The following is a 115,343-nucleotide window of genomic DNA, read 5'->3' as shown; positions in this document are numbered from 1 at the left end:
TGACCCTTATCGCGTAAAGTAGACATTTATTTAGTGAGCATAGGGAAGATCGGGCATAATCGGCCGGTTTTTAGAATTTTGTATTTTTTCAGATAATTTTAAGGTGTCCCATGGCTGAGTGGAACGGCGAGTATGTCAGCCCTTACGCTGAACACGGTAAAAAGAGCGAGCAAGTCAAAAAAATCACGGTATCCATTCCGCTGAAGGTGCTGAAAATCCTGACGGATGAGCGCACTCGTCGCCAGGTGAACAACCTGCGCCACGCCACCAACAGCGAACTGCTGTGTGAAGCATTCCTGCACGCCTTTACCGGCCAGCCGCTGCCGAACGATGAAGACCTGCGCAAAGAACGCAGCGACGAAATCCCGGAAGCCGCGAAAGTACTGATGAGGGAATTGGGTGTCGACCCCGATACCTGGGAATATTGATCCTGCCTGCACCCGAAGGCAGAAACGAAAAAAGGCGCCCAAAGGCGCCTTTTTCATCTGACGAAAAGAAAACTTATTTCTTAACGCCTGGTACGCTGAAACGCTTGTTGAAGCGGTCAACGCGACCACCGGTAGCAACATCACGCTGCTTGCCAGTGTAGAACGGGTGACATTCGCCACACACGTCCAGGTTCAGATCGTGACCCACGGTAGAGCGGATTTTGATCACGTTACCGCAAGAGCAGTTTGCAGTAACTTCGTCGTATTTAGGGTGAATACCTTTTTTCATGGGAAAACCTCAGTTAAGGCCGTGTCGCTATCCAGCCCTGTTCCGCCAGACACCACACGTGGTTGATAATAGGTTTTGATATGGAATTATACCAAAGGCGGCAAATTATACAGAATAAAATGTAGCACGCAATCGGATCCGTACATTTGCCAGCCTACCGTGTAAACTAGCCAACACTTTTTGCCACCTGGACAGCCACATGCCCGTTGTACACGTTGCTCTACCGGTTCCCCTTGCCCGCACCTTCGATTATTTGCTGCCCACAGGTCTGCAGCCGGTCATCGGCGCGCGCGTCAGCGTGCCTTGGGGAAAGCAACGGGCGATAGGTATCATCACCGGCAGCAGCGAGAGCAGTGAACTGCCGCTGGAAAAGCTCAAGCCCATCGACAGCCTGCTGGATAACGACTCGTTATTCACCCCCAGCCTGTGGCGCATCCTGCAGTGGGCCAGCGAATACTACCATTACCCGATCGGTGAAGTGTTGTTCCACGCCTTACCTATTCTGCTACGTCAGGGTAAACCCGCAGAAGCCGCTCCTCTATGGCAATGGTTCGCTACCGAACAAGGGCGCGCGACCCCACCGGAAAGCCTCAAGCGGGCGCCAAAGCAGCAACAGGCGCTGGCAGCACTGCTGCAACGTCCAGTGTATCGCCATCAGGTCAGCGAATTGGAGCTGACGGAAAGCGCGCTACAGGCGCTGCGTGCCAAAGGATTGATCGACCTGCGTTCACAAGCCGTGGCAACCCAGGATTGGCGACCGGGCTTTGCCGTACTCGGTGAACGGCTGCGGCTCAATACCGAGCAGGCCACCGCCGTCGGCGCTATTCGCAGTGAAGACGACCAGTTTGCCGCCTGGCTGCTGGCCGGGGTCACCGGCTCCGGCAAAACCGAAGTTTATCTCAGCGTACTGGAAAATATCCTGGCGAAGGGCAAACAGGCGCTGGTGCTGGTACCGGAAATCGGCTTGACCCCTCAGACCATTGCTCGCTTTCGCGAACGCTTCAACGCGCCAGTGGAGGTTCTGCACTCCGGCCTGAACGACAGCGAGCGGCTGGCCGTTTGGCTGCGTGCACGCAGCGGTGAAGCCGCCATTGTGATCGGCACCCGCTCGGCGTTGTTCACCCCCTTCTCGCGCCTTGGGGTGATCATCATCGATGAAGAACACGACAGCTCCTACAAACAGCAGGAAGGCTGGCGCTATCACGCTCGCGATTTGGCCGTGTTCCGCGCTCACGCCGAAAACATCCCGCTGGTGATGGGCTCGGCGACACCGGCGCTGGAAACGCTGCACAACGTGCAATTAGGCAAATACCGTCAGCTCAAGCTGACCCAGCGGGCGGGTAACGCCAAACCGGCCAACCAGCACCTGATCGATTTGAAAGGCCTGCCGCTGAAGGTTGGGCTTTCTCAGCCCCTGCTGAAAAGCATGCAGCACCATCTGAAGAACGGCAACCAGGTGATCCTGTTCCTGAACCGCCGTGGCTATGCCCCCGCCCTGCTGTGCCATGAGTGTGGCTGGATCGCCGAATGCCAGCGCTGTGACCATTACTATACGTTCCATCAGCATCAACGCCAGCTACGCTGCCACCACTGCGATAGCCAGCGCCCAGTGCCTCACCAGTGTCCACAATGCGGGACGACCAACCTGGTGTCCGTCGGCGTTGGCACCGAACAGTTGGAAAACGAATTGGCTCCTCTGTTCCCGGAAACCGCCATTACCCGTATCGATCGCGACACCACCAGCCGCAAAGGGTCACTGGAACAGCATCTGGCCGATATTCACCGTGGCGGCCCAAGGATCCTGATCGGCACGCAAATGCTCGCCAAAGGCCACCACTTCCCGGACGTTACCCTGGTAGCGTTGCTTGACGTGGATGGCGCACTCTTCTCCGCCGATTTCCGTTCTGCCGAGCGTTTCGCCCAGCTCTATACCCAGGTTTCAGGCCGTGCCGGGCGGGCGGGCAAGCAGGGCGAGGTGCTGCTGCAGACCCATCACCCGGAGCACCCGTTACTGCAAATTCTGCTGCAACAGGGCTACGACGCCTTTGCCAAGCAAACCCTGGCCGAGCGTAACAGCGTATTCCTGCCGCCATACACCAGCCACATCATCGTGCGTTCGGAGGATCACGACAATCAGCAGGCACCGCTGTTCTTACAGCAATTGCGCAATCTGTTGGAAGCCAGCCCGCTGAAAGATGATTCACTGTGGGTGATGGGCCCGGTACCTGCCCTGCAACCCAAACGCGGGGGACGTTTCCGCTGGCAACTGCTGTTGCAGCATCCGTCCAGAAAACTGTTGCAGCACCTGATAAAAAGCACGTTGCCGTTGATTGGCACTCTGCCACAGGCCCGCAAAGTGAAATGGACGCTAGACGTTGATCCCATTGATAGTTGAGTAAGAAAAATCTTAATCAGCCTGACAAAAGCAAACGTTTACACCACAATTTGCGAGCGAACGCGAAAAAACCTTCCTGCGTCACACTTTTCATGCAAATTAGGTAACAAAAGCGGCGCGTAATCTGTTTAGAATGTCGGTGACGGCATTTTTTCAGCCAGGCAATGGAATGCTTGCACGTGGATGACACTAAAAATAACACCTCCACCGCATGCCAGAATTTGTGAGCAAACTGAAGTAACCGCGTTAGCCGGGTGCTGACGCAAGGAGAAAGGCGTTGGAACACAAGCAAGAATTACCCATGGCGACCATGAAAGACGTTGCCGAAATGGCCGGCGTTTCCACGGCAACCGTGTCGCGTGCGCTGATGAATCCGGAAAAAGTGTCAACGCCAACGCGCCAGAAAGTGGAACAGGCCGTGCTGGCCGTGGGTTACTCCCCTCATGCCCTGACACGCAATATCAAACGCAATGAATCCCGCACCATCCTGGTGATCGTCCCGGACATCTGCGATCCGTTTTTTGCCGACGTGATCCAGGGGATCGAGCAAACGGCCGCGCAGCAGGGCTATCTGGTGCTGATCGGTGACTGCGCGCAGCAGAACCAGCAGGAACGCACCTTCGTTAATCTGATCATCACCAAACAAATTGATGGCATGTTGCTGCTCGGCTCCAACCTGCCTTTCGACGCCAGCAAGGAAGAACAACGCAACCTGCCGCCGATGGTGATGGCCAACGAATTTGCACCAGAGCTGGAACTGCCTACGGTGCATATCGACAACCTGACCGCCGCGTTTGAAGCCGTGCACTATCTACACCAGCTTGGTCATAAACAGATCGCCTGTATCGCCGGGCCAGAACAGATGCCGCTGAGCCATTATCGGCTACAAGGCTACATTCAGGCGCTACGCCGTAATGGCATTACCGTCGAAAGCAGCTATATTACCCGGGGTGATTTCACCTACGAGGCCGGTGCACAGGCATTAGCTTCACTGATGGCGCTGCCGAAACCGCCAACGGCGGTCTTTTGCCACAGCGACGTCATGGCGATCGGCGTACTGTCCCAGGCGAAAAAGCTGGGCTTGCGGGTACCGCAGGATCTGTCGATTGTCGGCTTTGACGATATCAAGCTGGCGCAATATTGCGATCCACCGCTGACCACCGTGGCACAGCCGCGTTTCCAGATTGGGCAGCAGGCAATGTTGCTGCTGTTGGAACAGTTGCATGGGCAAACCGTGAACAGCGGTTCCCGGCTATTGGACAGTGAATTGATCATCAGAGGCAGCACCGCGGCCCCTAAACGCTAGTCAAATATTTTTGGGTTAAGTAACATGGCTGACCCAGCGCCTGCCAAACCGGCGTAATGATTATTGTTGTGGTCATTTTGCCAGAACAGTTCCCCGGAGACTGCCTACAGGGCATTGCCCCGGGTGGCAAGCTGACGCAAAATGGCCGATAAAATACCTAGAGGATAGGTTTAACCTCATCACGACACAGCGGAATTATAGTGGCACAGAGAGACTATGTAGGCCGCGGGCGCTCAGGAGCAGCGCGGCGCAAGACCCCCAGCCGTAAAAAACGCAGTTCTCCAAAGGTATCCAAAACCGTGGTGGCGCTTGCCGTCGCCATTCTGGTTGTCTTTATCGGCGGTCTTTATTTCATTACCCACAACAAGCCGGAAGAAACGCCGATTTTGCCTACGCATGGCACACGCCCAGGCAATGGCCTGCCGCCGAAGCCGGAAGAGCGCTGGCGTTACATCAAAGAGCTGGAAAACCGCCAGATTGGCGTCAAAGCGCCAACCGAGCCAACGGCCGGGGGAGAGGTCAATTCCAAAACTCAGCTGACCGACGAACAGCGCCAATTGCTGGAACAGATGCAGGCCGACATGCAGCAGCGCCCTACGCAGCTGTCTGAAGTGCCTTACAACGATCCTTCACAGCTACGAAACACTGGGCGTCAGCAGGCGGTACAACCGCCGGTACAGCAGCAGATAGCGCCACCGGTGCAACAGCAACAGCAGGTTACCCAGCCACGCAACCCGTTCAACAACGGTGCCACGCCGGTGCAACAGCAACACCAGCAGCAACCGGTACAACAGCCGAAGCCGCAGGTTCAGCAACCCAAACCGCAGGCCGTAACGCCACCGGTGCAGACCCGTCAGCCGGAAGCGGCAGCGAAGCCTGAAGTGAAACAAGAAGTAAAAACCGAAGCGGCCAAGCCGGAAACCAAACCGGAATCCAAGCAGAAATGGATGGTGCAATGTGGGTCGTTCCGCGCCGCCGATCAGGCCGAGTCGGTACGGGCCCAGCTGGCGTTTGAAGGGGTTGAAAGCCGTGTCACCGCTGGCGGTGGCTGGAATCGCGTGATGCTCGGCCCATACAGCAGCCGCGCCGCCGCAGACAAAACCTTGGCGCGCCTGAAGGGCATTGGCATGTCAAGTTGCATTCCCCTGTCCGTTGGGGGTTGAAAAGCGTCAATCTCCCCCCATCTATACTCTCAATATGCCTCGTAGTCTCTGCAACCGCAGAGGCTGCGGGGACTTCTTTCCGTCTGCAACGAGGGTCTGCTCGTGACAACAATTGTAAGCGTACGCCGCAACGGCCAGGTAGTGATCGGTGGCGATGGCCAGGCCACACTGGGCAACACGGTAATGAAGGGCAACGTCAAAAAAGTCCGTCGCCTGTATAACGACAAAGTCATTGCCGGTTTCGCCGGGGGTACCGCTGACGCTTTCACCCTGTTCGAACTGTTCGAGCGCAAGCTGGAGATGCACCAGGGTCATCTGGTGAAAGCGGCCGTTGAGTTGGCGAAAGACTGGCGTACCGACCGTATGCTGCGCAAGCTGGAAGCCCTGCTGGCGGTAGCCGATGAGAATGCCTCGCTGATCATCACCGGTAACGGTGACGTGGTTCAGCCAGAAAATGATTTGATTGCGATCGGCTCCGGTGGCCCTTATGCCCAGTCTGCCGCCCGCGCGCTGTTGGAAAATACCGAACTGAGCGCCCGCGAAATCGTGGAGAGATCCCTGACCATCGCCGGTGACATCTGTATTTACACCAACCATTTCCACACCATTGAAGAATTGCCTTCCAAAGCGTAAGGATCGAATACCATGTCTGAAATGACCCCGCGCGAGATCGTCAGCGAACTGGACAGCTACATCATTGGCCAAAACAAAGCCAAACGTGCTGTCGCCATTGCCCTGCGCAACCGCTGGCGCCGGATGCAGCTCAACGAGATGCTGCGTCACGAAGTCACCCCAAAAAATATTCTGATGATTGGCCCGACCGGCGTCGGTAAAACCGAGATCGCCCGTCGTCTGGCAAAACTGGCCAACGCGCCGTTCATCAAGGTTGAAGCCACCAAGTTCACCGAAGTGGGCTATGTGGGTAAGGAAGTGGACTCTATCATCCGCGATCTGACCGATGCCGCCGTGAAAATGGTGCGCCTGCAGTCGATCGAGAAAAACCGCACCCGTGCGGAAGAGATGGCGGAAGAACGCATTCTCGACGTGCTGATCCCACCGGCCAAAAATAATTGGGGTCAGGCGGAAGAGCAACAAGAACCTTCTGCCGCCCGCCAAGCATTCCGCAAGAAGCTGCGTGAAGGCCAGTTGGACGAAAAAGAAATCGAAATCGATCTGGCTGCGGCACCGATGGGCGTGGAAATCATGGCTCCTCCGGGCATGGAAGAGATGACCAACCAGCTGCAATCCATGTTCCAGAACCTCGGTGGCCAGAAACAGAAGCCACGCAAGGTGAAGATCAAAGAAGCCTTCAAACTGCTGATCGAAGAAGAAGCCGCCAAGCTGGTGAATCCTGAAGAGCTGAAAGAGCAGGCGGTGGAAGCGGTTGAGCAGCACGGCATCGTGTTTATCGATGAGATCGACAAAATCTGTAAGCGCAGCGGCCAGAGCTCCGGCCCAGACGTCTCCCGCGAAGGCGTCCAACGCGACCTGCTGCCGCTGGTGGAAGGTTGTACGGTATCGACCAAGCACGGCATGGTGAAGACCGATCACATTCTGTTTATCGCCTCTGGCGCGTTCCAGACAGCCAGCCCTTCAGACCTGATCCCAGAGTTGCAGGGCCGTCTGCCGATCCGCGTTGAGCTACAGGCGCTGACCACGGAAGATTTTGAACGCATCCTGACCGAGCCAAGCGCATCGCTGACCGAGCAGTACAAAGCGTTGATGGCCACCGAAGGCGTCACCATCGATTTCACCGCTGACGGTATCCGCCGCATCGCCGAAGCCGCCTGGCAGGTTAACGAAAGCACCGAAAACATCGGCGCGCGTCGTCTGCACACCGTGCTGGAGCGTCTGATGGAAGATATTTCGTACGATGCGAGTGAAATTGGCGGCCAATCCATTACAATTGACGCCGAATATGTGCGCAATCACCTGGATGAACTGGTAGCGGATGAAGATCTGAGTCGTTTTATCCTATAATCGCTCTATCACTGTCCTGTCAGTTATATTTGTGGGAGGCATTGCCTCCCATTTTTATTGCTAACGGATACCGCCTTTTGACTTGCTGAAGCGAAAAATGAGCTTATCAACCCCCACCACCCCGGCCAGAGCCTGGCTGGAAAGTTTACGACCACGTACCCTGCCATTGGCCTTTGCCTCCATCGTTGTCGGTTCCGCGATCGCCGCCTGGCAGGGCAGCCTGAAGCCCGGCGTCGCATTGTTGGCTCTGCTGACTGCGGGTCTGTTGCAGATCCTCTCCAACCTGGCCAATGATTACGGCGATGCGATCAAAGGCAGCGATAAAGAAGACCGTATCGGTCCGTTGCGTGGCATGCAAAAAGGCATGATCACCCAAAGCCAGATGAAACGGGCCTTGATACTGACGGTGGTGCTGATCGCCATTTCCGGCTGCTGGCTGATCGCCGTCGCCTGTGAAAAACCCAGCGATGTGGTGGGCTTCCTGGTATTGGGTGGGTTAGCGATCGTCGCGGCCATTACCTACACCGTGGGCACCAAACCTTACGGCTATCTGGGGCTGGGCGATATTTCGGTGTTGGTGTTTTTCGGCTGGCTCAGCGTGGCGGGCACTTACTATCTACAGACTCACTCCTTCGACAGCGTGGTGATGCTGCCAGCAACGGCCTGTGGCCTGCTCGCGGCGGCGGTGTTGAACATCAATAATCTGCGCGATATCGAAAGCGACCGTGAAAACGGCAAAAATACCCTGGCCGTGCGCCTTGGCCCACAGAATGCGCGCTATTACCACGCGGGGCTGTTGATCGCCGCCGTGCTGTGCTTTGCCCTGTTTACCCTGCTTAACCTGCATAGCCTGTGGGGCTGGCTGTTTGTGCTGGCCATCCCGTTGTTAGTTCGCCACGGCATGCGTGTGTTACGCGACCCTACGGCCGTCGGTATGCGCCCGATGCTGGAACATATGGTGAAGGCTGCCTTACTCGCCAACGTATTGTTTGCCGTCGGCGTCGTGCTCAGCTAAGTGCGGCTCAGGTGCCAGAACACATCCTGGCACTGATGATTTTGCCAACAGGGCGAATAAAGGGATATACTGATTATTCCAGCGGCAAACAGACGTAAAATCCTATGAAATACGATACTTCCGAACTTTGCGATATCTATCAGGAAGAGGTCAACGTAGTTGAGCCTCTGTTCTCCAACTTTGGCGGGCGTACTTCATTTGGCGGGCAGATCACTACGGTGAAATGCTTCGAGGATAACGGCCTGCTGTTTGAACTGCTCGAAGAAAACGGCCTTGGCCGCGTATTGGTGATCGATGGCGGCGGCTCGGTACGCCGTGCCCTGATCAACGCGGAACTGGCCCGTCTGGCGACCCAGAACGAATGGGAAGGCATCGTGGTTTACGGTGCGGTGCGTCAGGTAGACGATCTGGAAGAGTTGGACATCGGCATTCAGGCGATGGCGGCCATCCCGGTCGGAGCCACCAGCGAAGCGATCGGCGAAAGTGATATTCGCGTTAATTTCGGTGGTGTGACGTTCTTCTCTGGCGATCATCTGTATGCCGACAACACCGGCATCATCCTTTCTGAAGATCCGCTCGATATCGAGTAACTGCAGAAATGACAAAGGGCGCCTGAGGCGCCCTTTTCGATAGTGCTTATGGATCAGACTTCTTCCATTTTACCCAGCAATGCGCGCAGGCGATCTTGCCACACGTGCTGCTCTTCTTTCAGCTGCTGGTTTTCGCGAACCAGTGATTCGTGGTTACCCGCAGCGCTCTGAACTTCCTGAGACAGGGAATTATTCTTCTCTTTCAGCTCTTCAATTTCCATCTGCAACAGCGTGATGGTATCGATCGCCTGCTGAACTTTTGCTTCCAGTTTTTCAAATACTTCAAATGTCATTCTTCAGTCCCCTCATGATAGCAAGGCGTACATCCATAAGTAGCGCCGCAACCTCGGCTGCAGCTACTGCGAATATGCTCGCACAACCAACAGGCCCAGCGCCTGTCTCGATAAAACCTTTCCCGCATTAAAAACGATTGTAAGTAGCCAGCCCCCCAGTGTCTAGCAACATACCGACCCAACGCGCACTCTGTTGCAATTTTCCTACTGTGGCTATCGGTCAAAACCGAAAGTCATCGCTGCCCAGCGCTAGGGTTGTTAAAAGATAGAGACAAAATAACTGGTCAGATCACCTTTTTATGGCGCAGAAAGAACACCGAACAACGCGAATTCGCTCAATTTTATGACGAAGCACACACATTTTGATTTCGCTATTTCTCGTTTATGCTCGTTAACGATAAATTTACATCACGTCCTCAACCGATAAGGGGATGTGAAGAAAAACTCTGTAGCCCAAGGCCGAAACGCCAATGCGCCAAGCCTAGATACCTATAACCGCCGTCTGCAGGACAAAAACATTATGAGCCAAACCATCAGTCCGACCTTAAAAGGCCAGTGCATCGCTGAATTCCTCGGCACCGGTCTGTTGATCTTCTTTGGCGTAGGCTGTGTTGCAGCGCTGAAACTGGCGGGCGCCAGCTTCGGTCAGTGGGAAATCAGCATCATTTGGGGCCTGGGGGTGGCAATGGCCATCTATCTGACCGCCGCCATTTCCGGTGCTCACCTGAACCCGGCTGTCACGCTCGCGCTGTGGCTGTTCGCCTGCTTTGATGGACGCAAAGTGCTCCCTTACATCGTTGCGCAAATTGCGGGGGCCTTCTGCGCGGCAGCACTGGTCTACGGGCTGTATTACAGCCTGTTCTACGATTTTGAAGCCGCCCACCAGATGGTACGTGGCAGCAACGAAAGCCTCGAGTTGGCCAGTATTTTCTCTACCTATCCAAATGCTCATATCTCTGTCGGCCAGGCCTTCCTGGTTGAAACTGTCATCACCGCCATCCTGATGTGCCTGATCCTGGCGCTGACCGACGACGGCAACGGCATTCCACGCGGCCCGCTGGCACCGCTGTTGATCGGTATTCTGATTGCCGTCATCGGCGCCTCTATGGGACCATTGACCGGTTTTGCACTGAACCCGGCGCGTGACTTCGGCCCGAAACTGTTCGCCTACATGGCAGGCTGGGGCAACGTGGCCTTCACTGGCGCTCGTGATATCCCATACTTCCTGGTACCGATCTTCGGCCCAATTGTCGGTGCTGGCCTGGGAGCCTTTGGTTATCGCGCACTGATCGGCCGCCATCTGCCTTGTGACGTTTGCGTCGAGGAACAGCAACCCGCTCCTAAATCAGAACAACGTAAAGCGTGATTGGCACAGCTTTAAACGGTTAACAACAGCAGGACTCAAACTTATGACAACCGAAAAAAAATACATTGTCGCCCTCGACCAGGGAACCACCAGTTCACGTGCCGTAGTGCTCGATCACGATGCCAATATCGTTGCGGTTTCACAGCGGGAATTCACCCAGATTTACCCGAAAGCCGGCTGGGTCGAGCACGACCCGATGGAAATCTGGTCCTCACAGAGTTCCACCCTGGTTGAAGTGCTGGCCAAAGCCGACATCAGCTCTGACCAAATTGCCGGGATCGGCATTACCAACCAGCGTGAAACTACCATCGTCTGGGAAAAAGAGACCGGTAAACCGATCTATAACGCCATCGTCTGGCAATGCCGCCGTACCGCCGACATCTGTGAAAAGCTCAAGCGCGACGGCTTGGAAGAATATATCCGCCACAACACCGGCCTGGTGGTTGACCCTTATTTCTCGGGAACCAAGGTCAAGTGGATCCTCGACCACGTCGAAGGCGCTCGTGAGCGTGCCAAGCGTGGTGAACTGCTGTTCGGTACCGTCGACACCTGGCTGGTATGGAAGATGACCCAAGGGCGGGTCCACGTCACCGACTACACCAACGCCTCACGTACCATGATGTTCAACATCCATGAGCTGGACTGGGACGAGCGCATGCTGGAAGCGCTGGATATCCCACGTGCCATGCTGCCAACGGTTCGTCCTTCTTCAGAAGTGTACGGCCAGACCAACATCGGGGGGAAAGGTGGTACGCGTATTCCTATCGCCGGGATCGCCGGTGACCAGCAGGCGGCACTGTATGGCCAGCTGTGCGTCCAACCGGGTATGGCGAAAAACACCTACGGTACCGGCTGCTTCCTGCTGATGAATACCGGCAAAGAGGCCGTGCGTTCCAACCACGGCCTTCTGACGACCATCGCCTGTGGCCCACGCGGTGAAGTGAACTATGCGCTGGAAGGGGCAGTGTTTATTGGCGGGGCTTCTATCCAGTGGTTGCGCGACGAACTGAAACTGATCAGCGATGCCGCCGACTCCGAATACTTCGCCACCAAAGTCAAAGACAGCAACGGCGTCTACGTGGTGCCCGCCTTTACCGGCCTGGGTGCGCCATATTGGGACCCGTATGCTCGTGGTGCCATCTTCGGCCTGACCCGTGGTGTAAACAGCAACCACATCATCCGCGCTACGCTGGAGTCTATCGCCTACCAGACCCGCGACGTGCTGGATGCCATGCAGGCCGATGCCAATACCCGTCTGCAAGCGCTGCGGGTGGACGGTGGTGCGGTATCCAACAACTTCCTGATGCAGTTCCAGTCCGATATCCTCGGTACCCGTGTCGAGCGTCCTGAGGTGCGTGAAGTGACGGCGTTGGGCGCGGCATTCCTGGCCGGGCTGGCGATTGGCTACTGGAACGATCTGGACGAGGTGAAGAGCAAAGCCACCATCGAGCGCGAATTCCGCCCGGGTATCGAAACCACCGAGCGTAACTTCCGCTACAGCGGCTGGAAAAAGGCCGTGGCTCGTGCGCAAGCCTGGGAAGATCACGACTAAATCGCTTTACGCTGTAACAGCGCTGCCTGCGGGCAGCGTTTTTTTTGCCTCGCCCTGCCGCCTGCCCCCTGTGGTAAACTTTGTCGATAATTTCTTCCCTTTACTCACTGACAGGTCTGCCATGAAACGTGAATTAGCCATCGAATTTTCCCGCGTCACCGAAGCCGCCGCTCTTGCTGGTTATAAATGGTTGGGGCGCGGCGATAAAAACGCCGCCGACGGTGCCGCCGTCAATGCCATGCGCATTATGCTCAACAGGGTGGATATCGATGGCCGGATCGTGATCGGCGAAGGCGAGATTGATGAAGCGCCAATGCTGTATATCGGCGAAAACGTTGGTACCGGCCTGGGTGACGCAGTGGATATCGCGGTCGACCCGATCGAAGGCACACGCATGACCGCTATGGGGCAGTCTAATGCGCTGGCGGTACTGGCGGTGGGCGATCGTGGCACCTTCCTGCACGCCCCCGATATGTACATGGAAAAACTGGTGGTCGGCCCGCAGGCCCATGGAGCTATCGACCTCAACCTGCCACTGACGGAAAACCTGATCAACATTGCCGCCCGCCTGGGTAAGCCGTTGAGCGAACTCACGGTGATCACGCTGGCCAAACCGCGCCACGACGCAGTGATCGCAGAAATGCAGCAACTTGGGGTGAAGGTCTTCGCCATTCCCGATGGGGATGTCGCGGCATCGATCCTGACCTGTATGCCGGAAAGCGAAGTGGACGTGATGTATGGCATCGGTGGCGCACCGGAAGGCGTGATCTCTGCCGCAGTGATCCGGGCGCTGGATGGCGATATGCAGGCCCGCCTGTTAGCACGCCATCAGGTTAAAGGGGACAATGAAGAAAACCGCCGCATCGGCGAGCAGGAACTGGCCCGCTGTAAAGAAATGGGCATCGAAGCCGGTAAGGTACTGTTGCTGGATGACATGGCGCGCAACGATAACGTGATATTTGCCGCGACGGGGATCACCAAGGGCGACCTGTTGGAAGGCATCAGCCGCAAAGGCAATATGGCCACGACCGAAACCCTGTTAATCCGGGGTAAATCGCGCACTATCCGCCGTATTCGTTCGACCCACTATCTGGATCGCAAAGACGAGGCGCTGCACGAATTCCTGCTGTAAAAACTGTGGTTAAGGGGACGTAGCATGCTGCGCCCCCTTCTCGATTAGACAGTATGCCCTTGGTGCTGCATACGGGTAGATAGCGGCCACCAGCACAGCAAGATCAGCAACGCCATGGCAAACATCAGCAACCCAAGGCTGAACTGCCCGGTTTGCGGCAGCATCGCCGACAGCCAGGTCGCCAGACCAGACCCCATGTTCTGCATACCGCCAACTAAAGCACCGGCTGCCCCTGCCAGATAAGGGAACGGCTCCATCGCGCCAGTGGTCGCCAGGGGGAATAGCATCCCGGCACCGAAGAAGAACAACGCCGCAGGCACGATCAACGTCCAGATGTTCATCACCCCGAACCAGCCGGGGATCCACATCATCAGCCCCGCCAACAGGCAACTGATCACCGAGTGCCACATCAGGCTGTGGAAAGATTTGCCGTCACGCCCGGCATACCAGGCGCCAAAGAACGCCGCCGGGATCGGCAAGATAAACAGGATACTGACGGTCAAACCGCTCAGCCCCAGCACCCCACCCATCAGCACGCCGCAGCTGGCTTCAAATACGGCAATCCCAGCCAGGGCACCGATCAGCATCACCAGATAGCAACTGAAGGTGCCATCCGCCAGCAGTTGGCGGAAGCTGGAAAACATGCGGCGCTTTTCCGTTTGCTGCGGCCGGGTTTCAGGCAGCCAGCGGAACATGGCAAATGCCACGCCGGCGCAAAGCACCAACAGGAAGGCATAACAGGCCCGCCAGCCAAACACCATTGCCAACGCCCCACCAATCACCGGCGCCAACAGCGGGCTGACCAGAATACCCATATTCAGCAGGCTATTGGCGTAACGCAGGGAAGTCCCCGCGTACAGATCGCGTGGCATGGTTCTGGCCATCACACCTGCCACACCGGTTCCCATCCCCTGAATGGCGCTGGCGGCTACCAGCATCGGTAAGCTGCTGGACAGCAAAGCCCCCAAAGCACCGAGCAGGAAAATCATCATACCGGCCAGGATCACCGGGCGGCGGCCAATACGATCGGAGAGCGGCCCGTAGATCAACTGCGAAAAACCGTAGGTCATCAGGTAAGCCGCCATGACGCGCTGCACGGAGCCGGAAGGCACCGAGAGGTCGTGGGCAATATCGGCGATAATAGGCACATAAATGGTTTGCGCCATCTGACCGACAGCCACCAGCAGGATCAGCATCACCAGCAGGTGAAAATTCTCAATTTTTCTCATTATCTTCATTACGTTATTCAGTCTTGCGCCACTCAACCCCGCCCAATCATCCGGTGGGAACCACAGAGCACCTACTCAGCGCCGCATAAGCTAACAAATCTGATTTTTTTAGCGAGTTTCAGGCAGATATAGATCGCCGTCACACTGGCATCTATCGCTACCAGTGTCGTAAATCAAACTGTACGTATCGGTAGGCATAACGGGAAAGAGTTAAAAATGATAAACTTGCAACAGATTAGCTTTAACACTTAATCGATAATTATTTCCATCAACTTGAAATAAGATACTGCCACAGGGATTTGGGTTTTATGAAAACGCCAGAGCTGATTTTATTGCAGTTAAAAACCTTGGGTCCTCATTCTGCCAAAATGCTGGCAGAGCGGCTGGATATCACGCCGATGGGGATCCGCCAGCATCTGCAATCCCTTGAACAACGTGAGCTGGTTTGCTACGAGGAAACGCGCGCCAAAGTCGGCCGCCCGACGCGTTACTGGTCGTTGACTCAGCAGGGCCATGCCCAGTTTGCCGACGGACACGATCGGCTTTCGGCTATTTTGCTGGAGTCGGCACATGAGCTGTTCGGTGCCGAGGGCATCGACAAGCTGATCCGCGCGCGGGAGGATAAACTTTATCACCGGTACGCCGATGAGCTGGCAGAGGAAGACAATCACCTCGGCAGACTCAACCGCCTGGTTAGCCTGCGCCAGCGTGATGGCTATATGGCGGAGTTGTTGGAAAGCCCACAGGGTATGTTACTGGTGGAAAACCACTGCCCGATCGGCGTGGCAGCCCATACTTGCAGCAACCTGTGCAACTCCGAGCTGCAGCTGTTCCATCGCCTGTTTGGTAAAGGCTACCGGATAGAACGCACCGCGCATGCCATCTCCGGCTCACGACATTGTGCTTATTTGATCCGACCACGGGAGCGTTAAAAGTATGGCTGAATGGGTTAATGGTAAAGTGACACGGGTGCAACACTGGACCGATGGCTTGTTCAGCATCACAGTCGATGCCCCGATCGACAGCTTCACCGCCGGGCAGTTTGCCAAGCTGTCGCTGGAAATTGACGGCGAACGCGTTCAGCGCGCTTATTCTTACGTTAACGCCCCCAGCGATCCCAACCTGGAGTTTTATCTGGTCACGGTACCGGAAGGGAAACTTAGCCCAAGGCTCCATCAATTGCAGCCCGGTGCGGAAGTATTGGTCACCAAAGAAGCCGCTGGATTCCTTGTGCTCGAAGAGGTGCCAGATTGCGATACCTTATGGATGCTGGCCACCGGTACCGCCATCGGCCCTTATCTGTCGATTTTGCAAGAAGGCAAGGATCTGGAGCGCTTCAACAATCTGGTGCTGGTGCACGCCGCACGCTTTGCCCGCGATCTCAGCTACCTGCCATTGATGCAGCAGTTGCAGCAACGTTTTAATGGCAAATTGCGTATTCAGACCGTGGTCAGCCGTGAAGAGGTGGCTGGCTCATTGACCGGGCGCGTTCCCGCTCTGCTGGCGGACGGACGGCTGGAAGCAGCGGTAGGTTTAACCCTGGATGCCGAAACCAGCCATGTGATGCTGTGCGGCAACCCGCAGATGGTGCGAGATACCCAGCAAACGCTGAAGAAGTACCAGATGCGCAAACACCTGCGCCGCAAGCCTGGCCATATCACCAGCGAGCATTACTGGTAGTTCAGCGGAATTTTACCGGTTCGGCCTCTGGCCCGAATCGGTTATCCCCAGGGGTGCCAAGAAAAGCCCCCAGATCGATCGCCATCATCACCACAATCAGCGTCGGAATAAAACGCCCTACGCCCCACTGCCAGACCGGTGCCAGCATCTGCCAGTTACCGGCCGCCAATATCCACGCCAGGATCAGTAGCAAGGCCCACCAGCCCTTTTTATTTCGATCGTGCAGACGCTTGACCAGCACCGCCGACGTTGGCCACAGCAGCGCCACAATACAAAAGGCGATGGTCTGGATCGCCACCACATCGTAGTTGGCCAGCGTGAAAGCCACCGCCATCAACACCACCCAGACTGCCATCCAGATCCAGAAGTCACGCCGCCCGATACGGCCATTAAAGGAAAAACACCATTGCTGTAAGGTCATCGATTCATGCACTCTTGGCCTGCCCATATTCTGCGCCGCAGTGTAACATAGGCCATGCCGGGTTGAGCTAACCCCGGTAAAGCGCAGACCATCGCACCGCCTTACGTCAGCAAACGACAATCACGCGGAATTTTTGACATTTCACCCGGGTTATCGTTTTAATCGGAGTCATCTTTGTTACCGATGCCGTATACCATGCTGAAGAAAATCATCGTTATTGCCTGTCTGTACTCCGCCATCGGCAGTGCCTGGGCCGATCCACCGGATGCACCAACCGAAGCCCCGGCGAACGCCCCCTATCTGCTGGCTGGCGCGCCCACCTTCGACCTGACGGTGGTGCAATTTCGCGAAAAGTACAACCGCGACAACCCAACGTTGCCGATTGGTGAATTTCGCGTCGTCCCATCAAGAGAGGATGACTCGCCTTTACTGACCCGCGCGGCCAGCAAGATTAATGAAAATCTGTACGCCTCTACCGCGCTGGAAAAAGGCACCGGTAAAATTAAAACCATGCAGATCACCCATTTGCTATTGCAAGATAGCGAAGAGAAAGCGGCCAGAGCCATCGCGGTGAACTACATGGCCGCCTTGAGCCGCCAGTTTGAACCGACCCTCACCGTAGAGGAAAGCATCATCAAGGTGAACAACCTGCTGGAAAAAGGTAAAGGCTCCTACTTTTACCAGCAACAGGTCGGGGCAATACGCTATGTGGTGGCAGATAACGGCGATAAAGGGGTAACTTTCGCCGTTGAACCGATTAAGCTGACGCTATCTGAACCCTGATACCCCCGCAATTAATGACAAAAAGCAAAGCCTTTGCATTGATTCATCTCTATACTGTTGGGCAGGTAAACTGCCTGTCCGGCAGTTGTCATTTAGACTCTCGCGTCCCCTTTTTGGAGGAAAACACATGCGTCATCCATTAGTAATGGGTAACTGGAAGCTTAACGGCAGCGTTCACATGGTTAACGAACTGATCGCCGCCCTGCGTAAAGAACTGAGCAGCGTTGACGGTTGCGGCGTTGCCATCGCACCTCCGGTCATGTATCTGGATCTGGCCAAGCACGAGCTGGCTGGCAGCCGCATCGCACTGGGCGCACAGAACGTCGACATCAACCTGTCCGGCGCTTTCACCGGTGAAGTTTCTGCCACCATGCTCAAAGACGTCGGTGCTGAATACATCATCATCGGCCACTCAGAGCGCCGCACCTATCACAAAGAAACCGACGCAGCCATCGCAGAGAAATTTGCCGTGCTGAAAGCCGCTGGCCTGATCCCTGTGCTGTGCATCGGTGAAACCGAAGCAGAAAACGAAGCGGGTAAAACCGAAGAAGTTTGTGCTCGTCAGATCGACGCCGTGCTGAAAACTCAGGGCGCTGAAGCGTTCAAAGGCACCGTCATCGCTTATGAGCCAGTGTGGGCTATCGGTACCGGTAAATCTGCTACCCCAGCGCAAGCTCAGGCAGTACACAAATTTATCCGTGACCATATCGCCAAGCAAGACGCTGCGGTCGCTGCCGAAGTGATCATCCAGTACGGCGGTTCCGTTAACGATAAGAACGCCGCAGAGCTGTTTGCTCAGCCAGACATCGACGGCGCGCTGGTTGGCGGCGCATCACTGAAAGCTGACGCTTTCGCCGTGATCGTCAAAGCCGCTGCCCTGGCGAAAAAAGCCTGATTTAATCCGGCCTGAAATGACAAAACCCCGGCATGCCGGGGTTTTTTATGGCCACAATCTGGCGATCAGCGTTTGCTGATCTCGTCAAAGATCCCGCCGGTGGCAAAGTGCACCTTCTGCGCTTCGGTCCAGCCACCAAAGGTGTCATCCACGGTGAACAACTTCAGCTTGGGGAACTGTTCGGCGAATTTGGCCGCGACGGCCGCATCACGTGGGCGATAGTAGTTGTGTGCCGCAATGGTCTGGCCTTCCGGTGAATACAGATATTTCAGGTAAGCCGTCGCCACATCACGGGTGCCACGCTTATCAACCACCTTGTCGACCACCGACACCGTCGGCTCCGCCAAAATAGATTCGCTCGGGGTGATAATTTCGAACTTGTCTTTGCCCAGCTCTTTTTCTGCCAACAAGGCTTCATTTTCCCAGGCGATCAACACGTCACCAATCCCACGCTCAACGAAGGTATTGGTTGCGCCGCGAGCGCCGGAATCCAGCACTTCCACGTTACGATATAGCTGTTTGACGAACTCCTGAGCCTTGGCTTTATCGCCACCGTTCTGGTGCAAAGCGTAGCCCCAGGCAGCCAGGTAGTTCCAACGGGCTCCGCCAGAGGTTTTCGGGTTCGGGGTAATAATCGACACGCCAGGTTTCACCAGGTCGGCCCAATCGTGGATCTGTTTTGGGTTGCCCTTACGCACCAGGAAAACGATGGTTGAGGTATAAGGTGCCGAGTTGTCGGGCAGGCGTTTGATCCAGGCTTTATCAATGCGGCCACGTTCGGCAATGGCATCGACGTCGTAGGCCAGCGCCAGCGTCACCACATCCGCTTCGATGCCGTTAATCACCGAGGTCGCCTGCTTGCCGGAGCCGCCGTGGGACTGGCGCACGGTAACCTGATCGCCGGTCTGCTGTTGCCAATACTTACCAAACGCCGTGTTGTATTCCTGGTAGAACTCACGCGTTGGATCGTATGAGACGTTCAGCAGTTGAATATCTTTCGCCATGGCAGCCGATGCCAACAGCAGTAAAGTCAGACCCACACCCCATTTTTGCATTACTCGTTCCCCCAGGAAATGATACAACCTCAAGCGGTTGATTTAGCATCAAAGCCTGCCAGAAACTTTCCTCACAATTAAAGAATAAAAAATGTTGTACTAGACCATTCTGGAATATAGCGAGGACAGATAAAAAAAAGCCCCCAATAGAGGAGGCTTCGATTGATGGCCGCAGGGGCCGCCCGTTTGGCAGCAAGAGCGAATTAGTACAGCTTTTTCGCCGTTTCCAACCAGTCACCCTTGAACGGACGCTTCATGTTTTCGATCGCGTCAACGATGTCGTGGTGCACCATCTTCTCGTTCTGGATCCCTACGCAGCGGCCACCGTAACCTTGCAGCAGCAGGTCGATAGAGTAAGCGCCCATGCGGGAAGCCAGAATACGGTCATAAGCGACCGGTGAACCACCACGCTGAATGTGACCCAATACGGTAGCACGGGTCTCACGCTTGGTTTCCTGCTCGATATGGCGCGCCAGCTCGTCGATATCACAGATATGCTCGGTGATCGCGACGATGGCATGCTTTTTACCTTTGGCAATCCCGGCTTTAATTTCTTCAACCAGATCGTCACGGCTGAATTCGATTTCCGGCAGCACGATAAATTCACAACCACCGGCAATGGCTGCGGCCAGGGTCAGGTCACCACAATAACGCCCCATCACTTCCACGATAGAGATACGCTGGTGTGATGAAGAGGTATCACGCAGGCGGTCAATCGCTTCAACCACGGTTTCCAACGCGGTGAAGTAACCGATGGTGTAGTCGGTGCCCGCAACGTCGTTATCGATGGTGCCAGGCAGGCCGATGCAAGGGAAGCCTTCTTCGGTCAGGCGCTTCGCCCCCATATAGGAACCGTCACCGCCGATAACCACTAACGCATCAATGCCGCGGTTTTTCAGGTTTTCAATCGCCTTGGCGCGCACGCTGTCATCCCTGAACTCTGGAAAACGCGCAGAACCCAGGAAGGTGCCGCCGCGGTTGATCATGTCAGACACGCTGTAGCGGTCCAATTGCTCCATGCGATCTTCGTACAAACCAAGGTAGCCATCGTAAATACCAAATACTTCCAGACCTTCTGTGAGTGCAGCACGCACAACGCCACGAATGGCAGCGTTCATACCTGGGGCGTCACCGCCACTCGTCAGTACACCGATTTTCTTGATCATGACTACCTCTGAACTGTAGATGCAATTTCTTAAGAATTCTGTATTTGCCGACTCACCGGGTATCTCTCCCACGGCGGAAAACCAGCTTTACGGCTTTTATTGCTGGATATTATAACAAAAACACCCAGCTGAATTGATTCAGGTCACGCAACATCAAGGAAAAAACCTCATATGGCACCGTGAGCTAACTCAAGCGTTTCAATCCACCCAACATTGACCCATGCCAGTTGATTATAGTTCCCAATGGCCTTGTCGGCCTTGCGGAACAACTGAACAAGGATCCTGGTGAATAATCACGTCCGCCCCTGGGAAACGATGCAACAGTGCCTGCTCCACCTGTTCTGCCAGAATATGCGCCTGCATCAACGGCAGAGAGTCTTCCATCTCCAGATGCAACTGGATAAAACGTGTTGGCCCGGACTGCCGCGTACGCAGATCGTGAGCACCTTTCACCCCTGGCCAAGACGATACCACATCAATAATTATCTGACGCTCTTCATCCGGCAAGGCGCGATCCAACAGGGATTGTACCGCCTCGTAGCCCATACGCAGCGCGCTATAGAGAATATAAACCCCAATACCCAGGGCAAACAGCGCATCCGCACGGTGAAAGCCGTACCAGCTTAGCCCAAGTGCCACCAGAATAGCACCATTCATCATCACATCTGACTGATAATGCAGCATATCGGCCCGTACCGCCTGACTACGCGTTTTCCTTACCACCCAGCGCTGATAGGTCACCAGAACCATCGTGCTAATCAAGGCGATGACCGTCACGATCATACCGGTGCCGGGAGCATTGAGGGGTTGCGGGGAATAGAGATGCTGGAAGCCGGTCAGGAATAGGAATAGAGCAGAACCGGAAATAAACATGCTTTGCGCCAGCGCCGCCAGCGACTCGGCCTTGCCATGACCAAAGGTGTGTTCTTCATCGGCTGGCTGTAACGAGTAACGCACCACCAGCAGGTTGGTCAGCGACGCGGCAATATCCACCAACGAGTCCACCAGCGACGCCAACAGGCTGACTGAACCGGTGAGATACCAGGCAACGATCTTGATTATCAGCAGAACGGAGGCCATCCCGGTGGCGGCGAAAGCGGCGGACTGAACCAACCGCGCGTATTGCTGTTCCATAAAAAACCCCAACCAACGTTTAAGGGCTTCAGTATAACGGAATGTCAGGTAAAAAAAGTCCCGCCATCATTGCGAGAGGCTTGTCAGATAAACAAAAGAACCACCACATTACGTACAGTGACGCCCCTCACCCTAGCCATCTCCCAACAGAAAGAGGGGACAGGCCGTGCTACAAATTACCTCCTGCGCCTGACTGCGGCTCTGGACTGACTCCCTCTCCCCAGGCAAGTGTTCATGGGGTATCCAGATCGTACCGTGGGGGAGGGTTGGGGTGAGGGGAGATCGCGTTGCTTTGAAAATACAGAAATCTTTTGTACCAAAATTAACTTTTTGTTTTTTAATTGAATTATTTTTATAGGGATCAAAAAAAACCCCCTCATCATGAGGGGGAAGACAGGGATGGTGTCTATGGCAAGGAAAAAACAGGGGATTACTCAGTCATACTCAACTTCTGGGCAGAAGTTTGCTGCAAACCAGAAATCTGTTGCTTCATCTGCTGCATACGCTGCTGATGTTTCTGGTCTAAAACACTTTTTTGCTCTGGCGTCAGCAGGTTATACATTTGGTTGCGTACCCGGGCCATTTCGACCTGGCGCTTAACCTGTTCCTGAGCCATCTTTTCCGCCTGGGCCTGCACGGCGGCTTCATCAAATTTATCTGCGGTAACCAATTTATGCATGGTTTCCACTTCGTCTACATTAACACCAGGCATATCGTAGCGTGCCTGGCGCATCAAATCGCGCATTTGCTGGCGTTGCTGTTCGCTCAAGCGAACGCCGTCGAACATGTGATTCTGACCAAGTGCTCTCAACAGTGCATCATTAGCAGGAGGTTGGACAGTTTCCGGTGTAGTATCAGCAGCAAAGGCAGCGGTAGAACCTAATGCCAAAACTGATGCCATAACTACTGCGGCCACCTTAACCATTTTTACTCCTCGAGCTTTCTCACTTTGCGAATCAACGAGGAGCAGTGTATCGCTGCACCTGCAAACATGCGTCAGTGCATGTAAAACTACGTAAAGTCATGGAATGGCAACAGTTGATGACGTATTTTGCGTCAGGAGGTAAATCACATATGAATAAAATTCTGCTAGTTGACGACGACCGCGAGCTCACCTCGCTGCTGAAAGAACTGCTTGAAATGGAAGGCTTTAACATCGTTGTGGCACACGACGGTGAACAGGCGTTGTCGTTACTGGACAGCTCCATCGATCTGCTCTTGCTCGATATCATGATGCCGAAGAAGAACGGTATCGACACCTTGAAAGAATTGCGCCAGCACCACCAGACTCCGGTGATCATGCTGACGGCCCGTGGCAGCGAACTGGACCGGGTGCTTGGTCTGGAACTGGGTGCGGATGACTACCTGGCAAAACCCTTTAACGATCGCGAACTGGTTGCGCGCATCCGGGCCATCCTGCGCCGTTCCAACTGGAGCGAACAGCAGCAAAACGTGGATACCAGCGCACCGACGCTGGACGTTGACGGCCTGCAACTGAATCCCGGCCGCCAGGAAGCCAGCTTCGATGGGCAGGTGCTGGATCTGACGGGCACCGAATTTACCCTGTTATATCTGTTGGCCCAACATCTCGGCCAGGTGGTTTCCCGTGAACTCCTCAGCCAGGAAGTGCTGGGCAAACGCCTGACGCCGTTCGATCGCGCCATTGATATGCATATCTCCAACCTGCGGCGCAAACTGCCGGACCGCAAAGATGGGCATCCTTGGTTCAAAACCCTGCGCGGACGGGGCTATCTGATGGTATCTGCAACATGATCAACAGCTTGACGGCACGCATCTTCGCCATTTTCTGGTTCACATTGGCCCTGGTGCTGATGTTGGTGTTGATGGTGCCAAAACTCGACTCCCGCCAAATGACCACGTTGCTGGACAGCGAGCAGCGGCAGGGGTTGATGCTGGAACAGCACGTCGAGGCCGAACTGCAAAACGATCCGGCCAACGACCTGATGTGGTGGCGCCGCCTGTTCCGCGCCATCGAAAAATGGGCACCGCCAGGCCAACGCCTGTTGTTGGTCACCAGCGAAGGGCGAGTGATCGGCGCGCAGCGCAACGAAATGCAGATCGTGCGCAACTTTATCGGCCAGTCGGACAACTCCGATCAGCCGAAAAAGAAAAAATATGGCCGCGTCGAACTGGTTGGCCCGTTCTCGGTACGTGATGGTGAAGACAATTATCAGCTGTACCTGATCCGCCCGGCCAACAGCCCGCAATCCGATTTTATCAACCTGATGTTCGACCGGCCTTTGTTGCTGCTGATCGTCACCATGTTGATCAGCGCCCCGCTGCTGTTGTGGCTGGCCTGGAGCCTGGCCAAACCGGCGCGCAAGCTGAAAAACGCCGCCGATGATGTCGCACGTGGCAACCTCAAGCAACACCCAGAGTTGGAGGCTGGGCCGCAGGAATTCCTTGCCACCGGGGCCAGTTTCAACCAGATGGTCAGCGCACTCGAAAGGATGATGACGGCCCAGCAACGGCTGATTTCCGATATCTCCCACGAACTGCGCACCCCGTTAACGCGTCTGCAACTGGCCACCGCCCTGATGCGCCGCCGCCATGGGGAAGGCCATGAACTGGCACGTATCGAGACCGAAGCCCAACGGCTGGACTCGATGATCAACGATCTGCTGGTGCTCTCCCGCGGCCAACAGAAAAGCGAACTGGTACGCGAACTGCTTAAGGCCAACGATCTGTGGGCAGACGTGCTGGACAACGCCAGTTTCGAAGCCGAACAGATGGGCAAGCAGTTGGAGGTCACCGCCCCTCCAGGCCCATGGACGATTTACGGCAACGCAGGTGCCCTAGACAGCGCGCTGGAGAACATTGTGCGTAATGCCCTGCGTTACTCCAACACACGCATCGCGGTGGCATTCAGCGCCGATAATCAGGGCATCACGATTGTGGTGGACGACGACGGCCCTGGCGTCAGCCCGGAAGATCGCGAGCAGATTTTCCGGCCGTTCTATCGCACCGATGAAGCGCGCGATCGCCAATCCGGTGGTACCGGGCTGGGCTTGGCCATTGTTGAATCCGCCGTCAATCAGCATCGCGGCTGGGTGAAAGCGGAAGACAGCCCGCTGGGTGGCCTGCGCCTGGTGTTGTGGTTGCCGCTGCATCAGCGTTAATCGCCAGCACCCAAAGATTTTGCTATTCTGCGCCCCTCGTCATGAGGGGCTTTTTACATGCTGAATATCGTTTTATTTGAACCTGAAATTCCACCGAACACCGGCAACATCATTCGCCTGTGCGCCAATACCGGTTTTCAACTGCATCTGATCGAACCTATGGGCTTCCCGTGGGACGACAAACGCCTGCGCCGTGCCGGGTTGGACTATCATGAGTTTGCCTGCATCAAGCGCCATGCTGACTATGCCGCCTTCCTCGCCAGCGAAAATCCACAGCGGCTGTTTGCCCTCACCACCAAAGGCACGCCTGCGCATAGCGCGGTCAGCTATCAGGCTGGAGACTATCTGCTGTTTGGCCCGGAGACCCGTGGCCTGCCCGCCAGCATTCTGGATGCGTTGCCCGCACAGCAGAAGATCCGCATTCCCATGCAGGCCCAGAGCCGCAGCATGAACCTGTCCAACGCCGTCTCGGTGGTGGTTTATGAAGCCTGGCGTCAACTGGGTTATGCGGGCGCACTACTCAAAGAGTAATCCCTATTGGGCGATCACACATCGCCCGATCGTTCCCTGCCAAATTTGTGATCGTCAGCATCCACACCCGCTGAATTTTGCCATGCTCCTCCCTCATCCGGCAGCCAACCGAAGGTTCCTTCCCTGGTGTCTCTTTAGACTCCCTGTTCATCCGTGGTCTCTGCGTTCAACCTCACCACGCCAACAACAAGGATAACAAGATGAACAACGCCATTCTGCTAGGGATACTCTGGCACCTGGTCGGGGCAGCCAGTGCGGCCTGCTTCTACGCCCCCTTCAAGCAGGTCAAAAACTGGTCGTGGGAAACCATGTGGTCGATCGGCGGCTTCGTTTCCTGGCTGATCCTGCCTTGGGCCATCAGCTATCTGCTGTTACCGGACTTTTGGCAGTATTACGGCTCATTTAGCGCCGCCACCCTGCTGCCGGTATTCCTGTTCGGCGCCATGTGGGGGATCGGCAATATCAACTACGGTTTGACCATGCGCTACCTCGGCATGTCGATGGGCATTGGCATCGCCATCGGCATCACGCTGATCATTGGCACCCTGATGACACCGCTGTTGCAGGGACGCTTTGAGCTGCTGTTCGGCACCGCGGGTGGCCGCATGTCGCTGGTGGGCGTGTTTGTCGCACTGATCGGCGTGCTGATCGTCAGCTACGCAGGTTTGCTGAAAGAGCGAGCCATGGGCATCCGCGCCGAGGAGTTCAACCTCAAGAAAGGGCTGGTGTTGGCGGTGATGTGCGGTATTTTCTCCGCCGGGATGTCCTTCGCCATGGACGCGGCCAAGCCGATGCATGAAGCCGCCGGAGCACTGGGCATCGATCCGTTGTACGTTGCCCTGCCGAGCTATGTGGTGATTATGGGCGGCGGCGCGCTGATCAACCTGGGCTACTGCCTTATCCGCCTGGCCACCCTGAAGAATATCTCGGTGAAAGCCGATTTCTCCCTGCCGAAAAAACTGCTGGTCGCCAACGTCCTGTTCTCGATGCTGGCCGGGCTGATGTGGTATCTGCAATTCTTCTTCTACGCCTGGGGCCACGCCAAGATCCCGGCGCAATACGATTACATGAGCTGGATGCTGCACATGAGCTTCTACGTGCTGTGCGGCGGCATCGTCGGGCTCCTGCTGAAAGAGTGGAAATGCGGCACCAGAAAGCCGGTGGCCGTATTGTGTCTCGGTTGTCTGGTGATCATCCTGGCGGCCAACATTGTGGGTATGGGTATGGCATCTTGAGGAACGAAAAATGAACAGTTCGTTGAATATCTTGCTGTTTGGTATCGGGCTCGACACTTACTGGCCGCAGTTTAGCGGTCTAAAGCCTCGCCTCGAGGGCTACCTCGAACAGATCGCCAAACGCCTTGCCGCCGACCATCGGGTTCAACGCGGTGGGCTGGTGGATTCGGTAGCCGCCGCCGATGCGCTGCTGGCACAGACTAGCCATCAACCGGTAGACGTGGTGGTGCTGTACATCAGCACCTACGCACTTAGCGCCACCGTATTGCCGCTGGTACAAGCCTTGGGCAAACCCGTATTGGTATTGGCGCTGCAACCTGAAACCGGTTTGCCCTACCAGAAAATACGCGCCATGACCGATCGCGGCGATCGCACTGGCGAATGGCTTGCCCACTGTCAGGCGTGCAGCGCTCCCGAATTGGCCAACGTATTTAATCGCGCCGGGATCGATTACCAATTGCTGGTAGGTGCATTGCAGGGCGATCCGCAAGTTTGGCAGGAACTGGATAACTGACTGACCGCCTTTGCGCTGCGCAATGCGTTACGCACCACGCAGATCGGCCTGCTGGGCCATTATTACGACGGAATGATCGACGTCTACAGCAACCTGACCAACCTTTCTGCCCGGCTTGGCGTGCGTTTCAAACCGCTGGAAATGTGCGAACTGAATGTTCTGCGCCAGCAAAGCACTACTGCGCAAATCCAGCATAAACGAGATGAGATGCGCCACGCCTTTGTGGTGGATGAGCTTTGTTCCGAAGCGGAACTACAACGTGCCGCCCATACCGCCTGCGCGCTGGAGCAACTGGCGGAACGACATCAGCTTGGGGCACTCGCCTATTACTACGAAGGGCAAAACGGCAATGATTACGAGAATATCGTCACTTCGCTGATCGCCGGTAACACCCTGCTGACCCAAAAAGGCATTCCGGTCGCTGGGGAATACGAAGTCAAAAATGCGATCGCCATGAAGATCTTCGCTCTGTTAGGCGCTGGTGGCTCCTTCTCCGAACCTTACGGCATCGAATTCGAGGATGATGTCGTGCTGTGGGGTCACGACGGACCGGCCCATCCACTGATGGCCGAAGGCGATGTACGGCTGGTGCCACTACCGGTGTACCACGGCAAGCCAGGCTGCGGCGTTTCGATCCAGATGTCGGTGAAGAACGGCCCGGTCACCTTCCTGTCGGTCGTTGAGGAGCGTAACGGCGACGTGGTATTGCAGTATGCCGAGGGGCTCTCGGTCGCTGGGGAAACGCTGGATATCGGCAATACCAACAGCCGCTACCGTTTCAGCCTGGGTGCCAGAGCCTTTACCCGCGAGTGGTCATTGGCAGGCCCGGCTCATCACTGCGCCATCGGCATTGGCCATCAGGGAGATCGGCTGGAGAAGCTCGCGCAGGTATTGAATATCCGTACACATCGCATCGCCTGACCGCTAGGCGATAAACCGCTGGCGATACTCGCGCGGGGTCATTCCGGCCTCGCGCGTGAACACCACTGAGAAATAGTTACTGTCTTCAAACCCGCAGCGCGCGGCAATATCGCTGATGCGGTATTCGCTACGGCGCAATAAACTCTTGGCCTGGCATAAGCGGAGCTGGCGCAGGTAGTGATTGACGGTCATGCCGGTTTGCTGGCGGAACAACAGCTTCAACGCCCGTTCGGTCAGTTGGTGCTGCTGGCAAAATGCCGGTAGGTCAAAGTCGCCGTCGATACCGCCTTGCAATGCCGCCATCAACAAATCCAACTGCTCCCCATCCGGCAACATGTGCACGCAGTCCACCGCATAGCGATAACGTTTGAGCACGATCGCCAGCTGTAACAGCAAGGCTTCGGTTAACTGAATCGATAACGAGTCGGTTTTGCGGCTCTCTTGTGAAAGCTGGGCGATAATCGGCCGGGCCAGCGCCATACCCTGGGTTGAGAGCCGCCAATAGCATTCGCTGGTGGCATCAAACGGCGGCAGCAGGCTCTCCCACTGGGCATTCAACCGCAGGCGCTCCGGGCAGTAGATAATATTATCCAACACCAGATCGTTCACCGACTCATAGCTGTGGCAATCGCTGGCGCGGATATAAAAAATATCCCCGCAGGTGATCCGGTAAGGACGATCGTTGAGAATGTGCAGACCGTTACCGCGCCAAACGATAACGATCTCGCAAAACTGGTGAGTATGGGTGGCAAATCCCTCCTGGGGATAGCGCTCCGCCACGGCCACCGGCATCTGTACGGAGGGTAGATAATCGTGGCTCTCTAGCAGTAATGTTTCCCTCATCTCACACCTTTCCTGGTTGGCACGACTGGCATTATTGCCGAACCTCCGGTGAGGAAAATTGACGCAGTCGTGATTTTCACACCGCTAGCGCATGCCACGCAGCGCACGCGGCGGGCAGGTAAACTCGCGCTTGAACAGCGTCGAAAAATGGTTACTGTCGCCGAAACCGCAGCGAAAAGCGATATCGGTGATACTGCTATCGCTGTGACACAGCATATGGCGGGCCTGTAACAAACGCAGGTGGGTCAGGTAGCGCTGCGGCGTCATGTTGGTGTGCTGTTTCAGTTGCCGGTGCAGCGTGCGCAGCGGGATGGCAAAGCGATCGGCCAGTTCAGGCCATTCGATCGGCTCAGCATAATGGCCCTGTAACCAGTCCAACAACTGATGCAAACGCCCTTCCTGATCGTCCCCCTGTCACGCCAGGCAACCTTGCCACAGCTGCACCAGCAACTGCATAAACACGCTTTCATGCAGCGCAATCTCTTCTGGCCGATCGCCCGTCGGCGCATCCACCAGCAGCCCAATCAGCCCTTTGACCTGTTGTAACACCTGCTGGCTGATACGCCAATGGGCCGGATAGACGCCATCGTCCTCACGCGGCAGAAACTGCTCCACGCCGGAGACAAAACGGAAGGCGTCCGGCGCGCGGAACAGAATATTGGTCAGGATCAGGCCGTCGGTCTGTTCAAACAGGTGGCGATCGTGATCGCGCACAAAACAGACGCAGCCGCTGTTCAAGGTATAAGGGTTGCCATTAAACACATGCACCCCAGCCCCCTGCTCGACAATCACAATTTCGTAAAAATCATGATGATGTTCTGGAAAAGCCTGCTGCGGCTCGCGGGGTTCGATCACCACGGGCGCGCTACAGGAAGGGAAAAAGTCGCTACTGTGCAATAGATCCATCTTGCCCCCAGAGCTTTGGCGCGGCGGGATTACCGCGCAACGTCGGTTATCGATAGTAAGAGCAGCGCCCGGTAACAAACCTTAAGTTTTTGACCAAAAAGCGCGCTTAAGCTGCGCGTTTTTTAAGAAAGCACTAGCAATGTTGAGAAATGCGTACAAGGTCACAGCCGGACGAAAAACGGCCCGAATCGCAAACTGTGAGCTACTTCACCTTTACCTTTGCCATTTTGCCAACCCCCCTCTGGCGTTGGCAGTGGTGAGAAGGCTCGGACAGCGGCAACTTTCTACACTGCTCGCCATCAAGCAATCACGGGCTTTCTCTCATGACTATTCGCAATACTGTCGCCATCGACCTTGGAGCCTCCAGTGGGCGAGTGATGCTGGCGAGCTATCAATCGGAACAGCAACAACTTCAACTGCGTGAGGTCAGCCGCTTCACCAACCGTTTGCAGCACCAGGCCGGACAAGACTGCTGGGATCTGGATGCGCTGGAACGGCATATCCGCCAGGCGCTTGAGCAACTTGATGCCGAAGGTATTCGCCTTGATAGCATCGGCATCGACACCTGGGGCGTGGATTTCGTACTGCTGGATGCGCAAGGTGAGCGGGTCGGCCAGGCCGTTTCCTACCGTGATGCCCGCACCCAAGGATTGATGGCAAAAGCCCAGCAGGAACTGGGTCGCAGCAATATCTATCAACGTACCGGCATTCAATTCCTGCCTTTCAATACGCTGTACCAGTTGCGGGCCCTGCGTGAACAGCAGCCTGAACTGTTGGAGCGTGTGGCTCACCTGCTGCTGATCCCGGATTATCTGCACTTTCGCCTGACGGGGGAGCTGAACTGGGAATACACCAACGCCAGCACCACTCAGCTACTTAATATTGAGAGCGATCAATGGGATGAAGAACTACTGGCCTGGGCAGGCGTTCCCGCCAGCTGGTTTGGCAAACCGACGCCTCCGGGTAATCGTGTCGGCTATTGGACCAGCGCCAGTGGCCAGCAGATCCCGGTCATTGCGGTAGCCACTCATGACACCGCCAGCGCGGTACTAGCTACACCACTGCAAGATGCCAATGCCGCCTACCTCAGTTCCGGTACCTGGTCGCTGATGGGCATCGAAAGCCCAATCCCGGTGGTTCACCCAGCCTCACTGGCAGCCAATATCACCAATGAGGGCGGTGCCACTGGCTATCGGGTACTGAAGAACATCATGGGCCTGTGGCTGCTACAACGTGCCACTCGGGAACTGAACATCAGCGATCTGCCCGCCCTGATTGCTCAGGCGGCCCAACAGCCAGCCTGTCGTTCACTGGTTAATCCCAATGACGATCGCTTTATCAACCCGGCCAACATGTGCCAAACCATTCAGGACAGCTGTCGCGAACGCGGGATGCCGGTACCGGAAACCGCAGCCCAACTGGTGCGTTGCATCTTCGACAGCCTCTCTATGCTCTATCGCCAGGTCGCTCACGAACTGGCAACGATGCACGGCCGCCCACTCAGCCATCTGCATATCGTCGGTGGCGGCAGTCAAAACCATTTTCTCAATCAGCTGTGCGCCGATGCTTGCGGGCTGGCCATCAGCGCCGGTCCGATCGAAGCCTCAACCCTGGGCAACGTTGGCTGCCAATTAATGGCCTTGGACGCGGTCACCGACATTGGGCAATTCCGCCGCATCGTGGCGCAGAACTTCCCGCTACAACACTTTACCCCTCGCGACAATCCAGACTTTGCCGCCCACTGGTCGCAATTTCAGTCGTTGAGTCAATTACCTAAGGAACTTTGCATATGAAAAGCTCTATCGATCAAGTCTGGGAACTGGCAAAACAGCGCTTTGCCGCCGTTGGTGTGGACGTTGAGGCCGCTATCAGCGCGATGGAAACCCTGCCGGTGTCGATGCACTGCTGGCAAGGGGATGACGTGGCCGGGTTCGAAAATCCGGAAGGCTCTCTGACCGGCGGCATTCAAGCGACCGGCAACTACCCCGGCAAAGCGCGTAACGCCAAAGAGCTGCGTGCCGATCTGGAGCAGGCACTGGCGCTAATCCCTGGGCCGAAACGCCTGAACCTGCACGCGATCTATCTGGAATCCGATACGCCGGTTGCCCGTAATAAAATTGAGCCGCGCCATTTTAAAAACTGGGTGGAGTGGGCCAAACAACACCAACTGGGACTGGATTTCAACCCATCTTGCTTCTCACACCCGCTGAGCGCCGACGGTTTTACGCTGTCTCACGCCGACCCGGAAATTCGTCAGTTCTGGATTGAACACTGCCAGGCCAGCCGCCGCGTGTCTGCCTATTTTGGCGAGCAGCTCGGTACGCCTTCAGTGATGAACATCTGGATCCCGGATGGCATGAAAGATACGCCGATCGACCGCCTGGCGCCGCGCCAGCGTCTATTGAGCGCGCTGGATGAAGTGATTAGCGAAAAACTCGACCCGGCACACCATATCGACGCGGTGGAAAGCAAGCTGTTCGGCATTGGCGCAGAGAGCTACACCGTCGGCTCCAACGAGTTTTATCTTGGCTACGCCACCAGCCGCCAGACCGCACTGTGTCTGGATGCGGGCCACTTCCACCCGACCGAAGTGATCTCCGACAAGATCTCCAGCGCCATGCTGTATGTACCGCGCCTGCTGCTGCACGTTAGCCGCCCGGTGCGCTGGGACAGTGACCACGTGGTGTTGTTGGACGATGAAACGCAGGCGATTGCCGGTGAGATCGTGCGCAACAACCTGTTCAACCGCGTACATATCGGCCTGGACTTCTTCGACGCCTCCATCAACCGCATCGCCGCCTGGGTGATCGGCACCCGTAACATGAAGAAAGCCCTGCTGCGTGCGCTGCTGGAGCCGACCGAGATGCTGCGCAAGATCGAAGAAAACGGCGATTACACTGCACGACTGGCCCTGCTGGAAGAGCAGAAATGCCTGCCATGGCAAGCCGTGTGGGAAACCTACTGCCAGCGTAACGATGTCCCGGCGGATGCCAGCTGGCTCAACAACGTACGCAATTACGAACAACAGATCCTCAGCCAACGTTAAGGGTAGCGCAATGCAACAGATAGTTTCTTCCTGGTTCGTCCAGGGCATGATCAAGGCCACCAGCGACATGTGGCTCAAGGGCTGGGATGAACGCAACGGCGGCAACGTCAGCCTGCGGCTTTCGGCGCAAGATGTTGAGCCTTTCCGTAACGATTTTGTGGCCGATCCGCGCTGCGTTGAGCTGACGCAACCGGCCACCGAACTGGCCAACTGTTGGTTCCTGGTCACCGGTTCAGGCAAGTTCTTCCGCAACGTGCAGTTGGCGCCGCAAGAGAACCTGGTGCTGCTGCAACTGAACCACAACGGTACCGCCTACCACATTCACTGGGGGCTTTCGCAGGGAGGCTTCCCAACGTCAGAACTGGCGGCCCACTTCCAGTCGCACATCGTGCGTATGAACGTCAGCGGCGGCAGCGATCGCGTCATCATGCACTGCCACGCTACCAACCTGATCGCCCTGAGCTTTGTGCAGGAACTGGATAACGCCAGCTTCACCCGTCTGCTGTGGGAAGGCAGCACCGAGTGCCTGGTCGTGTTCCCGGACGGCATCGGCATTGTGCCCTGGATGGTGCCAGGGACCGACGGCATCGGTACTCAGACCGCCGAGCAGATGCAGGAACACAGCCTGGTGTTGTGGCCGTTCCACGGCATTTTCGGCTCTGGTCCAACGCTGGATGACGCCTTCGGCCTGATCGACACCGCAGAAAAATCGGCAGAAATCATGGTGAAAGTGCTGTCGATGGGCGGCAAGAAGCAAACCATTTCCGGCAGCCAACTGACCGCACTGGCCAAGCGCTTTGGTGTGACACCACTGGCCGCCGCGCTCAAGGATTGAGAGATCGGTGCCCTGCGTCCGCTGCGGCGGGCGCAACACAACGGTTTCCCTTTTCAGGAGCAATACTATGAGTTTCATGTTGGCATTACCGAAAATCAGTTTGCACGGCTGTGGCGCCATCGAAGATATGGTCAAGCTGCTGGCGCAAAAGCAATGGGGTAAGGCGCTGATCGTCACCGACGGTCAGTTGGTTGAACTCGGCCTGCTGGACGGACTATTCAAGGCTATGCAGCAGCATGCGCTGCCTTATGCCATGTTCAATGAGGTGTTTCCCAACCCCACCGAGGAGTTGGTGCAACAAGGCTGGCAAGCGTTCAAACAGCAGCAATGTGACTACCTGATTGCCTTCGGCGGCGGCAGCCCAATCGATACCGCCAAGGCGATCAAAATCCTGACCGGCAACCCCGGCCCCTCGACTGCCTATTCCGGCGTTGGCAAAGTCAAACACCCTGGTGTCGCCTTGGTCGCCATCAATACCACTGCGGGTACCGCAGCCGAGATGACCAGCAATGCGGTGATCATCGACAGCCAGCGCCACGTCAAAGAAGTGATCATCGACACCAACATCATCCCTGATATTGCCGTGGACGATCCGCAGGTGATGTTGGATATTCCCGCCAGCGTCACCGCCGCCACCGGGATGGACGCGCTGACCCACGCGGTTGAAGCCTATGTTTCCGTGGGCGCCCACCCGCTGACCGATCACTCGGCGCTGGAAGCCATCCGTCTGATTAGCACCTGGCTACCTGCCGCCGTGGATGATGGCAAGAACCTGCAAGCGCGGGAAATGATGGCCTATGGGCAATATCTGGCGGGAATGGCGTTCAACAGCGCCGGGCTTGGTCTGGTACATGCTTTGGCTCATCAGCCTGGCGCGACCCACAATCTGCCGCACGGAGTCTGCAACGCGATCCTGCTGCCAGTGATCGAAGAGTTCAATCGGCCGAATGCCGTTGCCCGCTTTGCTCAAATTGCACAAGCTATGGGTGTTGATACGCAAGGCATGAACGAAGAGCAGGCCAGCCATCAGGCAATTGCCGCCATTCGTGCGCTGTCCTTGCGCGTGGGTATTCCGGCCGGTTTCTCGGCGCTGGGTATCAAAGAGGCCGATATCGAAGGCTGGTTGGATAAAGCTTTAGCCGACCCATGCGCCCCATGCAACCCACGCACGGCCGATCGCGAGCAGGTACGTACGCTCTATTTGGCCGCGCTGTAACCTTCAAGGAGGCCCCATGATCCGTAAAGCTTTTGTGATGCAGGTAAACCCGGACGCGCATGCCGAATACCAGCAGCGCCACAGCCCGATTTGGCCAGAGTTGGAGCTGGTATTGAAAGAGCATGGCGCACACCACTACTCCATTTTTCTGGATGAGACACGCAACCTGCTGTTTGGCTATGTGGAGATCGAATCGGAGGAGCGCTGGAATGCAGTGGCTAACACCGACGTCTGCCAGCGCTGGTGGCAACATATGGGCGACGTGATGCCGAGCAATCCGGATAATAGCCCGGTCAGTTCACCGTTGCGTGAAGTGTTTTATCTGGAGTAATTAACCGTCACAAGGACTACTCCGGCTCAATACGGGGCGCAGCATGCGGCGCCCCTACGGCTCGGCGTCTTTTTAATGCAGTGTTATTTCTTGCTATAAATAATAAATGACGTTCTTTGGCCAATTTTATCGTACAGCGAACGGGCAGAGGAATTAAACTCCTGGGTCATCCAGTAAACCCGGCTGCTTTCTCTTACTTCCGCTTGTTTATAGGCTTCGTTAAATAAGCTTTCGGCCACGTTTTTTCCCCGTGCACTTTTATCAACGAACAAGTCTTCAATGTAACAATAGTTGGTATCGCTCCATGTTGAAGCGTGATAAACCAGGTGCATAAAACCTAAGATCTGCCCCTGGTTATTAACAGCAACCAAGCCAACCAATTCCTCTTTTTGGCAGAGTTTGCTAAAGGTTTTGTCGCTGATTTCAGGGCTGACATCGGCACGATAAAAGTGCAGATACTGCTGCCACAAATTCTCCCAGCCCAGCTTGTCTGTCGCGCATATGTCCCTGATGGTAATATTATTTTTGGTGTCTAACATGTTCTTATCCTTGCATTATCAAAGTGTCGCAAGTATAGACGACGCCCTAGTACAAGGTTAATGGACCAATTAAGGATAGACACTGGACCATTGTAACGACTAACTCTCTGCCTCATTTAAACAGAACGTTAGCAGGCGGGAAAATTGCTCGACGTTATGGGCGATCTCAATCGGATCCAGCGCCGCAAAACCCAGCAGCCAGCCAGATAAGGGGATCTCCTCAGTACAAAACTCGGAGATGCCTTTAAGGGTTAAATGATACTGCTCAGCGCGCAGGGAAACCGCCCGCTCCAACCGTTTATTCTCTACTTGGCAAAGGATCTGCAAACCGCAATTCGGCACCATTACCTGTACCTTTTCACCACAATGCCGAGTTATCTCATTAATAAACAACGCCGCGCGCGAAGAATATATCTTCTTCATGGTTCGGACATGCTCTCGGTAATGCCCTTGCATAATAAATTTGGCCAACGTGCGCTGTGTGATGCCCGAAACCTGGCTATCCGTATTCCCACGTGCGGTGGTCATCGGTTTTACCAAGGCTTCAGGCAAGACCATATAAGCGACGTGCAGATCCGGGAATAAGGTTTTGCTGAAGGTGCCCATGTAAATGGTGCGCTGATGGGGATCTAACCCCTGCAAACAGGCCGTCGCAATGCCTTGGTAGTGAAACTCGCTGTCATAGTCATCCTCGATGATCCACATGTCGCGTGATTTCGCCGCCTCAATTAATGCCAGACGCCTTGCCAGCGGAAGTGCTCGCCCGGTCGGATATTGGTTAGAAGGAGTAACATAGACAAATCTGGCGTTAACCGGTGAGCCAATTATTTCGTCGGTGCAGATCCCCTGATCATCGACGGCAACCGGAACAGGTTTAAGCTGGGCCGCCCGGAAGGCTTTAATCGCCCCGGTATAGCCTGGATTTTCGATAAAAACGGCGTCTTCAGCATCCGCCAGCACCTGCGCACATAGAGACAGTGACTGCTGGGTACTACTCACAATCAGAATTTGATTGGCCAGCGCTTTCACGCCCCGTTCGACCAACAGGAAGTCGCAAATCGCCTCGCGCAGGTGAATATTGCCCTGCAAGTCGCTGCCCGCCGAGATAGACAGCCCCTCTTCCTTGACGGTCTGCTGATAAAGCCTGAGCCAGGTATGGATCGGAAAGTTACGCGTTTCTGGCATACCGGGGCTAAATGCCCGGTGAGGAATATGGCCGCTCAGCTCAGATCTGGCATGCTGTGACGATCTCCGGCTCAGTGTGGCAAGGCCAGCGGGGATGGCTGCACGCTCGATGGTCAGGCCAAGTAAGGGTTGCTGGCGTTGTGCGACAAAGCTTCCCCTGCCCACTTCTCGGCACACATACCCCTCGGTTTCCAACGCCGAATAACAGTTCTCAACGGTGCCTCTGGATAGCTGGAGCGATGCTGCCAACGCACGGCTGGCAGGTAAACGATGGCCAGCAATGAACTCACCCTGTTGGATCATGGTTTTGAACGCGGTGGCCAGCGCAGCGGTTAATGAAACCTCTGGGATCGTTTGCTTGGCGAGATTTTTTTGCAGCAGGAGAGTCTGGAGCTGCGATTCGGTCAAACAGTTCAAGGGGCAGCTCCACTCAGAGAAATAAATGACAAACCGCCCTGTGATATAGCTACCACATAGCGGTTTACATCCGGTTTGGAGATACTACAGCAGGGAGTTGCTCAAATACCGTCGCCGTACTCAAACCCATGGTTGGCACCGTTGAAGTACTGGTCCATATCCATCGATGGCGTGTCGCTTTCCGGTCGTCCGACAATACGTGCAGGCACGCCTGCGGCGGTGGTATGAGGGGGTACGGGTTGCAGCACCACGGAACCTGCACCGATCTTGGCCCCTTTCCCCACTTCGATATTGCCGAGGATTTTAGCCCCCGCGCCAATCATCACGCCTTCGCGGATTTTCGGGTGGCGATCGCCGCTGGTTTTGCCTGTCCCGCCCAAGGTTACCGATTGGAGGATGGAGACGTTATTCTCCACCACGGCGGTTTCACCGATCACGATGCCGGTGGCATGGTCGAGCATAATGCCGCAACCGATGGTGGCCGCCGGGTGAATATCCACCCCAAAAGCGACCGAGATTTGATTTTGCAGGTAGATCGCCAATGCCTGGCGGCCCTGCTTCCACAGCCAATGGCCGATGCGGTACGACTGCAAGGCATGGAAACCTTTCAGGTACAGCAGCGGCGTGGAATATTTATCTACTGCGGGGTCACGCAGCCGCACCGCCAGAATATCGCGGGCCGCTGAGACGATCATTTGTGCGTCGGAACGATAGGCATCTTCCACCACCTCTCGCACCGCAATCGCCGGCATGATTGGATTGGCCAGTTTGTTCGCCAGAATATAGCTGAGCGCACTGCCCAGATTTTCATGCTTGAGCAAGGTCGCATGGAAAAAGCTAGCCAGCATCGGTTCACAATCTGCCAGCGCTCGCGCCTCTGATTTAATATTGCTCCAGACCTGTTCTAACTCTTCTGACGACATCGCTTCCTCTCTGCCAAAACGGACCACCCCGCCTTATCCCGGCAGAGCAGCCTAATCAAATTGTCGCGGCGCGATCCATTGCTGGATCGCAGCCAAGGTCAGGCACTGTGCTTTTCGTCTTTCTTGGTACGCCCAAGCAGGCTTAACGCGGCCTCGCGGGCATTTTTATCACAGTACAACACCTGATAGATCTGCTCGGTGATCGGCATTTCCACGCCAAAGCGCTGCGCCAGTGCCAACACCTCTTTGGTATTGCGATAGCCTTCAACCACTTGGCCGATGGTATCCTGCGCTTCCTGCACGCCCTTGCCTTGCCCCAGCATAATACCGAAACGACGGTTGCGCGATTGATTATCCGTGCAGGTTAACACCAGATCGCCCAAGCCAGCCATGCCCATAAAGGTGGAAGGATCGGCACCCAATGCAGAGCCGAGACGGCTCATTTCCGCCAGACCACGGGTGATCAATGCGGTACGCGCGTTGGCACCAAAACCGATACCGTCGGACATACCGGCACCGATGGCAATCACGTTCTTCACCGCCCCGCCCAGCTGTACCCCGATGAAATCCGGGTTGCTGTAAACGCGGAAGCTTTTGCCACAGTGCAGCAACTGCTGTAAATCTTCGGCAAATTGCTCGTCGGTAGCCGCCAAAGCGATGGCCGTTGGCAACCCGGCTGCCAGCTCTTTGGCAAACGTCGGCCCAGACACAACCGCCAGTGGGATGTCATCCCCTAGCGCTTCGCGGGCCACGTCTTGCAACAGCCGCCCCGTTTCCGCTTCCAGGCCTTTGGTGGCCCAGACAACCCGGGCATCCGGGCGCAGATGAGGTTTTAACTGTCGCAATACATCACCAAACACATGGCTAGGTACCACCACCAGCACATCACGGCTGGCCGCTAGCGCACGAGCAAGGTCGGTTTCAAGCAACAAGGTATCGGGGAATGGGACGTCGGGCAGGAATGCCTGATTGCAACGATCGCGCTGCATAATCTGGATCTGCTCGGGGTTATGCCCCCACAGCACGACCGGGTGGCCATTACGCGCCAGCGTAATGGCTAAAGCGGTGCCGTACGAGCCGGCACCGATTACAGTCATTGAAGCATTGACGGTGTTCATCAGGCATCCTGATGAGGTTCGGCAGTTTCGCCTTCGGCCTGCTGCTGCAAATAGCTCATGAACAGCGCATCAAAGTTGACCGGTGCCAGGTTCAGCTGCGGGAAGGTACCGCGAGAAACCAGGCTGGTGATGCACTCACGCGCATACGGGAACAGGATGTTCGGGCAGTATGCACCCAGGCAATGTGCCAGTTGCGTGCCTTCGATACCGGAGATAGAGAAGATACCTGCCTGCTGAACTTCACACAGGAATGCCGTTTCTTCACCCAGAGAAGCAGTGACGGTGACGCGCAGTACCACTTCATAAACGTCGTCTGCCAGGTGGCTGGAAGCCGTATCCAGATCGAGCTTAACTTCTGGCTGCCATTCCTGTTGGAATACCTGCGGAGCGTTTGGCGCTTCGAATGAGATATCCTTGGTGTAAATGCGTTGGATCTGGAAAGCCATCTCTGTGCTGTTTTGTTCTGACATGTGTGTAATACCCTTGGTTAAATATCCTTATAGACACTCAGTGGTCGCAATACCCACATCTTGGCAGTGGGACCGCCGCTGGTTTACAGCAGCGGATCCAGCCCACCGCGAGCATCAAGTGCATGTAAATCATCACAGCCGCCAATATGTTGGCCATCGATGAAAATCTGAGGCACGGTGGTTCGCCCACTGCGCGCAATCATTGCTTCACGCTTGACGTTATCACCATCGATGGCGATCTCGCTAAACGCGGCTCCCTTGCTGTTCAGCAGCGCTTTGGCGCGATGGCAGAACGGGCAGGTCGCCTTGGTGTAGATCTCAATGTTAGCCATGGAAACCTCTTCAACCACACTAAAATTTATTTGCCACGAGCCAACGGCAGGTTTTCACCACTCCAGCCGGCAATGCCGTCTTTCAGGGTATAAACCTGTTCAAACCCGGCTTTGCTCAGGTTTTCTGCGGGTTCGCGTGAAGTGGTGCCATTGGCGCAGACCACGATGACTGGCTGAGCCTTGTGCTTATCCAGCTCGCCAAAGCTGCCAGCTTTGATCTCGCTCGCCGTCAGGTTGATCGCATTGGCGATATGGCCTCTACGGAAATCATCACGGGTACGGGTGTCGACCACTACCGCATCTTCTTTATTAATCAAGCGAGTAGCTTCACCGCGGGCGATCTCTTTGACCTTGGAGAAACGGCTCTTGAAGGTCATGACGATCACGGCAGCCAGCAGACCGACCCAGGCCAGACTAAGTATGGGGTGCCGGCTAACAAATTGCATAATTTCTTGCAGCATGGGGTGTAACAACTCCCGTCAGTTAAGGGAAAAATAAGTCAAGGTTTCAGAGTATACCTGCCGAATGCGTCAAATACAGCCAATAAGCAAATGGGAATGCAGAAACTGCGGAGTGCACTGGAAAATTACCGCCCTGGCAGGGAGAAAGTCGGCGCTGTTCACCCCATATTTGATCTCTTTGGGCTCTTTTTAGTCGGCAACATTGTAGTATCATCGAGTTCGGGAGAGTGAATAGCCATCATTCCAGTGCCAATGGGCTGATGGCTATTCACAACTTAAAACGATCATAAAGAGGTTACTGCAATGTCGAGCACGAAAAAGCCCATGGTACTGGTGATCCTGGACGGCTATGGCCACCGGGAAGAGCAACAGGACAACGCGATCCTGAACGCCAAAACGCCGGTCATGGACCGTCTGTGGCAACAACAGCCACACACCCTGATTGCGGCTTCCGGTCTGGATGTCGGCCTGCCTGATGGCCAGATGGGTAACTCCGAAGTCGGTCACGTGAACCTGGGCGCTGGCCGCATCGTGTATCAGGATCTGACCCGTCTGGATAAAGAAATCCAGGACGGTGACTTCTTCACCAACACCACGTTGACCAACGCCGTCGACAAGGCCGTGAAGGCAGGCAAAGCGGTGCATATCATGGGCCTGATGTCTCCTGGTGGCGTGCACAGCCATGAAGAACACATCCTGGCGATGATCAAGCTGGCCGCGCAGCGCGGTGCCAAAGCCGTTTACCTGCATGCCTTCCTGGATGGCCGCGACACCCCACCGCGCAGTGCTGAAAATTCACTGAAACGTTTCAGTGATGAATTCGCCAAGCTGGGAGCCGGACGCATCGCCACGGTGATTGGCCGTTACTATGCGATGGACCGTGATAACCGTTGGGACCGCGTGCAGCTCGCCTACGATCTGATGACCCAGGCCAAAGGCGAATACACCGCCGATAACGCCGTAGCCGCACTGCAAGCCGCCTACGCTCGTGACGAAAACGACGAGTTCGTGAAACCAACCGTGATCCAGGCAGCCGGCGAAGCCAGCGCCGAGATGAACGACGGTGACGCGCTAATCTTCATGAACTTCCGTGCCGACCGTGCGCGCCAGATCACCCGTGCTTTCGTGAATGCCGATTTCGATGGTTTCCCACGTAGCAAAGTGGTCAAGTTCGGTGATTTTGTGATGTTGACCGAATACGCGGCCGACATCAAAACCGCCTGCGCTTATCCACCAGCCTCTTTGGCCAACACCTTTGGTGAATGGCTGATGAAGCACGACAAAACCCAACTGCGCATCTCGGAAACCGAAAAATACGCCCACGTCACTTTCTTCTATAACGGCGGCGTTGAAGAACCCTTCAAAGGTGAAGATCGTATCCTGATCAACTCACCAAAAGTGGCCACCTACGATTTGCAGCCAGAGATGAGCTCCGCCGAGTTGACCGAAAAGCTGCTGGCAGCCATCCACAGCGGTAAATATGACGCCATCATCTGTAACTACCCGAATGGCGACATGGTTGGCCACACCGGTATCTATGATGCGGCCGTCAAAGCGGTAGAAACGCTGGATAACTGTATTGCGCAGGTCGTTGAAGCGGTTAAAGCCGTTGACGGTCAGCTGCTGGTCACCGCCGACCACGGTAACGCCGAGCAAATGCGCGATCCGGCTACCGGCCAGGCGCACACTGCCCATACCAGCCTGCCAGTGCCGTTGATCTATATCGGTAAAGCAGCGAAAGCGGTAGAAGGTGGCAAACTGTCCGACATTGCTCCAACCATGCTGTCACTGATGGGAATGGAAATCCCGCAAGAGATGACTGGTAAGCCGCTGTTCATCGTGGAATAATCCTTCTCCATGAGGGAGAAGGCGAATTTTGCACTATCAAGGGTAACCCGAAGCGCAAACTCAGGCGGCCAATCGCTGCCTGAACGCTCCGCGCCAAGGAAGTTAACCACAGTCTGCGCCAGCGTGTTTTTCGCTGGCGCATTGCTGTTGCCATTAACCGGCAACGCCGCGGAAGATAACAAGTCCCAACTCAAAGACATTCAACAAAGCATCGCCGAAAAAGAAAAGGCGGTGAAACAGCAACAGCAACAGCGTAGTTCGCTGCAAGATCAGCTCAAACTCCAGGAAAAGACCATCGCGCAAGCCAGCCGTTCGCTGCGTGACACCCAAGGTACGCTCGCGATACTGGGCAAAGACATTTCCGGGCTGAATACTTCCATCGCCAAGCTGCAAAAGCAGCAGTCTACTCAGCAGGAAATCCTCGCCAAACAGCTCGATGCCGCCTTCCGCCAGGGGCAACACAGCGCCTTGCAGTTGGTGCTCAGCGGTGAAGAGAGCCAGCGCAGTGAACGCATGCTGGCCTATTTCGGCTATCTGAATGAAGCCCGTCAGCAGTCCATTGAGCAACTCAAGCAAACCCGAGCACAACTGGCAGAGCAGAAAGTCTCGCTGGTGGCTAAACAGGGTCAGCAGAAATCGTTGCTCGGCGAACAGCAAACCCAGCAGCAAAAGCTGGAGCAGGCGCGTAGCGCCCGTAAAAAAACCCTGACTGCGTTAGAAGCCTCACTGGAAAAAGATCAGCAGCGGCTGGTGGAACTGCGCCAGAACGAAACCCGCCTGCGCGATCAGATTGCCCGTGCCGAACGTGAAGCCCGCGCCCGTGCCGAACGCGAAGCGCGTGAAGCGGCCAAGGTGCGTGAGCAGGTCAAAGTGAAAGAACAACAGGCGAAGAAAACCGGCACCAGCTATAAGCCTAGCGAAGGTGAACGCTCGCTGATGGCGCGAACCGGTGGTTTAGGCCAACCTGCTGGGCAAGCCGTATGGCCGGTACGTGGCCGGATCGAGCATCGTTTTGGCGAACAGCTGCAAGGTGAGTTACGCTGGAAAGGCATGGTGATCTCCGCAGCCGAAGGCAGCGAAGTGAAAGCCATTGCCGATGGTCGCGTGCTGCTGGCCGACTGGCTGCAAGGCTATGGCCTGGTGGTGGTGGTCGAGCACGGCAAAGGTGACATGAGTCTGTATGGTTACAACCAGAGCGCTTTGGTCAGCGTTGGTGCGCAAGTGCGCGCAGGCCAACCTATCGCCCTGGTCGGTACTAGCGGTGGTCAGGGAACGCCATCGCTCTATTTCGAAATCCGTCGCCAGGGTCAGGCCGTTAACCCACAGCCGTGGTTGGGAAGATAGATTTGTACTACACCAAAACGCGTACTGCCCTGTTACTGAGTGCGCTGCTGTTCGCTAGTGCCGCACAGGCTGGCAAGCTCTCTATCGTGATCGATGATGTCGGCTATCGCCCACATGAAGAAAACGCCGTACTGCAAATGCCGACGGCAATCTCCGTTGCGGTACTGCCCAACGCGCCTCACGCCCATCTGATGGCCACCAAAGCCCATAGCCAAGGGCGCGAAGTGCTGATCCACATGCCGATGGCCCCGCTCAGCAAACAACCGCTGGAGCGCGATACCTTACAACCCACCATGAGCAGTGAAGAAGTGCAGCGTATCATCCGTAACGCGGTGAATAACGTGCCTTTTGCGGTGGGGATGAATAACCATATGGGCAGCGCCATGACCTCCAGCCTACCGGGTATGGAAAAGGTCATGCAGGCACTGGAAAGCTACCATCTCTACTTCCTCGACAGCATGACCATCGGTAATAGTCAGGCCACGCGCGCTGCGGCAGGCACCGGTGTGAAGGTGATCAAACGCAAGGTGTTCCTCGACGATACCGCCAACCCGGACGATATCCGCCGTCAGTTTAATCGTGCCGTCGAGCTGGCACGCCGCAACGGATCGGCTATCGCCATCGGCCACCCGCGCCCGGCGACGGTCAAAGTGCTGCAACAAATGCTGGCTACGCTCCCCTCGGACATCGTGCTGGTGAAACCCAGCTCGCTGCTCAACGAGCCACAGCAAAGCGGAAGCGGCTATGTGCCACCTTCCAAGCCAAACAAACCGCAGCCGAAAAATCCGTTTACCGGTGCCATCAAGCAGTGCAAGGTTAAATTGCCGAAGGAAGGCGTGAACGCCAGCCATGCGCTGGGGATCATTGCAGAAAGCGTGGCACAGTCGCCGGTTGTGGTGGTGATCAAACGCCATTGGCAGCACTGGGTGGGTTCAACGCCAACCAAACCGTAACCCATTTTCCCCTCACCCCAACCCTCTCCCACAGGGAGAGGGAGCCAGTTCAGCGTCGTTGGCAGGTAATGTGGCTCTGAGTAGGGGCGCCGCATGCTGCGCCCGTGTTAAAGTCAGGTACAGGCGTCAATATGTGGCACGTAAAGTCCCCTCTCCCTTTGGGAGAGGGGTATCACATCAATCCCAGCTCAGCACCACTTTGCCCGACTGCCCGGAGCGCATGGCGTCAAAGCCCTGCTGGAACTCGTCAATCGAGAAACGGTGGGTGATGATCGGCGTCAGATCCAGACCGGATTGGATCAGGGCCGCCATCTTGTACCAGGTTTCAAACATTTCCCGGCCATAGATCCCTTTGATAAACAGCCCCTTGAAGATCACCTGAGTCCAGTCGATGGACATATCTGAAGGTGGTATCCCCAGCATCGCGATACGGCCGCCGTGGTTCATGGCATTGAGCAACGAACGGAACGCTGGTGGCGCACCAGACATTTCCAGGCCCACGTCAAACCCTTCGGTCATACCCAATTCGGCCATGACGTCCGTCAGGTTTTCCTTGCTAACGTTGACCGCACGGGTCACACCCATCTTGCGTGCCAGCTCCAGTCGATATTCGTTCACGTCAGTGATCACCACGTGGCGTGCGCCAACGTGTTTACATACCGCCGCCGCCATGATGCCAATTGGGCCTGCGCCAGACACCAGCACGTCTTCCCCAACCAGATCGAAGGAGAGCGCGGTGTGAACGGCGTTGCCAAACGGGTCGAAGATCGAGGCCAGCTCGTCCGAAATATTGTCCGGGATTTTGAAGGCGTTAAACGCAGGGATCACCAGGTATTCGGCAAATGAACCTGGGCGGTTGACGCCCACGCCGGTGGTATTGCGGCACAGGTGCGTACGGCCACCACGGCAGTTACGGCAGTGGCCACAGGTGATGTGCCCTTCGCCAGAAACGCGGTCGCCAATGCTGAAGCCTTTGACTTCCTGGCCGATGGCAACCACTTCACCGACATATTCGTGCCCCACTACCATCGGTACCGGAATGGTTTTCTGCGACCATTCGTCCCAGTTATAGATATGCACGTCGGTACCGCAGATCGCGGTTTTGCGGATCTTAATCATGACATCGTTGTGGCCCAGCTCTGGCTGAGGCACATCGGTCATCCAAATACCTTCTTCCGCTTTCAGTTTTGCTAATGCTTTCATTGAATTACCTTATGCAATCACGCCAAGCGTCTTACCGATGCGGATAAACGCCTCAACGGCACGTTCAATCTGCTCTGGTGAGTGATCGGCAGACATCTGGGTGCGGATACGTGCCTGACCTTTCGGCACCACCGGGTAGAAGAAACCAGTAACGTAGATGCCTTCCTTAAGCAGTGCGTTGGCGAAATCCTGCGCCAGTTTTGCTTCACCCAACATCACCGGGATGATGGCGTGATCGGCCCCGGCAAGCGTAAAGCCTGCTGCGGTCATTTTTTCGCGGAACAGACGGGCATTGGCCCACAGGCGATCGCGCAGCGCGTCCCCGTCTGCGAGCAGTTCCAGCACCTTGATCGAGGCCGCGACAATCGCCGGAGCCAGCGAGTTGGAGAACAGATAAGGGCGTGAACGCTGGCGCAACCACTCCACCACCTCTTTCTTGCCTGCGGTATAGCCACCGGAAGCACCGCCAAGCGCCTTACCCAAGGTGCCAGTAATGATATCGACGCGATCCATCACTTCGCAGTATTCATGCGTTCCGCGCCCGTTTGCGCCAACAAAACCCACCGCGTGAGAATCATCGACCATCACCAACGCATCGTATTGGTCAGCCAAATCGCATACGCCCTTCAGGTTGGCAATCACGCCATCCATAGAGAACACCCCGTCGGTGGCGATCATGATGTGCCGTGCACCGTCCGCCTTGGCCTGCTGCAATTGCTCAGCCAACTGGCCCATGTCGTTATTGGCATAACGGTAGCGCTTGGCTTTGCACAGGCGCACGCCATCAATGATCGAAGCATGGTTCAGCGCATCAGAAATAATCGCGTCTTCCGGGCCAAGCAGGGTTTCAAACAAGCCGCCGTTGGCGTCAAAGCAGGAGGAGTAGAGGATCGCGTCTTCCATACCCAGGAAATCAGCCAGCTTTTGTTCCAGCACCTTATGGCTATCTTGCGTACCACAGATAAAACGCACCGACGCCATACCGAAACCATGGCTGTCCATCCCGGCCTTCGCCGCCGCAATCAGCTCTGGATGGTTCGCCAACCCCAGGTAGTTATTGGCGCAGAAATTGATTACCTGGCGGCCATCGGCCACCGAGATATCGGCCTGCTGAGCGGAAGTAATAATGCGCTCATGTTTAAACAGCCCTTCGGCACGAGTGGTAGCAAGCTGTTGTTCCAGTTGCTGGTAAAAAGACGCAGACATTCGGTCATCTCCAGGATAGGGGCATTTTCGGCATATTTTACTGCTTTGTTAACAAACTGACGACAATCTGCCACAGAGAATCTTAAAATTGCAGCAGATATCACGGCAAACCCTCGCTTAGGTCAACTGCACGGGATATTAAGAGCCGTCCCGATGTTCCCAATGGCATGAAATGCTATTATAGGCAGCATATAGGGTGGAGCATTGTGCGCCACCGGGAAGAACACAGGGGTAAACCCAATGATTATCGTCACTGGCGGCGCTGGCATGATTGGCAGCAACATCATCAAGGCACTGAATGAAAACGGATATCGCGATATCCTGGTGGTGGACAACCTGAAAGACGGCACCAAATTCGTTAACCTGGTTGACCTTGATATTGCTGACTATACCGATAAAGAAGACTTTATCGCCAGCATCATGGCCGGTGACGATCTGGGTGAAATCGACGCCATTTTCCATGAAGGTGCCTGCTCTTCCACCACCGAGTGGGACGGCAAGTACATGATGGATAATAACTATCAGTATTCCAAAGACATCCTGCATTACTGTCTGGATCGTCAGATCCCGTTCCTGTATGCCTCTTCTGCCGCCACCTACGGTGGTAGCTCAGATTTTATCGAAGAGCGCCAGTTTGAAAAACCGTTGAACGTTTACGGCTACTCCAAATTCCTGTTTGACCAATACGTGCGCGAGATCCTGCCAGAAGCGGATTCGCAGGTGTGTGGCTTCCGTTACTTCAACGTGTATGGCCCGCGTGAAGGCCATAAAGGCAGCATGGCCAGCGTGGCATTCCACCTGAACACCCAGATCAACCGCGGCGAAAATCCAAAACTGTTCGCCGGTAGCGAAAACTTCAAACGCGACTTTATCTACGTCGGTGACGTAGCAGCGGTCAACCTGTGGTTCTGGCAGAACGGCGTTTCCGGCATCTTCAACTGCGGTACCGGCCGTGCAGAAACCTTCCAGGCCGTGGCCGATGCGGTGGTGGAATATCACCAGTCAGGTGCCGTGGAATACATTGAATTCCCGGAGAAGCTGAAAGGCCGCTACCAGGCTTACACCCAAGCCGACCAAACCAAGCTGCGCGCTGCTGGCTATGACGCACCGTTCAAAACCGTAGCCGAAGGCGTCAAAGAATATATGGCCTGGTTGAATCGTCCCGCTTAAGCGCTGAAGGAACTGAATAACGGTATGAAAATACTGGTCATTGGCCCTTCTTGGGTTGGCGATATGATGATGTCGCAAAGTCTCTACCGCACCCTGAAGGCCGAGCACCCGTCAGCAGAAATCGATGTGATGGCACCTGCCTGGTGCCGTCCCCTGCTGGCGCGGATGCCTGAAGTCAACCAGGCGTTGGCGATGCCGCTAGGCCACGGTGCCCTGGCATTGGGCGAACGCCGCCGTCTTGGCCATGCGCTGCGGGCGAATGGTTATGACCGCGCTTATGTGCTGCCCAACTCATTCAAGTCTGCCCTAGTGCCCTTCTTCGCCAACGTGCCGCAGCGTACCGGCTGGCGCGGCGAGATGCGCTACGGCCTGCTCAACGATATCCGCGTGCTGGATAAAGCGGCATTCCCGCTGATGGTGCAACGCTACGTCGCGCTGGCCTATGACAAGCAGCGGATACAATGCGCCGAAGATCTGCCGCAGCCGATACTCTGGCCGCAGTTGCAGGTCAGTGACGAAGAGATTGCCGAAACCACCTCGGCGTTTAATCTCACCGATCACCGACCCATTATCGGCTTTTGCCCGGGAGCCGAATTCGGCCCAGCCAAACGCTGGCCGCATTACCACTACGCCACCCTGGCGCAGATGCTGATCGACGCTGGCTATCAAATCGCCCTGTTTGGTTCGGCCAAAGATCATGAAGCTGGTGAGCAAATCCGTGCCGCATTGGCGGAGAAGTCGCGCGACTTCTGCTTCAACCTGGCCGGGGAAACCCAGCTCGAGCAGGCGGTGATCCTGTTGGCCTCCTGCCGGGCCGTGGTCAGTAACGATTCCGGCCTGATGCACGTTGCAGCGGCGTTGAACAAACCTCTGATAGCCTTGTACGGCCCAAGCAGCCCGGATTTCACCCCGCCGTTGTCCCATCAGGCCAAGGTGATCCGCCTGATCAGTGGCTACCACAAAGTACGCAAAGGCGATGCCGACCAGGGTTATCACCAGAGCCTGATCGACATCCAGCCACAGCAGGTGTTGGACGCGCTGACGCCGTTACTAGCCGCCAGCGAGGAATAATCATGCAGGTGCTGATCGTAAAAACCTCTTCGATGGGGGATGTGCTCCATACGCTGCCGGCTTTGACCGACGCGATGCAGGCCATCCCCGGTATCCGCTTCGATTGGGTAGTGGAAGAAGGGTTCAGCCAGATCCCAACCTGGCATCCGGCAGTGGATCGCGTGATCCCGGTGGCCATTCGCCGCTGGCGCAAAAACTGGTTTGGCAGCGAAGCGCGCCAACAGCGCTGCGACTTCAAACGTCAGGTGCAGGAACGCAATTATGACATCGTGATCGATGCTCAGGGCCTGATCAAGAGCGCGGCGCTAGTGACCCGTATCGCGCACGGCAGCAAGCACGGCCTGGACTGCAAAAGCGTCCGTGAGCCTTTTGCCAGCTGGTTCTATAATCATCGCCATGAGATCGACAAGCAGCAGCATGCGGTAGAACGTATACGTGAGCTGTTTGCCAAAAGCCTGGGATATGAAAAACCGCAGAGCACGGGTGACTACGCGATTGCCGCGCGCTTTCTCAGCCAACCGCCAGCCGATGCCGGGCACTATCTGGTATTTCTGCACGCCACCACGCGGGATGAAAAACACTGGCCGGAGCCAAACTGGCGCGAACTCATTGCATTAATCGCCCCGAGCGGAATGAAAATCAAACTGCCCTGGGGCGCAGAGCACGAACGCCAACGCGCCTTACGGCTGGCGGAAGGATTTGCACACGTCGAGGTGTTGCCAAAACTCAGCCTGCAACAGGTGGCGGAAGTATTGGCCGGAGCAAAGGCCGTGGTATCGGTGGATACCGGGCTGAGTCACCTGACCGCTGCGCTGGATCGCCCTAATATCACCCTGTTCGGCCCGACCGATCCCGGGCTGATTGGCGGCTATGGGCAAAATCAGCACTCGCTGATTTCACCGGAAAAAAGCATGGCCACCCTTACCGCCGACGCCGTTTGGACAGAACTGCAAAAGGTTATCGATTGATGAAAAAGCTGCATATTATCAATTTAGGCAAGATGGGCGGGGTTGAACGCCTGTTCCTGCAATACATCAATGATACCAGCGACGGCAGTAACCAGGTCATTTGCATCAGCGGTGAAGTGGGCGAAGAGATCCGCCAACAGATGCCGAATCAGCCAGTTACCTTTGCCAACCGGCTGTTCAATTCGCTCCCTTTGCGCTGCCCTCAGTTTCTGCGCAAATACCTGCTGCAACGAAAAATCGAACGGGCCAACGCCGACGTGATTATTGTCTGGGATCTGATCCCAGGGCTGGCGGCTAAGCCCAAGCGGGGCAAGCTAGTTTATTACGATCATGGCTGCTCATGGCGCTATGCCAAGAATCACAAGACGTTGCGCTTCTTCGCCATGTTGGACGGCGTGATTTCGGCCTCCCATGCCTCAAAACGGGTGATGGAGCTGCGTTTTAATCTGCCTTGTCCGAACCCGGTGGTGATCAACCGCATCAAAACGCCTGCGGGCATCAATGCGGCACCGAAGTCATTGACCCAACCGATCAGGATTGGGACCGCCTCACGCCTGGTGAGTCTGAAAGGCATCAGCGTTTCTCTGCTGATGATGCAGGAACTACTGCGCCGTGGGCACGACGTTTACCTGGAAATTGCGGGCAAAGGCCCAGATCGGGCAGCATTTGAAGCTCTGGCGGACAAACTTCAACTCGGTGAGCGGGTGGCCTTTAGCGGCTTTCAGGACAACGTGGCGGATTTCTTCAACCGCACACAAATTTATATGAGTACGCCGATCACCGAACCGTTCGGCCTATCCTGCATGGAATCGCTGTATTTTGGCGTACCGGTGATCTTCCCGATGGTCGATGGCCAGCCGGAAGCGGTGAAAGACGGCTACTGCGGCATTGGCTTGACGCCAACGGTGACCATTGAAGAGCACCAGCAGTTAACCGGTATCAAGGTCGATTTCCCGCATGAGGTTTACGACCCAGTCACCGATAGCCTGGTCACGCCGAAGCTGCTGTCGCATATCGACTGTGCGGATGCCGTAGAGAAATTACTGGTAGCGGAAACCTATAACAGTATGAGCCAGCACGCCCGACAGTATCCCGCTCAGCATTTCAGCTATGATCTGTTCAAAAGCGAATTCGATGACAGGCTGCAATCCTTTATTGCCTAACCGTAATGTGAGTCGGAAACCACTCTTCATGTTTAAAGAAACAGCACCGCACCCCGTATTCAGTTATCTGATCTATCTGGGATGTGCCATTGCCTTTTGTACTATTCCGTTTGGCTCCGACACGGGGCGTAACCTGTTTTACGTTGCCAGCTACATCTCCTTTATTGCCGTTTGCCTGCACTTAAGGTACTTCCTGAAAAACAAAAGAAATCTGATCCTGCCGGTGCTGTTCTTCTGCGTGGGCATGGGGACGATTTTCTGGATGAACCATTTCAAGCAGCCTGGCGAATATATCAATATTTACCGCTCGTATATGTCGACCGGGAAGCTGCAAATTGCAACCGCGTTTATTTTGTTGATCGCGTTAAATGAGCGGCTTTGCATGCAGCGCGCCTTTATTGTCGTGGCTTTGGGGTGCGGTTTGGCCGTCAATGGCTATGCGCTGTATCAGGGTCTACAGTTAGATATCCCGCGCGTGGAGCTTAACTTCGACCGTGCCACCGTCGTTGCCTATCTGATGACCGCCATCAGCCTGGTGATGATGAAGGCGATACTGATGCTGCGGACCCGATATCGCATTGCGCTGTATGTGCTTGGCTTCTTACTCACCTTCTCTACCATCATCCTCACCGGGACGCGGGCAGCCATACTGGTGTACCCCGTAGCGATCTGTCTGTCGCTGCTGGCGACCAAAGATCTGGTGACCCGCAAACATAAGATCCAGCTCGTCGCTGCGGTCCCTTTATTACTGTTAGCCTGTGGCTTCGCCTTCAAGGCACAGATAGAGCAACGGATTAACGATTTCAAAGCCAATTTGCAAATGATCGATCAGCCTCAAGTGGATAACTCGATCATTTCCCGCCTGACAATGCAAACCATCGCGATCCGTACCGGGTCAGAGGCCCTGTTGGGGCAATCGGCGGAACAGCGTGGGAAAGAGATCCTCGCTATCGTTGCTCAAGAACCACGCCTGTACGGTGTGATGCCTTATATCAACGTGCATCTGCATAATGAACTGCTGGAAACCTATTCGCTCAAAGGCATTTGGGGAACGCTGTTTTTATTGGCACTCTACATCGGTCTGTTTATCTCCGCATTTAAGCCGTATCGAAATGCGCTGATGCTGGGGGTGACCTTCAGCCTGTTTGTTTATGGGTTAAGCGACGTCATTTTCTTCAGTACGGAAGGCACGGCAATCTTCTGCCTGGCCATCATCACCAGCGTACTGTCGGTGAAAAAACGTCAGGAACCGGCAATATGAGTTCGTCGCCCCTGCTCAGCTTTATCGTGCCGATTTACAACAATGAAGATTTTGTTATCGCCTGCCTGAGCTCGTTGTTCAATCAGATTACCGATGATATTGAAGTGGTGATTATCGATGACGGCTCAAGCGATACTTCTGCGGCCTTGGTGAACCAATTTCTGGCGTCAAGACCGCACCCGCTTAGCAAATTCATTACTCAGGCAAATGGCGGCGTGGCTAACGCCCGTAACGTCGGTTTGCAACACGTCAGCGGGCGCTATGTTGCTTTCCTGGACGGTGATGATCTGCTGAGCAGCGATTACCTGGCAATCCTGCGCCCGCTGTTACTTGCAGGCAGAGATGACCTGATTGATTTCAACTATCAGAAATTCTCTGGCAGCCCGCCAGTACCGTCCGCCAATAGCGAGATACGCTACAGCATTTACGATTTGGAACGGCACGGCCTGGCCAGTCTGAAGCCGCTGTTTGCCCACTCAATGTGGCACGTGTGGAGCCGGGTTTACCGGCGTACTCTGTTGGCTGGAGAAACTTTCGAAAACGGCCGGCGTTATGAAGACGTGATCTTCACCCCGTTCCAATATTTCAAAACCCGGCAAATCGCTCACCTCGACCACCAGCTCTACTTATATCGGGATAATGACCGGGGGATCACTCGTAATATCAAAGCCAAAGATATTGAAGATATGCTGTTCGCCATGCAGAAGATGCTGCGATTCGTCGAGGCTCATCGCGGTGATGAACCTTTACGCCAGTTGGCCGCCTTGATGCTCGCCAACGGATTTTCTGAGGTAAAGGCCATGTCGAAGGCAGTCTACGGCTATTACCGCTATGAGCCAGCAACCCTGAAGATCCTCCGCCAAACGGCTGCGGTATGTAGCAACAGCGACGTGCCTCGCAAGAAGATCTACCAGATGCGTTTCGCACGCGTAGACCACTGCCTGTCGAAAATCCGTTGGTGGCTGAAGAAACGTTAAAACGCACCGGGTAACCGATGCGTTTCTTCCCTCAAGGGTTCAACGGTACGTGAGCGACGATCTCATCATAAACCCGCTGCGGCTGTATCACGCCCACCGGGCCCTCCGCCTCTAATGGCATCGTGTAACCCGTGCGTGACTGATGAATAATGCGGTGCAGGTCGTGATCCTGGATCGGCCCGGTTGAGCGGGGATCGGCGGTGACAAACAGGCTGATGGTCTTGGTTTTCAAGGCCACCGCCAGATGGAGCGGCCCGGTGTCTCCGGTCACCAGCACATCGAGGCTGCTAATCAGCGTCAGCGCCCCTTGCAACCCTGTCTTGCCGATCTGGTTATCAACGCAGGCTTGAGTGTTGGCATTGATCAGCCGCTGGAACTGCTGGGCTTTCCCCTCTTCCATCGGTGCACCAATCAATACGAAACGCATATTGTCATAGCGAGCAACCAGCATATCCGCCAGTTTGGCAAAGTGCCCTACCGGCCAGCAGCGCGATTCTGTCGAAGCGCCGAGCTGGAAACCAATGGTGCAGAAATCAGGATTTTTAATGCCTGGCGTATAAGGCGCCGGTATCTCCATGGTCGGATCGTTACTGCGGCAACCCAGAATGGAAACCAGCTCCAGCTTACGGCGGATAAAGTGGCCGTAATAATGGAACACATAGTTGGTCAGCCAAGGCTCCAGCCCGCAGATACCCGAACTGTAGTTATCCCTGATGACATATTTGGCCCCGGCCATAATGGCGCTGATAATGTCATAGGGCAGATGCGAGTGCATGATCAGCGCCAAATCAGGCTGATGCTCACGCAACGATTTCAACAGCGGCCTCAGGGTCTTTATTTTACTGTTCCAATACACCACGCGATCGTAATAGCGGCCGTTTTCTACCAGCTCCCTATTCTTTTGATGCACGACCAGCGTGATATGCGCATTCGGATAACGTTCACGCATTGCTCTTAACACCGGGGTATTGAACATAAAGTCCCCCAGCGCCGTCGTGGAATAAATCACGATATTCTCGAACTGGAGACGGCTGTCGAAAGTCGCAGGCGGCTGGAAACGGCCGTGCTTTGCCGTGTAGCGCCGCAAGAACCAGTCGGCGGCCTTAATTTTCCATTTTTTCGACATGTTAGTTCACTTTAAGTTGATAGTATTCAGCCAAGGTCATGCCAACCGTGCGCTGTTGCAACCAGGCAAACAGCTGCTCCAAATCGCGATATAACGCCTCAATATCCTGCTCGTTCTTGAACGTCGGGCTGCCTCCCGGCATAAACTCGGAGGAGTGCAGCATAAACTCGACGTAATCGTGCCCCTGCGCCAGAGAGCGCTCAACCACCAGCTTCATCTTGTCCAGATTGTTACCGGCAGGGCGTAGCCAATGTACCGACGGCGAACGCTTTTTACCCCGCAGGCGATCATAGCCTTGCTTAAGCGTATTCATCAGCGCTGAGTGTTTATACTGAATGCTCATCGGCACTTCCAGCAAACGGGAATGGCCGGGTTGGGCAATATTGGCCGGGTCGATAAAGTAGGCCTGTGAAGGGAAATGGCGATAATCGGTGCCACCGTTGCCCTGCGGGTTGCCTGGCGAATATTGCCAGTTAACACGCGGGGTGACGGAACAATCGACCTGATAGCCATACTCCATCAGCAATGAAGCATAAAACTCATTAAACGCCCAGCGCCCAGCACGGTGGCTGAGCATCTTGGTCTGGAAGGTATCTTCCAGCAGCTTGGTCATATGATCGACCTTGGCGCGGATCTGATCGGCCGGATACTCGATCAGGTAGGGCTTATGCCGCCAGTCATCATCGGTAAGCGGCGTCAGCGGCGGGCTGTTCCAGGCGTGCAGGTGCATTCCCACCTCGCCGGTGCCGCGTGCTATCACATCGCGGGCAAATTCGACGTACTGCGCATCCACCGCCATTTCATAGTTGGTCAGATAAACCGGCTTGCAGGCGTATTTTTCACACAGCGCCTGAAAGCGCGGCAAGAAACGCGTGTTCTCGGTCGAAATACGATCGTGGTTCTGCCACAGATTATCGCCTTCGGTATCAATAGTGATAAGAAACGCCGGTTTAGTCATACGTTAAGAGCCTGATAGCCACAGATTTACATTATGTTACGCAGCCCCATTCATCAGGGCAAACGACTTTATCGCCTCGTTTGGACAACATTGAGCCGTAATTGTCACCCTCTGCCATTATTTTTTTGTTCGCAGGCAAGAAAACCGAGCAACAGTAGCCACATGCGATCGGGTCATTTAGAATCAAAGATTGGTTTCCCTGAAAGCGACTCACTATGAACGACGCGCCAGCCCTTGTTTCTGCCACGCCAATACAGCGTATTCTGATCGTCAAGCTGCGCCATCATGGCGATATGCTGCTGACCACGCCGGTCATCAATACGCTGCGGCAGAACTACCCCGACGCCCAGATCGACATCCTGCTGTACAAAGAAACGCAGGAGATGTTGGCGAGCAACCCGGCGCTGTCGCAAATATTTGCCATCGATCGCCAGTGGAAAAAACAGGGCACCAAGGCGCACCTCGGCCATGAACTGCATCTGATCCGCCAGTTGCAAGCGCAACGCTACGATCTGGTGGTCAACCTGGCCGACCAGTGGCGCAGCGCGTTGATTACTCGTCTCACCGGTGCGCGCATCCGCCTGGGGTTCGATTTTCCCAAGCGCCGTGGTTTCTTGTGGCGTCATTGCCACACTCAGTTAGTGCCCGTCGCCGGGCACGAGCATCTGCATACCGTGGAACAGAATCTGTCACTGCTGCAACCACTGGGTTTACCTGGCCTAAGTCAGCAGGTCACCATGAGTTACAGCCCACAAGATTGGCAGACCAGCCACCAGCTTTTGCAACAAAATGGCGTCACCGGTAGCTATATCGTGGTACAACCCACTTCGCGCTGGTTTTTTAAATGCTGGAGCGAAGAAAAAATGGCGGCCACCATCAGCGCATTGCAGGCCGAAGGGCACCAGTTGGTGATCACCTCGGGGCCGGATGCCAAAGAGCAGCATATGGTGGCGCAGATAGTGAAACAGTGCCCACAGCAAGGGGTGGTTTCTCTGGCCGGGAAGTTAACTTTGCGTCAGTTGGCAGCGTTGATCGACCATGCCAAACTGTTTATCGGGGTGGACTCCGTCCCCATGCATATGGCGGCGGCATTACAAACCCCCTGCGTGGCGCTGTTCGGGCCATCCAAACTGGTATTCTGGCGCCCCTGGCAGGTTATCGGCCAGGTGATTTGGGCCGGGGACTACGGCAATCTGCCAGACCCGGATGCCATTGATACCGGTACCGATGAGCGCTACCTGGACCTTATACCTACAGACGTGGTGATTGCAGCCGCGCGGAGCACGCTTGCATGAAAGCATTTCGCCTGGCGATTGTCCGCCAAAAATACCGCCCGGATGGCGGGGCAGAACGTTTCGTTTCCCGCGCCCTGGAGGCGCTGGAGCAACAAGATCTGGATCTGAACGTCATCACCCGCGAATGGCTGGGGGACGCCAATCCTACCTGGCACATCCACCTGTGCAACCCGATGAAGTTCGGCCGCATCAGCCGCGAGCGCGGTTTTGCCGAAGCGGCTCGAGCGTTGTGGCAGAAAGAGAGCTTCGACCTGGTACAAAGCCATGAACGCATCCCCGGCTGTGATATCTATCGCGCGGGTGACGGTGTCCACCGCCGCTGGCTGCTGCAACGGGCACGCCTGTTGCCGGAGTGGCGGCGCAAATGGCTGTTCTCCAACCGCTATCACCGCTATGTGATGTGTGCCGAACGTGCCATGTATGCCGCGCCAGAGCTGAAAGCGGTGATCTGCAACGCCGAGATGATCAAACGCGAAATCATCGCCGATTTCGGCGTACCGGCCGATAAGATTACGGTGATCTACAATGCCATCGACAATCAGAAATTTTTACCGGCGAACGAGCAGCAACGCCAGCAATTGCGGGCGCAATATCAGCTCCCGCAACAGGCACACTGTCTGATCTTTGTCGGTTCAGGCTTTGAACGTAAAGGGCTGGCGGCCGCCATCCGCGCCGTAGCCGCTACCGACAGCTATCTCCTGGTGGTCGGTAAAGACAAAGCAGAAAAGCGTTACCGCTCGCTGGCACAAAAGCTGGGTTGTGGTGACCGGGTGCGCTTCATGGGCGTACAGAAACAGACGTTGCCGTTCTACCAGGCCGCCGATGGCCTGCTGCTGCCAACGTTGTACGATCCGTTCCCCAATGTGATCCTGGAAGCCATGTCATGCGGGCTGCCGGTGATCACCAGCACCACCTGCGGTGGCTCGGAGTTCATCACTCCAGGGCAAAACGGCTTCGTCTGCGATGCTCTGGATGTCAGCGCCCTCACCGACGCTATCCGGGCACTGCCACGACAAGCCTTGGGATCGAGCATGGGAGAGGCTGCGCGGCTGCGCATCATGTCAGCTACGCCAGCACATCTCTCGGAACAGCTCATATCGCTTTATAACCGACTGCTGGACTAACTATGCGCATTCTGATGATTATCGACGGCCTGCCGGGCGGCGGAGCGGAAAAGGTGGTACTGACCCTGTGCCAGGGCATGCAGCAGTTGGGGCATGACGTCAGCCTGATCTCATTGCGGGACGTCTGCAACTACCCAATCCCCACCGGCATTGATTATCAGGTGCTCAGTGACAACTGCCGATCGCCTTGGCGTAAACTGACCGAGCTCGCACGCCGCGCAGCGATGTTGGATCGTGCGGTGACCGCCAACGAGCAGCAGCATGGCCGCTACGATCTGGTGTTTTCCAATCTGCATAAGACCGATCGCATCGTCAGCCACAGCAAAGTGCTGGATAGCAGCCGGCTGTGGTTCTGCATCCACGGCATTCTGTCCACTTCCTACCTTGGCCACCGTACCGGCCTCGATCGCTGGCTGAAGCGCCGTAAGGTGGCAGGCGTCTACCAGCGGCAGAATATCGTTGCCGTCTCGCAAGCGGTGGGTAGCGACCTTCAGCAAAATCTGGGCATTGCACCCAACCGGTTGGCCGTGATCAACAACCCTTTCGATATCGCCGCCATCGAGCAGCAGGCGGCAGAGCCGTGCGAACTGGCAGGCAAAGACTATCTGGTACACGTGGGCCGCTTTCACCCACATAAACGCCACGATCGCCTGCTGAAAGCCTATGCCCTTTCCGGTATCCAGGCCCCGTTGGCGCTGATCGGCACCGGCAATCAGGCGCAAATAGACGAAGTTAAACGCCTCGCCGTTGAGTTGAACATCAGCGATCGCGTACTGTTCCTCGGTTTTCAGGCCAATCCCTATCCGCTGATCAAACATGCCGCGATGCTGGTGCTCAGTTCAGACAGTGAGGGGTTCGGTAATGTGTTGGTAGAGGCGCTGTTGTGCGACACACCAGTGGTCAGCACCCGCTGCCCTGGTGGACCTGAGGAAATTCTGGAAAAAGCCGGTATGAGCCATGCGCTGGCAGAGTTGAATGAAACGTCACTGGCAGAGAAAATGGCAGCAATTTATGCCCAACCGCCGGAGATTAACCACCAGCAACTGCTGAGCTATGGCCTGGAACCTATTTGCCAACAGTATCTGGCGTTAAAAAAATAAACCCAGGCAGGGTTACCCTGCCTGGCTGTTTAATTAATTCAAGGCCTGTATTTCCTGCCACACCTCATCGACGGTAACATCGACGCAATCACCCGACTCGGTTTGCAGGATGCGATATTGCCCGCTCCACGGATGCCAGGACTCCTTATCCGTATCGCCGAAGAATACCACCATGCTTTTATTCAATGCTGCGGCTAAGTGCATCTGCCCACCGTCACTGCACAGCACCCGGTCGCAAAGATCGAAACCGGCCAACAGCTCACGTACCGAGGCCGTTGGATAAAGCGCTACCCGCTCATTCTGGCAACCGGCCAACAGCTGTTCCGCCCGCTTTTGATCGCCGATATCGTCGGGCGTTAACGTCCCCTGCGGCGACCAGAATATCAGCACGCCGGTAGTGGGATCGGCAATCAGGCGGTTGATGATCTCGGCATAGCGCTCAATGGGCCAGCGCCGTTTGGGGCTGCGGCTGCTGATATGCACGGCAAACACCCGCTCAACAGGAGGGAGCAAGCTGTGCAAACGTTGTTGTGCTTGCTGCTGTTCTTCCGGGGTGAGAAAAACCTTCACCGGAGGAATGGCAATGGATCGATCGGTGATGGCAGACAGGTAACTGAAGGTGTGCTCCACCTGATGCTTGCCGTGAAAATCCGCTGCGCGGAAAGGGTGATGAATTTCACTGGTGCCCAGATCCGCACCGATGATATTTTTGACCCCGGCCATTTTTGCCAACCGCAGACTATATTTGCACGGCACCGGATTGGCCAGAATAGCCGCATCAAACTTTATTTTTCTCAGCTGCAAAAATATCATCAGCCGTTCAAAATAGACGCCCAGGGTAGTTTCATTCTTGGCCTTGTGTTTGGCCTTCTTATAAACAAATACCTTGGCAAGATGCGGGTTGTTCTTCACCACATCCTGGCTGACTTTATTGATAAGCAGGTAGAGGTTAGCGTCAGGATAAGCCTTTTTCACCCCTTCAATCAGCGGGGTGGTACAAACGAGATCGCCAATATTGTCGCGGCGGATAATTAAAATATTCTTCATTGCAAACCTATCGGCGACAGCTCTCGCCTGTTGTCCCAACCTGACCACCGAGCCACCAAGCTAGCGCCTTTCCCTTCCGGTTATGGTACTATTCTGGATAACCCATATAAATGAAATTGATAGAATGCTGCTCCGTTTATATCAGGTACTACTCTACCTTATCCAACCCCTGATCTGGCTCCGCTTACTGTTGCGCAGCCGTAAAGCACCAGCCTACCGTAAACGTTGGGCGGAACGCTATGGTTTCTGCGCCGGGAAAGTGGTACCGGGCGGCATTATGCTGCATTCCGTTTCTGTTGGCGAAACCCTGGCGGCTATCCCATTGGTGCGCGCCCTACGCCACCGTTACCCTTATCTGCCGATTACTGTGACCACAATGACGCCAACGGGTTCCGAACGGGTGCAATCCGCTTTCGGCAAAGATGTGCATCATGTCTATCTGCCTTACGATCTGCCCGGTTCCATGCGTCGTTTCCTCGATCAGGTGGATCCCAAGCTGGTGATCATTATGGAAACCGAGCTGTGGCCAAACCTGATTAACGCCCTGCATCAGCGCCAAATCCCGCTGGTGATTGCCAACGCGCGTCTTTCCGCACGCTCGGCGGCTGGTTATAAGAAAACCGGCAATTTTATCCGTGATATCCTGCGCCGCATTACCCTGATCGCTGCGCAAAATCAGGAAGACGGCGAACGCTTTATTGAACTGGGCCTGAAGCGCTCACAGTTGACCGTTACCGGCAGCCTGAAGTTCGATATCTCCGTGACGCCAGAGCTGGCTGCCAGAGCCGTTACGCTGCGCCGCCAATGGGCACCGCGCCGCCAGGTGTGGATCGCCACCAGTACCCATGAAGGTGAAGAAACCATTCTGCTGGAAGCGCACCGCCGATTGCTGGAGAAACATCCTGACCTGTTGCTGATCCTGGTACCACGCCACCCGGAACGCTTCCCAACCGCCAAAGAACTGACACAAAAAGCAGGCTTCAGCTACACAACTCGCAGCAGCGGCGAAATTCCTTCCGGCAGCACGCAAGTGGTGATTGGCGATACCATGGGTGAGCTGATGCTGCTGTACGGCATTGCCGATCTGGCCTTTGTCGGCGGCAGCCTGGTTGAGCGCGGTGGTCATAACCCACTGGAGGCGGCCGCTCATGCCATTCCGGTGTTGATGGGACCACATACGTTCAACTTCAAAGATATCTGCGCCAAACTCTCCGAAGCAGGCGGGATGATCACCATCAGCGACGTCGACTCATTGGTGAAAGAAATTGAAACGCTGCTGACCGATGAAGATTATCGCCGCTATTACGGCCGCCACGCGGTCGAAGTGCTGTACCAGAACCAGGGGGCGTTGCAACGCCTGCTACAGCTGCTGGAGCCACACCTGCCGCCACGGAGCCACTGAATGAGCCACCGTAACAGTCTGTCGGTAGTGATGATCGCCAAAAACGAAGCCGAGTTGCTGACCGAGTGCCTGCAATCGGTCGCCTGGGCCGATGAAATCATCGTGCTCGACTCCGGCAGCAGCGACGGCTCCGTCGCGTTGGCCGAAAGCTTGGGCGCCAAGGTTTATACCCACACCGACTGGCAAGGCTTCGGCAAACAACGCCAGAAAGCGCAAAGCTACGCCACTCAGGATTACGTTTTGATGATCGACGCCGACGAGCGCGTCACGCCAGAATTGCGTCATTCCATCGAACAGGTGCTAGCTAACGCCGACGACAACGTCGTCTACAGCCTGGGCCGCCGTAACCTGTTTCTAGGCCGCTTTATGCGCCACAGCGGCTGGTATCCCGACCGGGTCAACCGGCTGTATGCCAATCAGTGCTATCGCTACAACGACGATCTGGTCCATGAATCCCTCAACACCCATGGTGCCAAAGTCGTCCCGCTATCAGGCGATCTGCTGCACCTGACCTGCCGTGACTTTTTTGCCTTCCAGCGCAAACAGCTGCATTATGCCGAGCAGTGGGCCATCCAACGCCACCAGGCCGGCAAGCGCTGCGGTTATCTGTCGATCCTCACCCACACGCTGGGTGCATTCTGCAAAACCTGGCTGCTGCGGGCCGGCTTCCTCGACGGCAAACAGGGCTTGCTGTTGGCCGTGGTCAACGCGCAATATACTTTCAATAAATATGCCGCACTGTGGGCATTCGGCCGCAACTATTCAGGGAAGTAAATCATGAGCAGCAAAGCCATCTACCCAGGCACCTTCGATCCAATGACTAACGGCCATCTGGATCTGGTCACCCGCGCCTCACTGATGTTTGATCACGTGATCCTGGCCATTGCCGCCAGTTCGAGCAAAAAGCCGCTGTTTACGCTGGAAGAACGCGTTGCCTTGGCCACACAGGTAACCGCTCATCTGGATAACGTCGAAGTGTTGGGGTTCAGCGAATTGATGGCGCACTTTGCCGCCCATCAGAACGCCAATATTCTGATACGCGGCCTGCGTGCGGTGTCCGACTTTGAATATGAATTGCAGTTGGCGAACATGAACCGCCATCTGATGCCAACACTGGAAAGCGTGTTTCTGATGCCTTCCGAGCAGTGGTCATTTATCTCTTCCTCGCTGGTGAAGGAAGTGGCACGCCATGGCGGCGACATCGCTCCCTTCTTGCCGGATGTCGTCACCAAAGCGCTGATGGAAAAGCTCGCCGCACAGTAATCAATGCTGGCAGCGGCGGCAGAAGAAGGTGCTGCGCTGCCCGTGTTTGGCGCTCTCGATCGGAGTGCCGCACACACGGCAAGGTTCACCTGCCCGGCCATACACCTGCAACTCCTGCGCAAAATACCCCGGCTTACCGTCCGACTGTAGGAAATCACGCAGCGTGGTTCCCCCTTGTTCAATCGAACGTAGCAGCACCGCCTTGATAGTTTCTGCCAACAGATCCGCTTGCGCCTTGGTCAAGGATCCCGCCTGACGATCCGGCAGGATCCCGGCGGTAAACAGCGATTCACTGGCATAGATATTCCCCACGCCAACCACCAGCTTGTTATCCATCAGCCAAGGCTTGATCAGCGTGCGTTTATTGCGGGACTTCTCGTACAGGTAGGTGCCATTGAACTCTTCACCCAAGGGCTCAGGGCCAAGATGAGCCAACACGTTGCTGGTAGAGAGGTCGTCACACCACAGCCAGGCACCAAAACGGCGCGGGTCGGTATAACGCAGGATAAAGCCGTTGCTCATCACCAGATCGACATGGTCATGCTTACCCGCTTCGGTTTCCTCTGCCAGCATGCGCAAACTGCCGGACATCCCCAGATGCACGATAATCCAGCCACGATCCAGCTCTATCAACAGATACTTGGCGCGGCGCTGTACGCTGCGCACTGGCCGATCGCTCAATGCCAGGATCTGCTCGGAGACCGGCCAACGCAGGCGGGCATTACGTACCACCGCATACTGGATGTTATGGCCAACCAGGTAAGGCTCAATACCGCGGCGGCTGGTTTCGACTTCTGGTAATTCAGGCATCTCAGGCTCCCTCTCTGCGTTATCTGCGTTTTATACCTAAAAAAAAACCCGCACGAGGCGGGTTTTTATTAATCCACTAAAATTATTTAATTTTAGCTTCTTTGTAGATCACGTGTTGACGGACAACTGGATCGAATTTCTTCAGTTCCAATTTTTCCGGCTTAGTACGCTTGTTCTTCGTGGTGGTATAGAAGTGACCAGTACCAGCAGAAGAAACCAGCTTGATCTTCTCGCGAACACCTTTAGCCATGATGCAGTTCCTTAATACTTCTCACCACGGGCACGCAGATCGGCCAAGACCGTCTCAATACCCTTCTTATCGATAACACGCATACCTTTAGCAGATACACGCAGAGTTACAAAGCGCTTCTCAGCCTCAACCCAAAAACGGTGTGAGTGCAGGTTAGGCAGAAAACGGCGTTTGGTCGCGTTCATTGCGTGGGAACGGTTGTTACCGCTCACCGGGCGCTTGCCAGTAACTTGGCAGACTCGTGACATGTCTTATTCTCCAAAAATCAAATCAGCTCGAGCTTCGTATAGGGTATGGCCGCCTCGTCAGGCTTTTAGAGCCCATCTCAGCAAACTTCATACTGAGGAGACTCTCGTCATCAGGTCAGAAACCTCACATCAGGTTGGAAACCTGCTGAGATAGGCTCTTAACGCCAAACCCAAGATTCTCAAAGGTGGCGTAGTATACGCTCTGAAGCGTAAGTGCTCAAGTCCCGAACAGCTAAAGATCCCTCAAGGATCGCGAAAAAGTTGCTTATAGCCATCCGCGCTCGGCAAAAGAGACGCATTCACCCCGGCCTATCACCAAGTGATCGAGCACTCGGATCTCCAATAATCGGCAGGCATTAACCACTTGCTCGGTTATCAGACGGTCGGCGTGACTGGGTTCAGCCTTACCCGAAGGGTGATTATGCGCCAGAATGAGGGCTGCTGCATTAGCCTTCAACGCCGCACGCACAATTTCTCTTGGGTGGACAACGACGCTGTTGATGGTACCAGCAAACATCTCCTGATGGCGAATAACCCGGTGCTGATTGTCTAAAAACAATACTAAAAATACCTCCCGCTCGTGGTGAGTCAGCAAACTGTGCAGGTAATGCTGGGTAATTTTCGGATTCAGCAGCGCATTTTCCAGCAAATGGGGGCCGGAAAACAGCCGGAAAGCCAATTCGGAAATTGCCTGCAATTGCGCATAGGTAGCTATCCCCAACCCTTTCTGGCTGCGAAATTGTTCGTAGTCCGCCGAAATCAGGTGATACAGCGAACCAAAGTGCGCCAGCAGTTGTTCCGCCCGTTGCGAGACGTGAACCCCAGGTAAGCCGGTGCGCAAGAAGATTGCCAACAGCTCCATATCGGAGAGGGCTGCCGCCCCATCACGCATCAATTTCTCCCTGGGTGCCAACGCCCCAGGCCATAACGACATATCCTGACCGCTCATTGCCACCTCCCTGCCAACCCAAAGCATGTCACGAGGGATTTCATCGCGCGACAGGTGATTGATAATATTGCGAAGTGTTACGAAAACTGGCATGTAACTGGCTGCATACACAGCAGAATCGCTCAACCTGGCAGCGGTTATGCTAAAATGTCCGCCTCTTTCGGTTTTCAATCGGACAATCATGATGACGGGACTTTCCGGCAAACATATTGTGCTTGGCATCAGTGGCGGCATTGCTGCTTACAAATGCCCTGAGCTGGTACGCCGCCTGCGCGACAGGGGCGCCGAGGTAAGAGTGGTAATGACCAGTGCGGCAAAAGCCTTCATTACCCCACTGACGCTACAGGCCGTTTCCGGCTATCCGGTTTTCGACGATCTACTGGATCCCGCGGCAGAAGCCGCCATGGGCCATATCGAATTGGGTAAATGGGCCGATTTGGTGATCCTGGCTCCGGCCACCGCCGATCTGCTGGCCCGCGTTGCCGCCGGCATGGCCAACGATCTGCTGACCACGGTCTGCCTGGCCACTGCTGCCCCGATCGCGGCGGCACCGGCCATGAACCAACAGATGTACCGCGCTGCCGCCACCCAGGCCAACCTACAGACCCTGCAAGGGCGTGGTTTGCTGCTGTGGGGGCCAGACAGCGGTAGCCAGGCCTGTGGCGATATCGGGCCGGGGCGTATGCTGGATCCGTTGGCCATCGTTGAACTGGCTAACGCCCATTTCTCCGCACCACAGGATCTGCAACATTTAAAGATTATGATCACCGCGGGCCCCACCCGCGAGGCGCTGGATCCGGTGCGCTTCATCAGCAACCACAGCTCCGGCAAGATGGGTTTTGCTATCGCCCAGGCCGCCGCCGCTCGCGGTGCGCAAGTCACGTTGGTCGCCGGGCCGGTCAATCTGCCTACGCCAGCTTGGGTAACCCGTATCGATGTCGTCAGCGCGCTGGAAATGGAGCAAGCCGTGCAGCAACAGGCCGCACAGCAGAGCATCTTTATCGGCTGCGCCGCCGTAGCGGATTACCGGGCAGAACAGATTGCCGATGAGAAAATCAAAAAGCAGGGTGATGAAATCATCCTCAAGATGGTGAAGAATCCTGATATTGTCGCTGGCGTTGCCGCGATGAGCAAAAATCGTCCCTTTGTCGTCGGGTTTGCTGCCGAAACCCAGAATGTGGAAGAATACGCACGACAAAAACTCCTGCGTAAAAAACTGGATTTAATCTGCGCTAACGATGTATCGCTTGCAGAGCACGGTTTTAACAGTGATACCAATGCCCTGCATCTTTTTTGGCAGGATGGAGAAAAGCGCCTGCCGCATAGCGATAAGGCACTCCTTGGCCAACGTTTACTAGACGAGATAGTCAGCCGTTATGATGAAAAAAATCGATGTTAAGATCCTTGACCCACGTATCGGTCAAGACTTCCCATTGCCGACCTATGCCACCCCAGGCTCTGCCGGTCTTGATCTGCGCGCCTGTCTGGACAGCGCGGTTGAACTGGCACCAGGTGAAACCACCCTGCTGCCTACCGGCCTGGCTATTCATATCGCCGATACCGGTCTTGCCGCAGTGATCCTGCCGCGTTCCGGTTTGGGCCATAAGCACGGCGTCGTGCTGGGCAACCTGGTTGGCCTGATCGATTCCGATTATCAGGGCCAACTGATGGTATCCGTATGGAACCGCAGCCAGAAATCCTTCACTATCGAGCCGGGTGAACGCATCGCACAGATGGTGTTTGTGCCAGTGGTGCAAGCCGAGTTTAATCTGGTGGAAGAGTTCGATAGCAGCGAACGTGGCACCGGTGGTTTCGGCCACTCTGGCCGCCAATAGGTTTTGTTCGCGCCTGAAACCGTGCCGCTTGCAATACGGCACGGCTAATCTGGCAATTGAGAGTACCGCACGGAGAATAATGGTCTGTACGACCATAAACCCAAGCACTGCACAAAAAGCGATCATATAAGCCGCACAGAGTTTGCTCTGCAACGGCCGGTGCGTGGGTTTTCGCAAATCTATACCCGAAGAGATTGAGGGGATAAGCCGTTTTAGCAAGGGTCTAATCAAACATGGCAGAAAAAGAAGTTACCAAAAGGAACCGGCGTGAGGAGATATTGCAGGCGTTAGCCCAGATGCTGGAATCCAGCGACGGCAGCCAGCGCATTACCACAGCCAAGCTTGCCGCCAACGTTGGTGTCTCTGAGGCTGCCCTTTATCGGCATTTCCCCAGCAAGACACGGATGTTCGACAGCCTGATCGAGTTTATTGAAGACAGTCTGATAACGCGCATCAACCTGATCTTGCAGGATGAAAAAGAGACCTTTAGCCGCCTGCGCCTGATTGTCTTGTTGATTCTAGGGTTTGCAGAACGCAACCCAGGCCTGACCAGAATTATGACCGGGCACGCGCTGATGTTTGAGCAAGATCGCCTGCAAGGCAGGATCAACCAATTGTTCGAGCGCATCGAAGCGCAACTGCGTCAGGTGCTAAAGGAACGTAAGCTGCGGGAAGGAAAGGGCTTTATCGTCGATGAGACCTTGCTGGCAAGCCAGATCCTGGCCTTCTGTGAAGGGATGCTGTCGCGCTATATTCGCTCCGAATTCCGCTACCGTCCAACGCAGGATTTTGATGCCCGTTGGCCATTGCTGGCCGCACAGCTGCAGTAACAAAGGATTGAATCGGTAGTACTCCATAGCCGTTTATACCCTATGGATTTCGAGTTGGCCGCTCTTGCGCATCCCTGCGCTCGCGGCATTTGTACATCCATGTACATCACAGCTAGGCGACAAGCTTACTCATCCCCAGGAGCTTACTTTTGGGTAAGTGACTGGGGTGAGTAAGTGCAGGTAACAACGCTGCAGCTTGAAAGACGACGGGTATAACCGGGCTAAACCCGGCGTTATTACTTAAACCCCGTACTGCTCGCGATACGCCCGCACGGCTACCAGGCTTTCGGCCATTTCCGGCTGCTCTTCCAGGTAAGCAATCAATTCCTTGAGCGTAATAATCGAGATCACTTTACAGTGATAATCGCGCTCAACCTCCTGGATGGCGGAAACTTCGGCACGGCCACGCTCCTGACGATCGAGAGAAATCAGCACCCCGGCCAAGCTGGCGTTATGGGCGCTGATAATTTCCATCGATTCACGGATGGCCGTCCCTGCGGTGATCACGTCATCCACCAGCATCACACGACCTTGCAGCGGGCTACCTACCAGCGTGCCGCCTTCGCCATGCTCCTTGGCTTCTTTACGGTTAAAGCAATAAGGCACGTCGCGATTGTGATGTTCCGCCAACGCTACTGCGGTGGTGGTCGCGATCGGGATACCTTTGTAGGCAGGGCCAAACAGCAGATCGAACTCAATACCGGAATCCACCAGCGCTTCGGCATAAAAACGCCCTAACAGCGCCAGATCACGCCCGGTATTAAACAGGCCGGCATTGAAGAAATAGGGGCTGGTACGGCCGGATTTCAGGGTGAACTCGCCGAATTTCAATACCTGCTTGCTGAGCGCAAACTCGATAAACTGGCGCTGGTAGGCTTTCATTACTGCTTCTCCTAGTTTGGTCGGTAGTACCGGTTCTATTGCCGCCCGATGGCCGGGCATAAAAAAGGCGACTGCTTAGTCGCCTTTAAAAATCAGTCTGCCAGCGCCGTTTTCTGCGCCTGGAAGATGGTTTCGATGCCCCCTCGGGCCAGCGCCAATAGCGCCAATAGCTCATCATGGCTGAACGGCTCACCCTCGGCGGTGCCCTGCACCTCGATCATGCGGCCATCTTCCATCATCACTACGTTCATATCGGTTTCTGCTGCGGAATCTTCCACATATTCCAGATCGCACAGCGCTTCACCGCCAACGATACCCACCGATACCGCTGCCACCAAACCTTTCATCGGGTTGGCTTTCAGTTTACCCGCGGCTACCAGCGCATTCAGCGCATCGGCCAGCGCCACGCAGGCACCGGAGATAGAAGCGGTGCGGGTACCACCGTCGGCTTGCAGCACATCGCAGTCCAGGGTGATGGTGAACTCGCCGAGCTTTTTCAGATCCACTGCGGCACGCAGTGAACGAGCGATCAGACGCTGGATCTCCAGAGTACGACCACCCTGCTTGCCTTTGGCCGCTTCGCGGGCATTACGGCTGTGGGTAGAACGCGGTAACATGCCGTATTCTGCGGTGATCCACCCTTGTCCCTGGCCTTTCAAGAAGCGCGGCACGCCCTCTTCTACCGTGGCGGTGCACAAAACTTTGGTATCGCCAAACTCAACCAGCACTGAACCTTCAGCGTGTTTCGTGTAGTGACGGGTCAGTGTCAGGGGGCGAACTTGTTGTGGTGCTCTGCCTGCAGGACGCATGGGCTCTCTCCGGCTTCTTATTAACGTTTGGCTGCGCATTATACGGGCTTCGTGACGTTATGCCTATCCTGCCCGCAGGTGCAACGCTATAATCGTTCCATCTTTTCCTATTTACGGGTACGCACAATGATCCGCAGCATGACCGCCTACGCCCGGCGTGAAATCAAGGGTGAATGGGGCAGCGCAGCTTGGGAGCTGCGTTCCGTTAACCAACGCTACTTAGAAACCTACATCCGCCTGCCTGAGCAGTTCCGCAGCCTTGAACCGGTGATCCGCGAGCGTATCCGTGGGCGCCTGACGCGCGGCAAAGTGGAGTGCAACCTGCGCTTTGAGCTCGACCCAAGCGCGCAAAGCTCGATGATCCTGAACGAAAAACTGGCCAAACAGCTGGTTGAAGCCGCCAACTGGGTCAAAATGCAGAGTGACGAAGGTGAAATCGATCCGATCGATGTCCTGCGCTGGCCGGGCGTGATGTCCGCTCAGGAACAGGATCTGGATGTCATCAGCAACGAGCTGATGCTGGCGCTGGAAGGCGCGCTGGATGATTTCATCGTCGCACGCGAAAGCGAAGGCACCGCACTGAAAGCTCTGATCGAGCAACGCCTCGACGGCGTGAGCGCCGAAGTGGTCAAAGTACGCGCCCAAATGCCTAATATTCTTCAATGGCAGCGCGAGCGGCTGGTCAGCAAGCTGGAAGAAGCACAGGTGCAGTTGGAAAACACGCGCCTGGAGCAGGAGCTGGTGCTGATGGCGCAACGTATCGATGTTGCCGAAGAGTTGGATCGCCTGGAAGCCCACGTCAAAGAGACGCACAACATCCTGAAGAAGAAAGAAGCCGTTGGCCGTCGCCTCGACTTTATGATGCAGGAATTCAACCGCGAATCGAATACGCTGGCGTCCAAGTCAATCAATGCCGAAGTGACCACCTCAGCGATTGAGCTGAAGGTGCTGATTGAGCAGATGCGCGAGCAGATCCAGAATATCGAGTAAGTATTCAGGAAGAATCAAGACGCTGCAAAAAACCAGAAGGCCCGCATAACAGCGGGCTTTTTTGTTGTCAGGAGCTAGCATAAGGAATCAAGAAAGCGCATCATTACCGTGTACCCAAAGGTGTACCCATTGCGATTGAGATAAGGCTGTTTGGGTACACCCCTACATTCAATACTTAGGGCTTCACAATGCCAAAGCTTACCGACATGCAGATCCGGGCATGGATAAAGGCCGGAGAACGGTTTGAGGGCCGCGCAGACGGCGGAGGGCTTTACCTGCGTTTCAGGGAGGCCGACAAAAGCCCGTCATGGCGATTCAGATACAAGCTGGCCGGGAAATCACGCGTAATGCTGATTGGCTCCTACGCTGAGTTGTCTCTATCCAAAGCCAGAGATACAGTCAAAGAACTTTCTGCCCGCGTAGCATTGGGTTATGACGTGTCCGGGGAGAAACAGGAACGCAAAGCCGAAGCGCTGGAGAAGATGGAGCATGAGAAACATGCGCTGCGAGTATCAGCGCTGGTCGCCGAATACTTTGAGCGCCAGATCCTCCCACGCTGGAAACACCCCGACATTTTGCGCCGCCGCATCGACAAGGATATTAACCCGCACATTGGTAGCATGAAGGTGGAGGACGTTAAACCGCGCCACATTGACGACATGCTAAAAGCTATCGTTGATCGTGGAGCACCGACCATAGCAACCGACGTTTTAAGATGGACGCGCCGCATATTCGATTACGGCATCAAGCGCCATGCACTGGAGATTAACCCCTGCTCAGCCTTTGAGGTTTCCGACGCTGGCGGGAAAGAGACAGCACGGGATAGGTGGCTAACCCGTGACGAACTGATACGGGTATTCCAGGCTATGCGAACCGCCAAGGGGTTCAGCAGACAAAACGAACTCACGTTCAAGCTATTACTGGCCTTGTGTGTGCGCAAGATGGAGCTATGCGCCGCACGGTGGGAGGAATTCGACTTAGACGGGGCCATCTGGCACCTACCAGAGGAACGCAGCAAGAACGGCGATGCTATCGACATCCCATTACCGCCACCAGCGGTTGAATGGCTGAGAGAGCTTCACACGTTCTCATGTAATAGCGCATGGTTACTACCAGCCAGAAAAATGCAAAATAGAATGATCCCCCACATACAGGAAAGCACCCTACCCGTGGCTCTGGCAAAGGTACGCGCAGAAATGCCGGATGTGCCGAACTACACCATTCACGACTTCCGGCGCACGGCACGCACGCACCTTGCAGCTTTAGGGATTGATCCGGTTGTTGCTGAACGCTGCCTGAATCACCGCATAAGGGGCGTAGAGGGCATCTACAACCGGCATCAATACTTTGACGAGCGTAAAGCAGCACTGGCGCAGTGGGCGGCGTTGCTGGTGGCCTTGGAGCGTGGTGAGGAATACAACGTTACACCCTTTAGAAAAGTGATATCTGGAGGTAATGGTGAGTAAACAACACCCAGCCGTAGATTATGTAAACTCTGTTAATCATAGGATTATTGATGCTGCAGAAGAGTTGTCTAAAAATTCTATTTTCTTAATCGTGGAAGATGAGGATGGCGATCTAGGTTTTTTGGTGAGCCAATTTTCAATTATGGATTTTAGACAATGGAATCCATCTAAGAAATTTTATACTCGCTCAGAAATCCCACTAGATAGGATTAATAGCGCAATTAAATTCATGTCAGAGTCTGGGGTTGATGGCCTAGAATCAAATAATATCTATAATAAAGAACAACATAAAAATGTCACGGAAGATGACCTGCATTTCAAACTAAAAGAATCAAGAGAGCTAGTATTATCATCTTGCATTATGCACTTTTTAGGATTTGATGATATCGCTAGATCCATACTGAAAACCACTTTCTTTAATGAGCAAATGCTGCTTGGTCAACTAAAGTTTATTTATTATGGAAACTCCGTAATTACAAATTACAAGCAATCAAAAATATCATCAAAGCCAAGAAATCCCCACTACGCGGAGGCGCTGCGCATAGCTACTTTAACTTGGGAAAAATATCCCGGGGCTAGCAAAAAAGCGATGTGTGAAAACCTTCAAAAACACTTTAACGGACGGGTAAGCATTGACAGTCTTGATGCGTGGATAAAAAAACAGAAAATCCAGCCGCCTAAGCCTAAAACTTACACCGGTTTCTCTCTTGTGTTCTCTTAGGTAGGGGGCATAACCGGCTATTCCCCCCGTATAACCGGTTATGCCATCTACTAACAAGTATATTTTCAGCATTTAATCCGATTTGAAAGTTTCATGACCTATCAAGTCGGAGCATAAGAAATCATGACCAAGCATCAAGTACCCCAGCAACAATTCCCACTAAGCGGAAACGCCAGAATCAAGAGCGTTGCTGCTTTTCTCGCTATCAGTGAAGCCACCGTATGGCGCAAAGTGAAACAACCAGGTTTCCCACAACCAACCAAACTCTCAGAGCGTGTAACTGTTTTTGATGCTGCAGAGATCCGTCAATGGATGGCGCAACGAGTTGCCGAACGCCTAGGGGCCGACCATGCATAGCCAATTTTCCAGTCAGAAAAAAGTATTTCCCCTGGATGGCATCCGTTGCCGTGCAGCTGGTGGATCGGCCCCAATAAAAAAAGGCGAGGATTGCGCCCCCGCCCTTTGGTATCACCTGAACAAAACTCAACTTTCTGGCGTTTCCGGCTTTGCTTTTCGGCGTTGTAGTTCTTCACGCGCCACGCTGACCAGTCGGTTTATTTCCTCGCTGGCAGCAACGCCAATCGCTTCGACTTGTTCCAGCGCATCGAGCGACGAAAGAAGGGGGTTTTCTGTCGCGCCGTCTGTCTGGCGTCGAATTACCTCTCCTTGCATGGCTGCGACAATAAACCCTGCTGTGGATTCTCCGTCACGTTTTAACGTTTCCATATCAGACACCACTTCATGGGGAACTCTGACGGTAAAAAGCTGTGATTTTGCGTTTTTGTTTGCGGCCATTAACAAAACTCCGTTACTTGAGTGTGTTTCAGTATACATAAAAATGAAATACAGAAAAGGCTTGACCTGTGTTTCAGATAAAATTAAAGTGAAACACATGTTATCCACAGGTAGAACACAGCAAGACCACAGAATAGCGAAGCCCGGCAGTGTGGGGACACTAACCGGGCCTCTTACCACCAACGTTAAAGCAGTTAACGAGGTAGCTATGCAAAATCATACCACAGCGCCGCAGCGCTTCACCTTCCTGTTTTTAGCCGTAGTTCGTGCCAATCCACAGGACCGGCCTCACCGCGAACAGGTAACAGCCGCTACCGAGCGCGAAGCCCGTTCTTTTCTGGCTGGCCGCTTTGTCCTGCTGTTCGCTGGCCGTCTGCCAGTACGGGAGGTACGCCATGCGTAACCAGATCCCTCTATGCGATGTAAGTTTGCATGTATCCCCTGAGTTCTCCGGCAGAGTCATGCTGCATATGGAGCAGGGACGCCTTATTTCCGATTTGCGCGTACATGAAAGCTATCACCTGTTAAATCTGGAAGGCTTTATCGAATTGGCACGCCGTGCCGGTTGGCGAGTAGAACCCATAATCGAACCGAACAGCGGGGAATAAAATCATGAAAACAATAAATACCGGATCAACATCCGGGGGCTCCGCTCACCCTGAAATCCGCCCAGGGGATATTTACCGCGATAGCCGAGGCGTTCAAATCACTGTTACGGATTACGGCTACAACCGCGTGACCTATTTACGCGACGGCTATCAAAATCCCTGTATCTGCACGCCTGAGCGGTTCCAGCGTGAATTTAAATGGGTAAGGGGCGAAACGATTACGGAATGGTGCAGTAAAACGCCCGTATCCGAAAAAATAGAAAAGTTGAAAAAGGTTATTCGCGAAAGGAGACAGCACCCGTGATCAACCGTCTGGATTTTATTCGTGAGGTAAAGCGTGCCGCTGATGGCAGTTGGTCAACGTTGCTGCCTTCTTGCGGTGTCACCGTGCCGGGGCGTGGCAAGCATGGTGCCTGCCCAATTTGTGGCGGTACCGATCGCTTTCACTTTATTGATGACCACGGTGGCGGTGAATGGCATTGCCGCCAGTGCGACGAACCAAGCCACGGTGATGGCCTCGATCTGATTGCTCGGGCTCATGGCATTACTGTCATGGCTGCCGCCGAGCTGGTGGCCAACCCTGTGGGGATTTCTTTCCCGGTGGGGGAAAACTTGCAGAATACCACCAACCAAAAGGCGGAGCGGCAGCGCGGGGAACTGGAGCGCAAGCAGGCAGAGGCCACCGAACTGGAGCAGAAGCGCCAGCGGTTCAATCGTCGCTATACAGCATTATGCAACAGCGCAGCGATGGGGAGATCGGCCTATCTTGCGGCCAAAGGGCTCACTGGCTTCACCTTCCCCATTCTGCCTGATGGCCGGTTACTGTTGGAATTGACCGACGAAAGTGGCGCAGTGACGGCGGCGCAAACTATTACGCCAACCGGTGAAAAGCGGCAAGTGACGGACGGGGTCAAGCGTGGCGCATTTCATGCCCTACCGGTGGCGATCGAGCAATCGTCAGTGGTCATCATTGCCGAAGGTCTGGCAACCGCCCTCACTGCTCACCTGATGCGCCCTGATGCGTTGGCCGTGGTTGCCATAGATGCCGGTAACCTGCCTACCGTGGCCGCAACCCTGCGCCGCAGGTATCCCGATGCACAGATTATCATTGCGGCAGATAACGACTGGCATGCGCCGGGGGAGCTGGACGAACACGGCAAACCCAAGGTGAACACCGGCAAGATTGCGGCGGAGAAAACCGCGCAGGCCGTTTCTGGCTGGGTGTCTTTGCCACCGACAGAGCATAAAGCCGACTGGGATGACTACCGCCAGCAGAACGGCACAGAGGCCGCAGCGCTGGCATTTAAAGATTCGCTCTATCAACCCAAAGCCGCGGGAGAAGAAAAACACGCCGGTAGCCAGCGCGACCCGCTCAAGGCTCACCCTGTCAGCCGAAAAGATGGCGTTTTCTGGATAACGCCAAAGGTGGATAGAGACAGTGGTGAGGTGATCAACTATGAAAGCTGGCTATGTTCCCCCCTTGAGGTGATTGGTACCGGCAGGGACGACAAAGACCAATACCTGATTATCCGCTGGCACCCTGCCGGGGAAAAAATACCGACAACCGCCGCTATCCCGCTGGCCGACATAGGTGAGCGTGAGGGCTGGCGCACGCTGAAAGCAGGCGGCGTGAACGTGACCACGAAAACCGCACTCAGGGCTACCCTGGCCGATTGGATGCAAAATAGCGGCATCCGTGAAATCTGGCGCGTGGCACAGGCTACAGGCTGGCAATGCGGCGCATACATCATGCCGGACGGGGAAATCATCGGTACGCCTGCAAGGCCGGTGCTGTTCAATGGTCGCAGTGCGGCCGCTGCAGGGTACACCGTCAAGGGAACACCAGAGAGCTGGCGTGACTCGGTGGCACGCCTTGCCCGTGGCAACCCTTCCATGATGGCCGGTATCGGTGCGGCACTGGCTGCGCCACTCATTGGGCTGGCTGGTGCTGACGGGTTCGGCATTCACTTCTACGAGCAATCCAGCGCCGGTAAGACCACCACCGCCAATATCGCCAGCAGTCTATACGGCGAACCGGACGCCTTGCGCCTGACGTGGTTCGGTACCGCGCTGGGTATTGCCAACGAAGCCGCCGCGCACAATGACGGCCTGATGCCGCTTGATGAAGTGGGCCAAGGCGCTGATCCAGATAGCGTGGCGAAATCGGCCTACACCCTGTTTAACGGCGTCGGAAAGCTGCAGGGGGCCAAAGAAGGCGGCAACCGTGATTTGAAGCGCTGGCGAACCGTGGCCCTCAGTACCGGGGAAATGGACATTGAAACCTTTATCGCCTCAACAGGCCGCAAGGTGAAGGCGGGCCAGTTGGTGCGCCTGCTGAATATCCCGCTGGAGAAATCGCAGCAACACCACGAAACAGCGAACGGCAAAGCCCACGCTGACGCATTGAAAGACGCCTACCAAAGTCACCACGGGGCCGCTGGGCGTTTCTGGATCAAGTACCTTGCCGACCACCAGCAACAGGCCATTGCCGCCGTCAGAGAGGCAGAAAGCCGCTGGCGTTCGCTGATACCGGCAGACTACGGCGAACAGGTCCACCGTGTTGCTGCACGGTTTGCGGTACTGGAAGCGGCTCTGTTGTTCGGGCGGTCTGTCACTGGCTGGGATGAGCAGGAATGCCGGGACGCAATACAGCACAACTTCAACGCCTGGATCAAAGAGTTCGGTACCGGCAACAAAGAACACCAACAGGCTATTGAGGCTACCGAGGCTTTCCTGAATGCCTACGGACTAAGCCGGTTCGCCCCGCTGCCCTATGACCCGCAGAGCCTGCCTATTCGTGATTTAGCCGGGTACCGCGATAGGGGCAAGCATGATTGTGACGCCATGGTGTTCTACACGTTCCCGGCTGCGTTCGAAAATGAGATAGCGCGAGGGTTCAACCCGAAGCATTTCGCCAAGGCACTGGTAGAGGCCGGGATGCTGACACAGCCAGCCAGCAAGCGAGGATTTCAACGGAAATCACCGCGCATCGAGGGACGTCAAATCAACGTTTACGTGATCCACCACCTGCCCGAGAACGACCAGGCGGAGGATTAATTTTCTCTACATGCGAGAAAAACATGTTGGTTCAGTTAGTTCAGTTGGTTCAATTTGTAAAGATGGTTGTTTTTAAAGGTAATTATTTTTTAGAAGTGCCGCTTTTGAACCAACACTGAACCAACAAATGGGCGTTTTGAACCAACAAAGGGATTTTCCCCTGGCTGGTGGTAGTACCTGACGTAATAAGTAATCAACAAGAGGATTCAATAGTGGATATGCTTTCAGTTTTGTTTTCCCAACAGCGCCGCCGTATCGGTGCGAAAGTCCCCAGCGTGGTTATCTCGGAAAGACACTCCGATACCCTGGAGATTACCGAACATCCGGTGGAAATTGGCGCACCAGTAAGTGACCACGCATTCAAACGGCCGGCAGAGGTCACAATGGAGCTGGGTTTTGCCGGTGGCGGCTCACTGATTGATGGGATCGACACGACCAAGATATTCAATGTCGATACCGGGCTTTCACTCGGCACCAGTCCCGCAGACGTTTACAAGGAGCTGCTTACCCTGCAGGAGAGTTGTGTTCCCTTTGACGTGATCACCGGCAAGCGCACCTACAAAAACATGCTGATCAGAGCGATAGAAGTGACCACCGACAAAACCAGTGAAAACGTACTGATGTGCGCTCTGACGCTGCGTGAGGTCATTATCTCCGAAACGAAGAAGATCAGCGCAGCTGACAAGGCAGATATGCTGATGGGCGTCAGTACTGCGCCAGTGCAGAACACCGGTACCAAAACCCTCGTACCGGTTAAAAACGACAGTCTCTTGCAGAAGATTAAAGGCGGCATTCAGGGACTGCTTGATCACTTCAACGGAGGCGCTCAATGAATATTAGCGAAATACCGTTAGCACCCGTTAACCAGCAATTCAGGATCAGCTTAGGGGAAACAGTCGTCAACATGCGCATTCTGTGGCGCGATGGGGCTGGCTGGATTCTGGATTTAACTGACGAAAATGGCGGCGCTATGGCCTATGGGTTACCACTGGTACCGGGGCGGGATCTGCTCGGCCAGTTTAAGCATCTTGGCATCAATGGAATGCTGGTTATCGCCAGTGATGTCGCCGCAGAAGAATACCCGACGAAAAACAACCTCGGGATCAGCAGCCACTTATATTTTGTTGAGGTGTAAAAATGAGTCAAAATTGGATGCGTCACTTTGAGCTTGTTCTTTCCGACAATGACGGGAAAGGGATCGTGCTGAGTGGGCTAAAGGCTACGTTTGATATCGCATGGAACGATAACAAATGGCCGAGCACCGCCAATGTAAGAGTTTATAACCTGTCGCCGGACACGCAAAACCTCCTGCTGGCGCGTAAGTTTTCGAAGATTAAAATTATAGCGGGGTATGACGGCCTTGCCCCGGACGTGCCAGAAAGCGAAGTTGGCAAAGTGCGGGAAATCTCAGACCATGAGGTAGGCCAGATTAACGGCATGAATTTCGGCCTGATTTATAGTGGTGATATTCGATTCACGGTTTCAGGAAAGGACAACAGCATCGATAGTTGGGTATTTATCCAAGCCTGCGATGGAATGGAGGCATTTGAAAAAGCCTTTATCAGCGCGACTCTGGCAAAAGGCTACACGTTGAAAGATGTTTATAATTTGCTGATCCGCGCACTTGAACCATATGGCATTGTTGGTGGTAGCGTGCCAGATTTCCCAACAACGGTATTTCCTCGGGGTAAGTCGTTCTATGGGAAAGTGCAGGAGTATTTTGATAACCTGGCCGATCAGTGTGGTGCCAAGTGGCAGTTTGCTTATGGTCGTATCGACATGCGCACTAAAGACATGGTGGCGCATGAGGTGTTTGTTCTTAACTCACGCACGGGCCTTATCGGTATGCCACAACAGACCATCGGTGCAGGGGTGAACGTGCAATGCCTTATCAACCCGAACATTAAGCTGAATGGCCTGATTCAGCTCGATCAGGCGTCTGTATATCGAGCCAGCCTGCAAAATCAGGATATCTACAGCGGCGTATTCAATGAGAAAGAGATAGACGGCAACCTTACGCCAATAGGGAAGGTACGGGATGCCGATGGAAATTGGGTTGATGCGCCTCCACAAGCGCAACCGGCCAGCGTGGCCACTGATGGCGTCTATATCGTGCGTTACATCACTTACAAGGGGGATACGCGCGGAACGGAATGGTATATGGAAATGGCTTGTGAGGCCCGTGGGGCGACTGATATGCCATCGAGTTCGTTTCTTCAAAGACAGGATTCATAATGAAAAAGGTTATTTTTCTACTCGGTATTTTTGCTTCCATGGCGAGCTATGGCCAATCAATCACCGCGCATCGTTACAATTGTGGAGGTTTTCGCTTGGAAATAATCGAAAACTCAATGTCTAAAATTAATGGCGAGTTCGTGACATCACAAAAAATTGCGGCGCTAGGAAATGGCGGTATGAAAATGGATATGACCCTGATGCCAGCCAGTGACGGCCATATGTATGGTTTTGAATATGTTCACCCGGACGGAAGCAAAAAACGATGGCTTAACGTTGAGCTTATACGGCGTGACATGGACGCCCCGCGTCTTATTGGTTCTTTTGATTGCAAGAAAATACCGGACTGAGGGCGATGCAATGACTGACATAAGACCTATAGACGATCAGGAAGTCTTTGAGCTGGGTATTAACACTGCTGTTTCGAAGGCGCGAAGCGCGGCACCGGGCATAATCCAATCATTCGATCCAGAGACAGTAACGTGCGTTGTCTCTCTCAGCTTAAAGGCTAATTATTCAGGCCGGGGTAACGCAACGGGCGAAGTAGCGCCAGAACTGCCGCTGCTGGTGGACGTACCTGTCATTTTCCCGCGTGGGGGCGGCGTTACACTGACGTTCCCGGTTAAGGTGGGTGATGAGTGCCTTGTTGTGTTCGCGGACCGCTGTATAGATTTCTGGTGGCAAAATGGCGGCTCTCAGGAACGGGTGGATAATCGCATGCAAGATTTGTCGGATGCTTTTGTCATTCCTGGCCCACAGTCTCAGGCGCAGAAAATCAGCGGTATCAGCACCAGCGCCGCGCAGTTGCGTACCGACGATGGGGCGGCATTCATCGAACTGGACCCGGGTAGCCACGCGGTGAACGTAACCACCACCGGCAAACTGACGGCGAGCGCCCTAGGCGGTACCGAAATTAACTCCCCTGAAATCGTGCTCAACGGCAACGTGACGATCAACGGCAATCTGTCGCAAGGGATGGGTGATGGCGGCGGAACGGCGACGATGCTGGGGCCGGTGAACGTAACCAACGATGTCACTGCTGGCGGTATCAGCCTGCAGACGCACAAGCATGGCGGTGTAGAAACAGGCAGCGGCAGCACAGGGGGGCCGCAATAAGCACCTGAATGAAACAAAACCCACAGGAAGCCCGCCACCAGCGCGGGTTTTTCTTTTGCCATGTTTTGCTGGCAGGCGTGCGCAAATCGCGAATTGCGCATTCGGTAAAAACTGCGAATTGCGCATTCGGGAAAAAAACTGCGAATTAGGAATTCGTAAAACGAGCGAGAAGCCCGCCACGCCTGATGCCTGCACCATTATAAACCTGTATTCGCAAACTCCGAATTGCGCAGAATTCGCAAAAAGAGCCATATTATTTCGTATTCAAAAATCAGGAATTTGCGCAAATGAGAGATAAAACGAGGCGATATACAACCGAACTCCCATGCATTGGCTTAACGTTCCTGGGCAATATGCGGCGGAGGTTGGCGGATGCACCGGATGGGAGTGCCATTCATGCCGCGACAGACAGCGGGACCCTGTGGATCGCCCGAAAGGCTGGAGCTTACAAGGCCACGATTAACGGGCATTCACTCACGCTATCGCTAACCACCACCCTGGCCGGTTATGGTGTCCGGTACTGGTATCTATGCCCTCACTGTTACCAGCAGTGCGCAAAACTCTATATCGGGAGCAAAGGTATAGCCTGCCGTAAGTGCTGGGGGCTTCACTACGCCAGCCAAAGCGAGGACATGTTAGCCAGAATGCGGCGATTGATAAGAGCGAAGCGTGTTGCCATCTGGGCGCATGATACGGCGGGCATAATGAACCTGGCTAAGACGCCGTTTCAGTTCGATAAACCCAAGGGCATGAGGTGGGAAACGTTCGAGCGTAAGCGATCGCAGCTATTCAGGCTGGAGGAAAAGTATTGGAAAGCGTTCATACCTGTTGTCGAGCGTTTAACGGGGAAATACAGATAACCAGCACGGTTCCTGCGGTGGTCAATGTGATGCCGATCAGCACCACGTTATATCGCCAACAGGTATTAATCAGTGCAGCACGCCAGCAACTGCGTACTAATGGCGGGACAACTGGAGCGGGAACAGCAGTTGCGCCAGCAGGCCAGTGCCAACGGAAGGAAACTCCGCGATGCGATTAAAGATGATGATTGCGCCAAGCGCGATATGCCTGGTGCTGTTGTTGAGCTCCTGCAACCGGACACAAAATCCGGTTCCGCAGCCGCTGGTCCTGCTGCCCCCTGAATCTGACTTCACCCGCTGCGAGCAACCCGTTCTGAACGGAACGACATGGGGGGGACGCAGTCAGCTACACGCTGGCACTTCAAGCCGCCTTGAAAATTTGCTCGGGGCAGGTGGAAATTCTTAATCAATGGCGTGGATCTCATCACTAGATAACACCACTTGCGATTGTCGCTTTTTTAGATATTATCTCACTGTTAACCCACGGAAAGTTCAAGGAGGTCTTTTTGGCCAAGTTTTTGGACTTCCCCTTAAGCAACCGCTGATCGTTATGTCGGGGTTCCTGAGCCAGGGGTAACAGAAATCGAAAGGATAGTGAGCAGGGAGAATTACCGAGGTGGGTGACCATCTTGAGGCTTTAATACCCGCGTCTGGGACGTTGGAGTTGTCTCCCGCCATACCTATAACGGGGTGTGGTCAATACATGAAAAGCCAAGGGGCTCAGGTGACTTTGGCGTTTTTGGCCCCATGCTGTCCATGGTGACGGTCGGGATACCCGAAAATGCCATAAATTCGCGATTAGCTTGGCCTGCCTTTCATCTAAATTAACCGCCTTTGGGCGGTTTTTTGCATTACAGGTGGCATTCACAGTGTGTTATCAATAATGTTAAATTAATCCCTGATTTATTTTGGAGGGAAACCATGAAAATAGAGCAAGACTACTTGAAGGGATTGTTGGAAGCCTTTGAAGCGTCCGAGGAGCCTCAAACAGATATAAATAAACTACTGGATGTTGGTTATGATCATCAGAGTAAAGAATTTATCTTTCATGTAAGATTACTTGAGGATCGTGGCCTTATTGGAAGGTCTGATGGTGAGCCTGGAATAGGTTACTATGGCGTATCAACGGATGACGGTGAGGATGAAGGTTTTTTCGACGCAGTACCCTTGCGGTTAACAGCTGCAGGGCATGATTTTTTAGAGGCGATTCGAAATCAAGAAGTGTGGGCAACTCTCAAAAGTGGTTTTAAAGACGCCAGCATAGGGACATTAGTAACAGTATCAAAGGAGCTATTCAACAGAGCATTGAATAAGCAACTAGATAAATACTTCGACTAGTCCAAGCCGCCTCAGGGCGGTTTTTTGTTGCCCATCATAGAGCGTCTATCCAGGCGCTTTGTAATGCGCAAGCAAAGAGACACGTTAGTTGAGAAGATATGAAACGGCCTGACATAGGAAGCTCAACGTTAGCAAACCCATCCCGATTTTTTGCATCAACATAATGCGTTTGTTATCTCGGGTAATTTTCTTGTTTGCCTCGTTAACAGCATCACTGCCAAAAACTGCCCCCTCATACGGCTTAAGGTTGTAGCCGTTGAAGAACATAATGAGCGTTCCCAAAAATCCAATTACAGTCGAGATGATTTGTAGTTGTGTAGATGTCATTTGAGCAAGCACCAATATGAAATAGGGTTAAGTATATGGCAAAACCGGACTAGAGGGCACTCCAGATGGCATCCTTGAAGTGTCAACGATAGTGCTTAGTCAGCGCCACACGCCAGCAAGGTTTCATCCTGGGCGGCAAAGGCCTGTTAGAGATTCGCACCAGCGTAGCAGTAAGTACCACTGGCCACCAAGGAACGCCACCCCACCGGCAGCGCACACCGGCCTATCAGTGGGCCACGGCTTTAATGCCCCATAAGCTCCACCAGCGACCCACAGCAAGAACACGCACGGTAAGGCGGATGTATAGAAATGTTAAGGTGATCGCCGTGATGCGCGCTGCAGGGTGATCGGCACTGAACCAACACGAAAACCCCGTTTGTTGGTTCAAAATGGGGTGTTGTCGGTTCAGTTTTTGAAAAAAACTTATTTAAAAACAACCATCTTTACAAATTAAACTAACTGAACCGACTGAACCGACATGTTTACGCTTATATATAGCGAAATATCAGGGAAAAAAAGCCCTTTCAAACGGTGGAATGCGGCTTTGCGGGCGGGTGATTGCCGGTTGCTTTGTCTGTTGTGGTTTTTACCCCCCTCGATGGGAGGTTGAGCGGTACGCAATAACGGTACGCAGGTACGCAAAGACGGTACGCAAAAAATGGAGTGCGTACCAAGCTAGGCCCCTTCACTGCTGGCTATGGCGAAAAGTGCGCATCAAGGCCAAACGACACGCCGCCAGATACGAAACCCGAAAGACGCGGATTGCGTACCACCGCCCGAAGCGTTCCACCGGCTCAATTTTGAGCCTGCTGATTTCATTGATAAAAATGGCGAAGCACCGCCGATATTCAAATTAACCAAAGACGGATTGAGTTGCCGCTTAAGTTTCCACTCCACAAAAGTTTCCACTGGAAACCAGGTGGAAACCTCAAAAAATCCAGCAAGAAGCCCGCTACGCCTGGTCAGAACGAACCCGCAACTACGGATTCAGTGGAAAGCGAACCGATGGAAAGCGCGGGTATTTAAAAACCGACCAAGAAATCCGACCAAAATAGTCGGACGGAAAAAACGGTCGGAAATGAAAATCGGTCGGACGGTCGAAACCGCGCCAGCTCTGATGTCGACCATGATTCGGATGATAAGAAACGGACGGACGAACCGCAAGAAAGCGCAAGTATTTTAAAATCCGACCAAAATGGACGGTCGGAAAGCGCGGGTATTCACGCCATCCAGGGTAAAATTAGACAAAGCCGCTGGTAGGGTACGCAAAATGAAAAAATCGAACCAACAATCAAGATCGGACTGGGGTGGAAAGCGTGCAGGTGCGGGAGCTCCATTGGGCAACACGAACGCCGTGAAGCATGGCGAACGGAGTAGGCAGGCATTCTTTACTTTGGCCGGTGCTGAGAACTTCTCCCCGGTGACATCTCTCCGAACCAGTAACCTGATCATTGCCGAGCGTGCGGGGGAATTGTTACGCATTGAGCCGCACCCTTACACTGAGGCATGGCGCGAACTTGTGTTGTTGGACGGCATCATGTGGCAGCATACCCGGCGCATATCCTGCCTTGAGCTACGTAAAACCAAATCGGCGCTCAATCTGGCGCGGCTGGAACTGGCGCGGGCAAAGTCACGCCTTGCCCAAGCGAAGTCCGTTATACGCTCAGACAGTAAAAAATAATCAGGTCGGCGTTGATAAGGCTAATCGTTAGTAACGTAGTGAAGTATTGCGTTTAGAGAGTCAAGGGCCGTCCTTATGTGGCAAGCAGCTTCATGGTCATTAAGTAAAATAGCGGTGACCGCGGTTGAGACATCACGCAATAATACTGATATCAGATAATTCACCGTGTTGTCATCAATGCCTATTCTCTGCTTGCTTTGAAGACGCCTATCCATCTGATTGGCCATCTCCAGCAATTTTGTGTTTGTAGTATTTTGATTACCTACCACTGGAACAATCTTCACTTTTCTGTCGTAAGCTGCCGTTTGGCGAGAGTTTTTATGTCCAGATATTGCCTGCTTATCTGTCAATAAACCTTCTAAATCTGATATGCCTTTGGCTTTGAGATCGTGGAATGTGAACCCAAAATCTAACTCAGGATGAGCAGCGCTCGCGGCCAATCGTGCTTTACGCCACTTTGAGTTAAAGCCATCACGTGTATATCGGTTGCCGTTCTGCTGATGGATCACATAGACGCTGGCGATACCGTTCGCAACGGGTACTGCGTCGGCTAGTTTCACGGCGGCGCGTAATCTATCCGACCAGGCTTTAATCTGCCTGGCTCCGGTCTTGCTCTGGCAGATAAAGATCCCGGGATCTAAAAGCTGGTTGCGGGTTAATGCGAGTACATCGCTTTGCCTGGCGCAACATAGATAAGCCAGCTCCATTACTGCCCGTACTATATCGTCAGCAGCAGCATAAACGGCGGCGTACTCAGCATCTGAGATATAGCGTTCGCGCGCTTTTTCCTTATACTGTCTAACCCCCTTGCATGGGTTTCCCTTCACATACCCGCGCTCGTACCCCCATCCAAACACCCTCGACATGAACGTTTTTTCACGGTTCGCCTGCGTCCTGCTTTTCAATCCACGCTTGTCCATGTACCGGCGCACGTGCTCAGGTTTAATCTTATCTGGGGTGACGTCGCCAAAGACCGGCATTAACTTGTTGGCGTACTTCTGGTAATCCTTCTGGGTTTCAAAAGCCAAATCAGTAAACTCGGCGGAGGTAAGAAACCGAGTGGCCAGGGTTTTGAACGTTTCCTCGTTTTTCTGCTGTTCGATGTACTTCTCATACTCCAGCCATACGGTGGACTGAGCAGCATCAAAAGGGCATAGCTTTATCGTACGCCCGTTGTTATGTCGGAACTCATAGACGGAGCGGCCACGATACACACGTGGCGGCATCCAGTGGTCAGCGGGATTCTTTCTTTTACCGGCCATAACATAGCCTCGACGTTAGAGAGAACCGGTTTACATTATCTCGGAAGGTACAACCAAATCTTACGGGATAGCGGCATTACACATTGATGGCTGGCGGATAACCTGCAAATAATTGGTTTAATCTGCTGGCGCTAAAATTGATGATCCACCAGCGGGGAGAGCGGCTAACTGTGACAGGTGCGGCTGGTTATCGCAATGGCTACCAGATAACAGCGTGTGAGGTGGTGGCCGGTAAGTAGGTTTTACCCTGGACGGCAACGGTGACAGCGAGAGGATAAAAAACAGGCAGAATAGCAGAGCACTCCATTTTACCGTGTACACATGGGTGTACACACTCAAAAAACGCATTATAAAAAACCCAGTTACAGAAAGGCTTAGATGCCAATACTCAATGAATAGATCCAATTCAGGAACTATCAAGAAGCTGCAAAAAACCAGAAGGCCCGCATAACCGCGGGCTTTTTTGTTACTAAAAGCTAGCATTACAAATCAAGAAAGTGCACACTTTTTACGCACGTAGAAGGAGTGTCCGCGAGGCTAGCCCAAAGACAAGTTCGTCTGAACGACCACTTCAAGCGCAAAGTCATATCGCTCCTATCCTTGCTTCCCTGCTTATTAGAAATATCGTGAACTCATCGCCTCATCATTTCAGCATCATGGAGATTTGAGATGAACAAACACCACCAGCCTTTCGAAGATATTCGCCTTCATAGTAATGATGGTAACGAGTATTGGTCAGCCAGAGATTTAGCTCCTTTATTGGATTATAAGGATTGGAGAAACTTTCTAAATGTTTTGTCCAAAGCAGCACAAGCCTGCGAAACCAGCAGCCAAGAGGTGTCAGACCATTTCGTTGACGTCACCAAAAAGGTCAATCTAGGTTCTGGGGCTCAGCGGGAATTAGATGATGTTAAACTGTCCCGGTATGCCTGCTACTTAGTTGTACAAAATGGTGATCCAAGCAAACCCGTTATCGCTGCCGGTCAAACCTACTTCGCCATTCAAACCCGCAGGCAAGAACTTGCCGATGATGAAACATTCAAGCACCTGCGTGAAGATGAAAAACGTCTTTTCCTGCGCAATGAATTAAAAGAACATAATAAACAACTGGTTGAAACCGCACATCAGGCTGGGGTGGAAACAACACTGGATTTCGCCATATTTCAAAATCACGGCTATCAAGGCCTTTACGGTGGACTGGATCAAAAAGCAATCCACCAGCGTAAGAGACTTAAAAAGAGCCAGAAAATACTCGACCATATGGGTTCTACTGAGCTTGCTGCCAACCTGTTCCGAGCAACCCAGGCAGAGGAAAAGCTGCGCCGAGACCAAGTGAAATCAAAGCAACAGGCAAATCAGACACATTTCGATGTAGGCAGGAAAGTACGGCAAACCATTCAAGAACTGGGTGGAACCATGCCAGAAAATCTCCCTGCACCGGAAAAAAGCATCAAGCAACTCGAATCGGCAGCTAAACGACTGGAAAAAAAATAGCTTATCAAACTCAAGTAAAAGTTGCGGTACCGTTACGGTACGCACTCCGTTAGATTTTGGGGGCGAGCGGGGAGATAAGCATATCCATTTTCATCAAGGGCATTGAAGATATCCATCACGCCTTGATCGGTTTCAATTATGAGGCGCGTGTCCAAGCTGATTTTTCGATCTTCCAGCTCCAAGCAACTTTGTCCAAGAGAAACCGATAAGATAGCCCCGCCGATCAACCTGTTAACCTCTTCAAATGCGTTTTCAACCCAACGAACCTTGCTGTCACCGATATCGAAGGGTAAAGATAGATCATTTGAAAGCCACAGATCATCGAACCTGGACCAGACAACGGCAATTATCTGCCCGTTATCAAATGCCAGCCTGATAGGTAAATCATTCCAGGGTTCCCACTGCTCAAAAAAGATCTCGGAGGTTGAGTAACCAACCAATGTGGCCCCCATGAACTCCCCAAATACCTCTTTTATTGCTTCAACCTTGCTCACTTTATACCCCTGTATCGCAAGTTCCGTTTCTCCGGTTCATCATTACCACTACAATAGTCGACCCGGCAAGGTAGGCAAGTACGGTTTGCTATCAGACAGCGGCAAAATGAACATCAACAACCTTCAGGAATACGTGCTAATGCCAAAAATAAAAAGCCAAGAAACGCTGGTGCGCGAACGTAAGCGCTGGGTGCTGTTGGCGATACTGGTGATAATCATTGCTGGCTGTTACCAGTGGTGGAAACAAGGGACACTGCGCTACGAAGAGTGGAGCCCCAACCAGCAGTATGTGGTGCGCTATTACAAAACCTTCGACTTTATTCCGCGTATGGCCATGCCGGGCGATGGCGGGCATTACTCCGGCTACCTGCGGGTTTATGACCGAAACGGCAAGCGGCTATACGAAGAGTATTCCGACCTGCTCGACTTTATTGAAGGCCCATTCTGGACAAAAGGAGGCGTTTATTGGATGGGTAACGATAATCAGGACATCGTCCACCTACCCACCTCGCCGGTTGATTGATGTCTTCAGAAGAGAGGCTTCGCCTTTCAGCTATAGGCGGCGGCCTGCTCTTCGGTGATCAGCTCCATTTTTTCAAGCTGCACCGCAATACCGCGTAGAGAACGTCCAAACTCTACGCTTAACGCCTCTATCGTTTTCCCACTGCTGTAGCCTTCCTCCAGCAGCTTCCTATCTTCTTCCGACCAAGGGAAGTTGAAGTTGGCGGGTCTGCCCTCGGCAATATTTTTCTGCCGCCGCTCTTCGGGCGATAGCTTCGCCTTTTTCATGCGTTCTGGCTCGGCATAAAACTCATCTGCCAAGGCAAACAGCATTCGGATCACCTCTGGGGAATGTACCAGCGAGGTGTGATTCAAAAACTCCCCTGTTTCTGGGTTAATCCCCCTCGCCAGCGCTCGCAACGTCAAGTAGGTCTGCATCATGGTTTCCGTCCTTAAAAATCTCGCCGCCATTGCAGCGGTGAGTTCCGCTGCTCATTCTTAGCTCATAAAACGTCCGATTCAATGCGTTGATCAAATCACGTGATAACTTTGCGAAAGAAATTCCAAATTAAGCCCATTTATTGCAAGAAAATAATCACTTAAAGGCAATGCCCAGCTAAAATTAGGATATTGAATACCCACGGTAATAGCCTCAACAATCGGTTAAAGGTATTATTCTCACTCTATTTTCAGGCTATGCAGAAAAATTTTCCCTTGGTAATCAATTAGATTAATTTACCTTTTACTGAATATCATCTTAAAGCCGTAAATTAAGGATTATTTAGGGTGATAATAGCTACTTATTAAGGAGTATTTTTCCGCTAACTCTCCCTTATGTTGATTTCCCTCAATAACGCTTGGGTTATTGCTGTTAGTTTGCCATGACTAAAAAACCACTGATAAGCATTAGGGAAAGCAATGGACGTCAATCGCAGACAGTTTTTTAAAATCTGCGCTGGCGGGATGGCTGGGACCACGGTGGCAGCATTAGGCTTCGCGCCCAAGGCTGCGTTAGCGGAAACGCGCAACTACAAATTATTGCGCGCCAAAGAAACCCGCAACACCTGTACCTACTGTTCCGTAGGCTGCGGTTTATTGATGTATAGCCTGGGCGATGGGGCGAAAAACGCCAAATCGACTATTTTCCATATCGAAGGCGACGCGGATCATCCAGTCAACCGCGGGGCTTTATGCCCGAAAGGCGCTGGCCTGCTGGATTATATTCACAGCGATAGCCGCCTGCGTTATCCGGAATATCGCGCACCGGGTTCAGACAAATGGCAACGCATCAGTTGGAATGATGCCTTCGATCGCATTGCCAGGCTGATGAAAGATGACCGGGATGCCAACTTCGAAGCCACCAACGCCGCTGGCGTAACGGTAAACCGTTGGCTCTCCACCGGGATATTATGTGCCTCTGCGGCCAGTAACGAAACCGGTATGCTGACACAAAAGTTTGTCCGATCACTGGGCATGCTGGCAGTTGATAACCAAGCGCGTGTCTGACACGGACCAACGGTAGCAAGTCTTGCTCCAACATTTGGTCGCGGTGCGATGACCAACCACTGGGTTGATATCAAAAACGCCAACGTTGTGATGGTGATGGGCGGCAACGCCGCTGAAGCGCATCCGGTGGGATTCCGCTGGGCGATGGAAGCCAAAAACAACAACGACGCCACGTTAATCGTCGTCGATCCCCGCTTTACACGTACCGCATCGGTTGCCGATATCTATGCACCGATCCGCTCCGGCACCGACATTACCTTCCTGTCGGGCGTCTTGCTGTACCTGATTTCCAACAACAAGATCAACGCCGAATACGTGAAGCATTACACCAACGCCAACCTGTTGGTCCGGGATGACTTTACCTTTGAAGACGGGCTGTTCAGCGGTTATGACGAAGGCAAACGCCAATACGACAAAACCACCTGGAACTACCAGTTTGGTGAAGACGGCTATGCCTTGCGTGACGATACACTCCAGCATCCGCGCTGCGTCTGGAACCTGCTGAAAACGCACGTCAGCCGCTACACCCCGGAAGTGGTGGAAAATATCTGCGGCACCCCACGGGCAGATTTTCTGAAGGTGTGTGAAGTCCTGGCTTCGACCAGTGCAGCAGACCGCACAACGACCTTCCTATACGCCTTGGGTTGGACACAGCACACGGTCGGCGCGCAGAACATCCGTACCATGGCGATGATCCAGTTGCTGCTAGGCAACATGGGGATGGCTGGCGGTGGCGTCAACGCCCTGCGTGGTCACTCCAACATTCAGGGGTTGACCGATATCGGCCTGCTGTCCACCAGCCTGCCGGGTTATCTGACGCTGCCTTCGGATAAGCAGACCGATCTGACCACCTATCTGACCGCCAATACGCCAAAGGCCACCTTACCGGGCCAGGTTAACTATTGGAGCAACTACCCGAAATTCTTCGTCAGCCTAATGAAATCGTTCTACGGTAACGATGCACAGAAAGAGAATAACTGGGGCTTTGATTGGTTGCCGAAGTGGGATCAGTCCTACGACGTGATGAAATACTTCCAGATGATGGATCAGAATAAGGTCAACGGCTACATCTGCCAGGGCTTTAACCCGGTCGCCTCGTTCCCAGATAAAAATCAGGTGGTTGCGTCATTGGCCAAGCTGAAGTATCTGGTGATCATCGATCCGCTGGTCACGGAAACCTCCAATTTCTGGCAAAACCACGGTGAGATGAACGATGTCGATACCGCGGCGATCCAGACCGAAGTATTCCGTCTACCATCAACCTGTTTTGCCGAAGAAGACGGTTCGATCGCCAACTCCGGCCGCTGGCTGCAATGGCACTGGAAAGGCGGCGATGCCCCAGGCGAAGCGATAACCGACGGCGAGATCCTGGCCGGTCTGTACCATCGCTTGCGCCAGATGTATGGCAGCGAAGGCGGTAAAGGTGTCGAGCCGTTACTGAAGATGAGCTGGCACTATGAACGGCCGGATCACCCTGAATCCGAGGAAGTGGCAAAAGACAGCAACGGCTACGCGCTGGAAGATCTGTATGACGCCAACGGCAACCTGCAAGCGAAAAAAGGCCAGTTGCTGGATTCCTTCGCGTTGCTGCGTGATGACGGCAGCACGGCTTCGGCCTGTTGGATCTATGCCGGCAGTTGGACCAGCAAGGGCAACCAGATGGCCAACCGTGATAACAGCGATCCGTCCGGTTTGGGCAACACGCTGGGTTGGGCCTGGGCATGGCCGCTGAACCGCCGCATTATCTACAACCGCGCCTCCGCCGACCCAATGGGTAAACCTTGGGATCCGCAACGCATGCTGATTGAATGGAACGGCAGCAAGTGGGTCGGGAATGATATTCCAGACTACAACACTGCAGCACCGGGCAGCGGCGTTGGGCCGTTTATCATGCAGCCGGAAGGTCTGGGCAGGCTGTTTGCCATCGACAAAATGGCCGAGGGGCCGTTCCCGGAACACTACGAGCCGTTTGAAACACCGCTGGGCACCAACCCACTGCATCCAAACGTGATCTCTAACCCGGCGGCCCGTCTCTATCCTTCCGACGCCAAACGCATGGGTGATAAATCCGAGTTCCCGTATGTCGGTACCACCTATCGTCTGACCGAGCATTTCCACACCTGGACCAAGCACGCGCGCCTTAACGCGATCATGCAACCGGAGCAGTTTGTGGAAATCAGTGAGCGCCTGGCGAAAGAGAAAGGGATTGAGCAAGGCGACACCGTCAAGGTCAGCAGCAAACGTGGCTTTATCAAGGCGAAAGCCGTGGTGACCCGCCGTCTGCAAACCCTGAAGGTGAACGGGCAGGATGTCGACACCATCGGTATTCCACTGCACTGGGGCTTTGAGGGGGCGACGCGCAAAGGCTATCTGGCCAACACCCTGACGCCGTTTGTTGGCGATGCCAACTCGCAAACGCCGGAGTACAAGGCGTTTCTGGTTAACGTGGAAAAGGTGTAAGGAGCTGAATTTATGTCCATGCAATCACAAGACATTATCAAACGTTCGGCCACCAACACCCTGACTCCGCCGCCGCAGGCGCGTGATTATAAGGTCGAGGTCGCCAAGCTGATCGACGTTTCCACCTGCATCGGTTGCAAGGCTTGTCAGGTGGCCTGTTCCGAATGGAATGACATTCGCGACGAGGTGGGCCACTGCGTCGGGGTTTATGACAACCCTGCCGATCTGAGTGCCAAATCCTGGACGCTGATGCGTTTCTCGGAAGTGGAGCAGAATGGCAAGCTGGAATGGCTGATCCGCAAGGATGGCTGTATGCACTGCGCGGATCCGGGTTGCCTGAAGGCCTGCCCGTCTGCCGGGGCAATTATCCAATATGCCAACGGCATCGTGGATTTTCAGTCGGAACACTGCATCGGCTGTGGCTACTGCATCAGCGGCTGTCCGTTCAACATCCCACGGCTGAACCCGCAAGACAACCGGGCGTACAAATGTACCCTGTGCGTGGATCGCGTCAGCGTGGGTCAGGAACCAGCCTGTGTGAAAACCTGTCCGACGGGCGCTATCCACTTTGGCACCAAAGCAGAAATGCTGGACGTGGCACAGGAGCGCGTTGAAAAGCTGAAGAAACGCGGCTTTGACCAGGCAGGCGTGTACAACCCGCAAGGCGTTGGCGGCACCCACGTGATGTACGTACTGCACCATGCCGATAACCCCGAGCTGTATCACAATTTGCCGAAGGACCCGCATATCGATCTGTCGATCGGGTTGTGGAAAAGCGTGCTCAAGCCGTTATCTGTGGCAGGCTTCATCGCCACCTTTGCTGGCTTGATTTACCACTACATCGGTATCGGACCAAACAAAGAAGTCGATGATGAAGACGAGGACGACCATCATGAGCCAAAGTAAAATGATTGTTCGCACCAAGTTTATCGACCGGGCCTGTCACTGGACGGTGGTTATCTGCTTCTTCCTGGTGTCGCTGTCTGGCATTGCGTTGTTCTTCCCTACGCTGCAATGGCTGACCGAAACCTTTGGTACGCCGCAGATGGGTCGCATCCTGCATCCTTTCTTTGGCGTGCTGATCTTTATCGCGCTGATGTTTATGTTCTTCCGTTTTGTGAAACATAACATCCCCGAGAAAGAGGACTTGCCATGGATCAAGGGTATCGTGGAAGTGCTGAAGGGCAATGAGCATAAGGTCGCTGACGTTGGCAAATATAATGCCGGTCAGAAGATGATGTTCTGGAGCATCATGAGCATGATTTTCGTGCTGTTGATCACCGGCATTATCATTTGGCGCCCTTATTTTGCCCATAACTTCCCGATCCCGGTGATCCGTTATGCGCTGTTGATCCATGCCGCATCGGCGATCGTGCTGATCCACGCCATCCTGATCCATATGTATATGGCGTTCTGGGTGAAAGGCTCGATCAAAGGCATGATTGAAGGCAAGGTCAGCCGCCGCTGGGCGAAGAAACATCACCCACGCTGGTACCGTAAGGTCGAGGCTGAGGAACAGAAAGACGAGCAGTAATGCCCCTCACCCTAACCCTCTCCCAAAGGGCTGAGGAATCCCCAGAAAAATCGAGGCGAGAAATAGGCTGTTTTTCACACAGAAACGGGATGAAAAACAGCCTTAAGCAGGCGAGAAGAGGTCGTTCGTAATTCTCTCACTGCAAATTTACGAACAAAATGGTACAGATTGTTCGTGAAACACTCGTTCTAATTCTCTGAAACCACTAACAAAAAATTAGTGGGGATTCCTCAGCCCAAAGGGAGAGGGGACCTAACGTGCTACGCGAATGACCTTCTGCACCTGACCGCAGCTCTGGATTAGCCCTACGCCAAATGAAGGGCTAATATTTTCTCAAGCCACCACCGAACCATCAAATATCTGCTGCATGCTTTCGATCAGCTGCAACAATTCGCTATTGGCTCCGGGCTTCCATAACGCCACCATCGGATGCATCAGCCCTTGCTTCCCTAATTCCGTTTCGAGCCGACTAACCTGCGGCACATGCTGCATTTGCAGATGCGTTGGCAAAAAAGCCCATCCTAGACCGGCGGTTAGCAACGATTGCAGCAAAGCCGGTTCACTAACGACCTGAATGCGATCGGCGATTTGCAGACGTTTCGCCATCGGCTCAGGCAGGTGGCTAAAGGGAATAAGCTGCGTGCTGGATGCCAGAGACAGCAAAGTCACCGGACTGCCAGCGGGGAAAAAACCCTCGCGGGCATAGACGGCCAGCTCGATAGCGCCCAACGCCCGCCATTTGAATTTTTCACCGATCGAGCGGTTTATCGCCTGATAAACGCCAATATCTGCCACATCGTCTGCCAACGCCTGTTCGCCCTCACCACGCTCCATCATCAGCAAATCAAGCTGAATACCGCGCTGGCTCAGAAACACTGCCAGTTCAGTTAAAAAGGGGCGCGGAGTGAAAGGGTCATAGCACAACGTCAGTTTCTGCCGCACCTGCTGCGGAATATGCTGAGCCAGTAGGTTGAAGGCTTCGGCCTCCTGCATAAACAGCCGCGCTTGCCGGTAAAGGCGCTGACCTGCCTCGGTCAGTTGCAGCGGGCGGGTGCTGCGATCAAACAGCGAATAGCCAAGATCCAATTCCAGGTTTTCGATCAGCTCAGCGATCGTGGTGCGATCCTTCCCCAAGCGTTTGGCCGCCAGGGTCAGATTGCCGGTTTCACAGACGCTGGCAAAAGCCTCAATCTGCGCCAATGAAAAGCGTATTTTTGCCATCTGTCCTCCCGTAGCGTTACGGGGGTTTTCCCCCCGGTCACCCACTCTACGATATTCCTTCGCAGGCTTACCATTATTTCGTTCACCTCATTCTGGTAAGGAAAAACATCATGAAGAAACTCACTCATAGCGTATCGGCTCTACTGGTGGGCGCCGCACTCAGCGCTAGCCTGGCCACCGGAGCACAAGCCTGCACCCGCGCCTTTATGAATATGTACCCAGGCTATATGGTCAGCGCCCGTAATCTGGATTTCTTCGGGCCGGTCGATCCCTCGCTGGTGATCACCCCACGGGGTATTGCGCATAACGGCGGCGATGCCAAGAACGCTGCCCAGTGGCAAACCCAATATGGCAGCGTCGTGGTTTACGCCGATGGCGTGTTCCCGATGGACGGCATGAATGAAAAGGGGCTGGCGGGCCATACGCTGTTTTATATGAATGGCAGCCAAATACAGCAGGACAATCAGGACAAACCGGTGCTCGAAAGCCGCGCCTGGTTGAGCTATATCCTGGATAACTACGCCACCGTTGATGAAGCGGTTAAAGCCATCCGCAGTGACGTGCGCCTGGCCGCGGCTCATATGCCTATCGATTATGCTTCAGATACCAAACACATCACGATCGAAGACGTTAGCGGCGATTCGGCCATCATCGAGATCGATAACGGCAAAGTGCATATCTACCACGATAAAAATTATCGGGTGATGACCAATCCCCCTTCCTACGACCAGCAACTCAAGAATCTGGCCAAGTATCAAAATGCCAAGCGCAGCGAGATCCCTGGTGGGCTGGAAGCGGATGAGCGCCTGGTGCGCGCCAGCTATGACTTGAAAAATCTGCCACAGCCGGACAATAAAAATCAGGCACAGGGCTTTATCTTGTCGGTGATTAATAACGTGGCTTACCCAATCGGCTCACCAGCTGAGCCAAGCGAGCAAAAGGTGACCGATATGTATGCCAAGTACAGCAAGCGCCCGGATCAGAATAAAGGCATCGGGACCTACTGGACGGCCATTTCAGATCTGAGCCATGCGGAGTACCACTTCAAATCGGCCTTTGCAGCCTCGCAGGTTTGGGTTCCTCTGCATGAGATCAACTTCAGCCAAGGGCAACCGGTGCGTAAGATCGATCATCTTAACGACTACGCCCAACAGGGTTGGGAAGGCAACGTGCTGGCTCAGGCTAAATAACGCTTAACCCCCTATTTTTATAGGGGTAATGTCACGATCAAACACTGCCAGCCGTCGATGGCTGGCAACAATCTGAACGCATAATTCCCGGCAAAAGTATTTTGTTCCGATTACGTGCAGGGTAATGAAAGGTGCCGCCCGCTGTGGCTAAATAGCGTTTTCCTAGCCCGTATGCCGTTCGGATTGTTTATGTCGCAAATTTTGCAATTTATTTTAGCCCTGGTGGTGATTGTCGTTCTCGCCTTATTGGTCAGCAATGACCGCCAGAAAATTCGCCCACGTTATATTATTCAGCTGCTGGTGATTGAAGCCGCACTGGCCTATTTCTTCCTCCATTCCGCCATTGGTTTAGGCGCTATCAAGCACGTGGCCGATTTCTTTACCACCTTGCTGGCCTTCGCTGCACAAGGTTCCGACTTTGTGTTCGGTGGCATGAGCAGCCAGGGGCTGGCCTTTATCTTCCTCGGTGTGTTATGCCCGATAATTTTTATCTCTGCGCTGATCGGTATTTTGCAGCATTTCCGTATTCTGCCGTGGGTGATCCGCATCGTAGGCACCTTGTTATCGAAAGTGAACGGCATGGGCAAACTGGAGTCTTTCAACGCCGTCAGCACGCTGGTGCTCGGCCAGTCGGAAAACTTTATTGCCTATAAGGGCATCATTGCGGATATCTCCCCACGCCGGATGTACACCATGGCAGCCACTGCAATGTCGACAGTATCGATGTCGATCGTGGGTGCCTATATGGCGATGATCGATGCTCAATACGTGGTAGCCGCGCTAATCCTTAACATGTTCAGCACCTTTATCATTCTCTCGATCATCAACCCCTATCAGGTGGACGACGAGCCGGAACTCAAGCTGAATAAACTGCATGAGCAGCAAAGCTTCTTTGAAATGCTGGGGGAATATATCCTGGCTGGCTTCAAGATTGCGATGATCATTGCCGCCATGTTGATCGGCTTTATCGCCCTGATCGCCGCCGTAAACGCCATTTTTGCCGCCATTTTTGGCATCAGCTTCCAGCAGATCCTGGGTTACGTGTTTTACCCGCTGGCCTGGCTGATCGGCATTCCGGCTCATGATGCGCTGCGGGCTGGCAGCATCATGGCCACCAAGCTGGTCGCCAATGAGTTTGTGGCAATGATTGAACTGAAAAAAATCGCGGCAGAGCTGTCCCCACGCGGTTTGGGTATCCTCTCGGTGTTCCTGGTGTCATTCGCCAACTTTGCTTCTATCGGGATTGTTGCCGGTGCCATCAAGGGGTTGAACGAACGCCAGGGTAATGTGGTTTCCCGCTTCGGCCTTAAGCTGGTTTACGGCTCCACGCTGGTCAGCCTGCTTTCGGCAGCGGTTGCCGGGCTGGTGTTGTAAAACAATACCCCCGGCCTGTTGCAGTTGCGGCCAGCCGGGGATCGATTAAAACGCGACGCACACCGGCGTATCGACACGCATCACTGAGTCTTGGGCAAACTGTTGCTTATAGCGGGTGCGCAGCACCTCGATGTTTTGCTCGCTCGCTGCGTCAGGGCCATGGATCAACATCAGCGCTTTACTGTTTTCCCGCGCCAGCTTGCCATCGTTCCCCAACCATTGCCCTTTGGCATCAAACACCGATAGACCCTCTTTAAAACGTGGGGTGACCTGTTGATCGACAAAGGCCTGCCACTCTGCCGCCGTAATCACCGGCCCGGCCGGGCGATTCAGCCCAAAATAGAGCGTGGTTTGGGTCATTGGGTCACCGGTGCTGCACAGGGTCGCCGGTTTCAACGGAGAAGCCTTTTGCACTGGTGCTACACAACCGCTCAACAGTAAGCTTATGGCGACGACTGCCGCCAATATCGGGGTGTTTTTCATCTCGCTTCTCTATTCCTTAAATAATCATCGACAGAAACCAACAACAAATTTCTAATGCTTTATAAAATTCACAAGTAACGCTAGATACTAGCAGCAAGCACAAATTACCTATTTTGCATTAGATAAAGTAATTCGAAAGCAACACCAACAAAAAAACTCAGTGGTGAGACCCCACCAGGCTGGTTACCCTTCGGCGTTGACATTCTTGCCCCCCGACCCTGTGAATCCCCTATGTTACTGAGCATTCTTTATATCATCGGCATCACCGCAGAAGCCATGACCGGCGCGTTAGCCGCAGGCCGCCGCCAGATGGATTTGTTTGGCGTGATTTTTATCGCTTCTGCTACCGCCATTGGCGGTGGTTCTGTGCGAGATATGCTGCTTGGACACTTTCCGCTGAGCTGGGTAAAACACCCTGAGTATATTGTTATCATAGCCATAGCGGCAATTATCACCACCTGGATGGCCCCGCTGATGCGCCACCTGCGCCACCTGTTCCTGGTGTTGGACGCGATTGGGCTGATCGTTTTCTCGATCATTGGTGCGCAGGTGGCTCTGGATATGGGCCATGCCCCATTGATTGCAGCCATTGCTGCCGTGATCACCGGCGTATTCGGCGGTGTGCTGCGCGATATGTTCTGCAACCGCATCCCACTGGTTTTCCAGAAGGAAATCTATGCGGGTATCGCCTTCGCCGCCGCCTGGCTGTATATCGGCCTGCAACACCTTAGCTTGCCGCACAACATGGTGATCATCATCACCCTGGTCGCTGGCCTTAGTGCCCGCCTGCTTGCGCTGCGTTTTCGCCTTGGCTTGCCGGTCTTTAACTATCAGCACCCCGATCATTAACCCGGTGGAGCGTCTTGCTCAGGTGCCACGGCAAAGCCGCTGATATCGTGCTGCTGTAAGACGGTAACCAGCGCAAGAAAGGCAGGATGCCGCAAAAATTCCTGCACTCTTCTGGCCTTTTGCGCACCAATGCCAGCAAGTTCCTGCCATTGTGCGGACGTCATCCGCTGTAGCTGCGGCCAATCTTGCAGCGTGGCCAACTGCAATGGCGAAAGTGGCACTCCAAGCGCGATCGGCCAGCGCTCAAAAGGTTGCTGCTGCGCCAGACGAAATTGACGATAGAGGGCTTGCGCACGCTTGGCTCCCAGACTTGGCACCCCGCTCAGCTGTTCGGGCGTTAGCTCCAACCAATCCAACAGGTTATTCACCAATCCCTGATCGATCAGCGCCTGCCAACCGGCTTTATTCAGCCCGGTGATATTCAGCCCATCGCGACTACTCAGCCATACCAGCCGCGCCAGAAACTGCTGACGACACCCGGGTTGCAAGGTAAAGCAGCTCAGTTCATGATAATCAGCCGGTTTTGGCGCAATGGGTGAAGCCCTTGCAACCGCCCGCCAGACCACCTGTTTCAGATGCGGAATACCATGCCCCATCAGACTGATCGCAATATGATCACCAGGCACGATATCCCATTTTTGCCACAGCGCCAGCGAGCCCACGTTAACCCGCCGGATCCATTTATCATCCATACGTACTGGCTCCAGACGGAGCACCACGGCAATTTTGCCAGTGCGGCCGATGGCAAACTCAACATCCGTGACTCTGGCCACCTGCTGAGCTGGAGGGTATTTCCAGGCGACTGCCCAGTCATTAGGTTTGGCCTGCCAATAGCGCCCTTGCGGTTCCCGACCTTGGTGGATAACCACGCCATCGGTGACAAAGGGTAAAGCGCCGCTGTACCAGGCTGCCCGCCAGTTCTCCACTTCTGCCAGTGTGGTGACCGGTTTTGAATATTGCTGCGGCAGCACAAACCCCATCTGGGCAAGCTGTTGCAAGCGTTCGTCCATGGTGGGTGGGCCATCGGGCCACGCCCAGACGAATAGCCCTAGCCGCTCAAGTTGCGTGGTAGATGAATTACGCATCAGCATCCCGGCCACCTTGGAACGGGCGTTGATACCACCTTGAGCTTGCTGATGATGATCGTTCACCATCAGAAACAGCTCCCCTTGTAGCACCAGATTGGCCGTGGCCCCCGGTAAAACGTTGGGAATAGCGGGAATTGCCTTAACCTTTTCCAGCCAGTTCTCCCCTTTCTGCCCATCTCCCCGACTGATGGCGCTCACCAATACGCCCTTCCGGTAGACCAGCGTTACCGCTACGCCATCTACCTTGGGTTGCACCCACAGATCGCTTCGGTCCTGCATCCATTGTTCGACGGCACCGCGATTGGGCAGCTTACGCAATCCCGTCTGCATCACCGGATGCCGCACTTTGCCCGCAGGCAAGGTCCGTACAGCCTCTTCCTGCGCGCCGACACAAAGCCGCCAATCTTGCAGTTGCTGCAATAGGCCGTCGTAAACTTCATCGTCGATCGGGCTGTTCCCCAGGCGATAATAAGCCTCGTCCCAGCGCGCCAACTGAGTATCCAGCGCCGTAATTTCCAACCGTAATCGCTCTGGCGACCACTCTGGGCAGCCCCCAGCCCATGCCGAGCTACACAGCAATCCCACCACCAGCGTCCGGTAAATACCTCGCCACATTGAGCACCTCCTTGCTATCCCGCAGTTAATACCTCATCGCCGGCTCTGACGAGCAGCAAAAACCACAGGTGCGAAACGCTTCCCAAAAGGAATACGTATTTGCTGAAAACGGCAAAAATTTCCGGATACTCAGCGCAAATTGACTTTTTCACGCTGTTTTTAGCAAAAAGCGGCGGCCAAAATGCGAGCTAACGCTGCATACCGCCCGTTAGCCGTGTATACTGTGCGGAGAATTTACACATCCGCTGTAACCGACTTATCAACCGCTAGCAACGAACATCATCATGGCTCAAGGCACGCTTTATATTGTCTCTGCCCCAAGTGGCGCAGGGAAATCAAGTCTGATTCAGGCTTTGTTAAAGACGCAACCACTGTACGACACGCAGGTTTCGGTTTCACACACCACGCGCGATAGCCGCCCGGGTGAAAATCACGGCGAGCACTACTTTTTCGTCTCCAAAGACGAATTTCGCCGTATGATTGAGCAGGATGCGTTTCTTGAGCACGCAGAAGTGTTCGGCAACTATTACGGCACGTCCCGCGCGGCCATCGAGCAAGTTCTGTCGACCGGCGTTGACGTCTTCCTGGATATCGACTGGCAGGGCGCACAGCAGATCCGCGCCAAAATGCCCCAGGCGCGCAGCATCTTTATCCTGCCGCCGTCGAAGGAAGAGCTTGGCCGCCGCCTGCGTGGCCGTGGGCAAGATGCAGACGACGTGATCGCCCGGCGCATGGCGCAGGCCGTTGCGGAAATGGCGCATTTTGCCGAGTACGATTATTTAATCGTGAATGACGATTTTGATCTGGCGTTGTCCGATCTGAAGACCATTATTCGCGCCGAACGCTTGCGTTTGGGCCGTCAAATGCTGCGGCATGATGCTTTAATCAGCAAACTATTGGCAGACTGAAGACAGTTTCAGTATTATGCCCAGTCTTTTCGTCACCTGTGGAGTAGCACAAATATGGCACGCGTAACTGTTCAAGACGCTGTAGAGAAAATTGGTAACCGTTTTGACCTGGTGTTGGTCGCTGCTCGTCGGGCACGTCAGATCCAGACCGGTGGTAAGGATGCACTGGTACCTGAAGAGAATGATAAGTACACCGTTATCGCTCTGCGTGAAATCGAAGAAGGCCTGATCAACAGCCAGATCCTCGATGTTCGTGAGCGCCAGGAGCAGCAAGAGCAGGAAGCCGCAGAGATCCAGGCGGTTACCGCGATTGCTGAAGGTCGTCGTTAATTAGACTGTGAGTCTGCCTTGTACCTGTTTGAAAGCCTGAATCTGCTGATTCAACGTTACTTGCCTGAGGAGCAGATTAAGCGCCTCAAACAGGCATACCTCGTCGCACGTGATGCTCACGAGGGACAGACACGCTCCAGTGGTGAGCCCTACATTACTCACCCGGTTGCCGTGGCCTGTATTCTGGCGGAAATGCGTCTCGATCATGAGACGCTGATGGCAGCCCTGCTGCACGACGTCATCGAAGACACCCCGGCCACCTATCAGGATATGGAACAACTGTTTGGCAAAAGCGTTGCCGAACTGGTTGAGGGCGTATCCAAGCTAGACAAACTGAAATTCCAGGATAAGAAAGAAGCGCAGGCGGAAAACTTCCGCAAGATGATCATGGCGATGGTGCAGGATATCCGCGTCGTACTGATCAAGCTGGCCGATCGCACCCACAATATGCGAACGCTCGGCTCGTTGCGCCCTGACAAACGGCGGCGCATCGCCCGTGAAACCCTGGAAATCTATAGCCCATTGGCCCACCGCCTGGGTATTCATCATCTGAAAACCGAGCTGGAAGAGCTGGGTTTTGAAGCGCTTTACCCGAACCGCTACCGCGTGATCAAAGAAGTGGTGAAAGCCGCGCGTGGTAACCGTAAGGAGATGATCCAGAAAATCCTCTCCGAGATCGAAGGGCGTCTGACCGAAGCCGGTATCCCCTGCCGGGTCAGCGGGCGGGAAAAGCACCTCTACTCCATCTACTGCAAGATGCACCTGAAAGAACAGCGCTTCCATTCCATCATGGATATTTACGCGTTCCGGGTGATCGTCAAAGAAGTGGATACCTGTTACCGGGTTTTGGGCCAGGCACATAGCCTGTACAAGCCGCGCCCGGGCCGGGTCAAAGACTATATCGCCATTCCCAAGGCCAACGGCTATCAATCGTTGCATACCTCACTGATCGGCCCGCACGGCGTGCCGGTTGAGGTGCAGATCCGTACCGAAGATATGGATCAGATGGCCGAGATGGGGGTCGCCGCGCACTGGGCCTATAAAGAGAAGGAACAGGGCGAGACCGGCACCACCGCACAAATCCGCGCTCAGCGCTGGATGCAGAGCCTGCTGGAGCTGCAACAAAGCGCCGGTAGCTCGTTTGAATTTATTGAAAGCGTCAAATCCGACCTGTTCCCAGATGAGATTTACGTGTTCACCCCGGAAGGCCGCATTGTCGAACTGCCTGCCGGTGCCACACCGGTCGATTTTGCCTACGCCGTGCATACCGATATCGGCCACGCCTGCGTTGGCGCACGTGTCGATCGCCAGCCGCATCCGCTGTCACAAGCATTAGCCAGTGGCCAGACGGTAGAGATCATCACCGCTCCGGGTGCCCGGCCAAATGCCGCCTGGCTGAACTTTGTGGTGAGCTCCAAAGCACGCGCCAAGATCCGCCAGATGTTGAAAAACCTCAAGCGCGACGATTCCGTCAGCCTGGGCCGCCGCCTGCTCAACCACGCGCTCGGGGGCAGCCGCAAACTTTCGGAAGTGCCACCAGAGAATATCCAGCATGAGCTGGATCGCATGAAGCTGGCCACGCTGGACGATCTGCTGGCAGAAATCGGCCTTGGTAACGCCATGAGCGTAGTAGTCGCGAAGAACCTGCAGGGCGATCAGTCCAGCCTGGGCTCCTCAAACGGCGTGCGCAACCTGGCCATCAAAGGCGCCGATGGCGTGCTGATCACCTTTGCCAAGTGCTGCCGCCCAATTCCAGGCGACCCGATTATTGCCCACGTCAGCCCGGGCAAAGGCCTGGTGGTTCACCATGAGTCCTGTCGTAATATCCGTGGCTATCAGAAAGAGCCAGAGAAATTCATGGCGGTCGAATGGGATATGGAAACCGAGCAGGAGTTCATTGCGGAAATCAAAGTGGACATGTTCAACCATCAGGGTGCGTTGGCCAACCTCACGGCGGCGATCAATGCAGCCGAATCGAATATTCAAAGCCTGAATACCGAAGAGAAAGATGGCCGGGTCTACAGCGCCTTTATTCGCCTGACCACCCGCGATCGCATCCACCTGGCAAATATTATGCGTAAGATCCGTATCATGCCGGATGTGATTAAAGTTAACCGTAACCGAAACTAGCGCCTATGAGCCCCGAACGCTATGCGCGGATTTGTGAAATGCTGGCCACCCGGCAGCCCGATCTGACGGTCTGCCTGGAACAGGTTCACAAACCGCATAACGTCTCCGCGATTATCCGTACCGCCGATGCCGTCGGCGTGCATCAGGTGCATGCCGTGTGGCCATCCCCGCGGATGCGCACCCTGGTCTCCTCCGCTGCGGGCAGCAACAGCTGGGTGAGCGTCAAAACTCACCCCTCCATCGCCGATGCGGTCACACATCTGAAAGGTCAGGGGATGCAAATCCTGGCAACTCACCTTTCTGCCCGCGCCGTCGATTTTCGCGAAATAGACTATACCCGCCCCACCTGCATTCTACTGGGGCAGGAAAAAACCGGCATCACCGAAGAGGCACTGGCCCTGGCCGATCAGGATATTATCATTCCGATGATCGGTATGGTGCAGTCGCTGAACGTGTCCGTGGCTGCGGCACTGATCCTGTATGAGGCCCAGCGCCAGCGGCAAAACGCTGGCATGTACCGCCGCGATCACAGTGCCTTGGACGCAGAGGAGCAACAACGCCTGCTGTTTGAAGGTGGCTATCCGGTATTGGCCAACGTGGCCAAACGCAAAAGATTGCCACGCCCGCAGATTGACGAACAAGGCCAGGTGGTTGCCGATGCCGAATGGTGGGCTGCCATGCAGGCCACGACGGTACGCCGATGAAAGGCCGCCTGCTGGATGCCGTTCCACTCACCACACTTTCCGGGGTTGGAGCCAGCCAGGCGGGGAAATTGGCCAAAATCGGCCTGAATACCATCCAGGATCTGCTGCTACACCTCCCCCTGCGTTACGAAGACCGTACCCGCCTTTATCTCATTAACGATCTGTTACCGGGCATTTTTGCCACGGTAGAAGGCGAAGTGCTGCGCAGCGATATCAGCTTTGGCCGCCGCCGCATGCTTACCTGCCAGATCAGTGACGGTACCGGCATCCTGACCATGCGCTTCTTCAACTTCAACGCGGCGATGAAGAACAGCCTGGCGACAGGCCGCCACGTCACGGCCTATGGTGAAGTCAAACGCGGGACCCACGGCGCGGAAATCATCCACCCGGAATACCGTGTCCAAGGTGAAAACAGCGAAGTCGAGTTGCAGGAAGCCCTGACGCCGGTGTATCCCACCACCGAAGGGATCCGCCAGGCTACGCTGCGCAAGTTGACCGATCAGGCGCTGGAGTTACTGGATACCTGTGCGATTGCCGAACTACTGCCGCCGGAGTTAAGCGGCGGTTTGATGAGTTTGCCGCAAGCGCTGCATACGTTGCATCGCCCGCCACCGGATATCCAACTGGTCGATTTGGAGCAGGGTAAGCACCCGGCACAAAAACGCCTGATCCTCGAAGAACTGTTGGCGCATAACCTCAGCATGTTGGCCGTTCGCGCCGGTGCACAAAGCTACCGGGCATTATCGTTAACGCCTGACGATCGGCTGAAAACTCGCTTCCTGGCCCAGCTCCCCTTCTCGCCTACCGGTGCGCAAACGCGGGTGGTGGCAGATATTGAAGCGGATCTGCAAAAAGGTTTCCCGATGATGCGCCTGGTTCAGGGCGACGTCGGCTCAGGTAAAACCCTGGTTGCGGCCTTGGCCGCGTTACGGGTCATTGCGCACGGCAAACAGGTGGCGCTGATGGCCCCTACCGAATTGCTTGCCGAACAGCACGCCAATAACTTCCGCCAGTGGTTTGAACCCTTAGGTATTGAAGTGGGTTGGTTGGCCGGCAAGCAAAAAGGTAAAGCGCGCCTCGCTCAGCAAGAAGCCATTGCCAGCGGCCAGGTATCGATGGTGGTAGGAACACACGCCATTTTCCAGGAGCAGGTGCAGTTTAATGGCCTGGCGCTGGTGATCATCGATGAACAACACCGCTTTGGCGTCCACCAGCGGCTGGCGTTGTGGGAGAAAGGGGAAGAACAAGGGTTCCATGCTCATCAGTTGATCATGACCGCTACGCCAATCCCACGCACGCTGGCGATGACCGCCTACGCAGATTTAGACACCTCGGTGATCGATGAATTGCCTCCTGGCCGTACGCCAGTGACAACGGTAGCGATCCCTGATACGCGCCGGGCCGATATCATCCAGCGGGTAAAAAGCGCCTGTATCGAAGAAGGCCGCCAGGCGTATTGGGTCTGCACGTTGATCGAAGAGTCTGATTTGTTGGAAGCCCAGGCAGCGGAAGCCACCTGGGAAGAATTGAAGATTGCGCTGCCAGAACTGAAGGTGGCGCTGGTGCATGGCCGCATGAAATCCGCTGAGAAACAGGCGGTGATGCAGGCCTTCAAACAGGGCGAGTTACAGCTGCTGGTAGCTACTACGGTGATTGAAGTGGGCGTTGATGTACCGAACGCCAGCCTGATGATTATCGAAAACCCTGAGCGTCTTGGTTTGGCTCAGTTGCACCAGCTGCGTGGCCGGGTTGGCCGTGGCGCGATCGCTTCGCATTGCGTGCTGCTGTATAAAACCCCGCTCAGTAAAACCGCCCAAAAACGCCTGCAGGTGCTGCGCGACAGTAACGACGGCTTTGTGATTGCCCAGCAAGATCTGGAGATCCGTGGGCCGGGTGAGCTATTGGGGACGCGCCAAACCGGCAGTGCAGAGTTTAAAGTGGCCGATCTGATGCGCGATCAGGCCATGATCCCGGAAGTCCAGCGCGTAGCTCGCCATATCCACCAGCAGTATCCTCAGCATGCCCATGCCTTGATTGAGCGCTGGCTGCCAGAAACCGCTCGCTACTCCAACGCCTAATCAATCTGCCCCTCTTTATCTGCAAGAGGGGCGTTATCAATTAGCCGATCGCCGGGAACACCGGCAGCATCAGGTAAAGCTTAATCACGATAGCGTTGGCGATATCGATAAAGAACGCACCCACCATCGGCACCACCAAGAATGCCAGATGTGAAGGGCCGAAACGATCGGTGATCGCCTGCATGTTGGCGATAGCCGTTGGCGTTGCCCCCATACCAAAACCGCAGTGACCCGCAGCCAGCACCGCTGCATCGTAGTTTTTACCCATCACGCGATAAGTCACGAAGATGGCGTACAGCGCCATGACCAGCGTTTGTACTGCCAGGATCGCCAACATCGGCAGGGCCAGCGAAGCCAACTCCCACAGGCGCAGGCTCATCAACGCCATCGCCAGGAACAGCGACAGGCTCACGTTGCCCAATACGGAGACCGCCCGCTCAAACACCTGGTAGAAGCCCGTTGCCGACAGGGTGTTGCTGAGGATCACGCCGACAAACAGCACGCAGACAAAGGTCGGCAGCTCAAAGGCCGTACCATTCAATAACCCGGCAATAAGGTTACCCAGGCTCAGGCAGATGGCGATCATGGCGATGGTTTCGATCATCACCAGTGAGGTGATCAGACGGCCACTTTCCGGCTTCTCAAAGCCGCTCGGCTGCACGCTGTCATCAGGTGTACCTTCCGGTGTTGAAGAGTGTTTCACCAGATAGCGGGCTACTGGGCCACCAATCAACCCGCCCAACACCAGACCAAAGGTGGCGCAGGCCATGGCCACTTCGGTGGCATTCTCAAAGCCGTAGCGTTCGATGAATACCTTGCTCCAGGCCGCCCCGGTGCCATGCCCACCAGATAGCGTAATCGAGCCGGCAATCAGCCCCATTAACGGATCCAGGCCCAGCATTTTCGCCATGCCAATACCGATGGCGTTCTGTACCAGCAGCAGGCCCAGCACCACAAACAGGAATACCAGCAGCGCTTTACCCCCGGCCCGCAAACGTGCCAGGTTGGCATTCAGGCCGATGGTGGCAAAGAAGGCCAGCATCAACGGGTCTTTCAGCGACATATCAAAGCCGATTTCCCAGTTCACCGTTTTCTTCAGTACTAATAATAGGACCGCTACCAGTAGACCACCGGCAACGGGGGCAGGAATAGTATATTTTCTCAGCAGAGGAATGGAGCGCACGCATTTGCCCCCGAGCAGCAGAACCAGCGTGGCGGCAACTAATGTGCCGTAAGTATCGAGATGAAACATCTAGCTACTCCGTGTAGTAATAAAATCCAATAAATTAATAAGTTATAAAATTTACTCAGTTTTTTAACTCGATGAAGGGTGGATTAAAAGTAAAAACGGCTAATAACACAAGAAAAAATGAACGAAAATGCGACATTCATGAGGTTGGTAGCGCGAAAAATATTAATGCGCAACCGTTTGCTTTTGTGAGGCAGATCATTAAAATGCCTTCTTTGCCGCCTTTGGGAATGCCACACCATGTCCAGTCAAACCGCCGAGCTCGATGCCGCGCAAAAAGCATCAGCCCCCGTTGTGCACAATAGCGAACTGATTTACCGCCTGGAAGATCGCCCGCCGCTGCCGCAGACCCTGTTTGCCGCCGGCCAGCATCTGCTGGCAATGTTTGTTGCCGTGATCACCCCGGCCCTGCTGATCTGCCAGGCGCTTGGCCTGCCTGCACAGGATACGCAACACATTATTAGCATGTCGCTGTTCGCTTCCGGTCTGGCCTCGATCCTGCAAATCAAAACCTGGGGTCCGGTGGGTTCTGGCCTGCTGTCTATTCAGGGCACCAGCTTCAACTTTGTCTCACCGCTGATTATGGGTGGGCTGGCGCTGAAAAACGGCGGCGCAGATGTCCCCACCATGATGGCCGCGCTATTTGGTACCTTAATGGTCGCCTCCTGCACCGAAATCCTGCTGTCACGCGTGTTGCACCTGGCGCGCCGAATCATTACCCCGCTGGTATCCGGCATTGTGGTGATGATTATCGGCCTGTCGCTGATTCAGGTCGGGCTGACCTCTATCGGTGGCGGCTATGCGGCGATGAGCGATCACACCTTCGGCTCCCCCAAAAATCTGCTGTTGGCAGGGGCGGTGCTGGTGGTGATTATTCTGCTTAACCGCCAACGTAACCCTTACCTGCGCGTCGCTTCGTTGGTGATCGCCATGGCCGTGGGTTATCTGCTGGCCTGGGCCATGGACATGCTGCCGGCAACCGAGCCGTCCACCCAAACCACCATCATCAACATTCCAACACCGCTGTACTACGGCCTGGGCTTCGATTGGAACCTGTTGCTGCCGCTGATGCTGATCTTTATGGTCACTTCGCTGGAAACTATCGGCGATATCACCGCCACCTCCGACGTTTCTGAACAACCGGTCAGCGGCCCACTGTATATGAAGCGCCTGAAAGGCGGCGTACTGGCCAACGGCCTGAACTCGATGCTGTCGGCAGTCTTCAACACCTTCCCGAACTCCTGTTTTGGCCAGAACAACGGGGTGATCCAACTGACTGGCGTTGCCAGCCGCTACGTCGGCTTTGTGGTGGCGCTGATGCTGATCGTGCTGGGGTTATTCCCGGCCGTTGCCGGTTTTGTGCAGCATATTCCTGAACCGGTGCTGGGCGGCGCGACGCTCGTGATGTTTGGTACCATTGCGGCCTCCGGCGTGCGCATCGTTTCCCGCGAGACGTTAAACCGCCGTGCCATCATGATCATGGCGCTGTCGCTGGCCGTCGGCATGGGGGTTTCCCAACAGCCGCTGATCTTGCAGTTTGCACCGGACTGGATTAAAACCCTGCTGTCTTCCGGTATCGCAGCCGGTGGGATCACCGCCATTGTGCTGAACCTGGTGTTCCCACAAGAAAAATAACTATCCCGCAGCAAACCAACGGCCATTGGCAAACCGCTACTGGCCGTTTTTTTATTGTCTTTCAGGCTATTGCCCTTGAGCTGACGGGCTAATTGCGGCATAAACAGGGTATCTTTTTTGACCGCTACGGATCCGCTGATGAAATTTATCGGAAAACTATTGCTCACATTGTTACTGCTGATGGTGCTGGCCATTGTGCTGCTCTACGTAGTGGGGCAAACCCGCTGGGCTGCTGGCTGGTTGAGTCAATGGGTCAGCGATCGTGGTAGTTATCAGTTGTCGGTGGGAAAAATATCGCATTCGTGGAGCAAACCAGGGCAGATCGGCCTGGAGGACGTCACGCTCGCCCGCAACAACCAGCCACAACTGCTGGCGGCCAAGCAGGTTGATATGGCATTCAGCCTGCGGCAAATCACCGAACCACGCCATTTTGACAGCATCACGCTGCGCGATGGCAGCCTGAACGTTCAGCCTTTGCAAGGCGCGCCGCTCCCCATACAGGCCGATGTGCTGCAACTGAGCAATATGGCGCTGCAATCCAACGATAATAGCTGGCAGCTTAACGCACAGAAGGTCAATGCCGGGATCAACCCGTGGCAGCCTACCGCTGGCCATTTGCTCGGGGATAACAATCAATTCCAGTTCAGCGCTGGCTCGATGATCGTCAACGGCATCCCTGCCTCACAGGTGCTGATCCAGGGTGAAATCAAACAAAACCAGCTGATTTTGAGCGACTTTGGTGCCGATCTGGCACAGGGCGATCTGACGGGAGTCGCCAGCCGGGCCGCCGATGGCAGCTGGTTGGTTGAACGCTTGCGGCTAAGCAACGTCCGCCTGCAAGTGCCATTGACGCTGGAGCAATTCTGGAGCCACTTCACGGCGCTGCCACCCATTACGGTGAAACGCTTGGATCTGATTAACGCTCGCCTGGAGGGGAACGACTGGGCGGCCAACGATCTCGATCTGTCGATGCAAAATATCACCTTCCAGCAAGGGGATTGGAGCAGCCAGGATGGCGCAATCAACTTCACCGCCGACGATCTGATCAACGGCAACTTCCATCTTATCGACCCCATCATGGATATACAGCTCTCCCCGGCCGGAATTGCGATTAGCCAATTCACCACCCGCTGGGAAGGTGGGTTACTGCGTACCACCGGCAACTGGCTGCGTGCCAACAAACGCCTACAACTCGACGAGGTGGTGGTCTCCGCGCTGGAGTACACGTTACCCATCAACTGGCGTGAACTCTGGTTACAGCCGCTGCCAAGTTGGCTGGCAGAGGTTTACGTTGGCAAGATGAGCACCAACCGTAATCTGATCATCGATATCAACCCGGATTTCCCCTTCCAGCTCACTTCGCTGGATGGCTATGGCAACAACCTGCTGTTAGCCAGTGACCATCAGTGGGGGATTTGGTCCGGCTCGCTGAAACTCAATGCTGGCGGGGCTACCTTTAACAAGATCGACGTACGCCGCCCTTCGCTGGCGTTGGATGCCGATACACAGCAAATCAACGTTACCGAGCTGAGCGCCTTCATGCCCGATGGCCTGCTGGATGCCAAGGCCAACATCAGCCAACTGCCCGGCAAGCCGTTCACGCTGTCCCTTAACGGACGCTCGGTGCCGTTGAATACCTTGCAGCAATGGGGTTGGCAGCATGTGCCGCTAGAGGGTGACGGTAATTTGCAGTTGCAGTTGAAGGGGCTGCTCAATGGTGATGGGCCGTTTAAGGCGTCATTGCAGGGGCAGTTGCAGGCTACCAGTAAGGATGGACAGACGCTGGAGCAGCAGGTGCCGTGACTGATAGTGGACTCTGAATCACTGCCGCACCCGGAATCATCCGCTTGCGGCAGCAAGAGATTGGGGTATTTATAAATTTCTGTTAACTACTAATGGATATTGATGGGGTAATAGAAGCTAAAATATCTATAACATCATCTACAGTCGAGAGCATATAATGAACCATTCCATCGTGTACATTACCGTTTTGCTCATTAAACCACTCTAAATACTTAGAATTTTCTACAATGTAAAACCCCGTGCGCATCTCCCCATTCTGCTCTTGCTGCATTTTCAATAGGTCACCTTCATCAGTCAATCGGAAAGAATAAATCCAATCGAACAACACTTTAACTTTATTACCTTCTTCACTATCCCCAGAAGACAAAATCAGTTCAAGGGAGCCAGAAGAATATCTAAAATCCACTAGCTGACTATTCTGTAGAGACTCCACAACGCTAAATTCGACCAGTTTTTCTGTCATATATGATTACTCCATATATACATAGTTGGCAAGGATCTATCAATCATGGTCAGATATTCTTATACCGTTCAGGTAGATATTCTGGTCTTTCAATAATCTTTATCAACCGAAGAAGTTCATCTTTATAAAAAGATAGTCCTTCCTTATCGGCACATCCGGTTATTTTATAAATTTCCTCATCTGAACAATGAGACAGTACAAAATCAATACAACCCTCGTACACCATCAATTCACCTTCAGAAGCCCTCAAATCAAATAAAGTCACACTGGCTATGCACTCTTTTTGTAATAGATCCATTCCATCACCATTTAATAAAAACAAAACTCTTAACGTCAATCCAAACTCTTATACCTATCTGGCATATATTTCTTATGTTCCATAGACTTCATCAATCCCAGAAGGTCAGCTAAAAAATAGGATAGCTCTTCTTTACTTGAACACTCGGTTAACTGATCTACTTGTTCATCTGAGCAATGTTTTAAAACATAGTTTAAGCAGTCTGAAAAAACAACAACTTCAGACTCAGAGAGGCGAACATCAAACAAAGTGACATTTCCCTCTGGAATGTAATCAACTCTGAGAACATCCATAGTTATCACCTTATATAGTCATTAAAATTTTAATATAGTATATCACTGTCAGGCCGTCTCAATCGATCATCATTTAAGCCACTCCCTGGGACTTTCACTTAGCTAAAGGCTCCAACTTAAGAAGATGGCCTTTCGCCCTCTCAATAAGATGTAATAGTTCATCGCAATTGAACTTAAGAACACCATTATCATTGGGATAGATAGTAATGCTCACGGATTTTCTATCTTTAGATAATGAGACCTCTCCCCACTGAACTCTATTCAATGATAATTCAGCATATAAGTCATTCCTATTCATTGAACTGCCTATGCTATACTCTAGCATTATCCCCCCTCATTATTTCATTGGAAAATCATTAAATAAATCAAATCAATACATCACCATTATGATATTGTTCCACTCTGCTTTTTAATAGAGCAAGCTCCTAGCGATTTAAAATCGAATTTGCTTTATACATATAAGATACGAACTATCAAAAATTTTATCATATTTTGACTTTATTATATTAATTTTATCATCAAAAAGACTAACATCCAGTTTGGTATAACCAAATATATCTATTGGCATTTATATTAACTCACTAAATTCTGATTACCTGACTAGGTTGCAACTCGATAACTGGTCGATTATTAAACGAAACCTATATACTTCGATCGCAGCGCCGGGAAGATGGAGCTTTAAGGACTTAGACGCAAAGTTTCCGCACAGTTGCCGGGATCTCACTGGCTCCGATTATTTTTCTTTTCTTCATACTCTTGTAGATATTCCCTCAACGGTTGCGCTGTCCCTAACAAATAAATATCTCCATTATCTTTATCTATTATAAATGGAGCATTCCCTGCAAGCTGAGCTGATGAATCACCAGTTTCAATATACTCTCTAGATTCAAAACAAAAGAACCAGCCCTCTGAAAAACGCCCCTGAGACGTTATAACTACAGGAAACTCAGTATCACTTAAATATTCGCTTGCCTTTTTTACTGCGTCTTCAAAAGTAATCATTAACTTGTCCTCAAGATCTTAAGATTCGAATTTACTGAGTTTCACAGTTTCTAGGCTGAGTAATTGACTTGGATCAAGCAATAAGATTTAACAAAATTTTTATATTCTTCATCCAGGTGATAAAACTCAGCATCACGTTCATCTTTAACTTCTTCATATCTGTTTTTCAATTTTTTAAACAATCCCTCCGGTATCAAATGAGCTTCAGGGTCATTCTTTGCATAATAAAAATAAGAAAATGCTTCTTTTAGGATAGGGATTGATAAAACCCCGCTATTTTCACTCAAGTAGTTAAAAACATATCCCCACTCTGACTCTGATAATAACAGTCTAGACATGCAGCATGATTTAAAGAAGTCATTACATATAACTTCAGACTCGATGATTCTTTTGTAATAATTCTCAACCAAAACTCTATTGAGAGATGATAAATCTCTTAAATATTCTTCGGCCTGATCTGCATTCTCATCAAATGAGTCACAATTGATATAATAAGGATCAATATAACCATATTTCAGATATGATTCCAAACCATCAACCAACTGTTTCTCTGATTTAGTATCTTTACTTTTCATTCAATTAAAATCCCCTATACGATATACACTATTGATAACCGTTTAGTTCCATCTTGAACATACTTGCTATAACCAGTTTAATTTATTAAAACGGTGGAAATAAAAAACTCTTATTATCACTATAAGCCCGGTCGATCATTGTAGCCAAAGATAACAAGCAATCATGCAAATATTTCTCAGATAATTCATCTTTCATCAAATCATCAACCTTCTGACGAAGATCAGTAAGCTGCCCATCACTAAAAATCTCCATACCACAACTGCATAACTCAAGTAGCAATGAATATTTATGGCGAACATTTCTAATTAATCGGCACGCTATTCATCTGACCATGCTTAAATGATAATGGCTCAAACATCAATATCTGCCCCTTTTAAAACTGATATGACATGTTGTGTTAAATTTTTAAGATCGTCATATGCTAATTGGCCAAATTCTGGTTCATATTTAGCCATGTATTTTTCAACTGGTAGTTTGTAAATCTTTATCGCTTTATTTTTCATTTCATGAACATGTTTAGGATAAATAACTCTATTTATGCCATGACCATATTCTTTCTTCTGACTATCCATCACCCACTGAAGCTTTCCTTTATAAGAATCAATAGCTTTCTGTAAAAGCTCAATAATATTTTGATCTTCATTATTGAACCTGAAGCTTGTGGCTGGTGGCTGGTGGCTGG

The 115,343-nt window shown here is 54.1% G+C and carries 114 protein-coding genes and 3 pseudogenes; 75 read left to right on the top strand and 42 right to left on the bottom strand.

From position 1 onward, the window contains the following. Positions 1-110: 110 nt before the first annotated feature. Entirely contained in the window at positions 111-428 is a 318-nt protein-coding gene (gene metJ, locus U869_RS0116700) for a met regulon transcriptional regulator MetJ (protein ID WP_006317756.1), read from the top strand. A gap of 73 nt (positions 429-501) precedes the next feature. Here the strand turns inward: metJ and rpmE are convergent, their stop codons facing one another. Next, a complete protein-coding gene (rpmE, locus tag U869_RS0116695; RefSeq protein ID WP_024482871.1) occupies positions 502-717 on the bottom strand; it encodes a 50S ribosomal protein L31 in 216 nt (71 codons plus the stop codon). 199 nt (positions 718-916) lie between these two features. Between rpmE and priA the strand changes: the two genes are divergently transcribed. The 7 genes from priA to rraA all read left to right on the top strand — a co-directional run bounded on the left by priA (position 917) and on the right by rraA (position 9,166). Beyond that, positions 917-3,112 (top strand): primosomal protein N', encoded by a 2,196-nt coding sequence (gene priA / locus U869_RS0116690; RefSeq protein ID WP_025121386.1) that lies wholly within the window; start codon positions 917-919, stop codon positions 3,110-3,112. A gap of 277 nt (positions 3,113-3,389) precedes the next feature. Next, positions 3,390-4,418 carry a DNA-binding transcriptional regulator CytR gene (cytR, locus tag U869_RS0116685; protein ID WP_024482873.1) on the top strand — a complete coding sequence of 343 codons (1,029 nt, stop codon included), beginning with the start codon at positions 3,390-3,392 and terminating at the stop codon, positions 4,416-4,418. A 200-nt stretch (positions 4,419-4,618) separates the two neighbouring features. Then, entirely contained in the window at positions 4,619-5,581 is a 963-nt protein-coding gene (gene ftsN / locus U869_RS0116680) for a cell division protein FtsN (RefSeq protein WP_025121385.1), read from the top strand. Positions 5,582-5,683: 102 nt separating this feature from the next. Continuing rightward, positions 5,684-6,214 (top strand): ATP-dependent protease subunit HslV, encoded by a 531-nt coding sequence (gene hslV, locus U869_RS0116675; protein WP_025121384.1) that lies wholly within the window; start codon positions 5,684-5,686, stop codon positions 6,212-6,214. A gap of 12 nt (positions 6,215-6,226) precedes the next feature. Continuing rightward, positions 6,227-7,561 carry an HslU--HslV peptidase ATPase subunit gene (hslU, locus tag U869_RS0116670; RefSeq protein ID WP_025121383.1) on the top strand — a complete coding sequence of 445 codons (1,335 nt, stop codon included), beginning with the start codon at positions 6,227-6,229 and terminating at the stop codon, positions 7,559-7,561. A gap of 97 nt (positions 7,562-7,658) precedes the next feature. Further along, positions 7,659-8,576 (top strand): 1,4-dihydroxy-2-naphthoate polyprenyltransferase, encoded by a 918-nt coding sequence (locus U869_RS0116665; RefSeq protein ID WP_025121382.1) that lies wholly within the window; start codon positions 7,659-7,661, stop codon positions 8,574-8,576. A gap of 104 nt (positions 8,577-8,680) precedes the next feature. Next, positions 8,681-9,166 carry a ribonuclease E activity regulator RraA gene (gene rraA, locus U869_RS0116660; RefSeq protein ID WP_025121381.1) on the top strand — a complete coding sequence of 162 codons (486 nt, stop codon included), beginning with the start codon at positions 8,681-8,683 and terminating at the stop codon, positions 9,164-9,166. A gap of 53 nt (positions 9,167-9,219) precedes the next feature. Here the strand turns inward: rraA and zapB are convergent, their stop codons facing one another. Further along, on the bottom strand, positions 9,220-9,459 hold the full coding sequence (gene zapB / locus U869_RS0116655; protein WP_025121380.1) for a septal ring assembly protein ZapB: 240 nt from the start codon (positions 9,457-9,459) through the stop codon (positions 9,220-9,222). A 520-nt stretch (positions 9,460-9,979) separates the two neighbouring features. Between zapB and U869_RS0116650 the strand changes: the two genes are divergently transcribed. The 3 genes from U869_RS0116650 to glpX all read left to right on the top strand — a co-directional run bounded on the left by U869_RS0116650 (position 9,980) and on the right by glpX (position 13,509). Further along, positions 9,980-10,825: an MIP/aquaporin family protein gene (locus U869_RS0116650; RefSeq protein ID WP_025121379.1), complete on the top strand. Its 846-nt coding sequence runs from the start codon at positions 9,980-9,982 to the stop codon at positions 10,823-10,825. A 43-nt stretch (positions 10,826-10,868) separates the two neighbouring features. Next, a complete protein-coding gene (glpK, locus tag U869_RS0116645; RefSeq protein WP_025121378.1) occupies positions 10,869-12,377 on the top strand; it encodes a glycerol kinase GlpK in 1,509 nt (502 codons plus the stop codon). Positions 12,378-12,498: 121 nt separating this feature from the next. After that, entirely contained in the window at positions 12,499-13,509 is a 1,011-nt protein-coding gene (gene glpX, locus U869_RS0116640) for a class II fructose-bisphosphatase (protein ID WP_025121377.1), read from the top strand. Between the two features lie 44 nt (positions 13,510-13,553). On the opposite strand, the gene emrD is transcribed toward glpX, so the two are convergent. Next, the gene (gene emrD / locus U869_RS0116635; protein WP_025121376.1) at positions 13,554-14,738 is read right to left on the bottom strand and encodes a multidrug efflux MFS transporter EmrD; all 1,185 of its coding nucleotides are present in this window, start codon (positions 14,736-14,738) and stop codon (positions 13,554-13,556) included. A 308-nt stretch (positions 14,739-15,046) separates the two neighbouring features. On the opposite strand from emrD, the gene U869_RS0116630 reads away from it, so the two are divergent. Beyond that, positions 15,047-15,670, top strand: a complete 624-nt coding sequence (locus U869_RS0116630; protein ID WP_025121375.1) for a metalloregulator ArsR/SmtB family transcription factor — start codon at positions 15,047-15,049, stop codon at positions 15,668-15,670. Positions 15,671-15,674: 4 nt separating this feature from the next. Beyond that, positions 15,675-16,418 carry a ferredoxin--NADP(+) reductase gene (gene fpr / locus U869_RS0116625; RefSeq protein ID WP_025121374.1) on the top strand — a complete coding sequence of 248 codons (744 nt, stop codon included), beginning with the start codon at positions 15,675-15,677 and terminating at the stop codon, positions 16,416-16,418. 1 nt (position 16,419) lies between these two features. Here fpr and U869_RS0116620 read toward each other — a convergent pair whose 3' ends face one another. Next, positions 16,420-16,839, bottom strand: coding sequence for a DUF805 domain-containing protein (locus tag U869_RS0116620; RefSeq protein ID WP_025121373.1), 420 nt, complete (start codon positions 16,837-16,839; stop codon positions 16,420-16,422). A gap of 195 nt (positions 16,840-17,034) precedes the next feature. Here U869_RS0116620 and U869_RS0116615 point away from each other — a divergent pair, with 195 nt between their 5' ends. After that, positions 17,035-17,622, top strand: coding sequence for a DUF1454 family protein (locus U869_RS0116615; RefSeq protein ID WP_025121372.1), 588 nt, complete (start codon positions 17,035-17,037; stop codon positions 17,620-17,622). Positions 17,623-17,749: 127 nt separating this feature from the next. Continuing rightward, positions 17,750-18,517, top strand: a complete 768-nt coding sequence (tpiA, locus tag U869_RS0116610) for a triose-phosphate isomerase (protein ID WP_025121371.1) — start codon at positions 17,750-17,752, stop codon at positions 18,515-18,517. A gap of 65 nt (positions 18,518-18,582) precedes the next feature. Here the strand turns inward: tpiA and U869_RS0116605 are convergent, their stop codons facing one another. From U869_RS0116605 to cpxP, 4 genes are all read right to left on the bottom strand, one after another. Then, positions 18,583-19,572 carry a sulfate ABC transporter substrate-binding protein gene (locus U869_RS0116605; RefSeq protein ID WP_025121370.1) on the bottom strand — a complete coding sequence of 330 codons (990 nt, stop codon included), beginning with the start codon at positions 19,570-19,572 and terminating at the stop codon, positions 18,583-18,585. 203 nt (positions 19,573-19,775) lie between these two features. Continuing rightward, positions 19,776-20,738 carry a 6-phosphofructokinase gene (pfkA, locus tag U869_RS0116600; protein WP_025121369.1) on the bottom strand — a complete coding sequence of 321 codons (963 nt, stop codon included), beginning with the start codon at positions 20,736-20,738 and terminating at the stop codon, positions 19,776-19,778. 231 nt (positions 20,739-20,969) lie between these two features. After that, entirely contained in the window at positions 20,970-21,872 is a 903-nt protein-coding gene (gene fieF, locus U869_RS0116595; protein WP_025121368.1) for a CDF family cation-efflux transporter FieF, read from the bottom strand. A 430-nt stretch (positions 21,873-22,302) separates the two neighbouring features. Next, positions 22,303-22,797, bottom strand: a complete 495-nt coding sequence (gene cpxP / locus U869_RS0116590) for a cell-envelope stress modulator CpxP (protein WP_025121367.1) — start codon at positions 22,795-22,797, stop codon at positions 22,303-22,305. A gap of 149 nt (positions 22,798-22,946) precedes the next feature. Here cpxP and cpxR point away from each other — a divergent pair, with 149 nt between their 5' ends. From cpxR to U869_RS29460, 5 genes and pseudogenes are all read left to right on the top strand, one after another. Next, a complete protein-coding gene (gene cpxR / locus U869_RS0116585; protein WP_025121366.1) occupies positions 22,947-23,645 on the top strand; it encodes an envelope stress response regulator transcription factor CpxR in 699 nt (232 codons plus the stop codon). Next, complete coding sequence (cpxA, locus tag U869_RS0116580; RefSeq protein ID WP_025121365.1) at positions 23,642-25,012, top strand: envelope stress sensor histidine kinase CpxA; 1,371 nt, start codon at positions 23,642-23,644, stop codon at positions 25,010-25,012. Before cpxR ends, cpxA begins: the two co-directional genes overlap by 4 nt. 57 nt (positions 25,013-25,069) lie before the next feature. Continuing rightward, complete coding sequence (gene trmL / locus U869_RS0116575; protein ID WP_021807233.1) at positions 25,070-25,543, top strand: tRNA (uridine(34)/cytosine(34)/5-carboxymethylaminomethyluridine(34)-2'-O)-methyltransferase TrmL; 474 nt, start codon at positions 25,070-25,072, stop codon at positions 25,541-25,543. A gap of 200 nt (positions 25,544-25,743) precedes the next feature. Continuing rightward, the gene (gene rhaT, locus U869_RS0116570; RefSeq protein ID WP_025121364.1) at positions 25,744-26,778 is read left to right on the top strand and encodes an L-rhamnose/proton symporter RhaT; all 1,035 of its coding nucleotides are present in this window, start codon (positions 25,744-25,746) and stop codon (positions 26,776-26,778) included. 10 nt (positions 26,779-26,788) lie between these two features. Beyond that, positions 26,789-28,213 (top strand): annotated as a pseudogene (locus U869_RS29460) (arabinose isomerase). 3 nt (positions 28,214-28,216) lie between these two features. Here U869_RS29460 and rhaR read toward each other — a convergent pair. Further along, positions 28,217-29,056 (bottom strand): HTH-type transcriptional activator RhaR, encoded by an 840-nt coding sequence (gene rhaR, locus U869_RS0116560; RefSeq protein WP_029987679.1) that lies wholly within the window; start codon positions 29,054-29,056, stop codon positions 28,217-28,219. An 84-nt stretch (positions 29,057-29,140) separates the two neighbouring features. Continuing rightward, a pseudogene (gene rhaS, locus U869_RS29455) lies at positions 29,141-29,962 on the bottom strand (HTH-type transcriptional activator RhaS). 323 nt (positions 29,963-30,285) lie between these two features. Here rhaS and rhaB point away from each other — a divergent pair. The 5 genes from rhaB to rhaM all read left to right on the top strand — a co-directional run bounded on the left by rhaB (position 30,286) and on the right by rhaM (position 35,390). Further along, the gene (rhaB, locus tag U869_RS0116550) at positions 30,286-31,755 is read left to right on the top strand and encodes a rhamnulokinase (protein ID WP_029987677.1); all 1,470 of its coding nucleotides are present in this window, start codon (positions 30,286-30,288) and stop codon (positions 31,753-31,755) included. Continuing rightward, the gene (locus U869_RS0116545; protein ID WP_025121362.1) at positions 31,752-33,008 is read left to right on the top strand and encodes an L-rhamnose isomerase; all 1,257 of its coding nucleotides are present in this window, start codon (positions 31,752-31,754) and stop codon (positions 33,006-33,008) included. Before rhaB ends, U869_RS0116545 begins: the two co-directional genes overlap by 4 nt. A 10-nt stretch (positions 33,009-33,018) precedes the next feature. Then, positions 33,019-33,843 carry a rhamnulose-1-phosphate aldolase gene (gene rhaD, locus U869_RS0116540; protein ID WP_025121361.1) on the top strand — a complete coding sequence of 275 codons (825 nt, stop codon included), beginning with the start codon at positions 33,019-33,021 and terminating at the stop codon, positions 33,841-33,843. Between the two features lie 67 nt (positions 33,844-33,910). After that, positions 33,911-35,059: a lactaldehyde reductase gene (gene fucO / locus U869_RS0116535; RefSeq protein ID WP_025121360.1), complete on the top strand. Its 1,149-nt coding sequence runs from the start codon at positions 33,911-33,913 to the stop codon at positions 35,057-35,059. A gap of 16 nt (positions 35,060-35,075) precedes the next feature. Further along, complete coding sequence (gene rhaM, locus U869_RS0116530) at positions 35,076-35,390, top strand: L-rhamnose mutarotase (RefSeq protein ID WP_025121359.1); 315 nt, start codon at positions 35,076-35,078, stop codon at positions 35,388-35,390. A gap of 83 nt (positions 35,391-35,473) precedes the next feature. Here the strand turns inward: rhaM and U869_RS0116525 are convergent, their stop codons facing one another. The 7 genes from U869_RS0116525 to U869_RS0116495 all read right to left on the bottom strand — a co-directional run bounded on the left by U869_RS0116525 (position 35,474) and on the right by U869_RS0116495 (position 40,835). Further along, a complete protein-coding gene (locus U869_RS0116525) occupies positions 35,474-35,929 on the bottom strand; it encodes an N-acetyltransferase (protein WP_025121358.1) in 456 nt (151 codons plus the stop codon). Positions 35,930-36,028: 99 nt separating this feature from the next. Then, a complete protein-coding gene (locus U869_RS0116520) occupies positions 36,029-37,531 on the bottom strand; it encodes a PLP-dependent aminotransferase family protein (RefSeq protein WP_025121357.1) in 1,503 nt (500 codons plus the stop codon). 101 nt (positions 37,532-37,632) lie between these two features. Further along, positions 37,633-38,454, bottom strand: a complete 822-nt coding sequence (gene cysE, locus U869_RS0116515; protein WP_025121356.1) for a serine O-acetyltransferase — start codon at positions 38,452-38,454, stop codon at positions 37,633-37,635. Between the two features lie 98 nt (positions 38,455-38,552). Then, positions 38,553-39,572, bottom strand: coding sequence for an NAD(P)H-dependent glycerol-3-phosphate dehydrogenase (gene gpsA / locus U869_RS0116510; RefSeq protein WP_025121355.1), 1,020 nt, complete (start codon positions 39,570-39,572; stop codon positions 38,553-38,555). Then, entirely contained in the window at positions 39,572-40,042 is a 471-nt protein-coding gene (secB, locus tag U869_RS0116505; protein ID WP_025121354.1) for a protein-export chaperone SecB, read from the bottom strand. Before secB ends, gpsA begins: the two co-directional genes overlap by 1 nt. An 83-nt stretch (positions 40,043-40,125) precedes the next feature. Further along, positions 40,126-40,374: a glutaredoxin 3 gene (grxC, locus tag U869_RS0116500; RefSeq protein ID WP_024482902.1), complete on the bottom strand. Its 249-nt coding sequence runs from the start codon at positions 40,372-40,374 to the stop codon at positions 40,126-40,128. Positions 40,375-40,400: 26 nt separating this feature from the next. After that, positions 40,401-40,835 carry a rhodanese-like domain-containing protein gene (locus U869_RS0116495; protein WP_025121353.1) on the bottom strand — a complete coding sequence of 145 codons (435 nt, stop codon included), beginning with the start codon at positions 40,833-40,835 and terminating at the stop codon, positions 40,401-40,403. Between the two features lie 303 nt (positions 40,836-41,138). Between U869_RS0116495 and gpmM the strand changes: the two genes are divergently transcribed. Genes gpmM through U869_RS0116480 form a run of 3 tightly spaced genes read left to right on the top strand, consistent with a single transcriptional unit; the run spans position 41,139 to position 44,980 of the window. Continuing rightward, positions 41,139-42,683 carry a 2,3-bisphosphoglycerate-independent phosphoglycerate mutase gene (gene gpmM, locus U869_RS0116490; RefSeq protein ID WP_025121352.1) on the top strand — a complete coding sequence of 515 codons (1,545 nt, stop codon included), beginning with the start codon at positions 41,139-41,141 and terminating at the stop codon, positions 42,681-42,683. Between the two features lie 9 nt (positions 42,684-42,692). After that, complete coding sequence (envC, locus tag U869_RS0116485) at positions 42,693-44,027, top strand: murein hydrolase activator EnvC (RefSeq protein WP_025121351.1); 1,335 nt, start codon at positions 42,693-42,695, stop codon at positions 44,025-44,027. A gap of 2 nt (positions 44,028-44,029) precedes the next feature. Further along, complete coding sequence (locus U869_RS0116480) at positions 44,030-44,980, top strand: divergent polysaccharide deacetylase family protein (RefSeq protein ID WP_025121350.1); 951 nt, start codon at positions 44,030-44,032, stop codon at positions 44,978-44,980. 177 nt (positions 44,981-45,157) lie between these two features. Here the strand turns inward: U869_RS0116480 and tdh are convergent, their stop codons facing one another. Next, positions 45,158-46,183 carry an L-threonine 3-dehydrogenase gene (gene tdh / locus U869_RS0116475; RefSeq protein WP_021181859.1) on the bottom strand — a complete coding sequence of 342 codons (1,026 nt, stop codon included), beginning with the start codon at positions 46,181-46,183 and terminating at the stop codon, positions 45,158-45,160. 9 nt (positions 46,184-46,192) lie between these two features. Then, on the bottom strand, positions 46,193-47,389 hold the full coding sequence (gene kbl / locus U869_RS0116470; protein WP_025121349.1) for a glycine C-acetyltransferase: 1,197 nt from the start codon (positions 47,387-47,389) through the stop codon (positions 46,193-46,195). Positions 47,390-47,629: 240 nt separating this feature from the next. Here kbl and rfaD point away from each other — a divergent pair, with 240 nt between their 5' ends. The 6 genes from rfaD to U869_RS0116440 are packed head-to-tail and all read left to right on the top strand — an operon-like array spanning position 47,630 to position 53,999. Further along, positions 47,630-48,559, top strand: coding sequence for an ADP-glyceromanno-heptose 6-epimerase (gene rfaD / locus U869_RS0116465; protein ID WP_025121348.1), 930 nt, complete (start codon positions 47,630-47,632; stop codon positions 48,557-48,559). 24 nt (positions 48,560-48,583) lie between these two features. Then, complete coding sequence (rfaF, locus tag U869_RS0116460) at positions 48,584-49,630, top strand: ADP-heptose--LPS heptosyltransferase RfaF (protein WP_025121347.1); 1,047 nt, start codon at positions 48,584-48,586, stop codon at positions 49,628-49,630. Between the two features lie 2 nt (positions 49,631-49,632). After that, positions 49,633-50,598 carry a lipopolysaccharide heptosyltransferase RfaC gene (rfaC, locus tag U869_RS0116455; RefSeq protein ID WP_025121346.1) on the top strand — a complete coding sequence of 322 codons (966 nt, stop codon included), beginning with the start codon at positions 49,633-49,635 and terminating at the stop codon, positions 50,596-50,598. Then, entirely contained in the window at positions 50,598-51,761 is a 1,164-nt protein-coding gene (locus U869_RS0116450; protein ID WP_025121345.1) for a glycosyltransferase, read from the top strand. The genes rfaC and U869_RS0116450 overlap by 1 nt, the downstream gene beginning before the upstream one ends. A 28-nt stretch (positions 51,762-51,789) precedes the next feature. Further along, complete coding sequence (locus U869_RS0116445) at positions 51,790-53,022, top strand: O-antigen ligase (RefSeq protein ID WP_025121344.1); 1,233 nt, start codon at positions 51,790-51,792, stop codon at positions 53,020-53,022. After that, positions 53,019-53,999, top strand: a complete 981-nt coding sequence (locus U869_RS0116440; protein WP_025121343.1) for a glycosyltransferase — start codon at positions 53,019-53,021, stop codon at positions 53,997-53,999. The genes U869_RS0116445 and U869_RS0116440 overlap by 4 nt, the downstream gene beginning before the upstream one ends. A 31-nt stretch (positions 54,000-54,030) precedes the next feature. Here the strand turns inward: U869_RS0116440 and U869_RS0116435 are convergent, their stop codons facing one another. Together U869_RS0116435 and U869_RS0116430 are read right to left on the bottom strand one after the other, a co-directional pair. Next, positions 54,031-55,125 carry a glycosyltransferase family 9 protein gene (locus tag U869_RS0116435; protein ID WP_025121342.1) on the bottom strand — a complete coding sequence of 365 codons (1,095 nt, stop codon included), beginning with the start codon at positions 55,123-55,125 and terminating at the stop codon, positions 54,031-54,033. A gap of 1 nt (position 55,126) precedes the next feature. After that, a complete protein-coding gene (locus U869_RS0116430) occupies positions 55,127-56,083 on the bottom strand; it encodes a polysaccharide deacetylase family protein (RefSeq protein ID WP_025121341.1) in 957 nt (318 codons plus the stop codon). A gap of 215 nt (positions 56,084-56,298) precedes the next feature. Between U869_RS0116430 and rfaQ the strand changes: the two genes are divergently transcribed. The 3 genes from rfaQ to U869_RS0116415 are packed head-to-tail and all read left to right on the top strand — an operon-like array spanning position 56,299 to position 59,602. After that, on the top strand, positions 56,299-57,378 hold the full coding sequence (gene rfaQ / locus U869_RS0116425; RefSeq protein ID WP_025121340.1) for a putative lipopolysaccharide heptosyltransferase III: 1,080 nt from the start codon (positions 56,299-56,301) through the stop codon (positions 57,376-57,378). Continuing rightward, complete coding sequence (locus tag U869_RS0116420) at positions 57,375-58,502, top strand: glycosyltransferase family 4 protein (RefSeq protein WP_025121339.1); 1,128 nt, start codon at positions 57,375-57,377, stop codon at positions 58,500-58,502. Before rfaQ ends, U869_RS0116420 begins: the two co-directional genes overlap by 4 nt. A 2-nt stretch (positions 58,503-58,504) precedes the next feature. Then, the gene (locus U869_RS0116415; RefSeq protein WP_025121338.1) at positions 58,505-59,602 is read left to right on the top strand and encodes a glycosyltransferase; all 1,098 of its coding nucleotides are present in this window, start codon (positions 58,505-58,507) and stop codon (positions 59,600-59,602) included. A 33-nt stretch (positions 59,603-59,635) separates the two neighbouring features. On the opposite strand, the gene U869_RS0116410 is transcribed toward U869_RS0116415, so the two are convergent. After that, positions 59,636-60,649 carry a glycosyltransferase family 9 protein gene (locus tag U869_RS0116410; RefSeq protein ID WP_025121337.1) on the bottom strand — a complete coding sequence of 338 codons (1,014 nt, stop codon included), beginning with the start codon at positions 60,647-60,649 and terminating at the stop codon, positions 59,636-59,638. 124 nt (positions 60,650-60,773) lie between these two features. Between U869_RS0116410 and waaA the strand changes: the two genes are divergently transcribed. Genes waaA through coaD form a run of 3 tightly spaced genes read left to right on the top strand, consistent with a single transcriptional unit; the run spans position 60,774 to position 63,314 of the window. Continuing rightward, entirely contained in the window at positions 60,774-62,051 is a 1,278-nt protein-coding gene (gene waaA, locus U869_RS0116405) for a lipid IV(A) 3-deoxy-D-manno-octulosonic acid transferase (protein ID WP_025121336.1), read from the top strand. After that, a complete protein-coding gene (locus U869_RS0116400; RefSeq protein WP_025121335.1) occupies positions 62,052-62,825 on the top strand; it encodes a glycosyltransferase family 2 protein in 774 nt (257 codons plus the stop codon). Between the two features lie 3 nt (positions 62,826-62,828). Next, entirely contained in the window at positions 62,829-63,314 is a 486-nt protein-coding gene (coaD, locus tag U869_RS0116395; RefSeq protein WP_025121334.1) for a pantetheine-phosphate adenylyltransferase, read from the top strand. Here coaD and mutM read toward each other — a convergent pair whose 3' ends face one another. From mutM to radC, 4 genes are all read right to left on the bottom strand, one after another. Further along, positions 63,315-64,124 (bottom strand): bifunctional DNA-formamidopyrimidine glycosylase/DNA-(apurinic or apyrimidinic site) lyase, encoded by an 810-nt coding sequence (gene mutM, locus U869_RS0116390; RefSeq protein ID WP_025121333.1) that lies wholly within the window; start codon positions 64,122-64,124, stop codon positions 63,315-63,317. 82 nt (positions 64,125-64,206) lie between these two features. Further along, positions 64,207-64,374, bottom strand: coding sequence for a 50S ribosomal protein L33 (rpmG, locus tag U869_RS0116385; RefSeq protein WP_004392084.1), 168 nt, complete (start codon positions 64,372-64,374; stop codon positions 64,207-64,209). An 11-nt stretch (positions 64,375-64,385) separates the two neighbouring features. Then, positions 64,386-64,622 (bottom strand): 50S ribosomal protein L28, encoded by a 237-nt coding sequence (gene rpmB / locus U869_RS0116380; protein WP_004931195.1) that lies wholly within the window; start codon positions 64,620-64,622, stop codon positions 64,386-64,388. 265 nt (positions 64,623-64,887) lie between these two features. Next, positions 64,888-65,571 (bottom strand): DNA repair protein RadC, encoded by a 684-nt coding sequence (gene radC / locus U869_RS0116375; protein ID WP_025121332.1) that lies wholly within the window; start codon positions 65,569-65,571, stop codon positions 64,888-64,890. A gap of 181 nt (positions 65,572-65,752) precedes the next feature. On the opposite strand from radC, the gene coaBC reads away from it, so the two are divergent. From coaBC to slmA, 3 genes are all read left to right on the top strand, one after another. Further along, positions 65,753-66,970, top strand: a complete 1,218-nt coding sequence (gene coaBC / locus U869_RS0116370) for a bifunctional phosphopantothenoylcysteine decarboxylase/phosphopantothenate--cysteine ligase CoaBC (RefSeq protein WP_037408616.1) — start codon at positions 65,753-65,755, stop codon at positions 66,968-66,970. Beyond that, on the top strand, positions 66,948-67,406 hold the full coding sequence (dut, locus tag U869_RS0116365) for a dUTP diphosphatase (RefSeq protein WP_037408615.1): 459 nt from the start codon (positions 66,948-66,950) through the stop codon (positions 67,404-67,406). The genes coaBC and dut overlap by 23 nt, the downstream gene beginning before the upstream one ends. A 233-nt stretch (positions 67,407-67,639) precedes the next feature. Beyond that, a complete protein-coding gene (slmA, locus tag U869_RS0116360; RefSeq protein WP_025121329.1) occupies positions 67,640-68,236 on the top strand; it encodes a nucleoid occlusion factor SlmA in 597 nt (198 codons plus the stop codon). Positions 68,237-68,476: 240 nt separating this feature from the next. Here the strand turns inward: slmA and pyrE are convergent, their stop codons facing one another. Together pyrE and rph are read right to left on the bottom strand one after the other, a co-directional pair. Further along, positions 68,477-69,118: an orotate phosphoribosyltransferase gene (gene pyrE / locus U869_RS0116355; protein WP_025121328.1), complete on the bottom strand. Its 642-nt coding sequence runs from the start codon at positions 69,116-69,118 to the stop codon at positions 68,477-68,479. A 92-nt stretch (positions 69,119-69,210) separates the two neighbouring features. Then, positions 69,211-69,927 (bottom strand): ribonuclease PH, encoded by a 717-nt coding sequence (gene rph / locus U869_RS0116350; RefSeq protein ID WP_025121327.1) that lies wholly within the window; start codon positions 69,925-69,927, stop codon positions 69,211-69,213. A gap of 126 nt (positions 69,928-70,053) precedes the next feature. On the opposite strand from rph, the gene U869_RS0116345 reads away from it, so the two are divergent. From U869_RS0116345 to U869_RS0116330, 4 genes are all read left to right on the top strand, one after another. Continuing rightward, positions 70,054-70,917 carry a YicC/YloC family endoribonuclease gene (locus U869_RS0116345; RefSeq protein WP_025121326.1) on the top strand — a complete coding sequence of 288 codons (864 nt, stop codon included), beginning with the start codon at positions 70,054-70,056 and terminating at the stop codon, positions 70,915-70,917. 188 nt (positions 70,918-71,105) lie between these two features. After that, positions 71,106-72,383, top strand: coding sequence for a site-specific integrase (locus tag U869_RS0116340; protein ID WP_025121325.1), 1,278 nt, complete (start codon positions 71,106-71,108; stop codon positions 72,381-72,383). Then, complete coding sequence (locus U869_RS0116335; RefSeq protein ID WP_025121324.1) at positions 72,373-73,104, top strand: hypothetical protein; 732 nt, start codon at positions 72,373-72,375, stop codon at positions 73,102-73,104. The genes U869_RS0116340 and U869_RS0116335 overlap by 11 nt, the downstream gene beginning before the upstream one ends. 123 nt (positions 73,105-73,227) lie before the next feature. After that, positions 73,228-73,461, top strand: coding sequence for an AlpA family transcriptional regulator (locus tag U869_RS0116330; RefSeq protein WP_025121323.1), 234 nt, complete (start codon positions 73,228-73,230; stop codon positions 73,459-73,461). Positions 73,462-73,587: 126 nt separating this feature from the next. Here U869_RS0116330 and U869_RS32225 read toward each other — a convergent pair whose 3' ends face one another. After that, entirely contained in the window at positions 73,588-73,899 is a 312-nt protein-coding gene (locus U869_RS32225) for a YlcI/YnfO family protein (RefSeq protein ID WP_025121322.1), read from the bottom strand. Positions 73,900-74,107: 208 nt separating this feature from the next. Between U869_RS32225 and U869_RS32220 the strand changes: the two genes are divergently transcribed. The 13 genes from U869_RS32220 (at position 74,108) to U869_RS0116255 (ending at position 85,121) form a co-directional block, all read left to right on the top strand. Further along, positions 74,108-74,302 carry a host cell division inhibitor Icd-like protein gene (locus U869_RS32220; RefSeq protein WP_025121321.1) on the top strand — a complete coding sequence of 65 codons (195 nt, stop codon included), beginning with the start codon at positions 74,108-74,110 and terminating at the stop codon, positions 74,300-74,302. Then, positions 74,295-74,507, top strand: coding sequence for a hypothetical protein (locus U869_RS0116315; protein ID WP_025121320.1), 213 nt, complete (start codon positions 74,295-74,297; stop codon positions 74,505-74,507). Before U869_RS32220 ends, U869_RS0116315 begins: the two co-directional genes overlap by 8 nt. A 4-nt stretch (positions 74,508-74,511) precedes the next feature. After that, positions 74,512-74,811, top strand: coding sequence for a DUF4222 domain-containing protein (locus U869_RS30840; protein WP_071998248.1), 300 nt, complete (start codon positions 74,512-74,514; stop codon positions 74,809-74,811). Next, positions 74,811-77,564: a TOPRIM and DUF927 domain-containing protein gene (locus U869_RS0116310; protein WP_029987670.1), complete on the top strand. Its 2,754-nt coding sequence runs from the start codon at positions 74,811-74,813 to the stop codon at positions 77,562-77,564. Before U869_RS30840 ends, U869_RS0116310 begins: the two co-directional genes overlap by 1 nt. Before the next feature lie 212 nt (positions 77,565-77,776). Continuing rightward, positions 77,777-78,397, top strand: a complete 621-nt coding sequence (locus U869_RS0116305; RefSeq protein ID WP_025121318.1) for a phage baseplate protein — start codon at positions 77,777-77,779, stop codon at positions 78,395-78,397. Beyond that, the gene (locus U869_RS0116300) at positions 78,394-78,699 is read left to right on the top strand and encodes a hypothetical protein (RefSeq protein WP_025121317.1); all 306 of its coding nucleotides are present in this window, start codon (positions 78,394-78,396) and stop codon (positions 78,697-78,699) included. The genes U869_RS0116305 and U869_RS0116300 overlap by 4 nt, the downstream gene beginning before the upstream one ends. A 2-nt stretch (positions 78,700-78,701) precedes the next feature. Beyond that, on the top strand, positions 78,702-79,799 hold the full coding sequence (locus tag U869_RS0116295) for a hypothetical protein (protein ID WP_025121316.1): 1,098 nt from the start codon (positions 78,702-78,704) through the stop codon (positions 79,797-79,799). Further along, positions 79,799-80,149: a hypothetical protein gene (locus U869_RS0116290; RefSeq protein ID WP_025121315.1), complete on the top strand. Its 351-nt coding sequence runs from the start codon at positions 79,799-79,801 to the stop codon at positions 80,147-80,149. Before U869_RS0116295 ends, U869_RS0116290 begins: the two co-directional genes overlap by 1 nt. A gap of 10 nt (positions 80,150-80,159) precedes the next feature. Further along, positions 80,160-80,915: a phage baseplate assembly protein V gene (locus U869_RS0116285; RefSeq protein ID WP_025121314.1), complete on the top strand. Its 756-nt coding sequence runs from the start codon at positions 80,160-80,162 to the stop codon at positions 80,913-80,915. A gap of 932 nt (positions 80,916-81,847) precedes the next feature. Beyond that, the gene (locus U869_RS30835) at positions 81,848-82,057 is read left to right on the top strand and encodes a DUF2570 domain-containing protein (RefSeq protein WP_071998247.1); all 210 of its coding nucleotides are present in this window, start codon (positions 81,848-81,850) and stop codon (positions 82,055-82,057) included. Between the two features lie 639 nt (positions 82,058-82,696). Then, a complete protein-coding gene (locus tag U869_RS0116270; RefSeq protein WP_025121312.1) occupies positions 82,697-83,113 on the top strand; it encodes a DUF2513 domain-containing protein in 417 nt (138 codons plus the stop codon). A 1,024-nt stretch (positions 83,114-84,137) separates the two neighbouring features. Then, positions 84,138-84,623: a hypothetical protein gene (locus U869_RS0116260; RefSeq protein ID WP_025121310.1), complete on the top strand. Its 486-nt coding sequence runs from the start codon at positions 84,138-84,140 to the stop codon at positions 84,621-84,623. 153 nt (positions 84,624-84,776) lie between these two features. Next, positions 84,777-85,121 (top strand): hypothetical protein, encoded by a 345-nt coding sequence (locus U869_RS0116255; protein ID WP_232785368.1) that lies wholly within the window; start codon positions 84,777-84,779, stop codon positions 85,119-85,121. Positions 85,122-85,375: 254 nt separating this feature from the next. On the opposite strand, the pseudogene U869_RS0116250 reads toward U869_RS0116255, so the two are convergent. Then, a pseudogene (locus U869_RS0116250) lies at positions 85,376-86,383 on the bottom strand (tyrosine-type recombinase/integrase); the annotation flags it as partial. 669 nt (positions 86,384-87,052) lie between these two features. On the opposite strand from U869_RS0116250, the gene dinD reads away from it, so the two are divergent. Then, a complete protein-coding gene (gene dinD / locus U869_RS0116245; RefSeq protein ID WP_025121307.1) occupies positions 87,053-87,877 on the top strand; it encodes a DNA damage-inducible protein D in 825 nt (274 codons plus the stop codon). Between the two features lie 32 nt (positions 87,878-87,909). Here dinD and U869_RS0116240 read toward each other — a convergent pair whose 3' ends face one another. Further along, positions 87,910-88,371, bottom strand: coding sequence for a hypothetical protein (locus tag U869_RS0116240; RefSeq protein WP_025121306.1), 462 nt, complete (start codon positions 88,369-88,371; stop codon positions 87,910-87,912). Between the two features lie 139 nt (positions 88,372-88,510). On the opposite strand from U869_RS0116240, the gene U869_RS0116235 reads away from it, so the two are divergent. Next, positions 88,511-88,894: a hypothetical protein gene (locus U869_RS0116235; protein ID WP_025121305.1), complete on the top strand. Its 384-nt coding sequence runs from the start codon at positions 88,511-88,513 to the stop codon at positions 88,892-88,894. A 26-nt stretch (positions 88,895-88,920) separates the two neighbouring features. Here U869_RS0116235 and U869_RS0116230 read toward each other — a convergent pair whose 3' ends face one another. After that, the gene (locus U869_RS0116230; protein ID WP_025121304.1) at positions 88,921-89,310 is read right to left on the bottom strand and encodes a hypothetical protein; all 390 of its coding nucleotides are present in this window, start codon (positions 89,308-89,310) and stop codon (positions 88,921-88,923) included. Between the two features lie 480 nt (positions 89,311-89,790). On the opposite strand from U869_RS0116230, the gene fdnG reads away from it, so the two are divergent. From fdnG to fdnI, 3 genes are read left to right on the top strand one after another with little or no spacing between them, the layout of a single operon-like run. Beyond that, positions 89,791-92,838, top strand: a complete 3,048-nt coding sequence (fdnG, locus tag U869_RS0116220) for a formate dehydrogenase-N subunit alpha (RefSeq protein WP_115650717.1) — start codon at positions 89,791-89,793, stop codon at positions 92,836-92,838. Positions 92,839-92,850: 12 nt separating this feature from the next. Continuing rightward, a complete protein-coding gene (gene fdxH, locus U869_RS0116215) occupies positions 92,851-93,744 on the top strand; it encodes a formate dehydrogenase subunit beta (protein ID WP_025121301.1) in 894 nt (297 codons plus the stop codon). Beyond that, the gene (gene fdnI, locus U869_RS0116210; RefSeq protein ID WP_025121300.1) at positions 93,731-94,372 is read left to right on the top strand and encodes a formate dehydrogenase-N subunit gamma; all 642 of its coding nucleotides are present in this window, start codon (positions 93,731-93,733) and stop codon (positions 94,370-94,372) included. Before fdxH ends, fdnI begins: the two co-directional genes overlap by 14 nt. Before the next feature lie 333 nt (positions 94,373-94,705). Here the strand turns inward: fdnI and U869_RS0116205 are convergent, their stop codons facing one another. Then, a complete protein-coding gene (locus U869_RS0116205; RefSeq protein ID WP_025121299.1) occupies positions 94,706-95,593 on the bottom strand; it encodes a LysR family transcriptional regulator in 888 nt (295 codons plus the stop codon). A 110-nt stretch (positions 95,594-95,703) separates the two neighbouring features. On the opposite strand from U869_RS0116205, the gene U869_RS0116200 reads away from it, so the two are divergent. Both U869_RS0116200 and U869_RS0116195 read left to right on the top strand, forming a co-directional pair. Next, positions 95,704-96,783, top strand: coding sequence for a linear amide C-N hydrolase (locus U869_RS0116200; RefSeq protein ID WP_025121298.1), 1,080 nt, complete (start codon positions 95,704-95,706; stop codon positions 96,781-96,783). A gap of 189 nt (positions 96,784-96,972) precedes the next feature. Next, complete coding sequence (locus U869_RS0116195; protein WP_025121297.1) at positions 96,973-98,157, top strand: NupC/NupG family nucleoside CNT transporter; 1,185 nt, start codon at positions 96,973-96,975, stop codon at positions 98,155-98,157. Between the two features lie 45 nt (positions 98,158-98,202). Here the strand turns inward: U869_RS0116195 and U869_RS0116190 are convergent, their stop codons facing one another. Next, a complete protein-coding gene (locus U869_RS0116190) occupies positions 98,203-98,640 on the bottom strand; it encodes a DUF3574 domain-containing protein (RefSeq protein WP_025121296.1) in 438 nt (145 codons plus the stop codon). Between the two features lie 231 nt (positions 98,641-98,871). Between U869_RS0116190 and U869_RS0116185 the strand changes: the two genes are divergently transcribed. Further along, the gene (locus U869_RS0116185) at positions 98,872-99,489 is read left to right on the top strand and encodes a trimeric intracellular cation channel family protein (RefSeq protein ID WP_025121295.1); all 618 of its coding nucleotides are present in this window, start codon (positions 98,872-98,874) and stop codon (positions 99,487-99,489) included. On the opposite strand, the gene ligB is transcribed toward U869_RS0116185, so the two are convergent. Beyond that, entirely contained in the window at positions 99,486-101,192 is a 1,707-nt protein-coding gene (gene ligB / locus U869_RS0116180) for an NAD-dependent DNA ligase LigB (protein WP_025121294.1), read from the bottom strand. The two genes, U869_RS0116185 and ligB, sit on opposite strands and share 4 nt — an antisense overlap. 284 nt (positions 101,193-101,476) lie before the next feature. Here ligB and gmk point away from each other — a divergent pair, with 284 nt between their 5' ends. The 5 genes from gmk to recG are packed head-to-tail and all read left to right on the top strand — an operon-like array spanning position 101,477 to position 107,342. Beyond that, positions 101,477-102,100, top strand: coding sequence for a guanylate kinase (gene gmk / locus U869_RS0116170; RefSeq protein ID WP_025121293.1), 624 nt, complete (start codon positions 101,477-101,479; stop codon positions 102,098-102,100). 54 nt (positions 102,101-102,154) lie between these two features. Further along, positions 102,155-102,430 (top strand): DNA-directed RNA polymerase subunit omega, encoded by a 276-nt coding sequence (gene rpoZ, locus U869_RS0116165; RefSeq protein ID WP_024482945.1) that lies wholly within the window; start codon positions 102,155-102,157, stop codon positions 102,428-102,430. Positions 102,431-102,448: 18 nt separating this feature from the next. Then, on the top strand, positions 102,449-104,560 hold the full coding sequence (spoT, locus tag U869_RS0116160) for a bifunctional GTP diphosphokinase/guanosine-3',5'-bis pyrophosphate 3'-pyrophosphohydrolase (RefSeq protein ID WP_025121292.1): 2,112 nt from the start codon (positions 102,449-102,451) through the stop codon (positions 104,558-104,560). Positions 104,561-104,565: 5 nt separating this feature from the next. Beyond that, positions 104,566-105,264: a tRNA (guanosine(18)-2'-O)-methyltransferase TrmH gene (gene trmH / locus U869_RS0116155; RefSeq protein ID WP_025121291.1), complete on the top strand. Its 699-nt coding sequence runs from the start codon at positions 104,566-104,568 to the stop codon at positions 105,262-105,264. Continuing rightward, positions 105,261-107,342: an ATP-dependent DNA helicase RecG gene (recG, locus tag U869_RS0116150; RefSeq protein ID WP_025121290.1), complete on the top strand. Its 2,082-nt coding sequence runs from the start codon at positions 105,261-105,263 to the stop codon at positions 107,340-107,342. The genes trmH and recG overlap by 4 nt, the downstream gene beginning before the upstream one ends. A gap of 40 nt (positions 107,343-107,382) precedes the next feature. Here recG and gltS read toward each other — a convergent pair whose 3' ends face one another. Continuing rightward, on the bottom strand, positions 107,383-108,594 hold the full coding sequence (gltS, locus tag U869_RS0116145; RefSeq protein ID WP_025121289.1) for a sodium/glutamate symporter: 1,212 nt from the start codon (positions 108,592-108,594) through the stop codon (positions 107,383-107,385). 237 nt (positions 108,595-108,831) lie between these two features. On the opposite strand from gltS, the gene U869_RS0116140 reads away from it, so the two are divergent. Together U869_RS0116140 and U869_RS0116135 are read left to right on the top strand one after the other, a co-directional pair. Then, entirely contained in the window at positions 108,832-110,226 is a 1,395-nt protein-coding gene (locus U869_RS0116140) for an NCS2 family protein (RefSeq protein WP_025121288.1), read from the top strand. Positions 110,227-110,364: 138 nt separating this feature from the next. Then, positions 110,365-112,029: an AsmA family protein gene (locus tag U869_RS0116135; protein ID WP_025121287.1), complete on the top strand. Its 1,665-nt coding sequence runs from the start codon at positions 110,365-110,367 to the stop codon at positions 112,027-112,029. Between the two features lie 82 nt (positions 112,030-112,111). Here the strand turns inward: U869_RS0116135 and U869_RS0116130 are convergent, their stop codons facing one another. The 6 genes from U869_RS0116130 to U869_RS0116095 all read right to left on the bottom strand — a co-directional run. After that, positions 112,112-112,492 carry a hypothetical protein gene (locus U869_RS0116130; protein ID WP_025121286.1) on the bottom strand — a complete coding sequence of 127 codons (381 nt, stop codon included), beginning with the start codon at positions 112,490-112,492 and terminating at the stop codon, positions 112,112-112,114. A 49-nt stretch (positions 112,493-112,541) separates the two neighbouring features. Further along, positions 112,542-112,790 (bottom strand): hypothetical protein, encoded by a 249-nt coding sequence (locus tag U869_RS0116125; RefSeq protein WP_025121285.1) that lies wholly within the window; start codon positions 112,788-112,790, stop codon positions 112,542-112,544. 35 nt (positions 112,791-112,825) lie between these two features. Beyond that, positions 112,826-113,083, bottom strand: coding sequence for a hypothetical protein (locus U869_RS0116120; protein ID WP_025121284.1), 258 nt, complete (start codon positions 113,081-113,083; stop codon positions 112,826-112,828). Between the two features lie 720 nt (positions 113,084-113,803). Beyond that, entirely contained in the window at positions 113,804-114,085 is a 282-nt protein-coding gene (locus tag U869_RS0116110; protein ID WP_025121282.1) for a YrhB domain-containing protein, read from the bottom strand. 50 nt (positions 114,086-114,135) lie between these two features. Then, a complete protein-coding gene (locus tag U869_RS0116105) occupies positions 114,136-114,660 on the bottom strand; it encodes a hypothetical protein (RefSeq protein WP_025121281.1) in 525 nt (174 codons plus the stop codon). A 351-nt stretch (positions 114,661-115,011) separates the two neighbouring features. After that, positions 115,012-115,343 (bottom strand): hypothetical protein (locus tag U869_RS0116095; protein WP_025123988.1); only part of this gene is annotated, 332 nt, incomplete at its 5' end.

This window comes from Serratia sp. H1w, assembly GCF_000633355.1.
GTDB lineage: Bacteria > Pseudomonadota > Gammaproteobacteria > Enterobacterales > Enterobacteriaceae > Chania.
Note: the sequence above shows the minus strand (reverse complement) of the source record. Positions and strands in the feature narration are given on the sequence as shown.

Bases quoted from the DNA above. Each gene is read 5' to 3' on its own strand.
- trmL (WP_021807233.1), top strand. From the start codon at position 25,070: ATGCTGAATATCGTTTTATTTGAACCTGAAATTCCACCGAACACCGGC.
- priA (WP_025121386.1), top strand. From the start codon at position 917: ATGCCCGTTGTACACGTTGCTCTACCGGTTCCCCTTGCCCGCACCTTC.
- ligB (WP_025121294.1), bottom strand. From the start codon at position 101,192: ATGTGGCGAGGTATTTACCGGACGCTGGTGGTGGGATTGCTGTGTAGC.
- rfaQ (WP_025121340.1), top strand. From the start codon at position 56,299: ATGAACGACGCGCCAGCCCTTGTTTCTGCCACGCCAATACAGCGTATT.
- U869_RS0116235 (WP_025121305.1), top strand. From the start codon at position 88,511: ATGCCAAAAATAAAAAGCCAAGAAACGCTGGTGCGCGAACGTAAGCGC.
- U869_RS0116105 (WP_025121281.1), bottom strand. From the start codon at position 114,660: ATGAAAAGTAAAGATACTAAATCAGAGAAACAGTTGGTTGATGGTTTG.
- U869_RS0116445 (WP_025121344.1), top strand. From the start codon at position 51,790: ATGTTTAAAGAAACAGCACCGCACCCCGTATTCAGTTATCTGATCTAT.
- dut (WP_037408615.1), top strand. From the start codon at position 66,948: ATGATGAAAAAAATCGATGTTAAGATCCTTGACCCACGTATCGGTCAA.
- U869_RS0116495 (WP_025121353.1), bottom strand. From the start codon at position 40,835: ATGCTGCAAGAAATTATGCAATTTGTTAGCCGGCACCCCATACTTAGT.
- cpxA (WP_025121365.1), top strand. From the start codon at position 23,642: ATGATCAACAGCTTGACGGCACGCATCTTCGCCATTTTCTGGTTCACA.
- radC (WP_025121332.1), bottom strand. From the start codon at position 65,571: ATGAGCGGTCAGGATATGTCGTTATGGCCTGGGGCGTTGGCACCCAGG.
- U869_RS32225 (WP_025121322.1), bottom strand. From the start codon at position 73,899: ATGGCCGCAAACAAAAACGCAAAATCACAGCTTTTTACCGTCAGAGTT.
- rraA (WP_025121381.1), top strand. From the start codon at position 8,681: ATGAAATACGATACTTCCGAACTTTGCGATATCTATCAGGAAGAGGTC.
- gpmM (WP_025121352.1), top strand. From the start codon at position 41,139: ATGTCGAGCACGAAAAAGCCCATGGTACTGGTGATCCTGGACGGCTAT.
- U869_RS0116400 (WP_025121335.1), top strand. From the start codon at position 62,052: ATGAGCCACCGTAACAGTCTGTCGGTAGTGATGATCGCCAAAAACGAA.
- U869_RS0116605 (WP_025121370.1), bottom strand. From the start codon at position 19,572: ATGCAAAAATGGGGTGTGGGTCTGACTTTACTGCTGTTGGCATCGGCT.
- U869_RS0116410 (WP_025121337.1), bottom strand. From the start codon at position 60,649: ATGAAGAATATTTTAATTATCCGCCGCGACAATATTGGCGATCTCGTT.
- U869_RS0116330 (WP_025121323.1), top strand. From the start codon at position 73,228: ATGACCAAGCATCAAGTACCCCAGCAACAATTCCCACTAAGCGGAAAC.
- U869_RS0116185 (WP_025121295.1), top strand. From the start codon at position 98,872: ATGTTACTGAGCATTCTTTATATCATCGGCATCACCGCAGAAGCCATG.
- U869_RS0116135 (WP_025121287.1), top strand. From the start codon at position 110,365: ATGAAATTTATCGGAAAACTATTGCTCACATTGTTACTGCTGATGGTG.
- rfaC (WP_025121346.1), top strand. From the start codon at position 49,633: ATGCAGGTGCTGATCGTAAAAACCTCTTCGATGGGGGATGTGCTCCAT.
- pfkA (WP_025121369.1), bottom strand. From the start codon at position 20,738: ATGATCAAGAAAATCGGTGTACTGACGAGTGGCGGTGACGCCCCAGGT.
- U869_RS0116270 (WP_025121312.1), top strand. From the start codon at position 82,697: ATGAAAATAGAGCAAGACTACTTGAAGGGATTGTTGGAAGCCTTTGAA.
- rhaM (WP_025121359.1), top strand. From the start codon at position 35,076: ATGATCCGTAAAGCTTTTGTGATGCAGGTAAACCCGGACGCGCATGCC.
- trmH (WP_025121291.1), top strand. From the start codon at position 104,566: ATGAGCCCCGAACGCTATGCGCGGATTTGTGAAATGCTGGCCACCCGG.
- pyrE (WP_025121328.1), bottom strand. From the start codon at position 69,118: ATGAAAGCCTACCAGCGCCAGTTTATCGAGTTTGCGCTCAGCAAGCAG.
- envC (WP_025121351.1), top strand. From the start codon at position 42,693: ATGAGGGAGAAGGCGAATTTTGCACTATCAAGGGTAACCCGAAGCGCA.
- U869_RS0116525 (WP_025121358.1), bottom strand. From the start codon at position 35,929: ATGTTAGACACCAAAAATAATATTACCATCAGGGACATATGCGCGACA.
- fdxH (WP_025121301.1), top strand. From the start codon at position 92,851: ATGTCCATGCAATCACAAGACATTATCAAACGTTCGGCCACCAACACC.
- fpr (WP_025121374.1), top strand. From the start codon at position 15,675: ATGGCTGAATGGGTTAATGGTAAAGTGACACGGGTGCAACACTGGACC.
- U869_RS0116200 (WP_025121298.1), top strand. From the start codon at position 95,704: ATGAAGAAACTCACTCATAGCGTATCGGCTCTACTGGTGGGCGCCGCA.
- U869_RS0116110 (WP_025121282.1), bottom strand. From the start codon at position 114,085: ATGATTACTTTTGAAGACGCAGTAAAAAAGGCAAGCGAATATTTAAGT.
- U869_RS0116340 (WP_025121325.1), top strand. From the start codon at position 71,106: ATGCCAAAGCTTACCGACATGCAGATCCGGGCATGGATAAAGGCCGGA.
- U869_RS0116260 (WP_025121310.1), top strand. From the start codon at position 84,138: ATGGCGAAAAGTGCGCATCAAGGCCAAACGACACGCCGCCAGATACGA.
- U869_RS0116335 (WP_025121324.1), top strand. From the start codon at position 72,373: ATGGTGAGTAAACAACACCCAGCCGTAGATTATGTAAACTCTGTTAAT.
- cysE (WP_025121356.1), bottom strand. From the start codon at position 38,454: ATGTCGTCAGAAGAGTTAGAACAGGTCTGGAGCAATATTAAATCAGAG.
- fdnI (WP_025121300.1), top strand. From the start codon at position 93,731: ATGAGCCAAAGTAAAATGATTGTTCGCACCAAGTTTATCGACCGGGCC.
- metJ (WP_006317756.1), top strand. From the start codon at position 111: ATGGCTGAGTGGAACGGCGAGTATGTCAGCCCTTACGCTGAACACGGT.
- U869_RS0116650 (WP_025121379.1), top strand. From the start codon at position 9,980: ATGAGCCAAACCATCAGTCCGACCTTAAAAGGCCAGTGCATCGCTGAA.
- U869_RS32220 (WP_025121321.1), top strand. From the start codon at position 74,108: ATGCAAAATCATACCACAGCGCCGCAGCGCTTCACCTTCCTGTTTTTA.
- mutM (WP_025121333.1), bottom strand. From the start codon at position 64,124: ATGCCTGAATTACCAGAAGTCGAAACCAGCCGCCGCGGTATTGAGCCT.
- U869_RS0116290 (WP_025121315.1), top strand. From the start codon at position 79,799: ATGAAAAAGGTTATTTTTCTACTCGGTATTTTTGCTTCCATGGCGAGC.
- U869_RS0116545 (WP_025121362.1), top strand. From the start codon at position 31,752: ATGAAAAGCTCTATCGATCAAGTCTGGGAACTGGCAAAACAGCGCTTT.
- rpmG (WP_004392084.1), bottom strand. From the start codon at position 64,374: ATGGCTAAAGGTGTTCGCGAGAAGATCAAGCTGGTTTCTTCTGCTGGT.
- gpsA (WP_025121355.1), bottom strand. From the start codon at position 39,572: ATGAACACCGTCAATGCTTCAATGACTGTAATCGGTGCCGGCTCGTAC.
- U869_RS0116430 (WP_025121341.1), bottom strand. From the start codon at position 56,083: ATGACTAAACCGGCGTTTCTTATCACTATTGATACCGAAGGCGATAAT.
- U869_RS0116450 (WP_025121345.1), top strand. From the start codon at position 50,598: ATGAAAAAGCTGCATATTATCAATTTAGGCAAGATGGGCGGGGTTGAA.
- gmk (WP_025121293.1), top strand. From the start codon at position 101,477: ATGGCTCAAGGCACGCTTTATATTGTCTCTGCCCCAAGTGGCGCAGGG.
- glpK (WP_025121378.1), top strand. From the start codon at position 10,869: ATGACAACCGAAAAAAAATACATTGTCGCCCTCGACCAGGGAACCACC.
- U869_RS0116195 (WP_025121297.1), top strand. From the start codon at position 96,973: ATGTCGCAAATTTTGCAATTTATTTTAGCCCTGGTGGTGATTGTCGTT.
- waaA (WP_025121336.1), top strand. From the start codon at position 60,774: ATGCTGCTCCGTTTATATCAGGTACTACTCTACCTTATCCAACCCCTG.
- cpxP (WP_025121367.1), bottom strand. From the start codon at position 22,797: ATGGTTAAGGTGGCCGCAGTAGTTATGGCATCAGTTTTGGCATTAGGT.
- emrD (WP_025121376.1), bottom strand. From the start codon at position 14,738: ATGAGAAAAATTGAGAATTTTCACCTGCTGGTGATGCTGATCCTGCTG.
- U869_RS0116420 (WP_025121339.1), top strand. From the start codon at position 57,375: ATGAAAGCATTTCGCCTGGCGATTGTCCGCCAAAAATACCGCCCGGAT.
- U869_RS0116190 (WP_025121296.1), bottom strand. From the start codon at position 98,640: ATGAAAAACACCCCGATATTGGCGGCAGTCGTCGCCATAAGCTTACTG.
- fucO (WP_025121360.1), top strand. From the start codon at position 33,911: ATGAGTTTCATGTTGGCATTACCGAAAATCAGTTTGCACGGCTGTGGC.
- U869_RS0116620 (WP_025121373.1), bottom strand. From the start codon at position 16,839: ATGACCTTACAGCAATGGTGTTTTTCCTTTAATGGCCGTATCGGGCGG.
- U869_RS0116120 (WP_025121284.1), bottom strand. From the start codon at position 113,083: ATGGATGTTCTCAGAGTTGATTACATTCCAGAGGGAAATGTCACTTTG.
- rpmB (WP_004931195.1), bottom strand. From the start codon at position 64,622: ATGTCACGAGTCTGCCAAGTTACTGGCAAGCGCCCGGTGAGCGGTAAC.
- gltS (WP_025121289.1), bottom strand. From the start codon at position 108,594: ATGTTTCATCTCGATACTTACGGCACATTAGTTGCCGCCACGCTGGTT.
- rpoZ (WP_024482945.1), top strand. From the start codon at position 102,155: ATGGCACGCGTAACTGTTCAAGACGCTGTAGAGAAAATTGGTAACCGT.
- rfaD (WP_025121348.1), top strand. From the start codon at position 47,630: ATGATTATCGTCACTGGCGGCGCTGGCATGATTGGCAGCAACATCATC.
- U869_RS0116230 (WP_025121304.1), bottom strand. From the start codon at position 89,310: ATGCAGACCTACTTGACGTTGCGAGCGCTGGCGAGGGGGATTAACCCA.
- tpiA (WP_025121371.1), top strand. From the start codon at position 17,750: ATGCGTCATCCATTAGTAATGGGTAACTGGAAGCTTAACGGCAGCGTT.
- U869_RS0116125 (WP_025121285.1), bottom strand. From the start codon at position 112,790: ATGGATCTATTACAAAAAGAGTGCATAGCCAGTGTGACTTTATTTGAT.
- rpmE (WP_024482871.1), bottom strand. From the start codon at position 717: ATGAAAAAAGGTATTCACCCTAAATACGACGAAGTTACTGCAAACTGC.
- fieF (WP_025121368.1), bottom strand. From the start codon at position 21,872: ATGGAACAGCAATACGCGCGGTTGGTTCAGTCCGCCGCTTTCGCCGCC.
- grxC (WP_024482902.1), bottom strand. From the start codon at position 40,374: ATGGCTAACATTGAGATCTACACCAAGGCGACCTGCCCGTTCTGCCAT.
- U869_RS0116315 (WP_025121320.1), top strand. From the start codon at position 74,295: ATGCGTAACCAGATCCCTCTATGCGATGTAAGTTTGCATGTATCCCCT.
- slmA (WP_025121329.1), top strand. From the start codon at position 67,640: ATGGCAGAAAAAGAAGTTACCAAAAGGAACCGGCGTGAGGAGATATTG.
- U869_RS0116205 (WP_025121299.1), bottom strand. From the start codon at position 95,593: ATGGCAAAAATACGCTTTTCATTGGCGCAGATTGAGGCTTTTGCCAGC.
- recG (WP_025121290.1), top strand. From the start codon at position 105,261: ATGAAAGGCCGCCTGCTGGATGCCGTTCCACTCACCACACTTTCCGGG.
- U869_RS0116665 (WP_025121382.1), top strand. From the start codon at position 7,659: ATGAGCTTATCAACCCCCACCACCCCGGCCAGAGCCTGGCTGGAAAGT.
- U869_RS0116300 (WP_025121317.1), top strand. From the start codon at position 78,394: ATGAATATTAGCGAAATACCGTTAGCACCCGTTAACCAGCAATTCAGG.
- U869_RS30840 (WP_071998248.1), top strand. From the start codon at position 74,512: ATGAAAACAATAAATACCGGATCAACATCCGGGGGCTCCGCTCACCCT.
- U869_RS0116440 (WP_025121343.1), top strand. From the start codon at position 53,019: ATGAGTTCGTCGCCCCTGCTCAGCTTTATCGTGCCGATTTACAACAAT.
- rhaT (WP_025121364.1), top strand. From the start codon at position 25,744: ATGAACAACGCCATTCTGCTAGGGATACTCTGGCACCTGGTCGGGGCA.
- kbl (WP_025121349.1), bottom strand. From the start codon at position 47,389: ATGTCTGCGTCTTTTTACCAGCAACTGGAACAACAGCTTGCTACCACT.
- U869_RS0116130 (WP_025121286.1), bottom strand. From the start codon at position 112,492: ATGACAGAAAAACTGGTCGAATTTAGCGTTGTGGAGTCTCTACAGAAT.
- U869_RS0116615 (WP_025121372.1), top strand. From the start codon at position 17,035: ATGCTGAAGAAAATCATCGTTATTGCCTGTCTGTACTCCGCCATCGGC.
- U869_RS0116630 (WP_025121375.1), top strand. From the start codon at position 15,047: ATGAAAACGCCAGAGCTGATTTTATTGCAGTTAAAAACCTTGGGTCCT.
- U869_RS0116435 (WP_025121342.1), bottom strand. From the start codon at position 55,125: ATGTCGAAAAAATGGAAAATTAAGGCCGCCGACTGGTTCTTGCGGCGC.
- rhaR (WP_029987679.1), bottom strand. From the start codon at position 29,056: ATGAGGGAAACATTACTGCTAGAGAGCCACGATTATCTACCCTCCGTA.
- zapB (WP_025121380.1), bottom strand. From the start codon at position 9,459: ATGACATTTGAAGTATTTGAAAAACTGGAAGCAAAAGTTCAGCAGGCG.
- rfaF (WP_025121347.1), top strand. From the start codon at position 48,584: ATGAAAATACTGGTCATTGGCCCTTCTTGGGTTGGCGATATGATGATG.
- U869_RS0116295 (WP_025121316.1), top strand. From the start codon at position 78,702: ATGAGTCAAAATTGGATGCGTCACTTTGAGCTTGTTCTTTCCGACAAT.
- rhaD (WP_025121361.1), top strand. From the start codon at position 33,019: ATGCAACAGATAGTTTCTTCCTGGTTCGTCCAGGGCATGATCAAGGCC.
- secB (WP_025121354.1), bottom strand. From the start codon at position 40,042: ATGTCAGAACAAAACAGCACAGAGATGGCTTTCCAGATCCAACGCATT.
- U869_RS0116415 (WP_025121338.1), top strand. From the start codon at position 58,505: ATGCGCATTCTGATGATTATCGACGGCCTGCCGGGCGGCGGAGCGGAA.
- cpxR (WP_025121366.1), top strand. From the start codon at position 22,947: ATGAATAAAATTCTGCTAGTTGACGACGACCGCGAGCTCACCTCGCTG.
- rph (WP_025121327.1), bottom strand. From the start codon at position 69,927: ATGCGTCCTGCAGGCAGAGCACCACAACAAGTTCGCCCCCTGACACTG.
- U869_RS0116140 (WP_025121288.1), top strand. From the start codon at position 108,832: ATGTCCAGTCAAACCGCCGAGCTCGATGCCGCGCAAAAAGCATCAGCC.
- tdh (WP_021181859.1), bottom strand. From the start codon at position 46,183: ATGAAAGCATTAGCAAAACTGAAAGCGGAAGAAGGTATTTGGATGACC.
- coaBC (WP_037408616.1), top strand. From the start codon at position 65,753: ATGATGACGGGACTTTCCGGCAAACATATTGTGCTTGGCATCAGTGGC.
- coaD (WP_025121334.1), top strand. From the start codon at position 62,829: ATGAGCAGCAAAGCCATCTACCCAGGCACCTTCGATCCAATGACTAAC.
- dinD (WP_025121307.1), top strand. From the start codon at position 87,053: ATGAACAAACACCACCAGCCTTTCGAAGATATTCGCCTTCATAGTAAT.
- rhaB (WP_029987677.1), top strand. From the start codon at position 30,286: ATGACTATTCGCAATACTGTCGCCATCGACCTTGGAGCCTCCAGTGGG.
- U869_RS0116285 (WP_025121314.1), top strand. From the start codon at position 80,160: ATGACTGACATAAGACCTATAGACGATCAGGAAGTCTTTGAGCTGGGT.
- U869_RS0116345 (WP_025121326.1), top strand. From the start codon at position 70,054: ATGATCCGCAGCATGACCGCCTACGCCCGGCGTGAAATCAAGGGTGAA.
- hslU (WP_025121383.1), top strand. From the start codon at position 6,227: ATGTCTGAAATGACCCCGCGCGAGATCGTCAGCGAACTGGACAGCTAC.
- glpX (WP_025121377.1), top strand. From the start codon at position 12,499: ATGAAACGTGAATTAGCCATCGAATTTTCCCGCGTCACCGAAGCCGCC.